This is a genomic window from uncultured Modestobacter sp., from assembly GCF_947486615.1.
Lineage (GTDB): Bacteria > Actinomycetota > Actinomycetes > Mycobacteriales > Geodermatophilaceae > Modestobacter.
Map to the genome: position 1 here is coordinate 172,089 of NZ_CANKUD010000002.1, position 115,343 is coordinate 287,431.

The 115,343-nt window shown below is 74.0% G+C and carries 103 protein-coding genes (2 of these 103 cut by a window edge); 39 read left to right on the top strand and 64 right to left on the bottom strand.

Features of this window, described 5'->3' with window-relative positions; genetic code table 11:
* On the top strand, positions 1-79 hold the final stretch of the coding sequence (locus Q1A09_RS04125; RefSeq protein WP_299952213.1) for a TetR/AcrR family transcriptional regulator. Its footprint begins 572 nt before the window's first position; only the last 79 of its 651 coding nucleotides appear in the window; its start codon lies off the left edge, out of view; the stop codon is at positions 77-79.
* 109 nt (positions 80-188) lie between these two features.
* Positions 189-419, top strand: a complete 231-nt coding sequence (locus Q1A09_RS04130; protein ID WP_222194064.1) for a DUF3107 domain-containing protein — start codon at positions 189-191, stop codon at positions 417-419.
* A 118-nt stretch (positions 420-537) separates the two neighbouring features.
* Here the strand turns inward: Q1A09_RS04130 and Q1A09_RS04135 are convergent, their stop codons facing one another.
* Positions 538-1,236: a ferritin-like fold-containing protein gene (locus Q1A09_RS04135; protein ID WP_299952214.1), complete on the bottom strand. Its 699-nt coding sequence runs from the start codon at positions 1,234-1,236 to the stop codon at positions 538-540.
* Between the two features lie 539 nt (positions 1,237-1,775).
* Between Q1A09_RS04135 and Q1A09_RS04140 the strand changes: the two genes are divergently transcribed.
* The 4 genes from Q1A09_RS04140 to Q1A09_RS04155 all read left to right on the top strand — a co-directional run bounded on the left by Q1A09_RS04140 (position 1,776) and on the right by Q1A09_RS04155 (position 6,467).
* Complete coding sequence (locus tag Q1A09_RS04140) at positions 1,776-3,332, top strand: DEAD/DEAH box helicase (RefSeq protein ID WP_299952215.1); 1,557 nt, start codon at positions 1,776-1,778, stop codon at positions 3,330-3,332.
* Positions 3,333-3,439: 107 nt separating this feature from the next.
* Entirely contained in the window at positions 3,440-4,543 is a 1,104-nt protein-coding gene (locus tag Q1A09_RS04145; protein WP_299952216.1) for a PQQ-binding-like beta-propeller repeat protein, read from the top strand.
* A gap of 119 nt (positions 4,544-4,662) precedes the next feature.
* Positions 4,663-5,598 carry an alpha/beta fold hydrolase gene (locus tag Q1A09_RS04150; protein ID WP_299952217.1) on the top strand — a complete coding sequence of 312 codons (936 nt, stop codon included), beginning with the start codon at positions 4,663-4,665 and terminating at the stop codon, positions 5,596-5,598.
* Entirely contained in the window at positions 5,595-6,467 is an 873-nt protein-coding gene (locus Q1A09_RS04155; protein ID WP_299952218.1) for an oxygenase MpaB family protein, read from the top strand. The genes Q1A09_RS04150 and Q1A09_RS04155 overlap by 4 nt, the downstream gene beginning before the upstream one ends.
* A 10-nt stretch (positions 6,468-6,477) precedes the next feature.
* Here Q1A09_RS04155 and Q1A09_RS04160 read toward each other — a convergent pair whose 3' ends face one another.
* Positions 6,478-6,882, bottom strand: a complete 405-nt coding sequence (locus Q1A09_RS04160; protein WP_299952219.1) for a hypothetical protein — start codon at positions 6,880-6,882, stop codon at positions 6,478-6,480.
* Positions 6,883-6,900: 18 nt separating this feature from the next.
* The gene (locus Q1A09_RS04165; protein WP_299952220.1) at positions 6,901-7,797 is read right to left on the bottom strand and encodes a LysR family transcriptional regulator ArgP; all 897 of its coding nucleotides are present in this window, start codon (positions 7,795-7,797) and stop codon (positions 6,901-6,903) included.
* Between the two features lie 63 nt (positions 7,798-7,860).
* Here Q1A09_RS04165 and Q1A09_RS04170 point away from each other — a divergent pair, with 63 nt between their 5' ends.
* Together Q1A09_RS04170 and Q1A09_RS04175 are read left to right on the top strand one after the other, a co-directional pair.
* Positions 7,861-8,487, top strand: a complete 627-nt coding sequence (locus Q1A09_RS04170; RefSeq protein ID WP_299952221.1) for a LysE/ArgO family amino acid transporter — start codon at positions 7,861-7,863, stop codon at positions 8,485-8,487.
* A gap of 367 nt (positions 8,488-8,854) precedes the next feature.
* Positions 8,855-9,265: a hypothetical protein gene (locus Q1A09_RS04175; protein ID WP_299952222.1), complete on the top strand. Its 411-nt coding sequence runs from the start codon at positions 8,855-8,857 to the stop codon at positions 9,263-9,265.
* 30 nt (positions 9,266-9,295) lie between these two features.
* Here the strand turns inward: Q1A09_RS04175 and Q1A09_RS04180 are convergent, their stop codons facing one another.
* The 5 genes from Q1A09_RS04180 to Q1A09_RS04200 form a co-directional block, all read right to left on the bottom strand.
* Positions 9,296-10,153, bottom strand: a complete 858-nt coding sequence (locus Q1A09_RS04180) for a PD-(D/E)XK nuclease family protein (protein ID WP_299952223.1) — start codon at positions 10,151-10,153, stop codon at positions 9,296-9,298.
* 52 nt (positions 10,154-10,205) lie between these two features.
* Complete coding sequence (locus Q1A09_RS04185) at positions 10,206-11,063, bottom strand: PHP domain-containing protein (protein ID WP_299952224.1); 858 nt, start codon at positions 11,061-11,063, stop codon at positions 10,206-10,208.
* 56 nt (positions 11,064-11,119) lie between these two features.
* Positions 11,120-11,791: a PH domain-containing protein gene (locus Q1A09_RS04190; RefSeq protein ID WP_299952225.1), complete on the bottom strand. Its 672-nt coding sequence runs from the start codon at positions 11,789-11,791 to the stop codon at positions 11,120-11,122.
* An 8-nt stretch (positions 11,792-11,799) separates the two neighbouring features.
* Positions 11,800-11,955, bottom strand: a complete 156-nt coding sequence (locus Q1A09_RS04195) for a hypothetical protein (RefSeq protein ID WP_299952226.1) — start codon at positions 11,953-11,955, stop codon at positions 11,800-11,802.
* A 176-nt stretch (positions 11,956-12,131) separates the two neighbouring features.
* Complete coding sequence (locus tag Q1A09_RS04200) at positions 12,132-12,755, bottom strand: DUF6758 family protein (RefSeq protein ID WP_299952227.1); 624 nt, start codon at positions 12,753-12,755, stop codon at positions 12,132-12,134.
* A gap of 105 nt (positions 12,756-12,860) precedes the next feature.
* On the opposite strand from Q1A09_RS04200, the gene Q1A09_RS04205 reads away from it, so the two are divergent.
* Positions 12,861-13,274 (top strand): NUDIX domain-containing protein, encoded by a 414-nt coding sequence (locus Q1A09_RS04205; protein ID WP_299952228.1) that lies wholly within the window; start codon positions 12,861-12,863, stop codon positions 13,272-13,274.
* A 75-nt stretch (positions 13,275-13,349) separates the two neighbouring features.
* On the opposite strand, the gene Q1A09_RS04210 is transcribed toward Q1A09_RS04205, so the two are convergent.
* Positions 13,350-13,856 carry a MaoC family dehydratase gene (locus tag Q1A09_RS04210; RefSeq protein WP_299952229.1) on the bottom strand — a complete coding sequence of 169 codons (507 nt, stop codon included), beginning with the start codon at positions 13,854-13,856 and terminating at the stop codon, positions 13,350-13,352.
* A gap of 142 nt (positions 13,857-13,998) precedes the next feature.
* Between Q1A09_RS04210 and Q1A09_RS04215 the strand changes: the two genes are divergently transcribed.
* Complete coding sequence (locus Q1A09_RS04215; RefSeq protein ID WP_299952230.1) at positions 13,999-14,487, top strand: hypothetical protein; 489 nt, start codon at positions 13,999-14,001, stop codon at positions 14,485-14,487.
* Entirely contained in the window at positions 14,484-15,410 is a 927-nt protein-coding gene (locus tag Q1A09_RS04220) for an MFS transporter permease (protein WP_299952231.1), read from the top strand. Before Q1A09_RS04215 ends, Q1A09_RS04220 begins: the two co-directional genes overlap by 4 nt.
* Before the next feature lie 136 nt (positions 15,411-15,546).
* Here the strand turns inward: Q1A09_RS04220 and Q1A09_RS04225 are convergent, their stop codons facing one another.
* The gene (locus tag Q1A09_RS04225; protein WP_299952232.1) at positions 15,547-15,840 is read right to left on the bottom strand and encodes a WXG100 family type VII secretion target; all 294 of its coding nucleotides are present in this window, start codon (positions 15,838-15,840) and stop codon (positions 15,547-15,549) included.
* 153 nt (positions 15,841-15,993) lie between these two features.
* Between Q1A09_RS04225 and Q1A09_RS04230 the strand changes: the two genes are divergently transcribed.
* Positions 15,994-20,202, top strand: coding sequence for an FtsK/SpoIIIE domain-containing protein (locus Q1A09_RS04230; protein ID WP_299952233.1), 4,209 nt, complete (start codon positions 15,994-15,996; stop codon positions 20,200-20,202).
* A gap of 9 nt (positions 20,203-20,211) precedes the next feature.
* Here Q1A09_RS04230 and Q1A09_RS04235 read toward each other — a convergent pair whose 3' ends face one another.
* The 4 genes from Q1A09_RS04235 to Q1A09_RS04250 all read right to left on the bottom strand — a co-directional run bounded on the left by Q1A09_RS04235 (position 20,212) and on the right by Q1A09_RS04250 (position 24,271).
* Positions 20,212-20,712: a DUF6912 family protein gene (locus tag Q1A09_RS04235; RefSeq protein ID WP_299952234.1), complete on the bottom strand. Its 501-nt coding sequence runs from the start codon at positions 20,710-20,712 to the stop codon at positions 20,212-20,214.
* Between the two features lie 72 nt (positions 20,713-20,784).
* Positions 20,785-22,176, bottom strand: a complete 1,392-nt coding sequence (locus Q1A09_RS04240) for a wax ester/triacylglycerol synthase family O-acyltransferase (protein WP_299952235.1) — start codon at positions 22,174-22,176, stop codon at positions 20,785-20,787.
* 83 nt (positions 22,177-22,259) lie between these two features.
* Entirely contained in the window at positions 22,260-23,540 is a 1,281-nt protein-coding gene (locus tag Q1A09_RS04245) for a chromosome partitioning protein (RefSeq protein WP_299952236.1), read from the bottom strand.
* Positions 23,540-24,271: an SAF domain-containing protein gene (locus Q1A09_RS04250; protein ID WP_299952237.1), complete on the bottom strand. Its 732-nt coding sequence runs from the start codon at positions 24,269-24,271 to the stop codon at positions 23,540-23,542. The genes Q1A09_RS04245 and Q1A09_RS04250 overlap by 1 nt, the downstream gene beginning before the upstream one ends.
* Before the next feature lie 204 nt (positions 24,272-24,475).
* Here Q1A09_RS04250 and Q1A09_RS04255 point away from each other — a divergent pair, with 204 nt between their 5' ends.
* The gene (locus Q1A09_RS04255; RefSeq protein ID WP_299952238.1) at positions 24,476-24,715 is read left to right on the top strand and encodes a helix-turn-helix domain-containing protein; all 240 of its coding nucleotides are present in this window, start codon (positions 24,476-24,478) and stop codon (positions 24,713-24,715) included.
* Positions 24,716-24,754: 39 nt separating this feature from the next.
* Here Q1A09_RS04255 and Q1A09_RS04260 read toward each other — a convergent pair whose 3' ends face one another.
* Entirely contained in the window at positions 24,755-25,321 is a 567-nt protein-coding gene (locus Q1A09_RS04260; protein WP_299952239.1) for a hypothetical protein, read from the bottom strand.
* Positions 25,322-25,418: 97 nt separating this feature from the next.
* Here Q1A09_RS04260 and Q1A09_RS04265 point away from each other — a divergent pair, with 97 nt between their 5' ends.
* Positions 25,419-26,135: a LysM peptidoglycan-binding domain-containing protein gene (locus tag Q1A09_RS04265; RefSeq protein WP_299952240.1), complete on the top strand. Its 717-nt coding sequence runs from the start codon at positions 25,419-25,421 to the stop codon at positions 26,133-26,135.
* Positions 26,136-26,184: 49 nt separating this feature from the next.
* Entirely contained in the window at positions 26,185-26,757 is a 573-nt protein-coding gene (locus Q1A09_RS04270) for an Rv3235 family protein (RefSeq protein WP_299952241.1), read from the top strand.
* A 147-nt stretch (positions 26,758-26,904) separates the two neighbouring features.
* Here Q1A09_RS04270 and secA read toward each other — a convergent pair whose 3' ends face one another.
* On the bottom strand, positions 26,905-30,015 hold the full coding sequence (gene secA / locus Q1A09_RS04275; RefSeq protein WP_299952242.1) for a preprotein translocase subunit SecA: 3,111 nt from the start codon (positions 30,013-30,015) through the stop codon (positions 26,905-26,907).
* 89 nt (positions 30,016-30,104) lie between these two features.
* Here secA and Q1A09_RS04280 point away from each other — a divergent pair, with 89 nt between their 5' ends.
* Together Q1A09_RS04280 and Q1A09_RS04285 are read left to right on the top strand one after the other, a co-directional pair.
* Positions 30,105-30,542, top strand: coding sequence for a PPOX class F420-dependent oxidoreductase (locus tag Q1A09_RS04280; protein WP_299952243.1), 438 nt, complete (start codon positions 30,105-30,107; stop codon positions 30,540-30,542).
* Positions 30,539-31,102, top strand: a complete 564-nt coding sequence (locus tag Q1A09_RS04285; RefSeq protein ID WP_299952244.1) for a GNAT family N-acetyltransferase — start codon at positions 30,539-30,541, stop codon at positions 31,100-31,102. The genes Q1A09_RS04280 and Q1A09_RS04285 overlap by 4 nt, the downstream gene beginning before the upstream one ends.
* 119 nt (positions 31,103-31,221) lie before the next feature.
* Here Q1A09_RS04285 and raiA read toward each other — a convergent pair whose 3' ends face one another.
* From raiA to Q1A09_RS04340, 11 genes are all read right to left on the bottom strand, one after another.
* The gene (gene raiA, locus Q1A09_RS04290; protein ID WP_299952245.1) at positions 31,222-31,974 is read right to left on the bottom strand and encodes a ribosome hibernation-promoting factor, HPF/YfiA family; all 753 of its coding nucleotides are present in this window, start codon (positions 31,972-31,974) and stop codon (positions 31,222-31,224) included.
* Positions 31,975-32,069: 95 nt separating this feature from the next.
* Entirely contained in the window at positions 32,070-32,840 is a 771-nt protein-coding gene (locus Q1A09_RS04295; protein ID WP_299952246.1) for a ComF family protein, read from the bottom strand.
* Positions 32,841-33,108: 268 nt separating this feature from the next.
* On the bottom strand, positions 33,109-34,872 hold the full coding sequence (locus tag Q1A09_RS04300; RefSeq protein ID WP_299952247.1) for an LpqB family beta-propeller domain-containing protein: 1,764 nt from the start codon (positions 34,870-34,872) through the stop codon (positions 33,109-33,111).
* A complete protein-coding gene (gene mtrB, locus Q1A09_RS04305; RefSeq protein WP_299952248.1) occupies positions 34,869-36,596 on the bottom strand; it encodes an MtrAB system histidine kinase MtrB in 1,728 nt (575 codons plus the stop codon). The genes Q1A09_RS04300 and mtrB overlap by 4 nt, the downstream gene beginning before the upstream one ends.
* Before the next feature lie 58 nt (positions 36,597-36,654).
* On the bottom strand, positions 36,655-37,371 hold the full coding sequence (gene mtrA, locus Q1A09_RS04310; protein WP_299952249.1) for an MtrAB system response regulator MtrA: 717 nt from the start codon (positions 37,369-37,371) through the stop codon (positions 36,655-36,657).
* Between the two features lie 285 nt (positions 37,372-37,656).
* Positions 37,657-39,141: an adenosylhomocysteinase gene (gene ahcY, locus Q1A09_RS04315; RefSeq protein ID WP_299952250.1), complete on the bottom strand. Its 1,485-nt coding sequence runs from the start codon at positions 39,139-39,141 to the stop codon at positions 37,657-37,659.
* 225 nt (positions 39,142-39,366) lie between these two features.
* Positions 39,367-40,542, bottom strand: a complete 1,176-nt coding sequence (gene manA, locus Q1A09_RS04320; RefSeq protein ID WP_299952251.1) for a mannose-6-phosphate isomerase, class I — start codon at positions 40,540-40,542, stop codon at positions 39,367-39,369.
* Positions 40,543-40,660: 118 nt separating this feature from the next.
* Positions 40,661-41,818: an SIS domain-containing protein gene (locus Q1A09_RS04325; protein ID WP_299952252.1), complete on the bottom strand. Its 1,158-nt coding sequence runs from the start codon at positions 41,816-41,818 to the stop codon at positions 40,661-40,663.
* Entirely contained in the window at positions 41,815-42,018 is a 204-nt protein-coding gene (locus Q1A09_RS04330; RefSeq protein WP_299952253.1) for a Trm112 family protein, read from the bottom strand. The genes Q1A09_RS04325 and Q1A09_RS04330 overlap by 4 nt, the downstream gene beginning before the upstream one ends.
* A complete protein-coding gene (locus Q1A09_RS04335; RefSeq protein ID WP_299952254.1) occupies positions 42,015-43,394 on the bottom strand; it encodes a phosphomannomutase/phosphoglucomutase in 1,380 nt (459 codons plus the stop codon). The genes Q1A09_RS04330 and Q1A09_RS04335 overlap by 4 nt, the downstream gene beginning before the upstream one ends.
* Positions 43,395-43,511: 117 nt before the next feature.
* Complete coding sequence (locus Q1A09_RS04340; RefSeq protein ID WP_299952255.1) at positions 43,512-43,862, bottom strand: DUF3499 domain-containing protein; 351 nt, start codon at positions 43,860-43,862, stop codon at positions 43,512-43,514.
* A gap of 131 nt (positions 43,863-43,993) precedes the next feature.
* Here Q1A09_RS04340 and Q1A09_RS04345 point away from each other — a divergent pair, with 131 nt between their 5' ends.
* The gene (locus tag Q1A09_RS04345; RefSeq protein WP_299952256.1) at positions 43,994-44,452 is read left to right on the top strand and encodes a metallopeptidase family protein; all 459 of its coding nucleotides are present in this window, start codon (positions 43,994-43,996) and stop codon (positions 44,450-44,452) included.
* Between the two features lie 63 nt (positions 44,453-44,515).
* On the top strand, positions 44,516-46,090 hold the full coding sequence (locus Q1A09_RS04350; RefSeq protein WP_299952257.1) for a hypothetical protein: 1,575 nt from the start codon (positions 44,516-44,518) through the stop codon (positions 46,088-46,090).
* On the opposite strand, the gene Q1A09_RS04355 is transcribed toward Q1A09_RS04350, so the two are convergent.
* Together Q1A09_RS04355 and Q1A09_RS04360 are read right to left on the bottom strand one after the other, a co-directional pair.
* A complete protein-coding gene (locus Q1A09_RS04355) occupies positions 46,065-46,943 on the bottom strand; it encodes a hypothetical protein (protein ID WP_299952258.1) in 879 nt (292 codons plus the stop codon). The two genes, Q1A09_RS04350 and Q1A09_RS04355, sit on opposite strands and share 26 nt — an antisense overlap.
* A 183-nt stretch (positions 46,944-47,126) precedes the next feature.
* On the bottom strand, positions 47,127-47,390 hold the full coding sequence (locus Q1A09_RS04360; RefSeq protein ID WP_222194317.1) for a WhiB family transcriptional regulator: 264 nt from the start codon (positions 47,388-47,390) through the stop codon (positions 47,127-47,129).
* 383 nt (positions 47,391-47,773) lie between these two features.
* Here Q1A09_RS04360 and cofD point away from each other — a divergent pair, with 383 nt between their 5' ends.
* Entirely contained in the window at positions 47,774-48,730 is a 957-nt protein-coding gene (cofD, locus tag Q1A09_RS04365; protein ID WP_299952259.1) for a 2-phospho-L-lactate transferase, read from the top strand.
* On the top strand, positions 48,727-49,821 hold the full coding sequence (locus Q1A09_RS04370) for a coenzyme F420-0:L-glutamate ligase (protein ID WP_299952260.1): 1,095 nt from the start codon (positions 48,727-48,729) through the stop codon (positions 49,819-49,821). The genes cofD and Q1A09_RS04370 overlap by 4 nt, the downstream gene beginning before the upstream one ends.
* Positions 49,822-49,879: 58 nt before the next feature.
* On the opposite strand, the gene Q1A09_RS04375 is transcribed toward Q1A09_RS04370, so the two are convergent.
* Positions 49,880-51,202, bottom strand: coding sequence for an acyltransferase (locus Q1A09_RS04375; RefSeq protein ID WP_299952261.1), 1,323 nt, complete (start codon positions 51,200-51,202; stop codon positions 49,880-49,882).
* Between the two features lie 344 nt (positions 51,203-51,546).
* Between Q1A09_RS04375 and rfbC the strand changes: the two genes are divergently transcribed.
* Positions 51,547-52,149, top strand: coding sequence for a dTDP-4-dehydrorhamnose 3,5-epimerase family protein (rfbC, locus tag Q1A09_RS04380; protein ID WP_299952262.1), 603 nt, complete (start codon positions 51,547-51,549; stop codon positions 52,147-52,149).
* 9 nt (positions 52,150-52,158) lie between these two features.
* Here the strand turns inward: rfbC and Q1A09_RS04385 are convergent, their stop codons facing one another.
* From Q1A09_RS04385 to Q1A09_RS04405, 5 genes are read right to left on the bottom strand one after another with little or no spacing between them, the layout of a single operon-like run.
* On the bottom strand, positions 52,159-53,094 hold the full coding sequence (locus Q1A09_RS04385; protein WP_299952263.1) for a DNA-3-methyladenine glycosylase: 936 nt from the start codon (positions 53,092-53,094) through the stop codon (positions 52,159-52,161).
* A 23-nt stretch (positions 53,095-53,117) separates the two neighbouring features.
* Positions 53,118-53,888, bottom strand: coding sequence for an SDR family NAD(P)-dependent oxidoreductase (locus tag Q1A09_RS04390; protein WP_299952264.1), 771 nt, complete (start codon positions 53,886-53,888; stop codon positions 53,118-53,120).
* A gap of 41 nt (positions 53,889-53,929) precedes the next feature.
* Entirely contained in the window at positions 53,930-55,033 is a 1,104-nt protein-coding gene (locus Q1A09_RS04395) for a mannose-1-phosphate guanylyltransferase (RefSeq protein WP_299952265.1), read from the bottom strand.
* Between the two features lie 22 nt (positions 55,034-55,055).
* Complete coding sequence (locus Q1A09_RS04400; protein ID WP_299952266.1) at positions 55,056-55,970, bottom strand: glycosyltransferase family 2 protein; 915 nt, start codon at positions 55,968-55,970, stop codon at positions 55,056-55,058.
* Positions 55,967-57,067, bottom strand: coding sequence for a glycosyltransferase family 1 protein (locus Q1A09_RS04405; RefSeq protein ID WP_299952267.1), 1,101 nt, complete (start codon positions 57,065-57,067; stop codon positions 55,967-55,969). The genes Q1A09_RS04400 and Q1A09_RS04405 overlap by 4 nt, the downstream gene beginning before the upstream one ends.
* A gap of 104 nt (positions 57,068-57,171) precedes the next feature.
* Here Q1A09_RS04405 and rfbA point away from each other — a divergent pair, with 104 nt between their 5' ends.
* Positions 57,172-58,047, top strand: a complete 876-nt coding sequence (gene rfbA, locus Q1A09_RS04410; RefSeq protein WP_299952268.1) for a glucose-1-phosphate thymidylyltransferase RfbA — start codon at positions 57,172-57,174, stop codon at positions 58,045-58,047.
* A gap of 23 nt (positions 58,048-58,070) precedes the next feature.
* Here the strand turns inward: rfbA and Q1A09_RS04415 are convergent, their stop codons facing one another.
* The 5 genes from Q1A09_RS04415 to Q1A09_RS04435 all read right to left on the bottom strand — a co-directional run bounded on the left by Q1A09_RS04415 (position 58,071) and on the right by Q1A09_RS04435 (position 64,473).
* Entirely contained in the window at positions 58,071-59,168 is a 1,098-nt protein-coding gene (locus Q1A09_RS04415) for a glycosyltransferase family 1 protein (protein WP_299952269.1), read from the bottom strand.
* Between the two features lie 82 nt (positions 59,169-59,250).
* Positions 59,251-61,047 carry a hypothetical protein gene (locus Q1A09_RS04420; protein ID WP_299952270.1) on the bottom strand — a complete coding sequence of 599 codons (1,797 nt, stop codon included), beginning with the start codon at positions 61,045-61,047 and terminating at the stop codon, positions 59,251-59,253.
* Complete coding sequence (locus tag Q1A09_RS04425; RefSeq protein ID WP_299952271.1) at positions 61,038-61,562, bottom strand: hypothetical protein; 525 nt, start codon at positions 61,560-61,562, stop codon at positions 61,038-61,040. Before Q1A09_RS04425 ends, Q1A09_RS04420 begins: the two co-directional genes overlap by 10 nt.
* A gap of 357 nt (positions 61,563-61,919) precedes the next feature.
* Complete coding sequence (locus tag Q1A09_RS04430) at positions 61,920-62,876, bottom strand: lysylphosphatidylglycerol synthase domain-containing protein (RefSeq protein ID WP_299952596.1); 957 nt, start codon at positions 62,874-62,876, stop codon at positions 61,920-61,922.
* A gap of 319 nt (positions 62,877-63,195) precedes the next feature.
* On the bottom strand, positions 63,196-64,473 hold the full coding sequence (locus Q1A09_RS04435) for a glycosyltransferase (RefSeq protein WP_299952272.1): 1,278 nt from the start codon (positions 64,471-64,473) through the stop codon (positions 63,196-63,198).
* Between the two features lie 16 nt (positions 64,474-64,489).
* Here Q1A09_RS04435 and Q1A09_RS04440 point away from each other — a divergent pair, with 16 nt between their 5' ends.
* A complete protein-coding gene (locus Q1A09_RS04440) occupies positions 64,490-65,410 on the top strand; it encodes an NAD-dependent epimerase/dehydratase family protein (RefSeq protein ID WP_299952273.1) in 921 nt (306 codons plus the stop codon).
* A gap of 209 nt (positions 65,411-65,619) precedes the next feature.
* Here Q1A09_RS04440 and Q1A09_RS04445 read toward each other — a convergent pair whose 3' ends face one another.
* Positions 65,620-66,618: a glycosyltransferase family 2 protein gene (locus Q1A09_RS04445; protein ID WP_299952274.1), complete on the bottom strand. Its 999-nt coding sequence runs from the start codon at positions 66,616-66,618 to the stop codon at positions 65,620-65,622.
* A gap of 141 nt (positions 66,619-66,759) precedes the next feature.
* Complete coding sequence (locus Q1A09_RS04450) at positions 66,760-68,547, bottom strand: DUF2142 domain-containing protein (RefSeq protein WP_299952275.1); 1,788 nt, start codon at positions 68,545-68,547, stop codon at positions 66,760-66,762.
* 188 nt (positions 68,548-68,735) lie between these two features.
* On the opposite strand from Q1A09_RS04450, the gene Q1A09_RS04455 reads away from it, so the two are divergent.
* A complete protein-coding gene (locus Q1A09_RS04455) occupies positions 68,736-69,665 on the top strand; it encodes a glycosyltransferase family 2 protein (protein ID WP_299952276.1) in 930 nt (309 codons plus the stop codon).
* Between the two features lie 45 nt (positions 69,666-69,710).
* On the opposite strand, the gene Q1A09_RS04460 is transcribed toward Q1A09_RS04455, so the two are convergent.
* The 6 genes from Q1A09_RS04460 to Q1A09_RS04485 form a co-directional block, all read right to left on the bottom strand.
* Positions 69,711-71,309, bottom strand: a complete 1,599-nt coding sequence (locus Q1A09_RS04460; RefSeq protein WP_299952277.1) for a glycosyltransferase — start codon at positions 71,307-71,309, stop codon at positions 69,711-69,713.
* Positions 71,306-72,487: a class I SAM-dependent methyltransferase gene (locus Q1A09_RS04465; RefSeq protein WP_299952278.1), complete on the bottom strand. Its 1,182-nt coding sequence runs from the start codon at positions 72,485-72,487 to the stop codon at positions 71,306-71,308. The genes Q1A09_RS04460 and Q1A09_RS04465 overlap by 4 nt, the downstream gene beginning before the upstream one ends.
* Complete coding sequence (locus tag Q1A09_RS04470; protein ID WP_299952279.1) at positions 72,484-74,175, bottom strand: glycosyltransferase; 1,692 nt, start codon at positions 74,173-74,175, stop codon at positions 72,484-72,486. Before Q1A09_RS04470 ends, Q1A09_RS04465 begins: the two co-directional genes overlap by 4 nt.
* A complete protein-coding gene (locus Q1A09_RS04475; protein WP_299952280.1) occupies positions 74,172-76,673 on the bottom strand; it encodes a glycosyltransferase in 2,502 nt (833 codons plus the stop codon). Before Q1A09_RS04475 ends, Q1A09_RS04470 begins: the two co-directional genes overlap by 4 nt.
* A 103-nt stretch (positions 76,674-76,776) precedes the next feature.
* Positions 76,777-78,009: an ABC transporter ATP-binding protein gene (locus Q1A09_RS04480; protein ID WP_299952281.1), complete on the bottom strand. Its 1,233-nt coding sequence runs from the start codon at positions 78,007-78,009 to the stop codon at positions 76,777-76,779.
* Positions 78,010-78,022: 13 nt separating this feature from the next.
* On the bottom strand, positions 78,023-78,838 hold the full coding sequence (locus tag Q1A09_RS04485) for an ABC transporter permease (RefSeq protein ID WP_299952282.1): 816 nt from the start codon (positions 78,836-78,838) through the stop codon (positions 78,023-78,025).
* Positions 78,839-78,950: 112 nt separating this feature from the next.
* Here Q1A09_RS04485 and Q1A09_RS04490 point away from each other — a divergent pair, with 112 nt between their 5' ends.
* Positions 78,951-80,060: a glycosyltransferase family 1 protein gene (locus Q1A09_RS04490; protein WP_299952283.1), complete on the top strand. Its 1,110-nt coding sequence runs from the start codon at positions 78,951-78,953 to the stop codon at positions 80,058-80,060.
* Positions 80,061-80,073: 13 nt separating this feature from the next.
* Here Q1A09_RS04490 and Q1A09_RS04495 read toward each other — a convergent pair whose 3' ends face one another.
* The 5 genes from Q1A09_RS04495 to rfbB form a co-directional block, all read right to left on the bottom strand.
* Entirely contained in the window at positions 80,074-82,548 is a 2,475-nt protein-coding gene (locus Q1A09_RS04495) for a hypothetical protein (RefSeq protein ID WP_299952284.1), read from the bottom strand.
* The gene (locus Q1A09_RS04500) at positions 82,545-83,129 is read right to left on the bottom strand and encodes a hypothetical protein (protein WP_299952285.1); all 585 of its coding nucleotides are present in this window, start codon (positions 83,127-83,129) and stop codon (positions 82,545-82,547) included. The genes Q1A09_RS04495 and Q1A09_RS04500 overlap by 4 nt, the downstream gene beginning before the upstream one ends.
* An 81-nt stretch (positions 83,130-83,210) precedes the next feature.
* On the bottom strand, positions 83,211-86,021 hold the full coding sequence (locus Q1A09_RS04505) for an N-acetylmuramoyl-L-alanine amidase (protein ID WP_299952286.1): 2,811 nt from the start codon (positions 86,019-86,021) through the stop codon (positions 83,211-83,213).
* A 173-nt stretch (positions 86,022-86,194) separates the two neighbouring features.
* Positions 86,195-87,088 carry a dTDP-4-dehydrorhamnose reductase gene (rfbD, locus tag Q1A09_RS04510; RefSeq protein ID WP_299952287.1) on the bottom strand — a complete coding sequence of 298 codons (894 nt, stop codon included), beginning with the start codon at positions 87,086-87,088 and terminating at the stop codon, positions 86,195-86,197.
* A complete protein-coding gene (gene rfbB, locus Q1A09_RS04515; protein WP_299952288.1) occupies positions 87,085-88,080 on the bottom strand; it encodes a dTDP-glucose 4,6-dehydratase in 996 nt (331 codons plus the stop codon). The genes rfbD and rfbB overlap by 4 nt, the downstream gene beginning before the upstream one ends.
* A 313-nt stretch (positions 88,081-88,393) precedes the next feature.
* On the opposite strand from rfbB, the gene Q1A09_RS04520 reads away from it, so the two are divergent.
* From Q1A09_RS04520 to Q1A09_RS04540, 5 genes are read left to right on the top strand one after another with little or no spacing between them, the layout of a single operon-like run.
* Positions 88,394-89,773, top strand: coding sequence for an LCP family protein (locus Q1A09_RS04520; protein ID WP_299952289.1), 1,380 nt, complete (start codon positions 88,394-88,396; stop codon positions 89,771-89,773).
* Positions 89,773-90,564: a TIGR03089 family protein gene (locus Q1A09_RS04525; protein WP_299952290.1), complete on the top strand. Its 792-nt coding sequence runs from the start codon at positions 89,773-89,775 to the stop codon at positions 90,562-90,564. Before Q1A09_RS04520 ends, Q1A09_RS04525 begins: the two co-directional genes overlap by 1 nt.
* A gap of 40 nt (positions 90,565-90,604) precedes the next feature.
* A complete protein-coding gene (locus tag Q1A09_RS04530) occupies positions 90,605-91,402 on the top strand; it encodes a CoA transferase subunit A (RefSeq protein ID WP_299952291.1) in 798 nt (265 codons plus the stop codon).
* Between the two features lies 1 nt (position 91,403).
* Positions 91,404-92,072 (top strand): CoA transferase subunit B, encoded by a 669-nt coding sequence (locus tag Q1A09_RS04535; protein WP_299952292.1) that lies wholly within the window; start codon positions 91,404-91,406, stop codon positions 92,070-92,072.
* The gene (locus Q1A09_RS04540) at positions 92,069-92,890 is read left to right on the top strand and encodes a DUF1028 domain-containing protein (RefSeq protein WP_299952293.1); all 822 of its coding nucleotides are present in this window, start codon (positions 92,069-92,071) and stop codon (positions 92,888-92,890) included. The genes Q1A09_RS04535 and Q1A09_RS04540 overlap by 4 nt, the downstream gene beginning before the upstream one ends.
* Positions 92,891-92,893: 3 nt before the next feature.
* Here Q1A09_RS04540 and Q1A09_RS04545 read toward each other — a convergent pair whose 3' ends face one another.
* From Q1A09_RS04545 to Q1A09_RS04565, 5 genes are all read right to left on the bottom strand, one after another.
* Entirely contained in the window at positions 92,894-93,568 is a 675-nt protein-coding gene (locus Q1A09_RS04545; RefSeq protein WP_299952294.1) for an SGNH/GDSL hydrolase family protein, read from the bottom strand.
* A 73-nt stretch (positions 93,569-93,641) separates the two neighbouring features.
* A complete protein-coding gene (locus Q1A09_RS04550) occupies positions 93,642-94,796 on the bottom strand; it encodes an acyl-CoA dehydrogenase family protein (RefSeq protein WP_299952295.1) in 1,155 nt (384 codons plus the stop codon).
* 64 nt (positions 94,797-94,860) lie between these two features.
* Entirely contained in the window at positions 94,861-95,334 is a 474-nt protein-coding gene (purE, locus tag Q1A09_RS04555) for a 5-(carboxyamino)imidazole ribonucleotide mutase (protein WP_299952597.1), read from the bottom strand.
* A 64-nt stretch (positions 95,335-95,398) separates the two neighbouring features.
* The gene (locus tag Q1A09_RS04560; protein WP_299952296.1) at positions 95,399-96,604 is read right to left on the bottom strand and encodes a 5-(carboxyamino)imidazole ribonucleotide synthase; all 1,206 of its coding nucleotides are present in this window, start codon (positions 96,602-96,604) and stop codon (positions 95,399-95,401) included.
* Positions 96,605-96,618: 14 nt separating this feature from the next.
* A complete protein-coding gene (locus tag Q1A09_RS04565) occupies positions 96,619-98,283 on the bottom strand; it encodes a DUF2142 domain-containing protein (protein ID WP_299952297.1) in 1,665 nt (554 codons plus the stop codon).
* A gap of 197 nt (positions 98,284-98,480) precedes the next feature.
* Here Q1A09_RS04565 and Q1A09_RS04570 point away from each other — a divergent pair, with 197 nt between their 5' ends.
* A complete protein-coding gene (locus Q1A09_RS04570) occupies positions 98,481-99,554 on the top strand; it encodes a glycosyltransferase (RefSeq protein ID WP_299952298.1) in 1,074 nt (357 codons plus the stop codon).
* Between the two features lie 152 nt (positions 99,555-99,706).
* Entirely contained in the window at positions 99,707-100,210 is a 504-nt protein-coding gene (locus Q1A09_RS04575) for a GtrA family protein (protein WP_299952299.1), read from the top strand.
* A 66-nt stretch (positions 100,211-100,276) separates the two neighbouring features.
* Here Q1A09_RS04575 and Q1A09_RS04580 read toward each other — a convergent pair whose 3' ends face one another.
* From Q1A09_RS04580 to Q1A09_RS04595, 4 genes are all read right to left on the bottom strand, one after another.
* Positions 100,277-103,237: an SMC family ATPase gene (locus tag Q1A09_RS04580; RefSeq protein WP_299952300.1), complete on the bottom strand. Its 2,961-nt coding sequence runs from the start codon at positions 103,235-103,237 to the stop codon at positions 100,277-100,279.
* Positions 103,234-104,382: an exonuclease SbcCD subunit D gene (locus tag Q1A09_RS04585; RefSeq protein ID WP_299952301.1), complete on the bottom strand. Its 1,149-nt coding sequence runs from the start codon at positions 104,380-104,382 to the stop codon at positions 103,234-103,236. Before Q1A09_RS04585 ends, Q1A09_RS04580 begins: the two co-directional genes overlap by 4 nt.
* 96 nt (positions 104,383-104,478) lie before the next feature.
* A complete protein-coding gene (locus tag Q1A09_RS04590; RefSeq protein ID WP_299952302.1) occupies positions 104,479-105,042 on the bottom strand; it encodes a PH domain-containing protein in 564 nt (187 codons plus the stop codon).
* Positions 105,043-105,089: 47 nt separating this feature from the next.
* On the bottom strand, positions 105,090-105,917 hold the full coding sequence (locus tag Q1A09_RS04595; protein WP_299952303.1) for a biotin--[acetyl-CoA-carboxylase] ligase: 828 nt from the start codon (positions 105,915-105,917) through the stop codon (positions 105,090-105,092).
* Between the two features lie 20 nt (positions 105,918-105,937).
* On the opposite strand from Q1A09_RS04595, the gene Q1A09_RS04600 reads away from it, so the two are divergent.
* From Q1A09_RS04600 to Q1A09_RS04625, 6 genes are all read left to right on the top strand, one after another.
* Entirely contained in the window at positions 105,938-107,566 is a 1,629-nt protein-coding gene (locus Q1A09_RS04600; RefSeq protein WP_299952304.1) for an acyl-CoA carboxylase subunit beta, read from the top strand.
* Positions 107,563-107,778 carry an acyl-CoA carboxylase subunit epsilon gene (locus Q1A09_RS04605; RefSeq protein ID WP_299952305.1) on the top strand — a complete coding sequence of 72 codons (216 nt, stop codon included), beginning with the start codon at positions 107,563-107,565 and terminating at the stop codon, positions 107,776-107,778. The genes Q1A09_RS04600 and Q1A09_RS04605 overlap by 4 nt, the downstream gene beginning before the upstream one ends.
* A complete protein-coding gene (locus Q1A09_RS04610; protein ID WP_299952306.1) occupies positions 107,775-108,377 on the top strand; it encodes a nucleoside triphosphate pyrophosphatase in 603 nt (200 codons plus the stop codon). Before Q1A09_RS04605 ends, Q1A09_RS04610 begins: the two co-directional genes overlap by 4 nt.
* A gap of 49 nt (positions 108,378-108,426) precedes the next feature.
* Positions 108,427-110,172 carry a biotin carboxylase N-terminal domain-containing protein gene (locus Q1A09_RS04615; protein WP_299952307.1) on the top strand — a complete coding sequence of 582 codons (1,746 nt, stop codon included), beginning with the start codon at positions 108,427-108,429 and terminating at the stop codon, positions 110,170-110,172.
* A 148-nt stretch (positions 110,173-110,320) separates the two neighbouring features.
* The gene (locus tag Q1A09_RS04620; RefSeq protein WP_299952308.1) at positions 110,321-111,694 is read left to right on the top strand and encodes an acyltransferase; all 1,374 of its coding nucleotides are present in this window, start codon (positions 110,321-110,323) and stop codon (positions 111,692-111,694) included.
* 246 nt (positions 111,695-111,940) lie between these two features.
* A complete protein-coding gene (locus Q1A09_RS04625; RefSeq protein ID WP_299952309.1) occupies positions 111,941-112,144 on the top strand; it encodes a biotin/lipoyl-containing protein in 204 nt (67 codons plus the stop codon).
* Positions 112,145-112,162: 18 nt separating this feature from the next.
* Here Q1A09_RS04625 and Q1A09_RS04630 read toward each other — a convergent pair whose 3' ends face one another.
* Both Q1A09_RS04630 and Q1A09_RS04635 read right to left on the bottom strand, forming a co-directional pair.
* Positions 112,163-114,667, bottom strand: a complete 2,505-nt coding sequence (locus Q1A09_RS04630; protein ID WP_299952310.1) for a reprolysin-like metallopeptidase — start codon at positions 114,665-114,667, stop codon at positions 112,163-112,165.
* A gap of 152 nt (positions 114,668-114,819) precedes the next feature.
* Positions 114,820-115,343: the 3' portion of an NAD(P)H-quinone dehydrogenase gene (locus Q1A09_RS04635; RefSeq protein WP_299952311.1), read on the bottom strand. Its footprint extends 979 nt past the window's final position; only the last 524 of its 1,503 coding nucleotides appear in the window; its start codon lies beyond the right edge, outside the window; the stop codon is at positions 114,820-114,822.

Below are 115,343 nucleotides of genomic sequence, written 5' to 3' on the forward strand. Positions count from 1 at the left end.
GGCGGTCTCGCTCATGTCCGCGCTGGCCTGGCGGGGCATCTCCGGCTTCCCGCGCCGGGACGACGCCGACGACGCCTGAGCCGCGGGCCGGCGACGTTCGCTGACGGCGCACCCGCCGGACCGGCTGGCCCACCGGGGCCTGGACTAGCGTGGGGAGCCAGCAGCCAGACCTGAGGAGGCATCTCCACGTGGAAGTCAAGATCGGTGTCCAACACTCCCCCCGCGAGCTGGTCATCGACAGCCCCAAGACCCCCGACGAGATCGCGGCTGAGGTGTCCAAGGCCATGAGCGCGTCCAAGGACGGCCTGCTGACGCTGGTGGACGAGCGCGGCCGCCGCGTCGTCGTCCCGGTCGACCGGATCGCCTACGTCGAGATCGCCGAGGCCGATCAGCGCCGGGTGGGCTTCATCGCCGGCTGACGAAGGACCCCGGTGCCCCCCGCGACTCGCTGACGCTGGTCGCGGGCCCCTGCACCGGGGCCGTACGAGCCTTGCCGACAGGGCGTCGCCGCACCCGCGGCGGCGCCCTGTCGTCGTGTCAGCCGTTCAGGCCGAGGGCCTGCATCCGGGCGGAGTGCGCGGTGGTGAGCCGCTGCAGCAGCTGGGCCACCCCGGCCAGGTCGCCGGTGCCGCCGATGATCAGGTCGGCCAGCTCGTCGTGCTCGGCGATGACCGCCTGCGACTGGGTGAGCGCCTCCCCCACCAGCCGGCGGGCCCACAGCGCCAGCCGCCCGGCGAGCGTCGGGTCGCCGATGATCGCCGCCCGCACCTCGCGGAGGGCGAAGTCGGCGTGGCCGGTGTCGGCCAGCACCTCCTCGACGAGCGCACGGTCCGGCTGCGGCAGGAAGGCGGCGACCTCGCGGTAGAAGTCGGTGGCCAGCCCGTCACCCACGTAGGCCTTGACCAGGCCCTCCAGCCAGGTGCTCGCCCGGGTGCCGTCGTGGAAGGCGTCCAGCGCGGCCGCATAGGGGCGCATCGCCTCGGCCACGTCCACCCCGAGCTCGCGCAGCCGCGCGGTGAGCCGTTCGTGGTGGCCGATCTCGGCGGCGGCCATCCGGGCCAGGGCGGACCGGCCGTCCAGCGTCGGGGCCAGCCGGGCGTCCTCGGCGAGCCGGTCGAAGCCGGTCAGCTCGGCGTAGGAGAGCACTCCGAGCAGGGCGATGACCGCCGGCCGGCCGGGACCCTCGCCGGCAGGCTCGGTGGCCGCGCCCCCGGCCCTGTCGTCGGCGCTCGTCACGGGTCCTCCCTCGTCGTCCGGTCCTCGGTGCCGGGCGGCCGTGACCACCCGGACGGGTGGCCGGGCGGCCGTGTCGCACCGCGGCAGGGGGAGGCTAACGGGCTGGTCAGGCTACGATGGAATCGACGGGCCCTGGGGCTCGTTCCCCGAAGAGCAATTCCCTGTGCGCTGATGACCGCTGGATCTCCTCCTCGAGACCGGCCCTCCGAGGGCCGTCTCCCGGGCAGTCTGCACCGGACGCCCGGTCTGCTGGCCGCGTCGGCGCGTGGATCGAACATCCCGGAACCGACCCCGGGACCGGCGAGCGCCGCCGGGCAACGCCTGCTCCCAGGCACCGCCGAGCGCTCCTGGTCCCCCACCAGACCGAGGCGAGAGAACTGACCTCCACCGAGAACACCCCCGTCGAGAACACCCTGGCCGCTCCCGAGCTGGAGCGCGCCGAGAGCGGCGCCCCCGCCCCCGAGGAGCTGGAGCAGCAGGTCGAGGAGCTGGGCGGTGCCCCCGTCGCCAGCGACAGCCCGCTGTTCAGCGACTTCGACGTGCACCCCGACATCGTGGCCGCGCTGGCCGAGGTCGGGATCACCCGCACCTTCGCCATCCAGGAGCTGACCCTGCCGCTGGCCCTCGCCGGCAACGACCTCATCGGGCAGGCCCGCACCGGCACCGGCAAGACCCTGGGCTTCGGCGTCCCGCTGCTGCAGCGCGTCGTCCCCGCCGCCGAGGGCGGTGACGGGGTGCCGCAGGCGCTGGTCGTCGTCCCGACCCGTGAGCTGTGCGTGCAGGTCTCCCGCGACCTCGCCGCCGCCGGCGCCAAGCGCGGCATCCGGGTGCAGGCCATCTACGGCGGCCGGGCCTTCGAGCCGCAGGTCGCCGCGCTGCAGGCCGGCGTCGAGGTCGTGGTCGGCACCCCCGGCCGGCTGCTGGACCTGGCGCAGCAGGGCCACCTGATCCTGGGCAAGGTGCGCGGCCTGGTGCTGGACGAGGCCGACGAGATGCTCGACCTGGGCTTCCTGCCCGACATCGAGCGCATCCTGGCGATGGTCCCGGACAAGCGGCAGACGATGCTGTTCTCCGCGACGATGCCCGGCCCGATCGTCACCCTGTCGCGGTCGTTCATGACCCAGCCCACGCACATCCGGGCGCACGGCAACGACGAGGGCTCGACCGTCCCGCAGACCACGCAGTTCATCTACCGGGCGCACAACCTGGACAAGCCCGAGCTGCTCTCCCGGGTGCTGCAGGCCCGCGACCGCGGCCTCGTCATGGTCTTCTGCCGTACCAAGCGCACCGCGCAGAAGGTCGCCGACGAGCTGGTCGACCGCGGGTTCGCCGCGGCCGCCGTGCACGGTGACCTCGGGCAGGGCGCCCGCGAGCAGGCGCTGCGCGCCTTCCGGGCCGGCAAGGTCGACGTGCTGGTCGCCACCGACGTCGCCGCCCGCGGCATCGACGTCACCGGCGTGAGCCACGTCGTGAACTACCAGTGCCCCGAGGACGAGAAGACCTACGTGCACCGGATCGGCCGGACCGGGCGTGCGGGGAGCACCGGCGTCGCCGTCACCCTGGTCGACTGGGACGACATCCCCCGCTGGCAGCTGATCAACAAGGCGCTGGAGCTGGACTTCGCCGACCCGCCGGAGACCTACTCCACCTCGCCGTGGGTCTACACCGACCTCGACGTGCCGACCACGGCCACCGGCCGGCTGCCCCGCTCGCAGCGGACCCGCGAGGGACTGGGCGCGGAGACGCTGGAGGACCTGGGCGAGACCGGCAAGCGGCAGAAGACCGGCGGCCGGACCGGGGGCAACCACTCCGGCCCGGGCCGGGACGCCGTCGCCCGCACCGACGAGGACCAGCCCTCGGCCGGCCCGCGCAAGACCCGGTCGCGCCAGCGCACCCGGGGCAGCGGCGCCGCCGCGGCCGGTGCCGCCGCGGCGCTGGGCACGGACTCCCCCGCCGCCGACGGCGCGGCCCCGGTGGCTGCCGGGGCCGCCGAGGACGGTGCGGCCGGCCGGCCGCGGCGTCGGCGTCGCCGGGGTGGCCGGGGTGGCAACGGCGGCGGCGGCAACGGCGGCGGTGGCAGCGAGTCCGTCGCCTGATGGCAGGCCCCCTCCCGACCTCTGGCGCGCTCGGGGCGGGTCCCGGGAGGGGGCCGGCCAGGCGCCCGCCACGGCGGGTCTGGATCTGGACGGCGGTCACCCTCGTGGTGGCCGCCGTCGCCGTGTTCCTGTGGCGCACCTCCGACGTGGTCGCCACCTCCCGCACGACGGCACCGCCGGCCACGGTGCCGGACGAGGCGCCGGCCGCCGAGCTGAGCCAGGCATGGTCCGCGGCGACGACCGACGGCCCACGGCGGGCGGTCGAGGGTGGCCGGGTGCTGGTCACCGACGAGCACGGTGTCGCCATGCTGGACGCCACCACCGGCGAGGAGGCCTGGCACTACCGCCGGTCCAACGCCACGCTGTGCGACGCGACCGCGGTCGACGGCAGGGTGATCGTGGCCTTCCGCACCACCTCGCGCTGCAACGAGCTGACCGCCCTGACCGCGGCCACCGGCGAGCGGGACTGGTACCGCAACGTCCGGTTCCGCACCGACGTCGACCTGGCCAGCACCGACCAGATCCTGCTGGCCAGCAGCCCGACCGGCGTCGTCACCATCGACCCGGCCGGCAACAACACCCGCTGGCGGTACGCCCCGCCGACCGACTGCCGGCTGGTCGGCTCCGACGTCGGCAGCTCCGGGGTGGTCGTGCTGCAGCGGTGCGCGGACACCGGCGTCCTGCAGGTCAGGCTGCTCGACGGCTTCGGCGGCACCGAGATCTGGACCCGCGAGGTGGACACCGGCACCAGCACCGCCCGGCTGGCCGGGGTGGACCGGCTGGTCACCGTGGTCGTCGACGACCGGGTGCTGGTCTTCTCCCCGGTCGACGGCACGCCGCTGCCCGACCTCGACCTGCCCGCGCTCCCCGCCGGGGCGGAGCCGCAGAGCGAGCCGCTCCAGCAGGCCGGGGTCGGGGACGTCGCGCTGCTGTGGGCCCGCGGCACCGCCTACGCCCTCGACCAGTCGACCGGGCTGCCGTTGTGGCAGGTGCCGGCCCGCGGCCTGCCCTCGGCCGGGACGACCGACGAGGCGGGGGTGAGCACCGTGACCGTGCCGGAGGACGGCGCGTTCGTGCAGCGCACGCTGGCCGACGGCACGGAGCTCGCCCGGTCCACCACCGGGGACGACGTCCCACTCGGGGGGCGGACCTCCCTGCTGGGCCCGGTCGTCGTCTACGGCACCGCCGACGAGGTCCTCGGCCACCGCTGAAGAAGGACCACCCTTCCCCCCACGCCTCGCACGCTCGGCGCGGGCCCCTGAAGGGTGGCCGTACAGGCTCCGCCAGGAGGTCGGCGGCGCGCGACCGGACTGCGGGGCACACTCAGGGCATGGTCCTGCCTGGTGGCTCCGAACACACCGCACCCCACGACCTCCGCCAGCTGGCCGCGCACGAGGCCGTCCCGGTCACCTTCCGCGGTGGCAGCGGGCCGCTGGCGGCGCTGGACACCGGCCCCGCCGACGGCAGCACGGCCCTGCTGGTCGCCGGGTTCACCGGCAGCAAGGAGGACTTCGCGCCGCTGCTGTCCCCGCTGGCCGACGCCGGCGTGCGGGTGGTCGCCCTGGACCAGCGCGGCCAGTTCGAGTCACCCGGCCCCGACGACCCGGCGCGGTACTCCGTCGCCGAGCTCGCCGCCGACGTCGTCGCGGTGACCCGGCAGCTGCGCGAGCAGTCGTCGGGTCCGCTGCACCTGCTGGGGCACAGCTTCGGTGGACTGGTCGCCCGCGCCGCCGTGCTGGCCGAGCCGGCCCTGTTCGACTCCCTGACGCTGCTGGGCAGTGGCCCGGGCGCGCTGACCGGCCCGCGCGCCGAGCTGCTGGACCACCTGTCCCCGCTGCTGGACGCCGGTGGGGTGCAGCTGGTCAACGACACCCTCGAGCAGCTGGCGATGACCGACCCCCGGGCGCAGGCGGTGCCGGCCCCGACCGCGGAGTTCCTCCGCCGCCGGTTCCTGGCCAACACCGCCGCCGGGCTGCGCGGCATGGCCGACGCGATGCTCGCCGAGCCCGACCGGGTCGACGAGCTCGCGGCCACCGGCGTCCCGGTGCTGGTCGCCCACGGCATCGCCGACGACGCCTGGAGCCCCACCGTGCAGGCCGAGATGGCCCGTCGGCTGGGCGCCCGGCACGAGGTCGTGCCGCAGGCGGTGCACTCCCCCGCCATCGAGAACACGGCGCGCACGCTCCAGGCGCTGCTGACCTTCTGGGCCGACCCGGTCGCCGCCGTCACCGCGCTCGAGGACGACCAGGCCGGGGCCGTGCGATGAGGCCGACCCCGTCGATCAACGACTTCACGCCCGAGGAGGACCTGCTGGGCTTCTTCGGCCCGGACAGCGTCAGCTGGCGGATCCACAGCGACCCGGCGTTCTCCGTCGGCGGCATCCGCGCGCTGCTGCTGCAGGCCCTGCACCCGGTCGCGATGGACGGCGTGCACCAGTTCTCCACGGCCTTCGCCACCGACCCGTGGGCCCGGCTCACCCGCACCGCGGAGTACGTGGCCACGCTGACCTTCGGCACCCGCCGCGACGCGCTGCGCCAGGTGCGCCGGGTGCGCGGGCTGCACCGCGACAAGTCCGCGGTCGAGGAGACCACCGGCCGGCAGTACCGCGTCGACGACGCCGACCTGCTGCTGTGGGTGCACGCCTGCGAGGTCGAGTCGCTGCTGTCCACCGCCCGCCGGGCCGGGGTGCCGCTCACCGACGCCGAGGCCGACCGCTACGTCGAGGAGCAGGTCGTCGCCGCCGTCCTGGTGGGCTGCGAGGAGGCCGACGTGCCGCGCACCGTCGCCGAGCTGGACGCCTACTTCGCCGGCGTCCGGGCACGGCTGGCGGTCACCCCGGCGGCCCGCAGCGCCTCCCGGTTCATCCTGCTGCCACCGATGCCCGGCTGGGTCCAGCTGCTCACCCCGGCCCGGCCGGCCTGGAGCACGCTGGCCTCCCTCGGCGCCGCGACGCTGCCCGGCTGGGCCCGCCGGCTGTACGGGCTCCCCGGGTTCGGGCTGACCGACGCCGCGGCGACCGCCGGGCTGCGGGCGTTCCGGCAGACGGCGCTGGCCGTGCCCGCCCGGGTGCGCGAGTCGCCGATCGTGCGGGCCGCCCGCGAACGGGTGGCGCCGGCGGTGCCGCTCACCGCCTGAGTCGCACGGGTCACCGCGCGGACGTCCTCCGGCGGGCGGGGCCCAGGGCGGCGGCGGCGAACGCCGGGACGACGGCCGGCAGCAGGAGCAACCCGATGCCCAGGCCCAGGACGAGCGCCCAGGCCAGCACCACGGTGGCCGCGGCCGCGGTGACCACGCCGGCCCACCGGGACCCGGCGGCGAGCACGGGCACCAGCAGGACCACCACCGGCAGCCCCAGCGCCACGACCGCGAAGGCCCCGGCGTCGGCCCACACGTCGGCGGCCAGCACGACGGCGACCAGCACCGCCAGCCCCAGCGCCGCCCAGCGCAGCACGTCCGCCGTCCGGCCGTCGGACCTGCGTGCGGCCGGCACGAGCGCCAGCCCGGCGGCGACCGCCACTGCGACGACCACGACGGCGATCAGTGCGACCATCAGCCGAGTCTGCCGCACTCAGCCCCGCGGCGGCTGGTCCAGCGCCCGGCGGGCGGCGGTGAGCACCGCGTCGGCCACGCGGTCCAGCGTCGGTGAGCGGAGCTTCCACTGCTGCCAGTGCAGGACGACGTCGACCGCCCCGGCGTCGTCCAGGTCGACGAGCGCCCCCGGTGGCTCCTGTTGGTCGGGCACCATGCCCCAGCCCATGCCGAGCGCGACGGCGGCGACGAAGTCGGCCGAGGAGGGCACCACGTGCACCGGCGGCGCGGTCGGGTCGACGCCGCGGGCGCGCAGGTGGGCGTGCTGCAGGTCGTCGCTGCGGTCGAAGACGACCACCGGCGCCCGGGCCAGCGCCTGCGCCGTCGGCCCCGCGGCGAACCAGCGCTCCGCGAACGCGGTGGTGGCCATCGGCCGGTACCGCATGCTGCCCAGCCGGGTGCTGCTGCAGCCGGGCACCGGGTCGGCGTCGCCGGTGACCGCGGCCATCACCGCGCCGGCCCGCAGCAGCGCCGCCGTCTCCGTCTGGTCGGCGCGGTGCAGGTCGAAGGTGAGCTCGCCGGCCAGCGGCGCCAGCGCGGGCAGCACCCAGGTGGCCAGCGAGTCGGCGTTGACCGCGATCGGCAGGGTGACCGGGCCCCGCGCGGCGCCGTCCAGCTCCCGGGTGGTGTCGGCGGTGAGCAGGTCGATCTGCCGGGCCAGCCGGAGCAGCGCCCGGCCCGACTCGGTGGGCTGCACCGGCTTGCTGCGCACCAGCAGCACCCGGCCGGTCGCGGCCTCCAGGGCCTTGAGCCGCTGGCTGACCGCGGACGGCGTCACGTGCAGGGCGCGGGCGGCGGCGTCCAGCGTGCCGGCGGTGACGGTCGCGTCCAGGGCCCGCAGCTGCGCCAGGTCGAGGTCCATGGCGTCATCAGACATGCTTCAGGTACATCAGGAAAGTGAGCTGGTCTTCCGGCATCGGGTCGACCTAGCGTCGTCCGCGTGCCCCCCGCCCTGCTCGCCGCCGCCGCCGGACTCGGGCTCGGCCTGTCCCTCATCATCGCGATCGGCGCACAGAACGCCTTCGTGCTCCGGCAGGGGCTGCGCGCCGAGCACGTGGCCGCGGTGGTCGCGGTCTGCCTGCTCTCCGACGTCGTGCTCATCACCGCGGGCGTCGGTGGCGCCGGCGCGCTGGTCACCCACGCCCCGGGTGTGCTGACCGTCGTCTGCTTCGGCGGTGCGGCGTTCCTGCTGGTCTACGGCCTGCTGGCCGCGCGGCGGTCGCTGCGGCCGGCCGCCCTGCTGCCCGACGCCGGTGGCGCCCGCGCGGGGCTGGCGGTCACCGTGTCCACCGCGCTCGCGCTGACCTGGCTGAACCCGCACGTCTACCTGGACACCGTGGTGCTGCTCGGGTCACTGGCCAGCACCTACGAGGAGCGCCGATGGTGGTTCGGCGCGGGCGCAGCGCTGGGCAGCGCGGTCTGGTTCGTCGGCCTGGGCTGGGGCGCCCGGCTGCTGCGGCCGGTGTTCGCCCGGCCGGCCGCCTGGCGGGTACTCGACGGCCTCATCGCGGTGGTCATGCTGGCCCTCGCCGCGTCCCTCGCCGTCCGCGGGGTCACCAGCCGCTGAGCACCGCCGACCCCTGCCCGGCACCCTCGAGCCGCCGTCCCGGCACCACCCGTCCCGGCACCGCCCGTCCCGGCACCGCCCGGGTGCCGGCCACGCGGTCCGGCCACACGCGCCCGTCGGCGAGGCGTTGTGTGCCGTCCGACGCGGCGCTACGGTCGCCGCCATGACTGCCGGGTCGGCCTCGAGCCGTGAGCGAGTCGGGTACCCGGCCCGCACGTGAGCCCGGGGCGCCCCAGAGGGCCGCCCGCCGCACCACCCCGCCCGCCGTGACCACCCCGGCCGTGCCCGCTGCACCCCGCTCCCGGCGTCCCGCCGGTCACCCCTGCACTCCGGCCCCTCGTGCGTCCGCCCCACTCCTGGAGACCCCGTGCCCACTGCTGCCCTGCACCACATGATCGTCCCGGTCACCGACCGGGACACCGCCGCCGACTGGTTCGTCGACCTGCTCGAACTGCGCGATCCCTGGCTGAACGGCTTCTTCTCCTCCGTGCAGCTCGACGACTCGATCGTGCTCAACTTCGCGGCCGTCCCAACGGTCGAGCCGCTGCACCTGGCCTTCCTGATCGGCGAGGAGCACTTCGACCGGGTCCGCGCCCGCTTCGACGCCGACGGCACCCCGTACACCGCCGACCCGCCCGGGCGTCGTCCGCAGCAGGTCGGGGAGGTCAACCCCGACGGCAGCGGACGGCGGCTGTACTTCCGCGGCCCGGACGGGCACCTGCTGGAGGTGCTGACCGTCCGCTACACCGACGTCCCGGCCGGCTCCGCCGCCGGCTGACCTCCCTGGCCGGTGACTCCCGGCGCCGGCTCACTCGGCCGGCGCCGCCACCGGCTCGGTGGGCAGGGAGCTCCACGTCTCCCGGGCCGGGGCGGCCGCCTGGCCGGTGGGGCAGCTGGACCGGAAGTCGCACCAGCCGCACTGCCGGCCCGGCGCCGGCGGGAACGCCTCGTCGACGTCGGCGCCGGCCTCCAGCGCCGCGGTCGCGGTGCCGATGTCGGCGGCGATGTCCTCGGCCCGGCGGACGTGGTTGGCCAGCGACCGGTCGGTGTGCTCGAACGCGGCCACCGTGCCGCTGGGCAGGTGGTGCAGCTCGACCCGGGTGCACGGCCGGCGCAGGGTGCGGCGCACGCCCAGGACGTACAGCGCCAACGCCGGTGAGCCGCGCGCCTCGTCCTCGGTGCTGGGCACCCGGCCGGTCTTGTAGTCCACCACCACCAGCTCGTCGCCGCGGCGGTCGATCCGGTCGACCCGGCCGGACAGCGCCAGCGCCTCGGTCGTCGCCCCGACGGTGCGCTCGGTGCCGGCCGGCTCGTCGGTGGGGTCGAGGTCTGCCACGTAGTCGGTGATCCAGCCGGCCGCCGTCGCCCGCCACTGCGCGGCCTGCTCCTCGTCCCGGAACCCGGCCCGCGACCAGCCGCCGTAGAGCAGCTGGCGGGCCGCCGCCGGGGTGCGCTTCTCCACCGGCAGCTCCCACCAGGACCGCAGGGCCGCGTGCACCGCCGAGCCGATCGTGTTGTGCGCCCACGGCGGGCCCTTGGGCGGGCTGGGCCGGGTGAGGTACGCGAACCGGTAGCGGCGCGGGCAGTCGGCGAAGGTGGCGAGCTTGCTCGGCGTGCAGGAGAACAGCCGCTTGGGCATGCCGGGCATCTCCAGCTGCGCGCTCACCGTTCCCCCTCGCTGGTCACCCGGCCACGGTAGCCGGGCCCACCGACGGTCCTCAGCCGGTGAGGACGGCGGTGCCGGTCCCGGCGGCGAGCAACGCCTCGTACTGCTCGGGGTGGGTCGTGCAGGCCGCGATCGGGGTGCGCTTGTTGGTGCCGTGGTAGTCGCTGGAGCCGGTCTGCAGCAGCCCGAGCCCGGTGGCCAGCGCGCGCAGGTACGCCCGCTGGTCGGGGGTGTGGTCGGGGTGGTCGACCTCCAGCCCGAGCAGCCCGGCGTCGGTCATCGCGGCGATCGCGTCGTCCCCGACGACCCGCCCCCGGGAGGTGGCCAGGCCGTGCGCGAACACCGGCACGCCGCCGGCGGCCCGGACGAGCCGGACGCCGTCGAGCACGTCGGTGTCTGCCTTGGACACGTGGTACGGGCTGCGGTGGTGCAGCAGGGTGGCGAAGGCGTGGTCGACCGAGTCGACGACGCCGGCCTCCACCAGCGCCCGGGCCACGTGCGGCCGCCCGACCACGCCGCCCTCGCTACGGGCGACGATGTCGTCCCAGGCCACCGGGTAGCCGTCGGCGGCCAGCGCGGTGACGATCCGCTCGCCCCGGCTGAGCCGCTCCTCGCGCAGCCGCACCCGCTCGGCGGCGAACGCCGGGTGCAGCGGGTCGAACAGGTAGGCCAGCAGGTGCACGCTCACCGGCGGCTCGTCGGCCGGGAACCACCGGCAGGACAGCTCCATGCCCGGCACGATCGTCAGCCCGGCCGGTCGCGCGGCCGCGGCGGCCGCCCAGCCGGCGGTGGTGTCGTGGTCGGTGAGCGCGACGACGTCCAGCCCGGCCGCGGCCGCGGTGGCGACCAGGTCGGCGGGGCTGTCGGTGCCGTCGGAGACCGAGGAGTGGGTGTGCAGGTCGATGCGCACGCCCCCAGCCTGCCGCACCGGGGTGCGCGCCCGTCGCGCGCGGTGACGCGGACCGGTCAGGACGGCGGGCGGGTGCGCGGGATCGGCGCGGTGTCGTGCCGGCGGCCCGACGTCAGCGGCGGTGGCATGTGCTGCTCGCGGGCGTCGCCGTCCCCACGGTCGTCGGCGTTCATCGACCCCTCGGCGTCCTCGTCGGAGCTGACCGGGTTGGTGGAGAAGTCGGTGCCGAACATCAGCTCCGACAGCCGCTTGTACAGCGACTTGGCGTGCGGCAGGAAGGTGATCTCGTCCAGGCCCTGCGCCTGCCCGGCGGACTCGAACCGGAACGTGCCGTAGCCGAGCACCTGCCCCCAGAAGGTCTCCTTCCAGGTCAGGTCGGTGATCCGGCGCAGCGGCATGACCGCGACCGTCCGGATGATCACCCCCGACGTCATGAGCACCCGCCGCCGGGTGATCAGGAAGTGCCGGACCCACCACTCGCCGACGTGCAGCCCGAGGTAGACCAGCGCGCCCACCACGATGAGCAGGCCGAGCACCGCACCGAACCGGTTCTCCGGGTCCAGCTGCAGCACCCACACTCCGACCGCGAGCGCCGGGAGGCCGCGGACCAGCGGGCGGGCCAGCACCGCAGGGTGCCGGCGGGTGGCGATGACGGGGGGCTCGTCGGGGAGCAGGTACTTCTCGGCGTCCTTGCCCCAGCGGGGGCGCCGTTCGCGCGGGCCGGACACGGCCGGGCTCAGATCAGGGATTCCACGAACGAGGACAGCGAGCCGGCCGCGTCACTGAGCGCGCCCCCGGCGCTGCGCACGATGCCGGCCGCGTCCTCGGGCCGCTGGATGACGTAGAAGACCACGAAGGCGATCGCCAGCCAGGTGAGCACCTTCTTCAGCACGGTCGCACCGTTCCTCCCATCGGGCAGCCAGGTGGTCGACGGCGTCCGGTGTGCCCCGGACGACGGCATGACGCACCACGGCCAGCTGGACCGCGCCCCATGGGTAACAGCTGCCCCAGGCGCAGCACCAGTCGCCACGCCGGGGTCTGCGGATCGATCCTGATCCGCCAGCTGTGTCAGTGGCCGGGCAGCAGTCGCTCGGTGGTCGGGCCCAGCGGCAGGTCCGGGTAGACCCGCTCACGCAGGTCCAGCAACGTCAGGTCCTCGGCCAGCAGCCAGGCCGCCGAGGCCGGCCAGGTGACCAGCCACAACCACACCCCGTGCGCCTCGCCCACGTAGGCGGCGCGGTCGTCGCCGGTGGGCACGAGCCAGAGCGGGGCCCGCTGCCCGGCGGCCTCGACGGCGACCGTCGACGGTCCGCCGACGAGCTCGCCGGGGTCGACGCCGGGCAGCCCGGCGTACCCGCAGCCCAGCCCGGTGCCGGGCTCCTCGGCGACCAGCACCAGCTCCGCCGCGCCGCCGAGAGGTGCCGGTCCGGCGCAGGCGACGACGATCGCCCGGGCACCGGGCTCACCGCCCCAGGCCAGCCCGGTGACCGCCCAGCCCCGCGGCATCGGGTCGGGCACCCAGGCGGGCACCCGGGCGTCGGCGCAGACGGCGCTGATCGCGTCGTGCGCGACGACCGCGGTGTGGTGCAGCGGGGTGACCGCCGCGTGCCGGCGGCACCACCCCTCGGCGGTGTTGCCGGGCCGCACCGTCAGCGCCTCGCCGCAACGCGGGCACACCGGGGAGACGCTCATCGCCGCTCACCGTCCTTGTTCTGCGAGGTGTTCGTCAAGAGTTGATCAGCAGCTGGTCGCGCGCGACCGGCGCGTCGTGCGTCCTGCCGCCGTAGCCTCGCCCACGTGGTCCGACCGCTGCCGGAGGTGCCGTGCGTCGGTGCCGTGGTGCACGACGGGCGCGGCCGGCTGCTGCTGGTGCGCCGGGCCCACGCACCGAGCGCCGGGACGTGGTCGGTGCCCGGCGGCCGGGTGGAGCCCGGCGAGTCCGAGGTCGAGGCCGTGGTGCGGGAACTGGCCGAGGAGACCGGGCTCACGGTGCGCCCGGTGCGTCCACTGGGGGCGGTGCGGATCGAGGGGGACGGCGTCGTCTTCACCGTCACCGACTGGTGGTGCACCCTCGCGGAGCCGGGCCGGCAGCCGGTGGCCGGCGACGACGCGGCCGACGCCACGTTCGTCGACGCGGCCGGGCTGGCCGCCCTCGACCTCGCCCCGGGCGTGCTCGCCACCCTGACGGGCTGGGGAGTGCTCCCCCGCTGACCCGGCCGAGCGGTCAGCTCCCTGCCCGCTCGGGCCACCGGCGCCCGGCTCCGGATCCGCTCGGGCCGGCGGCGCTCAGCTCCGGACCGGCTTGGGCCGGCCGGGCTGCTCGCCGCAGCGCGCCCGGCCGTGGGACTGCTTGGGCACCATGACCTTGCGCCGGAAGACGCAGACCACGGTGCCGTCCTGCTTGTAGCCGATGGTCTCCACGTGCACGACGCCGCGGTCGTCCTTGGACCGGGACTCGGTCTTGTCCAGCACGGTGGTCTCGCCGTAGACCGTGTCGCCGTGGAACGTGGGCGCCACGTGCTTGAGCGAGGAGACCTCGAGGTTGGCGATCGCCTTGCCGGAGACGTCGGGGACGCTCATGCCCAGCAGCAGCGAGTAGACGTAGTTGCCGACGACGACGTTCTCGCCGAACTCGGTGGTCTCCGCGGCGTAGTGGGCGTCCAGGTGCAGCGGGTGGTGGTTCATGGTGAGCAGGCAGAACAGGTGGTCGTCGTACTCGGTGACCGTCTTGCCGGGCCAGTGCTTGTAGGTGGCCCCGACCTCGAACTCCTCGTAGTACCGGCCGAACTGCATCTGGCTGCTCCCGCGGGTCGACTTCGGCGACGGACGACGCGGGTGGGGCTGTCGGGACGCCTGGTCCGCGGAGCGGAACGGGAGCGGCCGCGACGGAGCATCGATGACCCGTCTGGACGGGCGCCGATCCTACGATGGGCCGGTGCAGCTGCAGTCCGCCCCTGACCTGCCGGCCGATGCCGAGGTCGAGCGCCTGACCCTCGGTGGCCGGCGCGCCCGGCTCGCCGCGGCCGTGCTCGTGCTGGCCCTGTTGCTGGCCGGCACGGTCTGGGGGGACGACGACGCCTTCCCCTTCGGCCCGTTCCGGATGTACTCCACCCGGGCGAACCCCGACACGCCCGTGGTCTCGACCCGGGTGGTCGGGCTGACCGCCGCGGGTGAGGAGGTCCGGCTCTCCGGCGGTGAGGTGGGGCTGCGCCGCGCGGAGTTCGAGGGACAGCTCCCCCGGATCGAACGCGACCCGGCCCTTCTGGGGTTGCTCGCCGACTCCTACGCCGAGCACCACCCCGACGCCGAGGAGCTGGTGGCGGTGCAGGTCGTGCAGCGCCGTTTCGCGCTGGAGGACGGCCAGCGGACCGGTGAGGTCAGCGACCAGGTGCTGATCGAGCACGAACTGGAGGACGGCGAGTGAGCACCTCCGCCACCACCCCGGACACCGCGACGCCGGTGCGACCGCAGGAGGAACCGGCCGTCCCCGGGACGCCGCGCTGGTGGTTCCGGCCGGTGCCACTGGCCCGGATCGCGGTGTTCCGCGCGATCGCCTACCTGTTCATCCCGGTGGACGTCTTCCTGACGACCGCCTGGGTGCGCGCCCACGCCGACGTGCCCACCGACTGGTACGCACCGCTGCTGATCGGCCGGCTGCTGCACCTGCCCACCCCGACGCACACCGTGGTGCTGGTCGTGCAGTGGGCGCTGGTGGTCGCCGCGGTGGCCGCCGCCACCGGCCGCGCGCCGCGACTGCTCGGCATCGCCGTCTTCCTCCTCTACTCGGAGTGGATGGTCATCGCGATGAGCTACGGGAAGGTGGACCACGACCGGATCGCCTTCCTGGTGGCCCTGGCCGTGCTGCCGACGATCGGGCGGGCGCGGCTGCGCGACCGGCGGTCGTCGGAGGCCGCCGGGTTCGCGATGGCGGCCGTGCTGGTCACCGTGATGCTCACCTACTTCCTGGCCGCCTGGGCGAAGATCCGCTTCGGCGGCTGGGACTGGGCGACCGGCGCGACGCTCACCCGTGCGGTGGTCCGCCGGGGCACCGAGCTGTCCGTGTGGACCCTCGACGTCGCCTGGCTGCTGCCGGCCGCGCAGTGGGTGATGATCGTGGCCGAGCTGGCCGCCCCGCTGATCCTGCTGGTGCGCACCGACCGGGCCCGGATCGGCCTGGTGCTGTTCCTGCTCGGTTTCCACGTCATGGTCTACGCCGGCGTCGGGATCATCTTCCTGCCGCACTGCATCGCGATCCTGTCGATCCTGCCGTGGGAACGGCTCTCGGTGCTCCAGCGGCGGAGCCGGGTGGGGCTCCCAGCCGTGCCCGGGAGCCCCACCCCCGACTGAGTCACCCAGCCCGACTGAGTCATCCAGCCCGGCCGGGTCACCGATCCCCGGCCGGGACTGCTGACCCCGGCCGAGTCGGCCGGCTGCCGCGGGGGCACCCACCCCCGGCCGGGTCGTCGGGCACCGTGCCCGGCTCTCAGAGCAGCGCACCGATCCGGGCCGCCATCTCCGACTCGTGCTGCTGGTAGGCCGAGGCGACGGTGGTGAGCAGCTGCCCCATGCCGGTGAGCGCCTCGCTCACCCCCTGGCTGGACAACCGCCACTTCTCGTAGAGCTCGCTGAACTGGACGGCCGCCTGGCTGTCGGTCCAGCCCTCGAGCACGGAGCTGTTGATGCTCGCCGAGAGCGTGGTGTGCCGGGCGCTGGTGTCCGCGGCCTCTCCCTGGCACCGGCCCGCCATGGCGTTGAGCGTTGCGATGTCGACCTTCATGACCCCTCCTCGTCCCACCGGGCACCTCCCGGTGGGGCACGACGGTAGGGCGGTCCCCCGGTCGGTCGGGCCGGCCGTCCACAGGCCAGGCCGCCGTCCACAGATGTCCCGGCGGCGGCCCGCGGAGGTGCCTGCCCGGGCCAGCATCGGCCCGTGCTCCCCTCCTCCCTCCTGCCCGCGACACCCCGCGGCACCGTCGCCGGCGGGCCCCGCGACACGGGGTCCGCGGCGCCTCGCGGCGCCGACCGGACCTGGACCCTGGTGTCGCACGACGGCCCGGTCGACGTGGTGGTGCACGCCCCGGACGAGGCCGTCCTGGCCGACGTGCTCCCGGGCCTCGGCAGCGCGCTGGGCCATCCCTCCCCGCAGCTCTGGGCCGGCTCGACCGCCCTGACCGCCGGCACACCGCTGTCGTCGAGCGCGTTGTGCCACGGCGCGGTACTCGGGCTGGACCGTCCGGGGCCACGGTCGACGCCGGACCGGGCGTCCGGCGCACTGGAGGTCCAGGTGACCGGCGGGCCGGACGCCGGACGTGGCCTCGCTCTGGGCCAGGGAACGCTGGTGGTGGGGCGGGCGAGCGGCTGTGGCCTGGTGCTCACCGACCCGGACGTGTCGCGGCGGCACGCGGTCGTCTCCGTCGCCGGGGGCCGGGTCAGCGTCGCCGACCTGGGCTCGGCCAACGGCACCTCGGTCTCCGGCACCACCGACCCGGGTACGCCGTTGGGCACCGAGGGCCGGGAGTGGCCGGTCGGTGCCACGGTGCACCTCGGCTCGACGACCCTGCGGCTGACCGGCCCGTGCAGCGCGGTGCTCGACTCCGCACCCGCCAGGGGCGGTCGGGTCGGCATCCGGCCGCTGCCCCTGCCGGTTGCCGTGGCGGAGGGGACGTCCGTGCACTGGCCGGTCGCACCGGCGGAGCCCGCGCGCCGACGGCTGGGCTGGATCGCAGTGGCGTTGCCCGCCGTCGGCGGCGTGCTCATGGCCTGGCTGCTCGCCACCCCGCACTTCCTCTTCTTCGCCCTGCTCAGCCCGCTGGTCGCGGTGGCCACCTGGTGCTCGGACCGGTTGTCCGGCCGCCGGACCCACCGGGCCGCCCTGGCCGACCACGCGGCTGCGCTGGCGCGGGCCGCGACGGAGCTCGACCTTGCGGTCGCCGCCGACCTGGCCGCCCGGGAGGACCGCCATCCCGACCCGGCCCGGCTGGCCGCCGCCGCCCGCCGCCGCGCCAGCCCGCTCTGGTCGCGCAGCGGTGACCCCGCGCGCCCGATGCCGGTCCGGCTCGGGACCGGGGACGGGCCGTCGTCGGTGACCCGGGTCGAGCCGGACGGCAGCAGGGTCCCCGTCGCCGTCCGGCACGCCCCGGTCACGTTGCCGCTGGGCGGTGTGGGCGTGCTGGGCGTGGTCGGGCCGCGCGGGCCGGCGGTCGGCGTCGCCCGGTCACTGGTCTGCCAGCTGGCCACCCTGCACCCCCCGACCGAGCTCCGGCTGGTGCTGGTCTGCGGGAGCCGGGAGCTCACCGACTGGCGGTGGGCCCGGTGGCTGCCGCACCTGTCCGCCGTGGTCACCCCCGCCACCCCGCTGCCCAGCTCCCTCCTCGCGCCGCCTCACGCCGACCGGCCCGGGCCGCAGACGCTGGTGGTGCTCGACGGCACGCCGGACCCGGCCGTGGTCGCCGCCCTGGCCCACGCACCGGAGCAGGTCGTCCGGCTGGACGTCGCCGGGTCCGAGGTGGCGCTCGCCCTGCCCACCCCCGCCCGGCTCCAGGTGAGCGGGGAGACCGGCACCACCGGGCGGCTGCGCGCTCCCGGGCTGGAGCACGAGCGGACGCTGGCCCTGGACGCGGTCGGGGAGGCCGTCGCCGAGCGCCTCGCCCGGGACCTGGCCGTCCTCGCCGTGCCGTCGTCGGGCGGTGAGCTGCCGTCCTCGGCCCGCCTGCTCGAGCTGCCGGGCTCGGGCGCGGCGATGGACCCCGCCACGGGTGCCCCGCGCGGCTCCTGGCACCGCGGGCGCGGCCGGCTGACCGCCGTTCTGGGCCTGACCGGCGACGGCCCCCTGGTGGTGGACCTGGTCGGCGACGGTCCGCACGCCCTCGTCGCGGGCACCACCGGGTCGGGCAAGTCCGAGCTGCTGCAGACCCTCGTGGCCGGGCTCGCGCTGCACCAGCCACCGGACCGCTGCAGCTTCCTGCTCGTCGACTACAAGGGCGGGGCGGCGTTCGGGGCGGCCGCTGCGTTGCCGCACACGGTCGGCCTGCTCACCGACCTGGACAGCCACTCCACCGCCCGCGCGCTGCACTCGCTGTCCGCGGAGCTCACCCGCCGGGAGCGGCTGCTCGCCGAGCACGGAGTGCGCGACCTCGTCGACCTGCCGGCCACGGTGGACGCCGGCCGGCTGGTCATCGTCGTCGACGAGTTCGCCACCCTGGCCGAGGAGCTGCCCGGCTTCGTCAGCGGGCTGGTCGGCATCGCCCAGCGCGGCCGCTCCCTGGGCGTCCACCTGGTGCTCGCCACCCAGCGCCCCGCCGGGGTGGTCAGCCCGGAGATCCGGGCGAACTGCTCGCTGCGGATCTGCCTGCGCACGACGGACGAGAGCGATGCCCGGGACGTGCTCGGCAGCACGCTGCCCGCGCAGCTGTCCCCCGGCCAGCCGGGGCGGGCCTACCTGCGGAGTGGGAGCACCGCACCGGTGCTGCTCCAGGTCGCCCGCGTCTCCGGTGGCAGCCCGCCCACCGACGCGGCGCCCACCGTGACCCGCTCGACCTGGCCGATGCCTCCCGCACAGCCGGGCGCCCATGCCACGCCCGCCGGCGAGCCCGACCTGCAGCGGGTGGTGGCGGCCCTCGGTGAGCGGGCCCGCACCGAGCGCATCCCGCCACCGCACCGGCCCTGGCTGCCGCCCCTGCCCGACCGGCTGCCGGCCGACGCACTCGACCGGTGGCGCACAGACCGCGCCGCCTCGGTCCTGCGGATCGGCCTGTGCGACGTCCCCGACCACCAGCGGCAGACGCCGCTGGAGCTCGACCTCGCGATCGGCGGTGGCTGGGCCTTCGTCGGCGGGCCGCGCAGTGGCCGCACGACCGCGCTGGCGACCGTGCTGGCCGAGGCGGTCGCGCAGCTGCCACCCGACGCGCTGCACGTGCACGTGCTGGACCACGGCGGCGGTGCACTCGCCGCGACCGCCGCGTCGGGCACGCACACCGGCACGGCGGTCGGCCGGGACGACCCCCACCGCACGGTGCGGCTGGTGGCCCGGCTCCTGGAGGAGGTCGACCGCCGCCGGGCCGTCGGGTGCGCCGAGGCCCCTGCCCTGCTCGTGCTGGTGGACGGCTGGGAGAGCCTCGCGGCCCAGCTGGAGGAGGCCGAGCCTGCCACCGGGGCCGGCGGACTGCTCCGGCTCATCCGGGACGGCGCCGCGGCCCGGCTGACGGTGGCACTCACCACCGACCGGGCCGTCCCGGGCAGCCGGGTGGCGAGCGCGCTGCACACCCGGGTCGTGCTGCCCCTGCCCGATCGCGCCGACTACGCCGTCGCGGGGATCGCCGCCCGCTCGGTCCCCGGCCACCGCCCGCCCGGCCGGTCCCTGGTCGGGGAGGACGCGGTGGAGTGCCAGCTGGCCCTGCCCCGGCCGGCGGGCCGCACCCCGGCCGGTTCCCCGGCCGCCGCTGCCGGCGCCGGTCCCCTGCGGGTGGCCGAGCTCCCCGCCGACCCCCGACTCGACCTGCCCGACGCCGACCAGCTGGGGCCCGGTGACCCGCTCGCGCTGCCGCTGGGGCCCGGCGATGACGACGGCGCTGCGGTCAGCGTGGACGTCCAGCGCAGTGGCGGCCTCCTCGTCGTCGGTCCGCCCGGCAGCGGGCGCAGCTCGGCGCTGCACGCGCTGGGCCGGCACGCCCTCGCCCTGGGCGCCGCGGTGGCCGAGCTGCTGCCGGGCCCGGGCGCCGGGCCGGCGGCGGCGACCGGGCAGCCGGAGCGGCTGGACCGCGTGGACCCCGCAGCCCTCCGGGAGTGGGCACGGCGACAGGACGGCCGCCCGGCCCTGGTCCTGGCGGACGAGGTGACCGGGCTGCCGGACGCCGTCGCCGACCAGCTCAGCGCCCTGAGCCGGCCCAGTGGGTCGGTACTGGTGCTCGGCACCGGCACGGCCGCCGAGCTCGCCGGCTCCTTCCGAGGTCCGACCGCCGCCCTCCGACGGGCGCGGACGGCGCTGGTCCTGCGGCCCGGGCCCGGTGACGCCGAACTGCTCGGCCTCCGGCTCCCCCGCACCCCGCTGCCGGCACGGCCGGGCTCCGGCTGGCTGGTCACCCCCGCCGGCGCGACCCGGGTGCAGGTCGCCCGGCACCGCGGATCCGCCGACGCAGTCTGAGCCGGTCGCTCAGAGCAGCTCGAGCGCGGGACCGATCTCCTGGTTGGCGTACCAGGCCAGCTCGTGACCCTCGGCCTGGTCGACGACGAACTGGGCGTCGGCGCTGCCGAGGTCGGCCTCCAGCACCACGCCCACCGCCTTGCGGACGTCGTCCTCGGCCTCGGATCCGTCGATGTGCGCGCTGGCGACGTCCCGCAGCGCCACCGACGCGGTGGTGCGGGCGGCACCGGCGTCGGCGCCGTCGGCCACGATCGGGGTGACCGAGGCGTCGGGGACGTCGGTGGCGAGCACCACCCGGCGGCGGGCGGCGCCCGGGTCGACGTCCATCAGCCGCAGGCTGGCCCGGGCCGCGGCGATCAGCGCCGCGTACTCCAGTTCCTCGTCGTCGCTGAGCTCGTAGAACTCGCGCAGCTGGGGGGTGACCGTGAAGACCGTGAGCGGTCCCTCGAGTCGGCCCTCGTCGAGCAACCGCTGCAGCACGGTCGTCGTGGCCGGCAGGTACACGCGCACCCGGTTCGCCTCCTGAAGTCGTGGGACAGCGACCGTAACGTCGCCAGGAGGGAGATCTTCCCGGGCCGCCGCTCAGCCGGCCGACTCGACCAGGAAGGCGACCTCCGCCTCGATCAGGTCGGCCAGCGCGTCGACGTCGCTGACGCTGTCCCGGTCGGCGTTCAGACCGAAGTACACGGTGCCGTCGTAGCTGGTCAGACCGATGGACAGGCCCTGACCACGGACCAGCGGGACCACCGGGAACACCTCCACCATCCGGGCGCCACCGGCGTAGAGCGGGACCTGGGGCCCAGGGACGTTGGTGACAACCAGGTTGAACAGCCGGCGGGACAGCCCACTGGCCGCGCGCGCCCCCAGGGCGTGCAGCGTGGGCGGAGCGAACCCCGACAGCGCGCTGAGCGTGTCCGCCCCCACCGACTGCCCGCTGGGCGCCAGGCCGCGCATCGCGAAGCTGACCCGGGCCAGCCGCACCCGGGGGTTCGGCTCCCCCACCGGCAGGTCCACCAGGAAGGACCGGACCTCGCCGGGGGCGCCGTCCTCCTCCCCGCGCACCGACACCGGGACCAGGGCACGCACCGACGTGCTGCCGACCACCGGCTCGCCGCGGGACAGCAGCCACTCCCGCAGTGCCCCGGTCACCGAGGTGAGCAGCACGTCGTTGACCGTGCCACCGTGCGCCTTGCGCACCACCCGCAGGTCCTCCAGCGCCACCCGGGCCACCGCGACCCGCCGCTGCCGGCCGATCGGTGCGTTGAGCGGGCTGACCGGCGCCGGCGACACGGCCGTCCGTGCCAGCGCGGCCACGACCCCGCCGGCCACCCCGGCCCAGCGCGCGGCCGTCGCGCGGACGTCGCCGACCGCGGTCCGGGCGGTGTCCAGCACCGCCGAGGGGCGCTGCAGGTAGTCCTCCACCGCCTCCCAGACCAGGGCCACCGGGCCCGGCGGGCGCCGGGGCAGCCACGGGTCGACCACCGGAGCCAGGGCGGCGTCCGGGTCGGGGTCCAGGATCACCTGGCCGATGTCGATGGCGCCCAGCCCGTCGACCAGCGCCGGGTGGGTCTTGGTCACCACCGCCGTCCGGTCCCCGGCCAGCCCTTCGACCAGGTACATCTCCCACAGCGGGCGACTGCGGTCCAGCGGCCGCGCGGTCAGCCGGGCGACCAGGTCGAGCAGCTGCTCCTGGCTGCCCGGGCGGGGCAGCGCCGAGCGACGGACGTGGTAGCTGACGTCGAAGTCCGGGTCGTCGACCCAGGCCGGGTTCGCCAGGTGGCCGGGCACCTCGAGGACCTTCTGCCGGTACCGGGGCACCAGCGGGAGCCGGCTGCGCACCAGCTCGATCAGCGCCTCGTGGTCCAGCCCGCCGGAGGGGCACTCGAGCACGAGGACGGCGCCGACGTGCATCGGCGTGCCGGGCTCCTCCAGGTACAGGAAGGACGCATCCAGCGCGGTGAGCCGTTCGACCACAGCGTGACCCTCCTCACTGACGGCTTGTCCACGCTACGTCCCGGGGTCCCCGCCCCGGGACACCGCCCTCCCGGCAGCACCGCTCAGCCGGAGCGGCGGCTCCGTCGGCCGGTGGTCGCCGGCACGCCGGCCAGCTCTGCCGCCAGCGTCCGGAGGCCGGTGCGCAGGGGCGACCCCGCGGCGACCTCGGCGAGCGTGCGCCCACCGGCGAGGGCCGCATCGGTCGCCCGCCGGTCGGCCGGCAGGAACGCCCGGACCTCCTGGCCGGCGAACCGGCGCAGCGCCGACGCGATCTCCTGCCGGGCGTCCCCGGGCACCGGCCCGCGGCGCAGCTGGTTGACCACCACCTGCGGCGAGACGTCGGGCAGCACGTCGCGGAGCTCGGCCAGCGCCCGCACGGTGCGCTGCAACGCCACCGGGTCGGCGCCGCTCACGCAGATCACCTCGTCCGCGGCGGCCAGGACGGTGAGGGTCGCCCCGTTGCGCCGAGGCGCGGCGGTGTCGAAGGCCAGCTCCTCGTCCTCCTCCAGCGAGAAGCCGCAGTCCACGACGGTGAGCGCCGACAGCCGGCGGGCCTCCTCCAGCAGCACGCCGATGCCCTGCGGCCGCAGCTCGGGCCACCGGTCGGCGCGGGTGAGCCCGGTGAGCACCCGCAGCTGGGGGGTCACCGCCCAGGCCAGCCGGGCCAGCCCGGCGGCGTCCAGGGTCCCGGCGGTGGCCTGCCGGGCCGCCGCCACGATGCCCGGCGACTCGTCCAGCAGCCCGAGCAGCTGGGCGACCACCCCGCCGTAGACGTCCCCGTCGACCAGCAGCGTCGGCACGTCCAGCCGGGCGGCCTCGTCGGCGAGCCCCACGGCCACCGTCGTCCGGCCGGGTGCGCCGGTCGGTCCCCAGACGGCGACCACCCGGCCCCGGCCGGCCGGCCGGGTGGCGGGCTCGGGCGGGAGGCCGAGCACCGGCAGCGCAGCGCGGGGGTCGCCCACGTCGTGCCCGGACGACGGCGCACCCGACACCGCCGCGCGCAACGCCTCGGCGATCTCCTCGGGCGGGGCGTCGGCGGGGAGCACCCGCGCCACACCCAGCTGGCGGAGCCGGTCGGTGGCCCCGCTGTCCCCCGGCTCGACCAGCCCGACCACGGCGATCCCGGCGGCGGTCAGCCGGGCGACCGCGGCACCGTCGAGCCGGCGGAGCTCGGCCGACAGCAGGGCGGCCTGCCCGGTGCCGGTGGTCGCGGCGGCCAGGAGGTCCGCGACGTCGACGCACCGGCGGACGACGGTCACCCCGTGGTCCTGCCGGTCCAGGGCACCGACCAGCTCGGACTCCCACGCTGCGCCGGTGACCGCGGTGAAGACCTGCAGCGCCATCAGCCGGTGGGCCCGGCCGGGCCGGTGCCGGCGTCCGGACCCGTCCCGGCCGCGTCGTCGACCGAGCTGCGGACCACGACGACCAGGCCACGACCGCCGATGGCCGCCAGCACGTCCGCGGCGTCACCGGCCGGCACCGCGACCACGACCTGCACCGTGCTGCCCGCGGTCGACAGGACGCCGTCACCGCGACCGCTGACCGCCTGGACCGGGGCGGCCGAGAGCGCGAGGTCGACGTCCCCGCCGGTCGCGGTGTCCGCGCCGACGGTCGGGTCGGCGACGGCGTAGACGTCGATCAGCTGGCCGCGGGACAACTGCGGTGGCACGTAGCCGGCCTGCACCGGCAGGGCCAGCTGCACCAGGTCGGCGGGCTCCTCCAGGGCCGAGCGGGGCAGCAGCTCCCCGTCCCGGACGGCGCGGGCGAGCACCCGGCCGGCCGGGCGGGTGCTGGTGGCCAGATAGGCCGCGGCGACGTCGTCCAGCCGGACGTCCACGGCGACCAGGTCGTCGGCACCGAGCACGGTGCCGGCCGCCAGGTCACCGGCGGCCGACCAGACCGGGACCGTCGCGTCGGCCGCCGTCACCACCCGGGCACCCAGCAGGACCGACCCGAGGACCAGCAGGACACCGAGCACCAGGCGCAGGTCCAGCCAGCGGGGTGGCCGCACCCGGCGGGGTGCTGCGCTGGCCTGCGCCACCTCGACGGGCGGTGCTGCGGTGGACGTGCTCATCGGTCGGTCATCCCTCGCCCCGTCTGCTGTGCCGCGGTGTGCGGCATGCCGCCCGACCTCGTGCTCCTCGGCCGGGGAGGGAGATCATGACCGAGGAACCGGGGGCAGCGCAGGCGTCGTCCACACCTTCGGGTGGACGACGCACCCCGATGTCACCCGGCTGCCACACTGGCGGGCACCTTCGACGGGAGAATCCGGACCCTCATGGCCACCCAGCGCTTCCTCACCCTCGACGACGTCGCGGAGATCCTCAACGTCTCCTGGTCGCAGGCCTACGCACTGGTGCGTCGCAAGGAGCTCATCGCCATCCAGATCGGCGGCCGCGGGCAGTGGCGGGTCGAGAAGGACGAGCTGGAGCGCTTCATCCAGCAGAAGTACGCCGAGGCCCGGGCCGTGGCCGAGGAGCCGGTCGGCGAGGACGCCGGGGTCGACTCACCCCGCTGACCCACCGGGCCCCGGCGGAGACGGTGCCGGCCGGGCGGCTCAGCCGCCGGCCAGGGCGGTCCGCACGGCGACCACCGCCGGCAGGGGCAGCGTCCGCACGCCGGTGACCGCCCCGCGGCGCCGCGGGGCGTCCAGCGGGTGCTCGGCCAGCTCCACGAAGTCCGCGCCGACCCGGTCGATGGTGCCGGTCGGCGCCGTGCCGTCGGCCAGCAGCACCTGCACCCCCGCCCGGTCCCGCGCCAGCCCGCGCAGGGCCCGGCGCAGGTCGAGTGCCCGGGCCACGGTGCCCTCCTCGACCGCCGGTGCGGTCAGCGCGCTCAGCCCGCCGACCGAGCACACCGCGCGCACCGCCACCAGCACCTCCCGGTCCTGCGGGTCGGTCAGCAGCAACCAGTCGACGCCGACGTCGGTGAGCCGGCCGCTGAGCTGACCGGCGCCGGTGCAGCCCAGCGTGAGCTCGTGCCCGCGTGCGCCACCGAGCCGGTCGGCGAGCCGGACGCGCCCGTACTCCGCCCGGGCACGCGAGCCGTCCTCGGCCCGCTCGGCGACGGACTCCTGCTCGGCCACCTGGGCCTCGAGGTCGGCGAAGAGCTGCTCCCAGCGCATGTCCGGGAGCGTAGCTCGTCCACAGTTCATTGCATTTGGTTGCGTTTGCTTGCGTTCATGGTGTTTGGTCACCCCGACGAGAGGAGGCGCTGTGTCGATGCCGCGCTGGGTGGGGACGACGGCCGCGATGGGCGGTGCCGGCTGGCTGCTGGCCGTCATCGGTGCCGCACCCGCAGAGCTCCGGGCGGCCGCGCAGGCGCCGCAACAGCTGGTCGACACGGCCGGCGCGGACGCCCTGGTGGTCGTGGTCGTCACCGCGCTGGGCTGGCTGTGCTGGTCGTGGGGCGCGCTCGGGCTGCTGCTCACCGCGGCCACGGCCGTGCCCGGCTGGACCGGCCGGCTGGCCGGCGTCCTCCTGTCCGGAGTGCTGCCGGCCGGCGCCCGGCGGGCCGCCGCTCTCGCGATCGGCCTCGGGCTCAGCGCCACCGCCCCGCTGGCCGTACCGGCCGGGCCGCCTTCCGTGGCGGTGTCCACGGTGGGCGCCGAGCGACCGGCCGGGGACCCGGTGCTCCTCGACTGGCCGGCGCAGTCCCCGGCGCTGGACTGGCCGGCAGCACCGGACCGACCCACCGCACCCTCCACCGGGCCACCGGTACCGGACTGGCCGTCCGCCGCGCCCGCCGGTCACGTCGTCCTCCGCGGCGACTGCCTCTGGGACATCGCCCGCGACCACCTGGCCGGGGCCGGCGCCCCGGTCACGGACGCCGCCGTCGCAGCGGCCGTGCAGGCCTGGTGGCACACCAACGCGGTCGTGATCGGTCCGGACCCCGACCTGCTGCTGCCCGGTCAGGTGCTGCAGCCACCACCGCCGTGATCCCCGACCCCGCGACCCACCGCCCATCCCGCACGCCCAGGAGACCCGCATGACCGCTCCCCTGTCCCCGTCGCCGCAGGCGCCGATCGACCCCGCGCGCAGCACACCGGGCCGTCGGGTCCACCTGACCGTGGTCCGGACGCCGGGTCCGCCGCTGGCCGACGAGCGGGAGCCGGTGCGGCTGCTCGTCCCCGGTCGACGCACCCCCCGGCCGGTGCCGCCGCCCGGCCCCCGGCCACGGCTGGACGCCCGGCCGCTCGACACGAGCGACGACTTCGGGCCGGCCTGGACCCGCCGGACCGAGCTGCCCGATCCGCAGGCGGTGGGCCGCCAGCTGGTCACCTCGGCCCTGGAGGCCTTCGCCGGCCGGCGGCCGATCGGTCAGCTCCAGGCGCTGGTCAGCCCGCCGTTGTTCGCCGCGCTCACCCAGCGGCGCCGGCCCCGGTGGTGCAGCGCGGGGACGGCACCCCTGGTGATCAGCTCGGTGCGCGTGTGCGAGCCGGTCGACGGGGTGGCCGAGGTCAGTGCGGTGGCTCGCCGGGGCGGCCGGGCGCATGCCGTCGCCGCCCGGCTCGAGGGCCTCGACGGTCGCTGGCGCTGCACCGCGCTGCAGATCGGCTGAGCGGGGACCCCGTCCTCCTCAGCCCTCGCGAACCCGGGACGAGCGGCTGGTCGGGGGTCGGGGCCACAGCAGGACGCCCCGCCGACCAGCCGGTCGGCGGGGCGTCACCCGCAGCGGGCCCCTGGACGGGGCCGGCGTGCCCTTCGATCAGGCGTTGCCCGCAGCACCGTGGCACTGCTTGAACTTCTTGCCCGACCCGCAGGGGCAGGGCGCGTTGCGCGGGGTCTCCTTGGTGCCGGTGACCGTCGCGGTCTTCGCCGCCTTGGCCCGGCCGCCGTCCTTGGCCGAGGGGTCCAGGCTCGGCGCGCTGTAGCTCAGCTGCTCCTGCTTCGGCGCCTCCAGCCCCTTGACCTGCAGCTCCGGCCCGGTACCGGACGGCTCCGCCACCGGCTCGGCCGTCGTGGCGGCGGCCGCCGGGGGCGCCGGCTTGCGGGTGCGCCGGGCCGCGCCCGTCGTCCCGCCACCGTTCGCACCGGCCCGGGGAGCGGCACCGTCGGCCTGCACCACGGGGGCGGCGGCGTCGGCCTGCACCGCCGGTGCAGCGGCGTCGGCCTGCACCACGGGGGCGGCGGCGTCGGCCGGCGCCGCCGGGGCGGCACCGTTGCCGTTCGACGTCGGCTCGGCCACCGGAGCGGCCGGCGCCGCCGCGGCAGCAGCTGCGGCCTGGCGGGCGAGCACCCGCTCGGTGCCGGCCTGCGCCTTGGCCAGTGCGTCGGCCTCGGCCGCGGCCTGCTTCTGCGCCGCCTCCGCCGTCTGCTGCTCCTTGGTCTTGACCTCGAGGTTGAAGAGGAAGCCGAGGGACTCCTCCTTGATCCCGTCCAGCATCGCGTTGAACATGTCGTAGCCCTCGCGCTGGTACTCCACGACCGGGTCGCGGTTGGCCATCGCGCGCAGGTGGATACCGGCCCGCAGGTAGTCCATCTCGTAGAGGTGCTCACGCCACTTGCGGTCCAGCACCGACAGCAGCACCCGCCGCTCCAGCTCCCGCATGACGTCCGAGCCCAGCGTCTCCTCGCGGGTCGCGTAGGCGGCGTGCACGTCGGCGAGCAGCTCGTCCTGCAGCACGTCGGCGGTGAGCACCGCCTGGTCGCCCTCGGCCACCCGGTCCAGCATCTCCTGGCGGTCCAGGCCCACCGGGTACAGGGCCTTGAGCCCCGTCCACAGCTGCTCGAGGTCCCAGTCCTCGGCGTAACCGGCCTCGGTGGCGCCCTTCACGTAGGCGGTGACGACGTCGTCGACCATGGTCTGCACCTGCTCGTGCAGGTCCTCGCCGTCGAGCACCTTGCGGCGCTCGTCGTAGATGACCGTGCGCTGCCGGTTCAGCACCTCGTCGTACTTCAGGACGTCCTTGCGGACCTCGAAGTTCTGCTGCTCCACCTGGGTCTGCGCCGAGCGGATCGCCCGGCTGACCATCTTGGACTCGATCGGCTGGTCGTCGGGGACGCGCAGCGTCGTCATCATGTTCTCGAGCATCGGCCCGTTGAACCGGCGCATCAGGTCATCGCCCAGCGACAGGTAGAACCGGGACTCACCCGGGTCGCCCTGGCGGCCCGACCGGCCGCGCAGCTGGTTGTCGATCCGGCGGCTCTCGTGCCGCTCGGTGCCCAGCACGTACAGCCCCCCGGCCTCGGCGACCTGGTCGTGCTCGGCCTTCACCTGAGCCTTGACCGCGGCCAGGGTGTCGTCCCAGGCGGCCTCGTACTCCTCCGGCGTCTCCGCCGGGGACAGGCCCCGGGCCCGCAGCTGCTCGTCGGCGATGAACTCGGCGTTGCCGCCGAGCTGGATGTCGGTACCGCGACCGGCCATGTTGGTGGCCACGGTGACCGCGCCCAGCCGGCCGGCCATCGCGATGATCGAGGCCTCCCGGGCGTGGTTCTTGGCGTTCAGCACCTCGTGCGGGATGCCCCGCTTGAGCAGGTACTTCGCCAGCACCTCGGACTTCTCCACGCTCGCGGTGCCCACCAGCACCGGCTGGCCCGCCTCGTGCCGCTCGGCGATGTCGTCGACGACGGCGTCGAACTTGGCCTTCTCCGTCTTGTAGATGACGTCGGCGCGGTCCTCACGCACCATCGGCCGGTTCGTCGGGATCGGCACGACGCCCAGGGAGTAGGTCTGGGAGAGCTCGGCGGCCTCGGTCTGGGCCGTGCCGGTCATCCCGGAGAGCTTCTCGTAGAGCCGGAAGTAGTTCTGCAGGGTGATCGTGGCGAGGGTCTGGTTCTCGTCCTTGATCTGCACCCGCTCCTTGGCCTCGATGGCCTGGTGCATGCCCTCGTTGTAACGCCGCCCGGCCAGCACGCGGCCGGTGAACTCGTCGACGATCAGGACCTCGCCGTTGGTGACGATGTACTGCTGGTCCTTCTTGTACAGCTCCTTGGCCTTGAGGGCGTTGTTCAGGTAGCTGATCAGCGGGGTGTTGGCCGCCTCGTAGAGGTTGTCGATGCCGAGCTGGTCCTCGACGAACTCGACACCCTCCTCGGTGATGGCGACCGTCCGCTTGGCCTCCTCGACCTCGTAGTGCCGGTCGCGCTTCATCAGCGGGGCGATCCGGGCGAACTCGCCGTACCACTTGGCGCTGGTCTCGGCCGGACCACTGATGATCAGCGGGGTGCGGGCCTCGTCGATGAGGATCGAGTCGACCTCGTCGACGATGGCGAAGGCGTGCCCGCGCTGCACCAGGTCTGCCTTGCTCCAGGCCATGTTGTCGCGCAGGTAGTCGAAGCCGAACTCGTTGTTCGTGCCATGGGTGATGTCGGCGGCGTACTGCTGGCGGCGGGTGGCCGGCGGCTGGCCGGAGACGATCGTGCCGACGGTCAGGCCGAGGAAGCGCTGCACCCGGCCCATCCACTCCGCGTCGCGCTGGGCCAGGTAGTCGTTGGTGGTGATCACGTGCACGCCGTCGCCGCTCAGCGCGTTGAGGTAGGCCGGCAGCACACCGGTCAGGGTCTTGCCCTCACCGGTCTTCATCTCGGCGATGTTGCCCAGGTGCAGCGCCGCGCCACCCATGATCTGCACGCGGTAGTGCCGCTGGCCCAGCGTGCGGGTCGAGGCCTCGCGGACCACGGCGAACGCCTCGGGGAGCAGCTGGTCGAGGGTCTCCCCGTCGGTGTACCGCTGCTTGAACTCGTCGGTCTTCGCGCGCAGCTCGGCGTCGGTCAGATCGGTGACGTCGGGCTCGAGAGCCTCGACCGCATCGGCGATCTTGGACAGCCGTCGGACGATCTTGCCCTCACCGGCACGCAGGATCCTGTTGAACACCACGACCCCAGCGTAGGCGGCCGTCCCGCGCAGCGGTCCCGGCGCGGCCGAGGGCGCTACCCGGACCGGCTGGTTCCGTACCCTCCGCGGGCGTGTCCCCCGACTCCTCCCCTTCCGCTGACCTCTTCGGCCCGGGGCTGGTGGCCTTCTTCACCGAACGGCACCTGGCCACGGTCACCACCCTGCGCGCGGACGGCAGCCCGCACGTCGTCCCGGTCGGGGTCACCCTCGACCCCACCACCGGGATGGCGCGGGTGATCACCTCCGGGACGTCGGCCAAGGCCCGGCACGTGCGCGCCGGGCAGTCCCGCGTCGCGGTCTGCCAGGTGGACGGCCGCTGCTGGGCCACCCTGGAGGGGACGGCGGTGGTGCGGGACGACGCCGCGTCGGTCGCCGACGCCGAGGCCCGGTACGCCGCCCGGTACCAGCAGCCGCGGGTCAACCCGGCCCGGGTGGTGCTGGAGATCTCGGTGGACCGGGTGCTGGGCAACGCGGAACGCTGGCGGGCCCCGGCGGAGGAGCAGCGATGACGGAGCTGGACCTGGGCGGCATCGACCTGGTCACCGAGGTGGTGCGCACCGAGCGGCTGGTGCTGCGCCCGTTCCGGGACGACGACGTCGACGCCGTCCTCGCCGCCTGCCAGGACCCGGAGATCGGTCGCTGGATCCCCGCCGTGGGCCCGCGCTACACCCGGGAGGACGCCGTCTCCTGGGTCACCCGGGAGGCACCGGGCGAGCGCCGCACCGGCACCGGGCTGACCGTGGCCATCGAGGCCGACGGCCGGCTCGTCGGCTCCACCGGGGTGCACCGGATCAACCAGCACCCGCTGGGCCCGGAGGTCGGCTACTGGATCGCCCGCGAGGCCCGCGGCCGGGGCTACGCGGTCGAGGCGGCGCACGCGATGGCCGAGTGGGCCCTCGGGCTGGGCGCGCCCCGGGTCTACCTGGTCGCCGACGTCGCCAACGTCGGCTCGCAGTCGGTCGCCCGCCGGGCGGGCTTCACCCAGGAGGGCGTGCTGCGCTCCTACCTGCACTACCGGGACGGCGCTGTGGCCGACGCATCGCTGTTCTCCCGCCTGCCCGGCGACTGAAGGAGGAACCTCCCTGCTCCCCCACCCGCGCGCTCGCGGCGGGCCCCTGCGGGGAGGCCGACGGCGGCGAGCCGCCCTCCGCGGCTGCGGAGGACGGCTCGCCGGTGTGCGGTCGGGGCTCAGGCGGGCGTGAGGTCCCCCGCCGCCGCGGACGAGGCGACCGCCGAGGCTGGCGCACCACCGTCCTGGGCTCCGGCCGGGGCGCCCAACCGGATGAGGCCGTAGTCGAAGGCGTGCCGGCGGTAGACCACCGAGGGCACACCGGTGTCGGCGCAGAGGAACAGGAAGAAGTCGTGGCCGACGAGTTCCATCTCGTAGAGCGCCTGGTCGACGTGCATCGGGGTGGCCGGGTGCACCTTCTCGCGCACGATCTGCCCGGGGAGGTGCTCGTCCAGGTCGGTCACCAGCGGCCCGTCGGCGAGCGCGGCCTCGATGTCGGCCGACGGTCGCCCGTCGGAGGTCGTCTCGGGGGCGCTGCTGCCCCCGGCAGAGGTGCTCAGGGTGGGCACCGCGTCCTCGACGGCGGCGACGCCCTCGATCCGCACGCTGGGCGGCGTGCGGCGGCCGTGGTGCACCCGGCGGCGGTCGTTGGCCCGCCGCATGTGGTTCTCGAGCTTGCCGGCGGCGAGCTCGAGGGCGGCGTAGAAGTCGGGGGCGCACGCCTCGGCGCGGGCCACCGGCCCCTTGCCCCGCAGCGTGATCTCCACCCGTTGGCAGTTCGCCGCCTGGCGGGGGTTCTTCTCGTGCAGCAACTCGACGTCGATGCGGATGACCTTGCCGTCGAAACGTTCGAGCTGGCCGACCTTGTCCTCCACCTTCTGGCGGAAGTGCTCGGGCACCTCGACGTTGCGACCTCGGACCACGATCTCCATGAGACCTCCCGGTTGAGCGCGGGCTGTGATCGAACCGACGCTAGCCGCGTTTGCCCGGTACCGACACCGGAAGCCGACCGGTTCCCAGCGGCTGCTCAGCAACGCACGGTGAACGCCCCAGGTGGTGGCGGGACGGCCGGCCGGCGGACGCGCCGCGGAGTCGCCGCGACCACCGCCCCCAGCACCGGCGTGTCCTCCCCACCCCGGTCGAGGGCAGCCAGGGCACGCGCGGCCTCGGTCAGCGTGGCACCGCTGCTGACCACGTCGTCCACCAGCACCAGCCGGCTGCCCGGCGGCAGCACGACCGGCCGGGCCCGGAACCGGCCGGCCAGGTTCGCCCGCCGCTGCGCGGCGTCCAGACCGGCCGAGTCCCGGGTCCGCCCGGCCCGGCCGAGCACCGGCAGCGTCACCGCCGGCACCCCGGCCCGCCGCAGCTCGACGACCGCGGACCGGGCCAGCTCGCGCACGTGGTCGCGACCGCGGCTGCGCACCGCTGCCGCCGAGCTCGGCACCAGCACCAGCGGCCCGGCGCTGCCCGGCCGACCGGGGGGAGCCGGGGGCAGGCCGGTCAGGACGGCGACCACCGCCAGGGCGAGCGCGGTGCCCAGCGGACCGGCCAGCTCCGCCCGCCCGCGCTCCTTGAACGCCAGCACCGCCGGCCGCACCGGCCCCGCGTACGCCCCCGCCGCCACGGTGGGCGGGAAGCCCGGTGGGTGGCGGCGCGGCTCGGCGAGCCGCGGCCGGGCCAGCCTCGCCCGGCAGGCGGGGCAGAGCAGCGCACCCGGGACGGCGCACCCGGCGCAGTCCTGCGGCAGCACCAGGTCGGCCAGCACCCGCGCGCCGAGCGTGCACAGCGCGACCGGCATCCCGGCCCGGCCCACCGTCCGGAGGCCCTCCCCGCCCCCTGGGACCTGCCCACCCCCGGCGACCTCCCCGAACCGTGGGGCCCCATCCCGTGAGGCCTGGCCGCCCCGGAAGGGCTGATCGCCCCGGGAGGCCTGACCGCCCCGTGGGAGCTCGTCGTCGTCCCGCATGCCCCGACGGTGCCGGGCCGGCGACCTCCCCCGGTGCCCACCGCCCGACCTGGGGACGGGCACCCCGGCTGGGGACGGCGACGCCCGTCCCCGCGCCGGCTCAGGTCGGGTAGAACGGCGCGCTGCCGCGCAGCGGCGGGGCGCCGCGGACCAGCGTGACCCAGTAGCCGCCGGCGAACTGCCACATCGTGTCGTCCGCGCTGACCAGCGGCTGGCGACCGGGTGCGGCCGCGAGCGCGGTGGGCTGGCCGGGCAGGCCGCTGTCGGTGACCTCGGTCAGCAGCCAGCCGTCCACGCCGACCGTGTACGGCACGGTGCGCCCGGTGCTCGGGTCGCCGGCCAGCAGCATCAGCAGCCCGGCGTTGCGCCAGGCCACGTCCACGATCTGGCGCACCGAGGGGGCGACCGACCGCAGGTCCCGCACGCTGACGACGTCCTCGTCGCGCACCACCGTGCCCACGTAGAGCTGCCCGCCCTGTGGCCCCTCGATCACCACCGCGGCCCGGACGCCGTCCGGGGACAGCTGGAACTCCGACGTCCGGCCGAGGCCGGACAGGGTGGTGGCGCTGACCGTCTGCGGGGCGCCACCGGAGGGCACCCGGATCACCTCGGTGCCGTTGCGCACGGTCCACACCTCCGCCCGGGGGGCGGCCGAGGTCGGGTCGGTGAAGCTCGCGCCGGTGAGCGCCGGCGCCAGCTCGCCGCCGTAGGGGCCGGCGAGGAGGGTCGCCAGCCCGCCGGCCGGAGCGGCAGAGACACCGACGGTCCAGTCCAGTGCGCCGGTGCGGGTGTCGACCGAGACCCCGGCCGCGGTCAGCCCGTAGGCCGCCTCGCCGGCCGGTCCCGGCGCGGGGGTGCCGTCGGCCGCCCGGTACAGCGCCCCGTCGACCAGGTAGTGCCCGACCGCGTCGGCCGGTGCGGCGTCGGGGTCCAGGGCGGCCCAGTCGCCGACCCCCTGCTCGCTCGGGACGTCGGACAGGCCGAGCTCCTGGCCGTCGCGGAGCACCACGACCGACTGGAAGCCGAGCTGCTCCAGCGACCAGACCAGCTGCCCCGAGGCGCCGATCAGCGTCGCGTCGGTGACGTCGGCGGGGAACGTCAGGTCGACGGTGGCGGTCTGCCCGGAGGTGCTCACGGTGCTGCGCAGCGCCGCGCCGGCGAGCGGGTTCGTCACCCCCGCGGCGATCGCCGGGGACGGTCCGGCGATCAGCCGCTCGACCAGCGCGTTCGGTTGCGCCTCGCCGTCGACCAGGTAGCGGGGGTCGGGCACGACGCGGGTGCCGGTCGGGTCGAGGAAGTAGGCGTCCACCGGCTCGTAGGTGCGGGCGAAGTCGGGCTCCAGGAGCAGCAGACCGTCCGGCGGGTCGGTGATGCGCCACTCGCCCGACTCGTCGCTGAGGGTGAAGTTGCGGACGAACACCTCACCACCGCCGACGGTGAACGAGCCACGCTCGTCGACGGTGCCCACCTCGTTGGCGGTCACCTCGACGATGCCCGGCTGGGTCTGCACCCGCGCGTAGTCACCGCTCAGCACGGTCACCCCGTCGCTGTCGCGCCAGGAGTCCGCGGCCTCCTCGGAGAGGTACTGGCGGGCGACCGGGTGGTTGCGGACCGAGCTGGCGCTGGCGTCGATGAAGCCCCGGACGACCTCCTCCGGCGTCGCGCCGGCCTCGGGGGGCAGTGGCTCGATCCCGACGGCGCCGTCGGTGGGGCCGGCGACCTGGGTGATCGGCACGGTCGGGGAACTGCTGGGCACGGTGCTGCACCCGCTCACCAGCACGGTCACCAGCGCGGCCAGAGCACCCAGCCGGCGGGCGCCCGGGCGGCGGGCACCCGGGCGGCGGGGGCACAGACGGGGGCTCACGACGGCGACTCGATCCGGCGCAGCAGCGAGGGGCGCAGCGGCAACGGCGAGCTGGTCAGCTCGGTGCCGGCGACCAGCGGCACGGTGAGCCGGAACTGGGCGCCCTGCCCCGGCTGACCCCACACCTGGAGCCAGCCACCGTGCAGCCGGGCGTCCTCCAGGCTGATCGACAGCCCCAGGCCGCTGCCGCCCACGGTGCGCACCCGCGAGGGGTCGGCCCGCCAGAACCGGTCGAACACGTGCTCGGCGTCGGCCGACGTCAGTCCGACGCCGTGGTCGCGGACGGTCATCGCAGCCGCGGTCGGGGAGGCGGCCAGGGTGATCTCGACCGGTTCGCCGCGGCCGTGCTCGATGGCGTTGCCCACCAGGTTGCGCAGCACCCGCTCCACCCGGCGTCCGTCCACCTCGGCGATCACCGGCACCGTGGGCACGCTCACCCGCAGTTCGCAGTCGTGCCGTTCGGCCAGCGCGGTCATGCCGTCGGCGACCCGCTCCACCAGCGGCCCCAGGTCCTGGGCCTCGGCCTCGAGCACCGCGGCCCCGGCGTCGTAGCGGCTGATCTCCAGCAGGTCCGACAGCAGCGCCTCGAACCGGTCGAGCTCGACCCGCAGCAGCTCTGCCGAGCGGGCCACCGCCGGGTCGAAGTCGCCGCGGGCCTCGTGCAGCACCTCGGCGGCCATCTGCACGGTGGTCAGCGGGGTGCGCAGCTCGTGCGAGACGTCGGAGGTGAACCGCTGCTGCAGCTGGGACAGGCCCTCCAGCTGGGTGATCTGCCGCTGCAGGCTGTCGGCCATCGCGTTGAAGCTGGTGGCCAGCCGGGCGAGGTCGTCGGCGCCGCGCACCACCAGCCGTTCCTCCAGGTGCCCCTGGGCGAGCCGCTGTGCGCCGCCGGCGGCGCGGCGCACGGGGTCGACCACCAGCCGGGTGACCAGCACACCGATGCCCACCACGAACAGCACCAGCGCCACGCCGCTGATCACCACGGTGCTGCGAATCAGCGACAGGCTCTCCTGCTCCTGGTCCAGCGGGAAGACGAAGTAGACCTCGACCCGGTCACCGCTGCGCCCGTCGGTCTGCACCGGCGCGCCCACCAGCAGGCTGGACATGGTCCGGCCGGCCGCGTCGGGCACCTGGGCGTAGCGGTAGGCCTGCACCCCTTCGGCGACCTGCGCCCGCAGGTCGGTGGGCATGTCGCGGTAGCTCAGCGAGGTGCGGGTGGACGCCGGGCGGACCTGGTCACCGGACCGGTAGACCATCACCACGTCGAAGTCGCCGGCCGCGCCGCCGCGGGACCGCAGACCCTGCACGGTGCGGTCCAGCGTCGTCCGGATGCTCGCCGAGTCGCCGGTGGCGATGCCACTGACCTCGGACTGGGCGTACTGGACGCCGGAGAGCGACTGGTCGACCGCGGCCTGCCGCTTCACCCCGAGCAGCTGGTCGCTGATCTGGCTGAACAGCACCAGGCTGACGATGACCACGACGACGCCGGCGACCAGCATGGTGATCGCGCCGACCCGCAGCTGGAGCGACGAACGCCAGGCCTGCGCCACCCGGCGGGCAGCCCGGCCGCCGGACACGAGCGCCCGGCGGCGGAGCCGGCGCACCCGGCGGCGGACGCCGGTGAGCAGGCCGCCGGCCGGCGGGCGCGCGGCGGGCCCGCCGTCCACGGGGGACGCCGGTGGGCCGGCCTGGCCGACCGGCGGCGTCCCGGTGGTGGTGCTCACCGTCGGGCGGGAGCCCAGCTGGCCGGGCCGGGACGGGACGGGGACGACGGGCCGCAGGTCACGGCGGGCCCGCCTTGTAGCCGACGCCGCGGACGGTGAGGACCACCTCGGGCTTCTCCGGGTCGCGCTCGACCTTGGCCCGCAGCCGCTGCACGTGCACGTTGACCAGCCGGGTGTCCGCAGCGTGCCGGTAGCCCCACACCTGCTCCAGCAGCAGCTCCCGGGTGAACACCTGGCGCGGCTTGCGGGCCAGGGCGACCAGCAGGTCGAACTCCAGCGGGGTGAGCGCGATCGGTGCACCGTCGCGGGTCACCTGGTGGGCCGGGACGTCGATCTGCACGTCGCCGATGGCGAGGCTCTCTGCCTGACCGGTCTCACCGCGGCGCAGCTGGGCCCGGACCCGCGCGACCAGCTCCACCGGCTTGAACGGCTTGGTGACGTAGTCGTCGGCGCCGGCCTCCAGCCCCTGGACGACGTCGATCGTGTCCCCCTTGGCGGTCAGCATGATCACCGGGACGGCCGACTGGGTGCGGATGTCGGCGCAGATCTGCAGGCCGTTGCGCCCGGGCAGCATCAGGTCCAGCAGCACCAGGTCGGGGCGCACCTGCTGGAAGGTCGCCACCGCCCGCGCCCCGTCGGAGACGAAGGCGGGTTCATAACCCTCCCGCCGCAGCACGATGCCCAGCATCTCGGCAAGGGCGGCGTCGTCGTCGACGACGAGGACACGGCCGCGGCTGGCCCCGGAGGTGGGTGCGGAAGGTGGCACGGGCCCCATTCTGCGTGACGCACGCCAGGAAGCGGTCCGCCCCGCCCGGGAACTTCCCCCGGGCGGGGCGGAACGTGCAGCTCAACCGTGGGCCGGCGGCTCGGCGCAACCAGCCACCCGGCCCCGTCCCGAGGCTCGTCCCGAGCGTGCGAGGGATGAGGAGGACGGGGTCCTTCGAGTGCTGGAGCGGCCTGGCCGCAGGGACCCGCGGCACGCGGAGCGTGCCGCGGGGGTCAGGCCCCCTTGCAGGGCCCCGCCGCGAGCTTGCTCGTGGCGGGGGGCAAGGGGGTCCTTTCAGTAGCGGTAGTGGTCGGACTTGTAGGGCCCCTCGACCGGGACACCGAGGTAGTCGGCCTGCACCTTGCTCAGCGTGGTCAGCTTCACCCCGAGGGCGTCCAGGTGGAGCCGGGCGACGTGCTCGTCCAGCTTCTTGGGGAGCACGGTGACGCCGGGGGTCTTGCCCTCGTAGGCGGCCTGGTTGGCCCACAGCTCGATCTGGGCGAGCGTCTGGTTGGAGAACGACGCGCTCATCACGAAGCTGGGGTGCCCGGTGGCGTTGCCCAGGTTCAGCAGCCGGCCCTCGGAGAGCACGATGATCGTGTGGCCGTCGGCGAACCGCCACTCGTCGACCTGCGGCTTGATCGCCGTCCGCACCACGCCCGGGGTGCGGGCCAGGCCGGCCATGTCGATCTCGTTGTCGAAGTGGCCGATGTTGCCGATGATCGCCTGGTGCTTGGTCGAGGCCAGCTGCTCGGCGGAGATGATGTCCTTGTTGCCGGTCGTGGTGATGATGATGTCGGCCTTGCCGATGACCTCGTCCAGCGTGGTCACCTCGTAGCCGTGCATCGCCGCCTGCAGGGCGTTGATCGGGTCGATCTCGGTGACGATGACCCGGGCGCCCTGGCCGCGCAGCGACTCCGCGCAGCCCTTGCCGACGTCGCCGTAGCCGCAGACGACGGCGACCTTGCCGCCGATCATCACGTCGGTGGCGCGGTTGAGGCCGTCGATGAGGGAGTGCCGGCAGCCGTAGAGGTTGTCGAACTTGCTCTTGGTGACCGAGTCGTTGACGTTGATCGCGGGGAAGAGCAGCCGGCCCTCGCGGGCGAGCTCGTACAGGCGCAGCACGCCCGTGGTGGTCTCCTCGGTCACGCCCTTGATCGCCGCACCGATCCGGGTCCAGCGCTGGGTGTCCTCGGTCAGGCTGGTGCGCAGCGCGTCGAGGATGACGCCGTACTCCTCGGAGTCGGCGTCCGTGGTGTCCGGGACGACGCCGTCGGCCTCGAAGCGGGTGCCCAGGTGCACCAGCAGCGTGGCGTCGCCGCCGTCGTCCAGCAGCATGTTCGGCCCGATCACCGTGCCGTCGGCGTCGGTGAACTCGAAGAGCCGCTGGGTGCACCACCAGTACTCCGGCAGCGTCTCGCCCTTCCAGGCGAAGACCGGGACGCCGGTGGGCTGCTCGGGGGTGCCGTCGCCGACGACGATCGCGGCCGCCGCGTGGTCCTGGGTGGAGAAGATGTTGCAGCTGACCCAGCGGACGTCGGCGCCGAGCGCGACCAGCGTCTCGATGAGGACCGCGGTCTGGATGGTCATGTGCAGCGAGCCGGCGATGCGGGCGCCGGCCAGCGGCTGCGCGTCGCCGTACTCCTCGCGGAGCGCCATCAGGCCGGGCATCTCGTGCTCGGCGAGGCTGATCTCCTTGCGCCCGAAGGTGTGCAGGGAGAGGTCGGCGACCTTGAAGTCGGCGTCGGTCAGTACGCGGGTGCCAGTGCTGGCGGTCATGTCGCTCCAGTGTCCGGCCCTGCCCCGGATGGGCGGGCGCTGTCGGTCGCTGTGTCCCCGGCGGTGCGCGGGGCGAGCGAGCATGCCGAGGCTTCGGCGGGGCTCGTGCCGGGTCCAGCCTAACGCCGTCGGTGGCGAGGCGGCCTCACCCGCGCGAGCGAGAGCCGGCGGGTTGCCGGTCGGCCCGCACGTCCCGCGCCCGGCCCGCTCGGCGAGGACTGCCGGTCAGCGCAGGGCGGTGGTGGTCCGGTAGAGGACGGCCGGCCCACGCGCGGTGATCGGCAGGCCGGCCGGCACGAACGCCGAGCCCCCCTGCTCCAGCACGACCTCCCGGTCGACCCCGGTCAGCACGGCTCGTCCCTCGGCGCAGAGCAGCAACTGGGGGCCGGCGGTGGTGAGCACGCCCGGGTCGACGTCGACCTGGCAGCGGGTGAGGTCGAAGTCATCGACCGGCGTGGGGTAGCGCAGGCCACCGGGCCCGAGGACCGGGTGGATGACCGGGACCTTGCCGTCGGTGAAGTCGAGCACCTCGATCAGCGCGGCCAGGTCGACGTGCTTGGCGGTCAGCCCGCCGCGCAGCACGTTGTCCGAGCTGGCCATCACCTCGACGCCGGCACCACTGAGGTAGGCGTGCAGGTTGCCGGCCGGCAGGAAGACCGCCTCTCCCGGCGCGAGCGTGAGGTGGTTGCACATCAGGGAGATGACCACCCCCGGGTCACCGGGGTAGGTCTCGGCCAGCGTCGCGGCCCAGCGGTAGGTGTTGATGAACTCGGGGTCGTGCGCGGCGACGAAGCTCGCCGCCCGCTCCGCCACCGCACGGACGAGCGACTCGCGGCGCCCGGTCGACAGCGCCAGCAGCTGCGGGATGGCCGCCCGGAGGCCGCCGCGGGCGAGCGCCGCGATGGTCGGCATCAGCTCCGGCAGCTGCAGCTTGGCCAGGCAGTGCAGCGACTCCTCCACCGGCCGGAACCCGCACAGCGCCTCCACCGGCGTGATCGCGCACAGGATCTCCGGCTTGTGGAACGGGTCCTTGAACGTGCGGGTGGGGTCGTCGTGCGGGATGCCGGCCGCCTCCTCCGCGGCGAAACCGACCTCGGCCTGGGCCGTCGTCGGGTGCGCCTGCAGCGACAGGGGCCGGTCCGCGGCGAGCACCTTCATCAGGAAGGGCAGCCGGTCTCCGAAGCGCTCGCGCACCTGGGGGCCCAGCAGCCCGGCGGGGTCGGCAGCGATCGCGGCGTCCAGCCCGCTGCCGTCCTCCAGCACGCTGGGCGCGTCGGGATGGGCTCCCATCCACAGCTCGGCGTAGGGCTCGTCGGCCGGCGAGGGCAGGCCGAGCATCTCGGGGATCACCGTGCGACTGCCCCAGGGGTAGTGCCGCACCGGGCTGGTGAGCTGCAACATCACGCCCGAGGCTACCGGTGAGGTGGTCACTCTCCTGCTGTCGGCCGCATCACTGCCGGGCACGACCTCTCACCGCGGGGGCTCACCCCACCGGGGCAGCTGCTGCGCCCGACCCAGATCAGGGGTGCAGTGCCCGCTCGTGGTCCAGGGCGAGCGCGAGGTACACGGCGCTGAAGTCGGCCACGGCCAGCTGCCGGGCGAGCCGGGCCAGCCGCGCGGACCGCTCGGCCCGCGCCTGGTCGGACCCGCCCTGCTCGGCGAGCGCACTGACCGGCACGTTGTGGGCGGCGGCGACGCGCAGCACCTCCTGCATCGCGTCCCCCGCCGACCGGGCCTCCCGCTCGCCCCCGTCGTGCTCGGCCGCGTCGGCGTCCCGGATGGTGAGCAGGCGCAGCCGCCGTCCGGGGTCGTCCGTCCGGTCCCGGAAGAAGTCGTCCGCCCCCTCCTCGGGGGCGAGCGGGCCGGCCAGGACGGTGCGGGCGGCGACCCGCTGGTCCGGCAGCCGGAAGCTGCTGACCGGGAGTCCGGCGAGGGTGGCGAGCTGGTCGGCGACCCGCCCGGCGGCGGCGCCGGCGAGCGGCCCCTCGGCGACGATGACCGGCAGGGCGTCCAGCAGCTCCAGGGCGAGGGTCTTCGCCGGGTTGACGAAGGACTCCCGCGCCGGCCCGCACTCCGCCGCCGTCTCGTCGAGTGCCGCGGCGACCAGCTCGGTGTCGGCGGCGTCGGCCGGCAGCAGCCCGAGGTCGGCGGCGAGCAGCAGCATCGGCGTGAGCAGCGACCAGAGGGCGGTGTGCCGCACCCGGGTCGCCGGCAGCGCGACGTAGGGCGCCCGCGCGTTGGCGCAGGCCGCGTGCAGCGGGGAGCCCTCGGCGCCGATGCCGACCAGCGCGACCCCGCGGCGGGCCGCCTCGTAGGCCGGCGTCACGGCGTACCGGCCCGAGCCGGTGCGGGTGGCCACCACGGCGACGTCCGACGGTCCCATCCAGACCGGCAGCTCCGGGCCCGGGACGACGTCGACGGTCACCGGGCTGGCCGGTCCGAGCAGCGCCCGCAGCACCGCGGCGGCCACGGCGCCCTCGCGGCGGGCGACCATGACGATGCCCCGGGGCCGGCCGCCGGAGGTCACCCGGTCCAGGCCGGTCTCCCGGGTCAGCCGCGCGGTCTCCCGCACCTGGGCGCCGGCGCCGGCGACGGCGGGCAGCAGCCCGCGGGGGTCGCGGGCACGCAGCAGGTCGAGGTCGGCGAGCACCTCCTCGGCCAGCTCCGGGGACGTCATGCCGGACGCTGCCGGGCCTCGTCCAGCAGCAGCACCGGGATGCCGTCGCGCACCGGGAAGGCGCGGTGGCAGGTCGGGCAGACGAGCTCGCTCGCCTCGACGTCCACGGTGAGGGACGTGTGGTGGGTGTCCGGGCAGGCCAGGATCGCCAGCAGCGCCGGGTCGATGCCCAGCGTCTGCTCCCCCGCCGACCCGCTCATGACCGCACCATCCCCAGCACCTCGTCGCGCACCGCGGCCATCGCGGCCACGTCCGGACCCTCGACGTTGAGCCGCAGCAGCGGCTCGGTGTTGCTGGCCCGCAGGTTGAACCAGGAGCCGTCGGGCAGGGAGACGGTCAGCCCGTCCAGGTCGTCGACGGTGACGCCGTCCCGCTGCTCGAAGCTCTCCTTGACCGCCGCCGTCCGGGCGGCCTGGTCGTCGACGGTGGAGTTGATCTCACCGGAGGCCGCGTAGCGGTCGTACCCGGCGGTGAGCTCGGACAGCGGCCGCGCCTGCTCGCCCAGCGCGGCGAGGACGTGCATGGCGGCGAGCATGCCGGTGTCGGCCCGCCAGAAGTCGCGGAAGTAGTAGTGCGCCGAGTGCTCCCCGCCGAAGACGGCGTCGGTGCGGGCCATCTCGGCCTTGATGAACGAGTGCCCCACCCGCGTCCGGACCGGGTCACCGCCGTGCTCCCGGACGATCTCCGGCACCGCGCGCGAGGTGATCAGGTTGTGGATGATCGTGGTGCCGCGGCCCTTGGCGAGCTCGCGCACGGCGACCAGCCCGGTGATCGCCGACGGGCTGACCGGCTCGCCCCGCTCGTCGATGATGAAGCAACGGTCGGCGTCGCCGTCGAAGGCCAGACCGATGTCCGCGCCGTGCTCACGCACGCCGGCCTGCAGGTCGACGAGGTTCGCCGGGTCCAGCGGGTTGGCCTCGTGGTTGGGGAACGAGCCGTCGAGCTCGAAGTACATCGGGACGATCTCCAGCGGCAGCCCGGAGAGGACCACCGGGACGGTGAAGCCGCCCATGCCGTTGCCGGCGTCGACGACCACCTTGAGCGGGCGGATGCCGGTGAGGTCGACCAGGCCGCGCAGGTGGGTGGCGTACTCGGCGACCAGGTCGCGGCTGCTGACCGTGCCCAGCGCCGCCGGCTCCCGCTCGAAGACCGCGGAGCCGTCGACCAGCTGCTCGGCCCACTCGCGGATCTGCACGAGCCCGGAGTCCTGCCCGATCGGGGCCGCCCCCGCCCGGCAGAGCTTGATGCCGTTGTACTGGGCCGGGTTGTGGCTGGCGGTGAACATGGCACCGGGCACGTCCAGGGCGCCGGCGGCGAAGTAGAGCATGTCGGTGGAGCCCAGCCCCGCCTCGATGACGTCGACGCCCCGGGAGAGGACGCCCTCGGCGAAGGCCCGGGAGAGCGGGACCGAGGAGTCGCGCATGTCGTGCGCGGTCGCGACCGCGGTCGCACCGCTCTCGGTGTGCACGAACTCGGCGAACGCCGCGCCGATGGCGCGGGCGACGTCCTCGTCCCACTGGTCGGGGACCAGACCCCGGACGTCGTAGGCCTTGATGATCGACGACAGGTCGGACAACAGCTCACCCTCGCGCTCGTGGTCCCGCAGTCCATCGACCGCGGCGGACCCGACCCTATAAGGGTGCGGCCGGCTGCACTCCCCGTGCGCGGAGCACCGACCTGCGGAAGAGGTGGGTCAGGAGAGGTCGGGCAGGACGCGCAGGTGGCCGCGACGGGTACCGCTGCCGTCGTCGGCCGGGTCACGCGGGGGCTCGGGCCGGGCCGCCTCGCGCACGGCGTCGGCCAGCGCGAGCAGGTCGTCACCGGTCGGGCCGGCGTCGTCGACGTCGATCTCGTGCCGGACGACCTCCCAGCCGCGCGGCACGGTCAGCCGGCCCGCGTGGAACTCGCACAGGTCGTAGCTGTGCGGCTCCGAGTACGTCGCCAGCGGGCCGACGACGGCCGTGGACTCCGCGTAGACGTAGGTCAGGGTCGCCGCGGCCGGCTGGGCACAGCCGCTGCGCGAACAGCGTCGTGACTGCCTCACCACCGGTTCCTCACGAGGGGCACAGTAACTCCGAAGCGGGCGACTGTGGAGCAGGCACACCGGTGACGCGCGGGTGGCGCCGCCCGCGGGAGCCGTCCGGGACCACCCCAGGTGCGTAGGCTCCAGCCGCGATGGACCGCCTCCCTGCCCGAGCCCGCCGCGACCGACACGGCCGCGGACTGCGCGGCCGCCTCGTCCCACCGACCGTGCCGCTGTCCCGCAGCCGCGCGGAGCAGTTCGACGACCTGGTGCTCGACGCCGTCGAGGACCTCGAGCGCCGCTGGGAGCGGGAGCTGGCCGGGGTGGAGTTCGCGGTCGAGGACGTGCCGTGGGTCGACCACACCAGCCCCGACGACGTGGTCCTGGACGCCGATGTGCTGGAGGACGGCAGCGTGCCGCTGGCCCGGGTGCTGCCCGCGCACCGGGAGGGCGGCCAGGAGCACCCGGCCCGCATCGTGGTCTACCGCCGTCCGCTGGAGGTCCGCGCCGCCGACCGCGACGACCTCGCCGACCTGGTCCGGGACGTCGTCGTCGACCAGGTGGCCGTGCTGCTGGGCCGGGACCCGGAGGAGATCGACCCCGGCTCGTAGCGGCACTGCTCTGCGGACCACCGGATGGGGCCCGCCCGGGGCCTTGCCATGCTGGGCGCCGAGATGAGCGAACCCGACGAGAAGCCGTCCGTCACCCGCGCGCTGGTCGCCGGGGCCGTCGTCCTGCTGGTCGTGCTGGGGCTGGGCCTGGCCGCCCTCGCGCTGCAGCCGCGCAGCGCGACGGCCGCGGCGAGCCTCACGGTCACCCCGCGCACCGACGCCGGCGCGGACGCCGCCGTCCTGCTCGCCGACCGCTACGCGGCGCTGGCGGACTCCGCGACCACCCTGCGGACCGCTCGGGAGAGCAGCCCGGAGCTGTCCGGCGTCACCCTGGACGAGCTGCAGGAGGGCACCGGCGTCGACCGGGCCGACCGGACGGCGGCGATCACCGTGCGGGTGACCCTGGCGGACCGGGACGCCGCCGTCGCGGCGGCCAACGCCGTCGTCGACGCCCTGGTGGAGCGGGGCGCGGACGAGGACCTGGTGGACGTCGGCCGGGGGGCGGAGGCAACCCCGGCACGGGTGTCGACCGCTCCCGATGCGATCCGCTGGGTCGCGGTGACCGCCCTGCTCGCCCTCGCCGCCGGGCTCGCGACCGCCGCGCTCGCCGCCGGGTCCGGGAGGCGGCCCGGCCGGGGGCCGGACCCGGCGGCGGCCGGGCTGCCACCGGCCTCGCCCGGAGTCGGTGCCGAGCCCACGGCCGAGGTGGTGGACGACCTCCCCGGGTTCCTGGAGAACCCGCCCGGGTCGGTGCCGGCACTGCCCGCGGCGGCACCGGGCCCGCCCGAGGCCCCCGAACCAGCTGCCACCGGGACGGGCTCGACGAGCTCGAGCGCACCCCTCTCGGCCGGCACGCCACCCGCGGGACGGGCCCGCGGTGCCACGCTCGGCGCGGCCCTCCTCCTGGTGCTCGCCGCGGTGACGGTCGCGATCACCGGCGGCGGCCCGGCCGGCGCACGCGGGGACGAGCGGGACAGCCGGCAGTCCCCCGGCCCGGACGGCGTGGCCGGGCCGACCGGGCCGGCCACGGGCGCCGCCGCCACGCTGCGCGCGCCCACGGAGCCGGCCGTCCCGGGGCTGGCCGCGACCGAGCCCACCGCCGCCGCGCCGGCCCAGGCGAGCGGGACCGCCGCCGCTGCGCTCGCGCTGACCTCGGTCCCGCTCGGCGAGGACGGCGTCGCGGCGAGCATCTCCGCCCAGGGGCTGCTGCTCGAGCAGCGGGCCGTGGGGCTCACGGTGACCTACCCGAGCCTGAGCGTCTCCACCGACGGCGACCGGTCGCTGGCCCACGTCCGGCTGCCCACGTTCAACTGCCTCACCGCGGAGCCGCCGGCCGACCCGGTCGCGGCCGGGTGCGCGCGCTCGCTGACCGAGTACGCCGACCTGGGCGGCCCGCAGCTGCAGCTCACCCGGGACGGCGACCGGATCGAGCTGGTCGGGCTCTTCCCCACCTACACCCGACCGAACGGCAGCGCGGCGGTCTACACCGGCCGGGCGTACCAGCTGGCCGCCACGATCGCCCCGGCCGGTCCCCGGCGGGACGGCAGTGCACCGGCGGCCGGGGTCGTCCGGATCGGCCTGGACAGCGCACCGACGACGGCCGACGGCGGGGTCAACCGGCTGCAGTTCCCCGGCTGAGATCGCGGGCACTGCCCGACCGGCCGAGCCGGCTCAGCCCGGCGGCGGCGGTCAGGCCGACCGAGGGTGACCCGAGCTCGCGCCGCAGCCCGCCCACGTCGCTGACGCCCCACCAGGGCCAGCGCTGCTCACCGGCCGGGCCCTGGTCCAGCAGGGTCAGCAGGACCGCCACGGGCCCACCTCCTCCGGGCACGACGGCCAGCTCGACCTCGCCGATCGCCGCGTGCAGCCGGACGACCGCCCGCACCGCCGCGCGCCGGCCGGCGGGGACACGGGCCAGGAGGTCGGGCAGCCGGCGCTCCACCTGCGCCGGGTCCCGGGTGCGGAGCACGGTGCCGACCGCGTCGAGCTCGTCGACCAGCAGGCGGCTGCGGGAGGTGGCCAGGGAGGAGTCGGGCATCAGCGCCGCGAGGTGCGCCACGATCGGGTCGCCCAGCGGGAGGCCGGCCAGCCGCAGGGTCCACGGGCCGCGGAGCCGGTCGAGCAGGTCGGCCACGCCCTCGGCCAGCAGCCGGGCCACCTCGTCGTCCCGGGCGTACAGCCGGGCGGCAGGCCGACCGTCCGGCAGCGGCGCGGCCTCGGGCTCGGCGCCCAGCAGGGTGACCGCGGTCGTCGCGCCACGACGCCGGTACGACAGCAGGGCCAGCCCGTCGGGCCGGCCCTGCGGGTCCCGCTGCACCACCACGGCGCGCGGGCGGACCCGGCACAGCGGACCGCCGGACTGCACGTTCAGCGCCGCGGTCAGCCACGGACCCCGGGCGGGAGCGGGGGCGGCCAGGTCGGCCATCAGCGGCGCGGCCGCGCGGACCTCCCGGACGACCCGGGCCCGACCGTCGGCGACGCGCGTCTGCACGACGGCCAGTCGACCACATCGGCGCCCGAGGTCGGCGGCCGGACCCAGCGAGGGGGTGGGGTCCGGCCCGCCGACGTCGGGGTCAGCGGGTCAGTGGTGCGGTGCTCGTCAGGTGGTGCCTCCGGCCCCTTCGCAGGGGCCCGCCACGAGCCTGCGAGTGGTGGGGGGCGAAGGGGTCCTTCGTCAGCCGGCGCGGCGACGCAGCCGGCGGCGCTCACGCTCGGACAGGCCGCCCCAGATGCCGAAGCGCTCGTCGTTGCCCAGCGCGTACTCCAGGCACTCGGCGCGGACCTCGCAGCCGGTGCAGATCTTCTTGGCCTCCCGGGTCGAGCCGCCCTTCTCCGGGAAGAACGCCTCCGGGTCGGTCTCGGCGCACAGGGCGCGCTCCTGCCAGCCCTGGTCCTCGCCGTCCAGGCCCGGGAGGCCGGCGTCGAAGACCCCGGCCATGCCCAGCACGTCCGACCCGGAGGAGGCCGTCCCGGACCCTGCTGCTGCGCTCTTGTACTCGCTCAACCACGACACCTCGGCCATCACGTTGCGTCCCCTCGCTCCGTCACGGCGCGTGCCCTCCGGGCGGTTCCCGGGTCGTCAGCGCCTGATGACAACGTCGGAATTACACGCGTGTCGTTGAGTCGAGGTCAAGTCGAGCTCGTGTATCGCGGAGTCACAGGGGTCACACCAGTCACAACTTGTGCTGAAGTGGTCACCGGACCCCTCGACACGCCGCACCCGTCCACAGGAACTGCCATCGGGACGAAGGTGTTTCGTGCACATCGAGAGCGGCCCTCCCGAGTGCCCGGTGCACATCTGACGACGTGCACCATGGTCGCGTGCACATCGTCGTACTCGCCGGAGGCGTCGGCGGCGCCCGCTTCCTGACCGGCGTGCTCGCCGCGGCGTCCGGCGCCGAGGTGACCGCGGTGGTCAACACCGGCGACGACGTGACCATGCACGGGCTGCGCATCTGCCCCGACCTGGACACCGTGATGTACACGCTCGGTGACGGGATCGACGAGGAGCGCGGGTGGGGCCGCCGCGGCGAGAGCTGGGTCGTCAAGGAGGAGCTCGCCACCTACGGCGCCGAGCCCACCTGGTTCGGCCTCGGCGACCGGGACCTCGCCACGCACCTGGTGCGCACCCGGATGCTGGACGCCGGCTACCCGCTGTCCGACGTCACCGCGGCGCTGGCCCAGCGGTGGCAGCCCGGCGTGCGGCTGCTGCCGATGAGCGACCAGCGGGTGGAGACCCACGTCGTGGTCGACGACCCGGAGACCGGGCGGCCGCGGGCCCTGCACTTCCAGGAGTGGTGGGTGCGGCACCGGGCCGCGCTGGACGCCCGCAGCTTCGTCCAGGTCGGGGTGGATGACGCCCGCCCCGGCCCCGGGGTCGTCGAGGCGCTCCGCAGCGCCGACGCGGTGCTGTTCGCGCCGTCGAACCCGGTGGTCTCGATCGGCACCGTGCTCGGGGTCCCCGGGATCCGCGACGCCGTCCGGGCGGCCACCGGTCGGGTGGTCGGGGTCTCCCCCATCGTCGACGGCGCCGCGCTGCGCGGCATGGCCGACCGCTGCCTGCCGGTCGTCGGCGTCGAGGTGAGCGCGCAGGGCGTCGGCCGGCACTACGGGGCCCGCGCCGACGGCGGCCTGCTCGACGCCTGGCTGGTGCACACCGGTGACGCGGCCAGCGTGCCCGGCGTCGACGTCCGGGCCGTCCCGCTGCTGATGAGCTCGCCCGCGGCGACCCGGGAACTGGCCCGCGCGGCGCTGGACGCCGCCGGCATCGCTCCGTGACCGACGCCGGCCCCCCGCCGGGGATCTCCGTGCACCCGGTCCCCGACCTGCCGGAGTTCGTGCCCGGCGACGACCTGGCCGCCGCGATCGCCGGCGCCGCACCCTGGCTGGCCGACGACGACGTCGTGGTGGTCACCTCCAAGGCGGTCTCGAAGGTGGAGGGCAACCTGGTCCGGGTCGAGCCCGGCACCGACCGGGAGTCGGCGCGGCAGCGGGCCATCGACGCCGAGACCGTGCGCGTGGTCGCCCGCCGTGGTCCGCTGAAGATCGTCGAGACCCGGCACGGCTGGGTGGTCGCCGCCGCAGGCATCGACGCCTCGAACGTCGCGGCCGATGCCCTGGTGCTGTTGCCGGCCGACGCCGACGAGTCCGCGCGGCGGCTCCGCGGCCGGCTCCGGGAGCTGCTCGGGGTGGACGTCGCCGTCGTGGTGAGCGACACGTTCGGGCGCCCCTGGCGGGACGGCGTCACCGACGTGGCCATCGGGTCGGCGGGGCTGCCGGCGCTGGTCGACCACCGCGGCGCGGTCGACCCGCACGGCAACCGGCTGGAGACCACCCAGGTAGCGGTGGTGGACGAGCTCGCCGCCGCCGGCGACCTGGTGAAGGGCAAGCTGTCCGGCGTCCCGGTGGCCGTCGTCCGCGGGCTGCGGTTCGCCGCGCCCGACCCCGATGACGGCACCCGCCCGCTGGTGCGCCTGGGCTCCGGTGACCTGTTCGCCACCGGCACCCGCGACCTGGTCGCCGGCCGCCGCCCCGCGGCCGCGCTGACCCACCGGGACGGCGCCCTGGCTGTGGTCACCGAGGCCTTCCGCACCGCGGTGGCCGCCCTGCCCGAGTTCCCGGTCGTCTTCCGCTACGGCAGCGACTCCGACGACGGCGACGTCGTCGACGTCCACCTGGCCGACCCGATCACCCCGGTCACCTCCCTCGCCCTCGGCGCGGTCGTCGGCGCGACCCTGATCCAGCTGCAGGCCGAGGGCTGGGCCACCCGGTGGGAGCCGGCGGTCACGCTAGGCGGCAACTCACTCGCCGGGAGGCTGCGGGTGGGCAACCAGGTGGTCGAGACGGTAAGCCGCCCGCCCGGCCACTGAGACACGTACCGACCGGCGCCCCACCGCCGAGCTGGTCGGCTGGCCTCCTTGGTGGCGGCTAGCGCCCCCCGGTGAGCACAGCCGGACGCTCCACCGTGACCGGACGGGGTGATGGGAGCCGCCGTTCCGCCGACCGCGGTCGAGGCATCGGCCGGACGCCGACGGGCTCCAGGGACGGCACCGCTGGCCGAGGGGGCACCGGCGGCAGTTCCCTGCCGGGGCGCAGCGGAACGGCACTCGTGTCGAGCGGCGGGCCAGGGGGTGTCCGCTGCGGCGCGGCGGCCCCGGCCACAGCCAGCGGGCCAGCGAGCCCAGCCGCGGGCAGCGATGCTCGCCTGCCGTTCAGCAGGCGATCAGCGGGCTTTTCGACGGCCACGTGCAGCAGCCAGGCACCGAACAGCGACACGACCACGATGAGCGCGAACACCTTGAGGCTCCGCATCCCGGTCGATGCGGCCAGCCACGGGGCTCCGGCCTCGGCGGCGAAGACCCGGATCACCAACTGATGAACCAGGTAGAAGCAGAACGAGATGTTGCCCAGGAAGACCAGCGACCGGGACGACCAGAGCGTGGTCCCAGGCGCAACGACGTCCCGACCGGCGTAAGCGAGGATCAGCAGACAGAACGGGACGACGGTCACGGCCACCATGGCGAAGCTCGCCGGCACCGCCGAGGCCAGCACCCAGGCCAACCCCAGGCTCGCCCACGCGAGCGCCACCGGTACCCGGGGAAGAGCGCCGGACCGGAAGAGGGTGACCAGCGCGATGCCGAGGACGAATTCCATCATCCGCACGACCGGGCAGATGTAGAGCAGCCACACGGCCGGCTCGGCGGGGAGGACGTATCCCCCGGCCAGGCTGATACCCCCGCGCAGGAGCAACCCGAAGGTCAGTATCCCGCCCAGCAGCACGCCGGCGAGCACTGCGGCCTGACCGGCCCGAAGCCGCAGCACGCGGGAGGCGTAGAGCGGGAAGGTCAGGTAGAAGAACGCCTCGCAGGACAATGACCAGCCGACCAGGTTGGTGGAGAAGTACCAGTCCTTCGCCGGGATCCACGCCTGCGCCATGGTCAGGTTCGCCAGCAGTCGGCCGACCGACACGACCCGGTGGTCGAACCAGAGGCTGACGGCCGCGCCCGCGATCGCGGCCACCGCATAGGCCGGCCAGATCCGGCTGAACCGTCGGCGGTAGAAGGCGCCGGCGCGGTCACCAGGACGCATGGACCAGGCTAGGACGAAGCCTGAGAGCAGGAAGAAGAACGAGACCCCGGCCCGGCCGTGACCGAAGACGACCAGCAGCGCCTCCCGCAGGGTGCCCGCAGTCAGATCGAAGCTGTGGTGCAGGAAGACGACCGCAGCAGCGAAGAAGCGCAGCCCGGTCAACGAATCGAGGCGCCCCGCGCCGTGGCCCGACGAGACGGACTGGACCGTCCGTGCACTGCTGGGTCGATACCGGTGAGACACGCTGAGACCCCCACTGGGCATTCGAGGCGGCGGGCCTCCAGGAACACCCGACGGTCTTCAGCCACCGCACAGTGACTGCCCGTGAGCAGACTGGCACGGAACGCCTCGTCACCTCGGGAGCGACACACGGCGCGGAGACGACCCGGCTCCGCTTGATCGGTGACCTGGCCCACTGGCCGGCCGCCCCAGTTGTCGCGGGGTCAAGGTCTCTCGGGCCCAGGGCAGGTCGGGCTTCCGTGGCAGGTCTCGGCTAGCGTCGCGGTGTGGAGATCCGTGAGCTCGCCGTTCCCGACAGCTACGTCCTCGACCTCGTGCCGCACGGCGACAGCCGCGGTCGGTTCACCGAGTGGTACCGCGCCGACGTGCTGGCCGCGGAGACCGGTTTCGGGCTGACCCTGGCGCAGGCCAACCACAGCGTCTCCGCCCGGGGGGTGCTGCGCGGGGTGCACTTCGCCCTCGTGCCGCCCGGCCAGGCCAAGTACGTCTACTGCCCGGCCGGCAAGGTGCTCGACGTGATCGTCGACATCCGGGTCGACTCCCCGACGTTCGGCGTGCACGACTCGGTGCTGCTGGACAGCGAGCAGCCGCGCGCCGTCTACCTCGCCGAGGGCCTGGGGCACGCTTTCGTCTCACTGGCCGACCACAGCTCGGTGACCTACCTGGTCTCCAGCGGCTACTCCCCCGGCCGGGAGTTCGGGATCAACCCGATGGACCCCGAGCTCGGGCTGCCCTGGCCCACCGACGTCGAGTTCGAGCTGTCGGCCAAGGACACCGCCGCTCCCACGCTCGCCGAGGCCCGTGACCAGGGCCTCCTGCCGACGATGGCGCAGTGCACCGCCCGCTACGAGGAGCTGCGCGGCCGCTGAGCCCGCCGCTCAGATCGAGCGGTACTGCGTCGGGGCCATCCGCGGCCCCCGCTTCGGCGGCATGCTCCCGCCGACCTCGAGCAGCCGGACGACGCGCTGCCGGTGCCCCCGCCAGGGCTCCAGCAGCTCGAGCATGCCGGCGTCGTCGGTCTTGCGGCCGGCCAGCGACCAGCCGACCAGGTTCTTCAGGTGGTAGTCGCCCACGCTGACCGAGTCCGGGCAGCCGACGGCGCGCTGGGCCACCTCGGCCGCGGTCCAGACCCCGATGCCGGGCACCGACTGCAGCCGGCGGCGCAGGTCGGCGCAGTCGTCGTGGACGCCGGCCTCCAGCCGGGAGGCGACCGACGCCACCGCCCGCAGCGCCCGGCGGCGGGCGCCGTCCAGGCCGCACCCGTGCCACTGCCAGTCGGTGACGGCGAGCACCCGCTCGGCCGAGGGCACCACCCGCATCCCCGCCGGTGCCGGGCCGGGAGCCGGCTCACCGGCCAGCCGCAACAGCTCGCGGAACGTGCGGTGCGCCTCGAGCCCGGTCACCTTCTGCTCCAGGACGGCGGGCAGCAGGGCGTCCCAGACCCGACCGGTGCTCCCCAGTCGCAGCCAGGGCGCCCCGCGGTGCAGCCGGGCGACGAGCGGGTGCCGGGTGGGGTCGAAGTCGTCGGGCCGGTCCTCGGCGCCCAGCCAGCGGGGTGCCGCCGCACCCGCCCAGCCGGCGCCCGGGCCCCAGGCCTGCACCCGGATCGCCGTCGCCCCACCGGTCAGCCGCACGGTGGCCGGGCCGTCGGGGGTCGTCGTCGTCCGCCAGACGCCGTCCTCGGCGTAGCGCAGCGTCGGGTCGCCGGTGCCACGGCGGTCCCGGGACAGCGTGCGGCGCACGTCCAGCGGCCAGTCCGGCGCCCACACCTGGTCGTACGCCGGCGCGTCGACCGCCAGCACCTGCTCCCCCACCGTCGTCCTCCCCAGGCCGGTCGTCAGCGCGGCGCCATCCGCAGCGCGCCGTCCATCCGGATGACCTCACCGTTGAGGTAGCCGTGCCGGACGACGTCCAGCGCCAGCTCGGCGAAGTCCTCCGGCCGGCCCAGCCGCTTCGGGAAGGGGATGCCGGCGGCGAGCGCGGTGCGCGCCTCCTCCGGGAGGGAGGCCAGCAGCGGGGTGTCCACCAGGCCGGGCGCGATGGTGCATACCCGGACGCCGACCGAGGACAGGTCGCGGGCGGCCGGCAGGGTGAGGCCGACGATCCCGCCCTTGGAGGCGGCGTAGGCGATCTGCCCGATCTGGCCGTCGTACGCGGCGATCGAGGCGGTGTTCACGACGACGCCGCGCTCGCCCTCGTCGTCGGGCTCGGTGCGGGCCATAGCCGCCGCCGCCAGCCGCAGCACGTTGAACGTGCCGACCAGGTTCACCATCACGGTGCGGGTGAAGGCGGGCAGCTCGTGCGGCGAGCCGTCCCGGCCCAGCACACGCTGGGCCCAGCCGATGCCGGCGCAGTTCACCGCGATGCGCAGCGGCCGGTCCTTGCCGGTGGCGTCCTCGATCGCCGCCTGCACCGAGGCCTCGTCGGTGACGTCGGTGCGGACGAACGTCGTGTGCGCGCCCAGCTCGGCGGCCAACGCCTGACCCCGGTCCTCCTGCAGGTCCAGGACCGTGACCGCGACCCCGGCAGCGGTCAGCGCGCGGGTGGTGGCCTCCCCGAGGCCGGAGGCCCCTCCGGTGACGACAGCGGCGACGTCGAGGTTCTTCATGGCCCCGAGGTTAACCAGCCGGCCGGTGCTCCTGGTCGCCTTCAGCCGAAGCGGGGGCCGAACCGCTGCTCGGCCGCACCGAGGAGCTGCTTGACCCGCTCGGCGTCCCCGACCGGGCAGACCATGGTGACGTCCGCGGTGTGCACCACGACGCTGTCCCGCACACCGACCAGCGCGACCAGGTGGTCCGGGTCGTCACTGAGCACCACGTTGCCTGAGCTGTCCAGCAGCACGGTCAGCCCACGGGTCGCGTTGCCCTGCGCATCGGCGCTGAGCGTGTGGGCCAGGGCCGGCCAGGAGCCGACGTCCAGCCAGTCGACGTCGAGGTCGACGACGGCCACCCGCCCCGGCTCGGTGGCCGCGGGCTCCAGCACGGCGTAGTCGACGCTGATCTTCGGCAGGGTCGGGAAGACCTCGGCCAGCACCGCGTCCCGCTCCGGTCCGGCCGGGGCGGCGACGATGCGCTCGAGGCCGGCGGCCGACTCCGGGAGGTGCTCGGCGAGCGCGTCGAGCACGGTCTGCGCCCGCCAGACGAACATCCCGGAGTTCCACACGTACTCACCGGAGGCGAGGTAGGCCTCGGCGGTGGCCCGGTCCGGCTTCTCCCGGAAGGAGGCGGCCTCGCTCGCGCCGGCGACCTCGGTCGCGGCACCCTTCTGCACGTACCCGAACCCGGTGGCCGGCGACGTGGGGGTGACGCCCAGCGTGACCAGCGCCTTGGGCCGGACGGCGAGCAGGGCGTAGGCGGTCCGCAGCGCATCGGCGAACCGCTCGACCGGCCGGATCACGTGGTCGGCGCTCACCACCGCGAGCTCGGCATCAGGGTCGATGTCGGCGACGAGGGCGGCGGCCAGTCCCACGGCGTTCGCGGTGTCCCGGGGCACCGGCTCCAGCACGAGCCGGTCGGCCCGCAGCCCGGGCAGGGCCGCGCGCACCTGGTCGGCGTACCGGGCCGCGGTGCACACCCAGATCTGCTCGGCGGGCAGGACGGCCTGCAGCCGGGCGAACGCCTCGGCCAGGAGGCTGTGCGCGCCCCCGCCGTCGGGGTCGGCGACGACGTCGAGGAGCTGCTTGGGGCGGGCGGCCCGGGACAGCGGCCACAGCCGGGTCCCGGAACCGCCGGCCATGATCACCGCGTGCTGCACTGCTGACTCCGATCGGGAGAGGTCATCGCCTGCGCCACCTGCGGCGGCGGGGCAGCTGGTCGACCGTCTGCTGCGGCTGCGCTCCCGCGCCGACCCGCCCGCTGACGTAGGACACGAGCATCCGGCCGCCGAGACCGGCCCGCAGCACCCAGCGCAGCGGCGCGTGCCGCCGGCGGGGGTACTGGCCGGACAGGTAGCGCAGGGCGCTGGTGTGGTGCACCCGCTGCATCCGGTGCGGCTCCCGGCGGGTCGCGTGACCGCCCTCGTGCACCACCACGGCCGTGGGCACGTAGACGTGCAGGTAGCCGCGCCGGCCCAGCCGCTCGGCCAGGTCGACGTCCTCGAAGTACATGAAGTAGCCCGGGTCGAAGCCGCCCACCGAGTGGAACGCCGCCAGGTCGACCAGCAGGCAGGACCCCGACAGCCAGCCCGCAGGGCGCTCCCGGGGCGCCTCACGCTCCCGGCGGTAGCGCGCGGTCCACGGGTTGCTCGGCCACACCCAGCCGAGGAGGGCGTGACCGATCCCGGTCGACAGCGACGGCAGGTCCCGCGCCGAGGGGTACAGCGCCCCTTCCGGGGTCCGGATCGCCGGGCCCAGGGTCGCGGCCCGGGGCCACCGGGCCGCGGCGGCGAGCAGTTCGTCGACGGCGCCGTCCTCGAAGCGGACGTCGGGGTTGGCGACCACGGCCCAGCCGGTGAGGACGTCGGCCAGCCCGGCGTTCGCGGCCGGTCCGTACCCGACGTTGCCGCCGATCGGCAGCAGCCGGACGTCGTCGGCGTCGGCCGCGACCCGCTCGGGCCACCCGTCGGTGGAGCCGTTGTCGGCGAGGACGACGTCCAGCGGCCGGGTCGTCGCCCGCCGCAGGCTGCTCAGGAAGCCCTCGATCGCCTCGCCGGGCGAGTACGTGACGGCGACGACGCGCAGCGGCCCGGTCACGCGGCGGCCGCCGACGCGTAGGCGGCCAGGTGGGCGCGGGCGCAGGCGCGCCAGTCGAAGGTCGCGGCGCGGGCTCGGCCGGCGGCGGCCAGCTCAGCACGGTGGGCCGGGTCGGCCAGGAGTTCCCGGAGCGCGACGGTGATCGCCGGCGCGTCGGGCTCGGTGTACGCGACGGCGTCGCCCCCGACCTCGGGCAACGACAGCAGCCGCGTGGTCAGCACCGGCGCACCGGAGGCCATCGCCTCCAGCACGGGTAGTCCGAACCCCTCACCCAGGCTGGGGTAGGCGACCACCGTCGCCTCCCCGAGGAAGCCGGCGAGCAGCTCCAGCGGCAGGTACCCCGGACGCAGCAGCCGATGGGTGCCCGGCACCTCGGCGGCAGCGCGGTCCACCTCGTCGTCCCACCCCCGTCCCCCGGCCAGCACCAACGGGGGCGGGGACGGGAGGGCACTCCAGGCCCGGATGAGCGCCGGCACGTTCTTGCGCGGCTCCAGGGTGCCCAGGAAACCGATGTAGGGGCCGGTCAGGCCCAGGTGCTCGCGCAGCGCTGCCCGCTCGGCAGCCGACGGGACGTGGAACCGGGCGGCGTCCACCCCGAGGTGTGCGACGTCGATGCGGGTCGGGTCGGCTCCCGCCACCCGGACCAGCTCGTCGCGGGTGGCCGCCGAGGGGGTGACGCAGCGCGCGGCGCGGGCCAGGGACACCCGGGTCCAGGTGGTGAAGAACCGGCGCTTCACCGCCAGGTGCAGCTCCGGGAGGGTGAAGAACGTGGCGTCGTGCAGCGTCGTCACCACCGGCAGCCCACCGGCCAGCGGCATCGTGTAGTGCGGGCAGTGCAGCACGTCGGCGCGGGCACGCCTGGCCAGCAGCGGCAGGCCGACCTGTTCCCAGGCGAGCCGGGCCGGTCGGCGCGCGATCGCACCGGGCGCGGCCATGAGCTCGACCCCGGGCAGCAGACGGTGGTAGTGCTCGACGTCGTGGGCCTGGCAGACGACCGCGAGGTCGGCGCCCTCCGCACGGAGCGCCGGCAACAGCTCGTCGACGTAGCGCCCCACTCCCCCGCGGTCGGCGGGGACGGCGGTGGCGTCGACGAGCACGCGAGGTCGGTTGCTCAGGAGGGGCTCCGGGGGCGGTCGGGGCGAGAGGGGCGCTTCGAGCCTACGAGAGGAGCTCCGGCAGACGTCGCCGATAGGCTGACCACATGCGCGGCATCATCCTGGCAGGCGGCAGTGGCACCCGGCTCTACCCGATCACCAAGGCGATCAGCAAGCAGCTGATGCCGATCTACGACAAGCCGATGATCTACTACCCGCTCTCCCTGCTGATGAACGCCGGGATCCGAGAGGTCCTGATCATCACCACCCCCGACGACCAGGCGCAGTTCCAGCGCCTCCTCGGCGACGGGTCCGACGTCGGCATCGAGATCAGCTACGCCGTCCAGCCGCGTCCCGAGGGCCTGGCCCAGGCCTTCGTCATCGGCGCGGAGTTCATCGGCGACCAGCCGGTGGCGCTGGTGCTCGGCGACAACATCTTCTACGGCACCGGGCTGGGCAAGAACCTGCGCGCCAACACCGACCCGGTCGGCGGGCACGTGTTCGCCTACCACGTCGCCAACCCGAAGGACTACGGCGTCGTCGAGTTCGACGACGCCGGCCGGGTCATCTCCATCGAGGAGAAGCCCGCCGAGCCCAAGAGCAGCTACGCGGTGCCCGGGCTCTACTTCTACGACAACCGGGTCGTCGAGATCGCCTCGAAGATCACGCCCAGCGAGCGGGGTGAGCTCGAGATCACCGCGATCAACGACGAGTACCTGCGTCGCGGCGAGCTCACCGTCACCGTGCTCGAGCGCGGTACCGCCTGGCTGGACACCGGCACGCACGTGTCGATGATGCAGGCCTCGGAGTTCGTCCGGGTCGTCGAGGACCGGCAGGGCTGGAAGATCGGCTGCATCGAGGAGATCGCCTGGCGGCGCGGCTACATCGACGACGGGCAGCTCCAGGTGCTGGCGAAGCCGCTGGTGAAGAGCGGCTACGGCACGTACCTCCTCGGTCTCCTCGACGAGGTCACCCCCGGCTGACCCGGCCGGGCGCGCCGCCCCGGTCAGCCGAGCGTGGCGTACAGCCGCCAGAGCTGGTCGGCGGCGGAGCCCCAGCTGAAGTCCTCCGCCCGACGCAGACCGGCTGCCGAGAGGCTCCGGCGCAGCTCACCGGAGGCCAGCACCTCGGCGATCGCCTCCGCGAGGGCGCCACCGTCGTCGACGGGGAAGAGCCGGGTCGCCCCGCCGCCCACCTCCGCCAGAGCAGGGACGTCGGAGCTCACCACGGGGACGCCGAGCGCCATGGCCTCGAGCACCGGCAGCCCGAAGCCCTCGGCCCGGCTGGGCATGGCGAGCAGCGCCGCCCGGCTGAGCACCACTGCCAGGTCCTGGTCGGGCAAGCGTCCCAGCACCCGCACCCGGTCCGAGACGCCGAGCTCACGGGCCTGCCCGGCGAGGTCGATCCCGCCCCACCCCGGCTGACCGACCACCAGGAGCTCCGCCTCGCTCAGCCGGGGCTCGGCGAGCGCTCGCAACAGCACGTCCAGACCCTTGCGGGGCTCGAGAGTGGCCAGCGTCACCACATAGGGCCGTGCCGGCAGGTCGAGCTCCTCGGCCCGCCGATCGGCGCCCGGCCCGGGGAACAGGTCCGCGCTGACGCCCTCGCCCACCACCACGGGCGGGCGGGCCAGCCCGACGTGGCGGGCGAGCTCCTCGGCCACGGCCGACGTCGGCACCACGACCGCGTCCGCGGTCGCCGCGATCCGTTCCACCATCCGCCGGTGCCACCGCACGCCGCGCGGCGTCAGCGTCTCCGGATGGGTCCACGGGACGACGTCGTGCACCGTCGCCACCAGCGGCCGATCGCCCCTGCGGGGGGCCAGCGGGGTCGGCGCATGCACCACGTCGGCACGGACCGGCACCGGGCCGGTGCCTGCCTCCCAGGCTGCGACCAGCGCCCGACGAGGCAGCGGGAACCGCCGCGGTCCCCGCACACCGGGCACCCGCGCCGCCGCGACGTCGCGGTGCCAGGACGTCCAGGCAGTCACCTCCGCGCCGGTCGGCGCCCGCTCCGCCAGTGCGGCAGCGAGCTCCCTGGAGTACCGGCCCGTGCCGCCCGGGACCGGCGCGAGAGCCTGCTCGATGATCAGGGCCAGCCGCACGTCCCGAGACTAGATGCTCCGCCGGCCCGACCGGCCACGGCTGGCCGGTCGACCGCGGTGGCCCCGGCCGGGCGGGCATCCGTCAGACGGTGACCGTGCGGCACCCCAGCAGTCGGTTGGCCCCACCTGCGGACACGGTGATGCCGTACAGGCACACCTCGTGCTGGCCGGGCGACGTCGCGACGGTGCCGGCGAAGCCGTGCGCCGACCCGCCGTCCGGGTAGACCCGGGCGACGTCGCTGCGCGAACCCGCCGCCCCCAGTGCGCGGGCTGCCCGGCCGTCGACGTAGACGTGCACCGACGTGCTGGTCGTGCCTGCCTCGCTGTCGATGACCCAGCCGGCGACGGAGACCCCACCGGTCACCGGGGTGACGGCGTCGACAGCTCCCAGCACACCCACCGGCAGCCCCACCGCCCGGCAGCCGATCAGGGTGTTGCTCCCGGCAGTGCCGGCCACGTTGATCCCGTAGACGCAGACCTGGTGCTGCCCTCCCCTGGTGGGTACGGCCGCGTCGAAGCCGTGTGCCGGACCTGCACCGGCGAAGGTCGCCGCCACGTCCGCGCGGGAACCGGTCGCCGAGACGGCGAGCACCGGCCGGCCGTCGAGGTGGGTGTGCGCACCGACCGACGTGGCAGGAGCGTCGCGGTCGAGCGCCCAGCCGGAGACCCGCACCGTGCGGAGTCCGGACGGTGCGACGACGTCCAGCGAACCGATCGGCCCCAACCGACTGGTGACGGTGCGACAGCCCAACGTGGTGTTGCCCGATCCCCCACCGACGTTGATGGCGTACAGGCAGACGCTGTGGTTGCCGTCGGGAACGGACACGTCCACGGAGTAGCCGTGGGCCTGCCCCACCCCCGGGTGGGCCTTCGCGACGTCGGGCCGCGCTGCCGACGCGACCCAGGCACCGACCGCCCGCCCGTCGACGTACGCGTGCACCTGCAGGCTCCGGGTCGGAGCGTCCCGGTCGAGCGCCCAGCCCGAGAGGCGGAAGACCCCGGGGCTGGCTTCGGTCACCGTGTCGAGGTACCCGATCGGAATCCGGGAGGTGCCGGGGGCGGGCACCGTACCGCCCGGGAAGAGCCGCTGGACCGTTCTGGTGAGCGTCTCACCGCCATAGGCATAAGAGAGCCCGGACCCGTACTGCGCCAGGACGGCGACGGCGTACCGGTTGGTCGGCCCCAGGACGCCGGTGGTGTGCAGCCGCCGCAGGCCCTCCTGGCAGCACATCCACCCCTGCTTGACGCCCCTGACCTGCCCCGGCAGCGCGTCCGGGATGCCGGCAAACTGGTAGAAGCCGTCGGCCCCGGTCGGAGTTGCCTCCCGCATCAGCCGGACCAGGTACTCGCGATCGGCCGAGTTGAGGCCGCCGCTGAGCATGCCGTCGTAGAACTTCACGACGTCGTGGGCGGTGATCTGGAACATGCCCCAGTAGCTCGGCGTCGGCGGCGGCCCGATCTCGCTCAACCCGTACTTCCGGGCCACGTCGGTCACGATCTGGAGGCCGCCGTACCGGCTGTACAGGCTGGACATCGCGGCGTCGTCCGAACGGCGGATCATCGACTCGAGCAGGGCAGCGTCCCCGGCAGGCAGCCGCATGCCGCGGGCCTGCCGGTCCAGCAGGTTCTCCGCGACGAAGACCTTGACGATGGAGGCGGAGCGGACCCGCGTGTGCGCGTGCCCGTTCTCCATCCATTGGCCGGTCTCGCGGTCGAGAACCGCGATGCCCACCGTGCCACGGCCGGCGGCGAAGGCGTCTGCCGAGTCGAGCTGGGTGCGGAGGTCGAAGGCCGCGGCCGGTGCCGCGGAGACGATCCCGGCGACCATCAGCGCGCTGAACAGCAGGCTGACGACCCGGCCCCGGGCGGTCAGCCGCACGTGCCCTCCAGGCCCAGGTGGCCGGACTCCTCGCTGGTACCAGCGGTGAGCAGCCCGGCGTCGAGGCGGAAGGTCCGCCCCTCGACCGCGAGGTCGACGTCGGTCAGTGTCTGCTCCACGACGATGCCCGGCGCACGCACCACGAGCTCGCCCTGGTCCTCGGTGAAGCGCAGCTCGACCTCTGAACCGTCCGAGAGGGTCGCGGTCAGGGTCGCTTCGTCCGGGGAGCAGTCGCCGACGACCTGCTCGGCGAAGGCGGCCAGGCCGGAGAGCTGGAGGTCGAGGGCCGCCGCCAGCTGCCCGGCGACGAGGTCGGCGAACTGCGCGCGAAGATCCTGGGCCGCCGGGTCCGGGGGTGGTGGGGTCAGCGCCTCGTCACCGGGCAGCGCCGCCGCGACGGACGAACCCGACGCCCCGGCTTCGACCTCCCCTCGCTGAGCCGTACCGGTACAGGCCGCGAGGACCAGCGAGACCGATGCCAGCCCGAGCAGCCCGGTGGCCCCTGAGATCTTCACCTGTAGAGCCTGGCAACGACCTCGACAGATGGTCAACGACTGACTACGGCCAGTCGCGACGGTGTCTCTCCCATCCGCCCCAGGCGCCGCAGTGGTGCCGCGTGGCCCCTGCGTGCGATGTCACCTGACTGCGGTCGACGTCCGCCGCGACGGCGGCAGTCGCCCTGGCGACGGTCCACCGGTGGCCCGCGCAGCCACGGTGCCAGGCCGTCCGGCCCGCTACCCGGGGACCCCCTCCGGCTCCTGCCCGGCGATCACTGCGGCCACCCCGAGCGCCTGGCGCTCCCTACCACGGGTACCGGTGACACCACCTGCTCGAGCGCGACGGCGACGCGGGGCGAGCGCCTCCCGACCGTCTCAGCCCGTCGCATCCGGTGTCGGGGGGCCCGCCGCCGGTGCCAACCGTGCCGCCAGGGCGACGCCCCCGGCGAGCAGGACGTCCGCAGCGACGAGCAGGACCCTGGACAGCACCGCGATGGCCAGCACTGCGGCAGCGGGCAGGATGGACGCGAATCCCAGGACGAGTGCGGCCTCTCGGACACCTGCTCCTGCGGGGGCCACGATCACCAGGAAGCCGGCGACCCAGGCCAGCGCGAACACCCCCAAGCTGAGGGTCCAGCGGGAAGCGCCCTCCTGGTTGCCCTCGAGCTGAGCCACCAGGATGCCGAAGTGCAGTCCGAGTGCCACCCACGACAGGAGCAGCAGAGCGGTGGACCGCAGCAGCACCTTCCAGCTCAGCTGGAGCCCGGCGCCTGGCCGACGGAGCAGACGGAACGCCGTGCCGCTCCACCACGTCACCACCCTCGGGTGCAACAGGACGAGGAGTGCCGGCACCACCGCGAAGACCCACCAGTAGGTCGACACCAGGTCGGGCAACGCCACCGGCAGCGTCACCCCGGCCAGGAGCAGACTGGAGATGATGCTGAGCGCGAGACCCAGGAAGCTGGCCGCGGCCGCCTCCCGGGCGGGGACCTTGAGGTCCCGCGCCATCGCCACCTGTGCCACGAGCGTCCAGACACCGCCTGGCAGGTACTTGCCCAGCTGGGCGATGAAGAAGGCACGCCACCCCGGCAGCACGCCGATGCGGTGTCCCTGGCTGGTGAGCAGATCTCGCCACACCACCCCCGGGAGCCAGACGCCCACGACGGCGAAGACCAGGCTCAACACCACCGACTCCGGGGACAGGTCCCGCAGCGACCGGCCGACCTCGTGGCGCTGCTGCCACAGCAGCAGCACCACCGCGAGCACGACTGCGACGACGAAGACGGGGCGGAACCAGCGGCGCCAGCCCCTGGGGGTCTCGGTCTCGGCCATCACGCGGCGAGGCGCAGCAACGACCCGAGCGGCCGCCTGGCGCCCCCGCGGGGCAGGACGACGGGCAGATGGCAGCCCGGCCGTGCAGCCGACGGCGCTGACCGCTCTGCCACGTCGCCCACGTCGATCGAGCGGTGCGCCGGTGGCCGGGACGCATCAGGACCCACGGCCGCTCCAGCGGTCTCGGACGACCTCGTGCCCGGCGGAGCGGCCTCGTCGGGCCCCTGGCGATCCCTACGTCGCACGGACGCCACCCATTCCCGGCCGGCCTGCCCTCCGCCTCGTCCCGCCGGCCAGGTCGGTCGAACCGCTCGGCGCGTCATCGCTGCGCACCTGCGCTCCCCCGGGGCCATCGGATCAGGCGACGCCTCGGCTCACGAGTCGACACGGCGGCGCGCAGCAGCTCCACGTATCGGGCACCGATCGACTCGACGGAGTACTCCGCTGACCGGCTGGCTGCCGCAGCACCCAGCCGGGCACGGAGCGTCGAGTCGCTCAGCACGCGGATCAGGCTCGCGGCCAGCGCCCCGGTGTCGCCCGGTTCCACCACGAGGCCCGCCGGCTCTTCCCCGTGGAGGGCCTCGGCCATTCCAGGGAGGTCGCTGGCCACGATCGCAGCGCCGGCTGCCATCGCCTCCAGCATCGCGACGGGCAGCCCGTCCTGGTCACCGGACCTGGCGCGCACCGATGGGAAGACAGCCACCTCGGCGCCTCGCAGTGTCCGGGCCAACGTGGCGGCCGACTGCTGCCCGGAGAAGCGCACCCGCGCTCCCAGTGGACGAGCCTGTCGTTCCAGCTCCGCGCGCAACGGGCCGTCTCCGACGACGTCCAACGACCAGTCGAGGTCCGGGGGCAACTCGTGCAGGGCGCTCAACAGCACGGCCAAGCCCTTCTTCTCGACGAGCCGCCCGACGAACACCAGGCGGCCGGGGACGGGTCCTCCCTCCCCGGCACCAGCGGCGGTGTCCAAGCGGGCCAGATCGACCCCCATCGGCAGCACCTGCACGCGGTCGGGGGGAACCCCCATGCCGATGACCAGGTCACGCATCTCGCCGTTCATGACGGTGACTCCGGCCGCCCGCCGCAGGACCATCTGCTTGAGCAGCCTCAGGGGCCCGGCGGTGAGCGCGTAGAGGTCACCGCCCAGCGTGGTGACCAACCAGGGAACCCGCCGAGCAGCGACCAGCGCCATCAGACCCTGTGGGATGATCCAGTGCACATGGACGACATCCGGTCGGATCTCGCGCACCGCACGCCAGACCGCCAGCGCTCCGGCGCCGAAGAACGACGGCACCTGCAGCCAACGGCTCCGCCGGCCGCGGAGGTTCTCCAATATGGCCCCGTCAGCCAGGTCCTCCCACCGACGCGGGAAGAACCGGTAGCGACGGATCTCGACCCCGTCGCGCTCCTCGGCAGCCCGCCCGCCCGGGACCATGGGTGCGAGCACCCACGTGCGGAAGGCCTTCGACTCCACCCGCGCGAGGTCGTCGACGAAGCCAGGGGTGCCGTCGCCGAGACGCGCCGGGAGCGTGGAGGCCAGCACCAGGAGGCGCGGCAAGTCCCCTCTGATGGCGGGATCTTCAGGAATGTTTCTCACCGGAGAGGATCCTGTCATGCGGCTCCATGACGACCAAACCACCCGTCGGACAGCCATCGCCGTGGTGGGTGCGCATGGTTTCGTCGGACGCGCCGTGGTCGCCGCCCTGACCCGGCAGGGGATCCCCACGGTGGCCTGCACCACCACGTCCCCGGCCGTCCGTGACGGGCAGTTGATCCCGGAGGTGGCCCGAGCCCGCGGTGTCCTGGTGGTCGCCGGCCGCAGCAACCCGGCCCTGGCCGAGCGGGATCCCGACTCCGCAGCGCAGGAGCTCGCCGAGACCCGGGAACTCTCCAGGCTGCTGGCCGAGAGCAGCGAGGACGCCGGGACCGCGCAGCGGATCCTGGTGGCCAGCTCCGGCGGCGCGGTGTACGACGGCAACCAGCCTCCTCCCTACGCAGAGGGATCGCCGTTGGACCAGTCCAGCGCGTACGCCCGGCTGAAGCTGTCCGTCGAGGACGCTTTCCTCTCCTGCCGCAGCCCGTTGTCCGAGCGCACCGTGCTCCGGCTGAGCAACGTCTACGGGCCCGGCCAGCGCGTCGGGACCGGCCAGGGCGTGGTGGGGCACTGGTTCCAGGCACTGGCCCAGGACCAGACCGTGCGGCTCTTCGGCAATCCGCAGACCACCCGGGACTACGTGTACGTCGACGACGTGGCAGCAGCGTTCGTCGCTGCCCTGCAGGCGCCCTCGCTGCCGGCAGTGCTCAACATCGGTTCCGGCCAGCCCACGTCACTGGAGGAGCTGCTCCAGCTGGTGCTGGAGGTGGCGAAGGCCCCCCAGCACCCGATCGAGCGGGTAGGTGATCGACCGTTCGACCGCCGGAACACCTGGCTGGAGATCTCCGCGGCCCGAGCGGCCCTGGGGTGGGCGCCGGCGACCTCGCTCCGGGCCGGGCTCGCCCGGACATGGGAACACGTCGACGAACCGTCAGCGTGACTGCCGGTCACGGGCGGGCTCGACGCCCACCCGTGACCGGACGCGCCGCAGGCGTCTCCGCCGCGATGGATGACGTCGCCACGGCCCTGCACCCGTTCCTGGATCCTGCCGCCGCTGGATCCAGGGGAACCCCGGCGGCCGCCCGTCAAGCCCGCAGCGACCGCGCCCGGCTCCGCAGGCTCACCCGCACAGCCGCCTCTCCGGCACCGTCAGGTGTCGCCTCGCGAACGCACGATCAGGTCGGCGAGCAGGGTGAGCGTGAAGATGAGCAAGCCGCTGATGAACAGCAGGACGGCGTTCGTGGTGATCCCGAAGTCGTACCGGATCACGTCGATGATGCCCTTGATGAAGGAGAGCCCGAGGAGCGTCAACGCGATCGGCATGAGGACCTTGATCGGGTTGAAGTACATCACCATCCGCAGGACCTGCAGGATGTAGCGGTACGCGTCCTTGGTGAAGTGGAACTTCGACTTGCCCGCACGCTTCGCATAGTCGATCGGCATGTAGTCGACCGGGTGCTGGTTGGACAGGAACGACATCGTGATCGTCGTGACGCAACTGAAGCCGGGTGGCAAGAGGCGGAGATAGGGCAACGAGACGTCCCGCCGGAAGGCACGCAGCCCCGAGTTCAGGTCGGGGATCTTGGTGGACGACAGCTTCTCCGCGACCTTGCGGATGACCCACTTGGCCGGGACGCGCAAGAGCTTGTGCGTGCCCTCCTCGGTGGTCCGGGCACCCACGACCTGATCCACCCCCGGGTTGTCCTGGAGGTGACGGACGAACTCCGGGATCCGCTCGTTCGGGTACGTCATGTCCGCGTCGGTCCACACCACGATCCGGCCGAAGGCCTCGCGGGTGCCGATGCGACGAGCGGTTCCGGAGCCACCGTTGGTCCGGAAGGGCATGAGCCGCATGTGGGGGTAGTCGGGCAGCGCGGCTTCGAGGACCGCCAGAGTGCCATCGGTCGACTTGTCGTCGATGACGAGCAGCTCGTAGCTGTACTCGCTCGCATCCATGGCGGCCGTGATGCGCTTGATCTCGTCTACGACGTGGTCCCGTTCGTTGTAGCAGGGCAGCACGACCGTGACGTCCAGCGTGTTCTCACCGGTCGGCTGATCGGTCGAGGACACCGACAGATGACCCGGCGGCGTCACGCGGACGGTCTGGATGGAAGCTGTTTCAGCAACAGTTGGCGACGTTCCGGTCACGACAGGCGAGGCTACCTGGTGCCGGAGCCCGCGTCCGGGACCTGGTGCAACTTCTTCTCCCAACGGACAGTTGATCAGTCGGACCCAGCGGCGGTTGCCTGTCCGCGCGCGCTGCGGAACGCGCCACGGTCGGACAGCAGCTCAGTTCTGCTGGTGACGGAGACCCCCGGCCGGGACGCTCGCCGGCTCGGCACCGGCCGATGCCTCCCGCTCATCGGTGCCCGAGAGCGGGCGCCGATCCGTCGAGTACGGAGCAGGAACCGGTTGCCCCACGGACCCGAGCTCGTGGAGCGCGCTGACCCGCCCCAGGAGCAGAGCCAGGGCCAAGGCGCAGAGCACCAGCGAGGACAGGAGCCCCGCGATGACGATCGGGGACCAGGGCGACCAGCCGAGGAACAGGTCGACGGCATCACCCCAGGACCGGCCGGGTTCGACGTAGTAGATGCGGAACCCGAAGCCCAGCCCCAGGAGTGCGACCACCAGACCCACCGCGGCGACGCCGCCACCCAGCCAGACCCCCGACAACCGGGCCACCCGGCCGATGCGGACGAGTCCTGCAGCAAGGAGGGCAGCCAGCGGGACGATCAGCACGAACAGGTACCGCCCCTGGAGACCGGGCAGGTTCAGCGTGTGCAGGTGCGCGGAGTACGTCGTCGTGAACAGGATCCCGACGGTCAACCCGAGCCCGAGGAGGATGATCAGTCGCGCACCGAGGCGCCGCCGTGACAGCAGCCCCACGCCGCACAGGACGAGGAAGACCCACAGCAGGCTGAGGGTGAACCAGTCCGGCATGGGAGCCTCGAGCAACCCGATGTCCCCGAAGAAGCTCTGCCGGATGCGCCGAGCGAAGATCTCGGCGAACTCGAAGATGCCGAGGGGTGACATGGCCCCCTGGGGCGTGTAGTACGCCGCCGGCTGCAGGGAGCCGAAGCGCACGATGTTCAGCGCCCACCACCAGCCGCCGAGCACGAAGGCACCCGCCATCACCAGGCCGGTCGACACCGCCGCAGGCCTCCCCCAGTCCCGGAGCGCGCCACCCCGACTGCGCCGGTAGGCGAGGGGGATCGCGAGGAAGGCACCGGGGATGAGCGACAGCGCGGTCCCCTTCGTCCATAACGCCGCGGCGACCGCGAGGCCGAGCACCAGCAAGCGCCGTCGGCTCGGCCCTGAACAGAGGACCTTGAGCAGCGCCGCCCACAGCACGGCGGCCACTGCGATCGCCGCCGCGTCGTTCGTCACCGAGCCACCGACGAAGCCGAGTTGAGGCACCAGCAGGGGGGCGAAGGCCGCGAGCCTGCCCGCCCACTCGAGACCGGTGAGCTCTCGCGCCGCGACGAAGCAGGAGACCGGCACCGTCACCGCGATCATCAGGGCACCCAGGGCCCGCAACAGGAAGAGCGCCCGGTCGTAGCGCCACTCGCCGACCTGCGCCGCGTCGTAGACCACAGCGGCGAGCGCGTAGTAACCCGGCGGGTGCTGTGTCATCTGATCGATCGACCTGGTGTCCGTCGGTTCGTCGTCCAGCCCGTCCAACGACTCCCGCTCCGCCACCCCCGTGGGTGGCACCTCGGCGAACCGCAGGCTGTCCGGGCCTCCGTTGACCGATCCGGGCAGGTACGTCCGCTTCCCGTCCTGCGTCGAGCCGGACAGCTCCCGCGCGTCGATCACCTCCTCCCGGACGAACGCATCTCCGGGCTTCGGCCATCCGTCGCCCTCCGCGAGCCGAACGACGCTGTTGAGGTGCTGGACCTCGTCGGGCGCGCGGAAGCCGGGCGTCAGAGCCGCCCATGACAGAGACACCAAGAGCAGGAGCAGCGAAGCCAGGACCACGAACCACACAGACGGGTTGCTCCGCCTGAAGCGACTTCCCGCCGGCACCATCCACCTCACAGCGGGCTCACTTCCGGACGTCCAGCGGGACACGAGCATGGCCTTTCGCTAGCGCGGGTGGATCCGCCGAACCAGGTACCGACTCCCCGGGTGCGAGCCGCCTCTCAGCGCGCCGAGAGTAGCCGAGCGTGTCGACGCGCCGCCGTGTCGACACCCCCGAGGGAGCACCGCCGCCCGACGACCGACCACGAGCTGGGCCATGCTGTCGCGCCGTACTGTGACCGTCCGTGGACACGCTGCCGACCGTCACGGCCCTGGTGGTCACGTGGAACGGCCGAGAACTGCTCATCCCGTGCCTCGAGTCCCTCGCCGCGCAGACCCTTCCCCACCAGGTCGTCGTCGTGGACAACGCCTCGACAGACGGGACCTCGGAGATGATCCGGACCCGGTTCCCCACCGTCCAGGTGGTGCAGAACCGGACGAACCGGGGATTCGCCGGCGGGGCCGAGGACGGGTTGCGGATGGTCGACACGCCCTTCGTGGCACTGCTGAACAACGACGCCGTCGCCGAGCCCACCTGGCTGCAGCACCTCACCGAGGCGATGGACCGTCATCCCGAGGCAGCCGCCGTGACCTCCCGGATGCTGTTGGCGGGCGTGACGCCACCGACGATGAACAACGCGGGCGTCGTCCTCCTCGACGACGGGTACGGAGCCGACCGCGGCTTGGGCCAGGACGCCGGCAGCTTCGACGAGGAGGCGGAGGTGTTCGGCTTCTCCGGGGGTGCGGCGCTGCTGCGGGTGGCTGCGGTCCGGTCCGTGGGCGGCTTCCCGGCCCCGTTCTTCCTCTACTACGAGGACACCGACACCTCGTGGCGCCTTCGCCGAGCCGGCTGGCAGGTGCGCTACGAGCCCACGGCAGTGGTGCACCACCAGCACTCCGCCAGCTCGGACCAGAGTTCGCCGTCCTTTGCTTACTGGAACGAGCGGAACCGCCTGCTGATGCACGTACGCTGCGCTGCCGCCGGCCGCGCGGTGGCGGTCTGGCTCCGGTTCCTGGTCACCACGGCGTCCCTCGCTGCTCGACGACTCGTCGGCGGCCCGCCGCCCCCGGCCCACCAGCAACGCGTGCTGCTGCGCGCGAGGGCCTTCGCGGGTGCGGTGCGCCTGCTGCCGTGGGCCCTGCTCAGCCGCCGGCGCCCACTCTCCCCTCGCTGAGCCGGCCAGCTGGGACCGACCGGCTCAGCACCCAGGGCCCACGGCTCAGGCCCGGAGCTGATCAGGGATGGCTTGCGTCCAGTAGCTGTCCCGCATCAGCTCCTGCCGCCAGCGGTTGCGCAGCGTGTCCACTTCGCTGATGGCGACCCGCCGCGGGCGAGACCGCGACTCGTAGTGGTAGAGCACCGCGTGCGGGGTAACCAGAACCCGTCGTCCCGTGCCCGTGACCTTGAAGCTGAAGTCGACGTCGTTGAAGTTGACCGGTAGTGCCCGGCTCAACCCACCGACCTCGTCGAACACCGCGCGGGGGAACAGGGCGCAGGCCCCGGTCACCCCGGTGACCTCACGATCCACCAGGTAGCCCGCCGACGGCCCGGTCGCGTCGGCCGGCTCCCCCGCGGCGGTGTGCACGACGTGCCCGCGACCGACGTGGAGACCGAGGTGCTGGATCAGGTCGTTCTCGTAGAGCAGCTTGGCACCCACCATGCCGACATCCGGCTCGAGCAGGCCCACCATGGTCGTCAGCCAGTCGGGAGTGACGACCTCGGTGTCGTCGTTCAGGGTCACCAGGAGGTCGCCTCGGGCGGCGTGGACACCGCTGTTCACCTGCCCGGAGTAGTTGAACGGTCCGGTGTGCTCCAGGATCCGGACCCGGCTGCGGGAGAGCGCCCGCAACTCCTCGACCACCTCCGGCGGAGTGGCCCGATCGGCGATCACCACCACCTCGATGTTCGGGTAGGTGGTCCGTTCGACGACCGACCGCACCGCCTCGACCACCAGCACCCGCTCCACGCCGCGCACCGACGCCGTGGTGCCGCGGGTGGGGACGACGATGCTGACCAACGGGAGCTCCCGGAGCTCGCGCCGCACGCGGTAGACCCCGATGGGGTGCACCTGCTCCACCGTGCCCTGCCGACCGGTCCGCTCCAGGTGCTCGCTCAGCGCCCGGCGGGCGGCGGCGAAGACCGCTGCGTTGTCCGCTCGGTGGGACACCGAGCCCGGGTGGATGCGCCAGTGGTAGAGCACCTCGGGCACGTGCACGACCTCGCGGGCTCGTTCGGTTGCGCGCAGCGCGAGGTCGTAGTCCTGGCTGCCGTCGAACCCGGCACGGAAGCCGCCCACCTCGGCCAGCAGGCTCCGCCGGTACACCACGAGGTGGCCCAGGTACATCTGCCCGCGGAGCCGCTCGGGCGAGAAGTCCGGCTTGCGGAACGGGTCCCCGAGCCTGCCGTCGTGGATCTGGTCCTCGTCCGAGTAGAGGACGTCGGCCTCCGGATGCGCTTCGATCGCGGCCAGCATCCGTTCCAGCGCCTGGGGGGCGAGCCGGTCGTCGTGGTCCAGCAGCGCCACGAACTGGCCGCGGGCTGCTGCCAGCCCGTGGGAGCTGGCACCCACGATCCCCAGGTTGGTGGCCAGCGGTTCGAGCCGGATCCGGGGATCCCCGGCAGCCAGGTGGTCCAGCGCTGCGGTCAGCTCGGGCGAGTCCGAACCGTCGTCGACGAGCACCAGCTCCCACGAACGCTCGGACTGCGCCTGCACCGAGCGGACCATCTCCCCCAGGTGCCCGGGGTCGGTCCGGTACACCGGCACCAGGACGGTGAACGTCGGGTCCGCACCCGAGGAACCGCCAGACACAGCGGTCATCGCCGCCGGCGGAACCGCCGCGGGACCGCCACCGGCGCCATGACCAGCCGGCCGAACTTCCAGGTCGCGCTGGCCCGCAGCTCCGACAGCTGCCGCACCGACTCCGCGTGCAGCCTGTCCAGCTCCGCGCGCAACTGCTGCTCCTGGAGCCGGCTGTGGTGGAGGTCGGCGTGCACGCTGGCCAGGTCCACGTTGATCGCGTCGACCTGGACCTGGGCGTCCGCGTACGCGTTCTCACTGCGCAGCCTGGCCTGGGTCAGCTCGGCTCGCAGACCGATGAGCTCGTCCACCAGACCGAGCCGCACGAGCTGGTCGGCATGGTCTCCCCCGTCGCGGAGCTCCACCAGGTCGTCCACCACCCGGTCGCGGTCGGCGGTCACCTCGGCCCGCTCCCGCTCGGCGAGCTCGACGGCCGCCTGCAGGTCGTGGACCTGCTGCGCCAGCTCCTCGCGCTCCGGCCCGCCGGTCTGCTGCAGCCGGTCCAGGTCCCGCTGGGTCTCCAGCAGCGCCTGTCGCTTCGCCACCACCTCGCGGGACAACGGCGACACGAGCGCCTCGTAGCGAGCGACGAGCTCGACCGGGGTCAGCTCCGCCTTCTCGTAGACCACCGCCCACGGGGACAAGAAGGAGGCATCGACGTCGGTCCGCCGGAAGAAGCCGTGCCGGGCGAAGTCCGCCGCCCAGGAGGCGGGCGTCCGCACGTTGATGTGCGTCGGCTCGGTGAAGTCGTCGGGGGTGGAGGAGATCAGCAAGGTGTCCGCGGCCGCGCAGAGGTTGCCGATGGCGCGCTGCGCATCGGGCGGCGACATGTGCTCGAGCACCTCGATGCAGGAGACCAGGTCGTACCGCTCGGTGAACGGCCGGGTGAGGTCGCGCACCTCCAGCCGCTCCCGCAGCCCATCCGGTGCACCGGCGACGGCGAACTCGGAGATGTCACCGCCGCGGGCGTCGACCCCCCGCTCGAGCAGGGCGCGCACGAACAGCCCGATGGCGCACCCCGCGTCGTACGTGCGCGCCGGGGCGAACGTGGCGACCACGGCATCGGCCACGGCACCGAAGAACTGCTTCCAGTGCGGCTCCTCGTAGGTGTAGGGCGGGCCCAGGTGGCCGTCGAAGTAGAACGCCGAGTAGTCCGCCGACGTCGTCCCCGCGGCACCGTCGGTGCGCTGCTCGGTCATGCCGCTCCTTCGTTCCCGCCGCCATCGTCGGCGCCACGGGTCATCGGTGTGGTGTGCTGGTCTTCGAGCTGCCCGTGCACGGCCGGCTGAACGGCAGGCAGGTACTCGTCATGCTCCATCATGGTGCGCCAGCGGCGCAGGATCACGTCGCGCTCCCAGGAGAGCAGCCGGGCGATCCGGGTCTGCGACTCGAAGTGGAAGAGCTCGGCGTGCGGGGTGTAGACGATCCGCTGGCCGCGCCGGCGGATCTTCAGGCAGAAGTCGACGTCGTTGTAGTTGAGCGGGAGGATCTCGGAGAAGCCGCCCACTGCGGCATGGTCGGCCGCCCGGACGACCGCACAAGCAGCCGTGACCCCGGAGCGGGCGCCGGCCAGCTGCGCGCTGCCACCCAGGGCCAGGGTGTTCGCCGGCCAGCCCAGCAGCGGATGCCCGGCATGGCCGTCGCGGTAGCCGTGGCCGACGTGCTGCAGCGAACCGTCCTCCAACAGCAGCTTGGCGCCGACCAGCCCCACATCGGGATCGACCAGGTGCCCTGTCATCGCCGCCAGCCAGTCGGGCGACAGGACCTCGACGTCGTCGTTGAGGAAGCACAGCAGCTCACCGGTCGCAGCGACCGCACCGACGTTGCACTTGCGCGAGAAGTTGAACGGCTCGTCGAACAGCACGGTCCGCAGTCCGTCGCCGACGATGTCCGCCAGTTCGTCGAGCACCGCCTGCGGCGTGTCGGCGTCATGGACGACCACGAACTCCACCAGCCCGGGGAACCGGTCCGGGACCCAGACCGAACGGGCCAGCTCCACGACGTGGCACCGCTCGACCCCGCGCACCACCGAGCTGCTCCCCCGGGTCGGGACGACGATGCTCACCCTGGCGTCGGCGGGTGGAGTCAGCCGCACCCACTGCCCGATGACCCGACCCCGCACCTCGACCGGGGTCACGTCGTCGACTGCCAGCCCGCGGCGGGCGCAGCTCGCCCGCGCCGCTGCGGCTGCATCCGTCGGCCGGACCAGCGGTGCACCGAGGTCCGCGCGACGGCGCACCAACGGCTCGGGGACATGGCCACCTGACCCACCCTCGGCGGCGCGCAGCACGAGGTCGTACCACTCCGCGGTCCCCATCCGCGGGTCGGGACCACCGAGCTCGCGCAGCGCAGACCGGGAGATCGCGACCCCGGCGGCGAAGTCCGGCTGGGCCAGCAGCAGCTCGGGCGAGGCCGTCGGCTTCTCCCACCGGTGCCAGGCCGAGCTCTCCCCGTTCCGCGGCAGCAGCTCGTCGCTGTAGAGCCAGCCGCCGTCACCTGCCGCAGCCCCCAGGCACCCGACCGCTTCCGCCGCCAGCGTGTCCCCGACCGGCAGGACCAGCAGCAACGCGCCGGCGGCGACGCGCAGCCCTTCGGCGAGCATCTCCCCCGGGGTCGCAGGGTGGACCACCACCCGGCTGTCCTCCGCAGGCCCGGTGAGGGACGGCGGAGCTGGGACTCCCGAGACCGTGACGACCACCCACTGCCAGCGGGGATCGTGCTGCGCACGCAGCGAAGCCCAGGTCGCGGTCAGCAGGTCGGCAGCCGGTTCCCCACCGGCATCGGCGTCGAGGACGGTCACCACCGTCAGCGTCGGGTCCGCCCCCTCACCCTCGAACCGCCACTCCTCGTCCCTGCACCCGGCCCGGGCCGCCGCCGAACCGCTCACCTCTGCCGGAACCTCCCGCGGGCGAGCCGAGCCGCCCGGGCACCGAGCTTCTGAGCCAGGAGCTGCGGGCCACCATCGCGCAGGTAGGTGCGCACCAGCGCGGCGTCACCCCGCACCCCCTGCCACGGGGGCTCCACCACGGAGACCCCGCGGCCGGTGTCGAGCCGGCCGTCGGCATCCAGCAGATCGTCCGCGCGGCGAGGGTCGCGGCAGAACGCGCGCAGCGGCTCCAGGACGCTCGACCACTGGTACTCCGGCACGATGCCGGCCAGGTTCGCCCGATAGCGGGCGTTCACCTCACTGTCGCTCAGCAGCGTGGTCAGCACCTCGGCCAGCCGCTCCACGTCGCCGGCGGGGACGGTGCAACCGAGTTCCCGCTGCTCGACCAGGGTGGCGAGCGAGTCGCCCTCGGTGCACACGATCGGCAACGAGGACCAGATGTAGTCCAGGATCCGGGTACGGAAGGAGAACGCCGTCTCGACGTGGTCCAGGTGGGTGCTGACCCCGATGTCGCTCTCCAGCAGGAAGTTCTGCCGCTCCTCGTAGGGCACCCACTCGTAGTTGAAGATCACCGTGCTGCCCAGCAGCCCGAGTTCCTCGGCCAGCTCACGGGCCTGGGTGGCCATCCGCATCTCCGGCACGGCCGGATTGGGGTGCTTGACACCCATGAAGAGCAGCCGCGCCTCCGGGACCCGGTCCCGAACGAGCGCCATGGCGCGGATCAGCGTCAGCGGGTCGAACCAGTTGTAGATGCCGCCGCCCCACAGCACGACCTTGTCGTCCTCGCCGATGCCCGGGAGCACACCCTTGACGCTGCGCCGGGTGGCGACGGGCGGCTGGTCCTCGACGCCGAACGGGACGACCGTGATCAGCGAGCCCAGCGTCTCGTCACGGTCGTACACCGCGGGGTTGACCCGGCCCAGGCCCGCCATCTGGCCGAGCCAGAAGTCCCGCTGCTTCTCCGAGGCGCACAGGAAGAAGTCGCCCCGGAGGATCTGCTCGTTGAGGACCCCGGTGGCCGACTGCACCACGTTCCGGCGTCCCTCGGGACCGAGGTCCTTCGCCTGCTCCAGCTGCTCCAGGTGGAAGGGGTCGTACATGTCGACGACGATCGGCTTCCGGCTGGCACGGAGGACGGGGTACTCGTGCATCAGGTACCCCTGGAAGACGATGACGTCCGCCCAGCGCTCGAGCTCGGCCATGTCCGCCTGCGTGGCCACCCGCCGCGTGGCGAAGTCGCTGCGCTGGAGGTCGCACACGGACGTCGTGGCGAGCACCACCTCGTGGTCCCCGGCCAGCGCCTTGGCGATCTGCAGAGCACGGATCGCCGGCCCGGCCATCCGCGCGGCGAGCGTGTCGCCGGTGAGCACGAGCACCCGCCGGCGAGCCCGGAAGGGCACGTCGACCTCGAAGGCCGCGCTGGCCGACTGGAAGTCGCGGACGAAGTCGATGTCGGGGATGTTCGGCACGAGGGGCATGCCGAACATGCGCAGCACCTCGCCGTCACTGCGCCGCCGGGCTCCCTGGACCTCCGCCCGGCTGCGGTCCAGCGAGGCCAGCTCCCGGACGAAGGCGTCGACGGCGTAGGCCGAGGCCAGCATCGTCTTGGACACCTCGGCCGTGGCCGGCTCGTCGGGGATCGGCGGCGTGACGGCGAGGTCCAGCGCCGAGCTGTCGGCGCCGCCGAGCACGACGCCGCGCCGGACGGCCAACGCGAGCGCCGGGGCGAGGAACCGGGCCAGGTTCTCGTCGCCGTAGTTCTTGTAGATGGTGAACAGCGCGTTCCGCTCGAGGAGGAACTGCTCGCGCCAGGCCCCGAGCTTGGACATCGAAGCGTGGTGCTTGTGCAGGACCAGGGCCCTGGGCACGTAGCGGACGCGGTGGCCGGCCAGCCACAGCCGCCAGCCCAGGTCCACGTCCTCGAAGAACATGAAGTAGCGCTCGTCGAAGCCGCCGACCTCCTCGAAGGCCGACCGGCGGACGACCAGCGCCGACCCGGTGCCGAACAGCACGTCGCGCGGGTCGTCCCAGCTGCCGTCGTCGACGGCGCCGACGTGCATCTTGAACCCCTGGCCGTACCAGGAGAGGGCGCTGCCCACGAAGTCGACGCGTTCACCGGACCAGTCCACGACCTTGGCCGCCACCGCCCCGATCGCGCTGTCCTGCAGGGCGTCGACGGCGGCGCCCAGGAAACCCGGCTCCGGCCGCGCGTCGTTGTTGATGAACGCGAGGTGATCGGTGCGGACCCCGCGGGCGCCGAGGTTGCACCCGCCCGCGAAGCCGAGGTTGCGGTTGGAGGCGATCACCTCCACGCCCGGGGCTGCCTCCCGGATGCGGCTCACGTCATCCCCGCCGCTGGCGTTGTCCACCACACGCACGCGGAGGCGGTCCTGCGGCCAGTCCAGCGCCTTGATGCCCTCGAGGCAGGCGATGGTGTCCTCGGCGCCCTTGTAGTTGACCACCACGATGGTGACCGAGTCGCTGTTCGTGGTCTTCATGATCTCCTCTTGGAATCCGGAACGGGCGCGCGCCCCGCGGGTCCGGCGACCGGACACCCGAGCCCGACCGCCAGCACCCTCGCCGTGCCGTGCGGGCACACCCTCACCGGGTGGACGGGGGGGACTCGCTCCGCAGGTCCCAGGAGCCACCCAGGGACATGACGCCGTAGTGGTCTCGCGGCGTACCGGGGATGACGTGGAAGCGGAGCACCTTCTCCCGGTGGTCGAAGGCGTGCACCACGCTGCGGTCGAAGACCGCAGCGGTGAGGTCGTAGGTCCCCGGCGTCAGCATGAGACGCGACACGTGCAGGTCCAGGTGACCGGTGCCGTGCAGAGTGCCGGTGCGGACCTCGGCGTCCCGGGTGTTGGGCCCGGTGACGTGCACCCCCTCCAGGGTGTGCAGGGCGATGCCGAACACCGGCTCGACCACCGGTGCCGCCGCCTCCCAGTGCAAGCGGACGACCACGTCGTCGCCGGTCGACACCTTCGTCGTCGACTGTCCGCCGGAGAGCACCTCGGCGCCGGTCAGCCGGACCTCGCCGCTACCCCAGCGGCTGTGCCCGGCCCCCTCCTCGGCGGCCGGCGCCTCCTCGACGACCCGGTCCTCGTGCGAGGCGCCGACGTACTCGTCCACCAGGTCCTCGGGCCGACCCACACCCTTGAGCTTGCCGTGGTCGAGCCAGGCGACCTCGTCGCACATGCTCCGCATGGTGCCGAGTGCATGGCTCACGATCACGACTGTCCGACCCTCGGCGCGGAAGTCGGCGAACTTCTCCATGCACTTGCGCTGGAAGGACTCGTCACCCACCGCGAGCACCTCGTCGACCATCAGGATCTCGGGATCCACGTTGATCGCCACGGAGAACCCCAGCCGCACGTACATGCCCGAGGAGTAGTTCTTGACCGGGGAGTCGATGAACGTCTCCAGCCCGGCGAAGTCGACGATCTCGTCGAACTGACGGTCGATCTGCTTGCGCGACATGCCCAGGATCGACCCGTTGAGGTAGACGTTGTCCCGCCCGGACAGTTCCGGGTGGAAGCCCGCGCCCAGCTCGAGCAACGCCGAGACCTTGCCGTTCACCTGGGTGCGACCGTGATCGGGCACCAGGATGCCGGCCAGGCACTTCAGCATCGTGCTCTTGCCCGAGCCGTTGTGACCGATCAAGCCGAAGGTCTTGCCGGTCGGGATGGTCAGGTCGACGTCCCGGAGAGCCCAGAACTCGTCGAACTTGGCCCTGCGGCCACGCATGAACGCGGCCTTCAACGACTGGTTTCTCTCGTGGTACAGCCGGAAGCGCTTGGAGACCCCAACGGCCTCCACGGCCACGTCGCTCATCTCGGTCCCCCGATCACAGTTCTTCGGCGAGACGCCCGGAGAACCTGTTGAAGACGGTCCACCCCACGCAGATCGACGCCGCCGCGGACAGCAGGATCACCAGGATGGTGCTCAGGCTGGGCACCTGGTGCTCGTACAGCAGGTCTCGGAAGGCCTCGACGTAGTGCACCAGGGGGTTGGCGAAGTAGAGCGAGTCTATGTGCAGCCGCGCGACGAGCGAATCCGGTGACACGTCGGACACCAGGGTGATCGGGTAGATCACCGGCGTCGCGTAGAAGAGCACCTGCAGACCGATCGCCACGAAGTGCGCCGAGTCCCGGAAGTACACGTTCGCGACCGCGAGCATCAGTCCGAGGCCCGTGGCGAAGACGGCGAGGACCACCATCAGCAGCAACGTCGGCACCAGCCAGATCAGCGGGTTCACGCCGAAGACGAGGAGGGCCACGGCGAGCACGGCCATCTCGATCAGGAAGGTGACGAAGAGCGACGCGGTGGTGGCCAGCACGAGGAGCTCACGGGGGAACGAGGTCTTCTTGATCAGGTTGGCGTTGCCGAGCAACGACCCCATCCCCCCGTTGACCACGCCGCTGAAGTAGTTCCACGGCAGCAACGCGCACAGCAGGAACAGCGTGTAGTTCTGCACTCCACCTGCACCCACCGTCGGCGTGACCCGGAGGATGGCACCGAAGACGACGCTGAAGATGAGAGTGCTGGCGAGCGGGTTGAGCAGCGACCAGAACCAGCCGAGCGAGGTCCCCTTGTACTTGCCCCGCAGCTCGCGCATGACCAGGTTGCCGAGCAGCTCCCGGCTGGCGAGAGTGACACGCAACTGAGAGATCGTGTCCTCCTATGGTCAACAGGTGACCCTCGGTCACCCACGTCCGGGTCAGCCTACAAGCCCCGGTCGGCCACCCGCGCTCCGCCGCGTAACTTGGTCACCCGTGCGCATCGGCCTGGACGCGACCCCGTTGCTCGGACCACGGACCGGGATCGGCCGCTACGTGGAGCACCTCCTGGCCGCTCTGGCGCAGCCGCGGTCGGGGGACGAGTTCGTGGCCACCGCCTTCACCGCCCGCGGCGCCGGCGGCCTCGCCGCCACCCTGCCCGCCGGGGTGTCCGCCCGCGGCCGGCCCGTCCCGGCGCGCGGCCTGCGCTGGGTGTGGGAACGCAGCGAGCTGCTGCCGGTCGAGCTGCTCACCGGCCGCCTGGACGTCTTCCACGGCACGAACTTCGTCCTCCCGCCCTCCGGAGCGGTCGGCGTGCTCACCGTGCACGACCTGGCCTACCTGAGGCACCGGGAGACCGTGTCCGCCGACTCCGCCCGGCTGCCGGACCTCGTCGGACGGGGGATCGCCCGTGCCGCGGTCGTGTGCACCCCCAGCTCCGCGGTGGCCCAGGAGGTCCTCGAGACCTATGCCCTGCCCTCCGACCGGGTCGTGGTGACCCCGTTGGGGGTCGACCCCTCGTGGGCCGCGGCACGTCCGCTCCCCACCGCCCGCAGCGCGGAGCTCGGGCTCACCGAGCCCTACCTGCTCTTCGTCGGGAACGTGGAACCGCGGAAGAACCTGCCGATGCTGCTGCGGGCCTACGCAGCGGCGCACGCCACCTCGGCAGGTGATCTGCCGACGCTGGCGCTCGCCGGCCCAGCCGGCTGGGGGCCGCCCCTGGAGGTGCCCCCGCAGCTGGCCAGCCGCATCGTCCGACTGGGGTACCTGGGCCAGGCCGAGCTGCAGCAGGTGGTCGCCGGCGCACGCGCGCTGGTCTTCCCGTCCCGCTACGAGGGCTTCGGGCTGCCGCCACTCGAGGCCTTCGCCACCGGAGTGCCCGTCCTGGCCGCCGACATCGCAGCGGTCCGGGAGACGGTGGGGTCGCTGGCCCACCTCGTCGGACCCGAGGACGAGGACGGCTGGGCGGCGGCGATGCTGGCCACCGGCGGTGCCCACGACGCTGCCGGCGCCGAGGCAGACCGCCGTGCGGTGGCTGCCCGGTACACCTGGGCAGCCACCGCGCAGCGGACCGTGGACGCCTACCGGCGCGCCGCCGACCGGTAGCCCGGGAATCGGGTCACCGCACGGTCACCTTCCTGCACCCCAGCGACGGGTTGAGCGTCCCCGCCCCCTGGTTGATGCCGAAGACGCACACGGTGTGGTCCCCCGCGGCGAGCTGTCCCGACCAGGTGAACCCGTGCATGGGGCCCGCCTCGGGGTGGGCCCGCCCCACGTCGCTGCGGGGGCCGTTCGCCGCCACCGCCGACCTGGCCACGCCGTCGACGTACACGTGGACGGTCAGCGCGTTCATCGGGACGTCCGGGTCGAACGCCCACCCGGTCGCCACGACCGAGCTGCCCGTCACGGCGACGCCGTCCAGCGAGCCGACCGGGGCGTGCGGCGGCTCGGTGACCGTGACCGTCCGGCACCCCACTGCGGGGTTCCCGGACCCGGCGCCGACGTTGATCGCGTAGACGCACACCCGGTGGGTGCCGGAGGCGACGGTGCCCGACCAGCTGAACCCGTGGGCAGCACCGGCACCGGGGAACGCCGCGGCGACATCCGGCCGGCTCGCACTCGCCACCGATGACCCGACCAGCTTCCCGCCCAGGTACACGTGGACGACGAGTGGCTGGGTCGGGACGTCGACGTCGTAGCTCCAGCCCCGCACCGCGAGGGTGCCGACCGCACCGGTGGCCACGTCCAGGGACCCCACCGGGTTGGCCGCGACGCCGCCGACGGTGGTCACCGTCCTGCACCCCAGCTTGGTGTCACCGGTGCCGTAACCGACGTTGAGCGCGTAGACGCAGACCTGGTGCCGGCCGGCGGCGACCACACCCGTCCAGGTGTAGCCGGTGGTCGCGCCGGCGCCGCTCAACGCCCGCTGGACGTCAGGCCGGGGCCCCGTGACGCCGACCCTCGCCTGGGAGGTCCCGTCGACGCGCACGTCGACCGTCAGCGGACCCGAGGGCACGTCCGGGTCGTACGCCCAGCCGCCCAGCGAGACCGTCCCACCGGTCGCCACCACCCTGTCCAGCGAGCCCTTCGGGTCGTAGGCGTCGGGGTTCGCCACGGTCACCACGGCACAGCGGAGCGCGGTGTTGGTCGACCCCAGCCCCACGTTGATCGCGTAGAGGCAGACGGTGTGCTTGCCGGCGCTGACCGCCACGGTGCCGGCGAAGCCGTGCGCGGCGTCGATGCCGAAGGCGTTCGCGACGTCGGTGCGGGTCCTCCCGGCGGTGAGGCTCGCGGCGAAGCCGCCGTCGACGTAGACGTGGACGGCCAACCGGGCCGAGGTGCTGTCGGGGTCGAACGTCCAGCCGCTCACGCTGATCTGCCCCGGCTGGCCGACCAGGGCGTCCACCGCCCCCCTGGGCGCACCGGCGTCCTGGTTGTCGACGGTGCGGCAGCCCAGCTGGGGGTTGACCCAGCCGTTCCCCACGTTGATCGCGTAGACGCAGACCGTGCGGGCGCCCAGCCCGGCGGTGAACGACGTCCGGTAACCGTGGTACGCCCCGGCGCGGGGGTGGGCCGCCGCCACGTCGGGCCGGCTGGCCGAGGCGCTGGTGCCGGTGGCCAGGACGCCGTCGACGTACACGTGCACGGCGAGGGCCGTGGTCGGCTGGTCCGGGTCGAACGCCCAGCCGGAGACCGTGATCTTGCCGTAGCTGGAGCTGACCGCGTCGAACGACCCGAGCGGTAGCGACGCGTCCGCGGAGGCGGACTGCGTGGAGCCGAACCAGTCGGTGAAGTACAGCCAGAAGTTCCGGTTGCCGTACGCCGAGCAGGCGTCGCCGCTGCCGTACCCGGCCACCAGGGCAGCCGCGTTGGGCTGGTACGGGGTGTAGATGTACAGCCCGGCCGTCGCCTGGTTGCGGATGAACACCGACGTCGACCCGCAGGCGCGGTTCGGGTTGTAGAGGACCGAGCTGGTCTGCCCGGCCCGGTAGCCGAACGACGTCGGGTGGGCGGCGTACCGCTGGAACTGCCGGGCGGCCGCGTACACCTGGTTCTGGAAGCCGTAGTAGGCGGTGTCGCACGCGGCGGTGTCCGGGCAGGCGAAGCCCATCGTCTTCTGGTACCGGGTGGCGTTCAGCGACGACCCGGTGTTGGTGACCAGCGACTGCTCCTTCTGCATGATCACCAGGAGCACGCGAGGGCTGATGTCGCAGGACCGGGCGACCCTGGTGATGATCGTCGCGGCGCTCTCGTTGGCCACCCCGGTGTAGCCGGCGCAGTAGGCGTCCGCCGCCCGGTCCGTCGTCGTCTGGGAGTACGCCTTGAGGCAGGGCGTGCCGTCGCTGCCTGTCTTGCACGCCGCGCCCTTGACGTCGAGGAAGGCCTGCACCTCGGTCGCCGACATGGCGGCTCCGTCGAAGAACAGGTCGTCGCTGATGATGCTGCCGGGGTCGAACGACCCGGTGTCAGCCGCCGTCGTCAGCCCCGCGCTGGTGTCCACCTGCCGGTCGTGTGATCCCCCGACCAGGACCGCAGCTGCTGCCAGCGCCAGCAGAGCGACGGTCAGCGCCATGCGCCGGGCCACGACCGTCACGAGGACGGCACCACGAGCGTCTGCGCGGGAGACGCCACGTCCGCGCTGCCCGAGGAGTACTGCAGCACCCCGTTCCAGGTACCCGGGGAGAGCTGCGCCGCCGGCACGGTGAACCCGCCGCAGACCGTGGTGCTGGCGTCCGCCATCCCGCTGAGCTCGGCGGTCACCGAGACACCGTCCCGGGTCAGCACCAGGGTGCAGCTGCCACCGTCCTCGATGACGCCGCTGACGTACCCGGCTGCCTCGACGCCGTCCGCATCGGCGTTCCAGTCCAGGTACGCCAGGACGGCAGTTGCCGCGGCACCGGTGGGCACCGGGGCGTCCGTGGCGATCGTGGACCCGGGGGCCGGCTCCAGGCCGCTGAGCTGCTGACCGACCGTGGTGCTGGCGGCAGCGACCGGGACGTCCGTCTCCGCGACGGTCCCGGTCGGCGACGGTGCGCCGGTCGTCGCCGCTGCCCCGGTCGAGGGACGGGTGGCCCCGTCGGGTCGGGTGACTAGGTAACCGCCGGCGACCAAGGCCAGCGCCACCGCCACCGCCCCGACGAGCCGCCACGTCCGGCTGCTCCGTGACCTGCTCATGCTTCTCCTCCAGCTCGCGGGACGGCGGTGCGGGACTGCGTGCGGCCGACGGTGCCGACGCGGACGGCGGCCCCCACCGGCTCAGCCGACATCGCGGCAGCCCAGTGTCGTGTTGGTGGTGCCCACGCCGACGTTGATCGCGTAGGCGCACACCCGGTGTGCGGACGCGGCGACCGTCACCGACGACTGGTAGCCGTGCCCGGCTCCGAAGGCCGGGTACACGGCGGCCACGTCCGGCCGGTGCGCATCTGCCGTCAGGAAGGTGGCCACGCCGTCGACGTACAGGTGCACCCGGACCGGGGCGGTGGGCTGGTCGGGATCGGCCGCCCACCCGCGCACCGTCAGCGTCGTCCCCGAGAGGGTGGCCTCGTCGAGCGAGCCCACCGGGTCGTAGGCCGCCGCGGCCACGGTGACGCTCGCGCAGCCGATCGACGGGTTGCCCGACCCCTGCCCGGTGTTGATCGCGAAGGCGCACACCCGGTGCACCCCCGCCGTGAGCACGGTGCTGGTGGAGAACCCGTGCGCCGATCCCGTCCCGGGGAAGGCGCTGGCCACGTCGGCCCGGGTGGCGCCGGTGCGGACGGCGGTGACGGGCACGCCGTCGACGTAGACGTGCACCGCCGTCGGGCTGAGCGGGGCGTCATGGTCCAGCGCCCAGCCCCGGACACTGGCCGTCCGGCCGTCCCCACCCAGGGTCACCGCGTCGAGACTGCCCGCGGGGTTCCAGGCGGCCGCGGCGACGGTGACCGGGCGGCACCCCAGCGACGGGTTCCCCGCACCCGCCCCGCTGTTGATCGCGAAGGCGCACACGGTGTGGCTACCGGCGCCGAGGGTCAGCGTGGCACTGAAACCGTGCTGGGTGCCGGCACCGAAGGCCGTCAGCAACGTGCTGGTCGCCGTGCGGGCACCGGCGGTCACCGCCCGGGTCGCGACGCCGTCGACGTACACGTGCACCCTGGTGCTGCCGGTCAGCGCATCCGGGTCCACCGCCCACCCGGTGACGGTGGCGGTCCGGCCGGAGACGGTCGCCGCGGTCAGCGCGCCGACCGGGTTGCTCGCGGCCGCGCCGCGGACGACCGTGCCGCAACCGAGCGAGGGGTTCACCGAACCCGCTCCGACGTTGACCGCGTAGACGCACACGGTGTGGCTGCCCAGCGCGAGGTCGACCACGGTGCTGAACCCGTGGCCCGTCCCGGCTCCTGGGAATGCCCTCCCGATGTCCGACCGGGTCGTGCTGGCCCTGACCGCCTTGACCGCCTTGCCATCGACGTAGACGTGCACCATCAGCGGGGTCGTCAGGCTGTCCTCGTCCAGGGCCCAGCCCCGGACCAGGAGCCGGTCACCGAAGACGGTCCGTTCGTCGACGGCCCCCTTGGGCACCGGGTTCGGAGCAGCGACGGTGACCGTGCGGCAGCCCAGGCCGGCGTTGCTGCCCGGTCCCCGGTTGATCGCGTAGACGCACACCTGGTGGTCACCCGCCGAGGCGGTGAGGGTGCCGCTGTAGCCGTGGGCGCTGCCGGCGCCCGGGTACGCGGCCGCGACGTCGGGCCGCGACCGGCCGGCGGTCCACGCCACCATGGGCTTGCCGTCGACGTAGACGTGCACGGTCAGGCTCGTGGTGGGCGCGTCGCCGTCCCACGCCCACCCGGACACCGACAGCGAGCGGATCCCGCCGCTGACGACGTCCAGGCTCCCCTGCGGCTGGGAATAGAGCCCGACCCGCTGGGCAGTGAGGGCTCGGACGGTGCCCAGCTGCGCGTAGCCGTACAGACCGGGGCAACTGGTGGTGCCGACGTCCCGGTGCCCGAAGATCGTCGGCAGGCTCACTGCGGTGCCCGCCGGGTACCTCGCCGTCCCACCGCCACCGGAGGTCAGCGTGGTGCGGCCGGTCGGGTTGACGCCGTAGAGGGAGAACTTCCAGGCGATGATGTCCGCGACCGCGCTGATCATCGCCGGCGTCGTCGGGGCGGTCTCGTAGTTGCCGAGCATGGAGACGCCGAACGTGCCCGTGTTGAACCCACCAGCGTGGGCGCCGACGACCGTGCTGGACAGTCCGCCGTAGCGGCCCTCCCAGAGCCGGCCGAACTTGTCGGCGATGACGTTGTAGCCGATGTCGCCCCACCCGCGGCTGACGGTGTGGTACTGGTAGATCGACCGCATGATCGCCGGGACCTGGTCAGCGGAGTAGTCGTTGCTGTCGGCGGTGTGGTGCAGCGTCGCTGCCTTGATGGTCGGCGCGTACTCGGGATCCCAGGTGCGGATGGCCTCGTTCGCCCCCCACTGGGCGCGGCTGTACACGGCCGGCATGGTGTCGGCTGCCTCGGCGGTGTCGGTGATGTCCGGGCCCGCGAGGGCGGCGTCGGCCTCGCTGGCACCCGGGTCGACCAGGTGCAACTGGACATCGGTGGGCTCGGCCCCGGACCGGGTCACCAGCTCCGCTTCGACTCCGGTGCTGGGACCGGTCCACAGCGGCGAGGTGCCGCCGCGCAGGTCGCTGCCTCTGCCGGCGGACTCGTCCTGGTCGGCGTCCTCGACGGTGACCTCGGTCCACCCGCCCCAGGCGCCGTCGGCGTCCCGGACCCGGACCTGGACCAGGGTGTCGGTGACGGCCGGGTCGTACGCCCAGGTCACGCCGACGAGGCTGAACTCCGGGGTGTCGAGGTCGGACACCGTCAGCGCGGGCTCGTCGGCCGGGACCCCGCCGACCGGTTCCGTGGTGCCCGGCTGCACGTCGGCCTCGACCGCCGGCTCCTCCACCGACCCCATCTCCACGACGTCCGCGGACGTCGTCACCGGTTCGGGGGCGGGGGACGGCGCGGCGTACACGGGCAGGATGAGCACCGTCCCCGTCAGGGCGAGGAAGGCGAGCAAGCTCACCAGGAACCGTTGCACCAGGCGTCCTCCGATGAGACGAGAGCGAGTTCCACCCGGACGGGCGGTTGCAGTCAGTCTCATCGGCACTCCGAGGAGTCACCTTGACCAAGAAGCGCCAGAATCCGGCCGCGAACTTGGCCATCAGGTGCTTGACGGGTCCTCTCGTCCCGTCACCAGCCGGAGCGGGGAGGTCAGTCCCGGAAGCCCTCCTGCATGGCCAGCCGGAGCGCCTCGCGCCAGGGGCGCGGTGCGGTCAGCCCGCTGCCGGTCCACGCCGACCCGTCGAGCACCGAGTACGCCGGACGAGGTGCCGGTCGGACGAACTCGGCACTGCTCGTCGGCTGCACCCGGGCCGGGTCGGCGCCCAGCTCCTCGAAGACCGCGCGGGCCAGCCCGTGCCAGCTGACCTGGCCGCTGTTGGTGTAGTGCAGCACCGGCGGGACGTCACCGTCCCGCTCCCCGAGCTCGACCAGCCCGCCGGCCAGGTCGGCCGACCAGGTGGGCGACCCCACCTGGTCGTCGACGACCGAGAGCGTCTCGCGCTGGGCCTCCAGGTTGGTCATCGTGCGGACGAAATTGCCACCGTGCCGCCCGTACACCCACGCCGTCCGCACGACCGTCGCGTCGCCGCCCACCGCCGCGATCGCCTGCTCCCCCGCCAGCTTGGTGCGGCCGTACGCCGAGCGGGGCGCGGTCGCCGCGTCCACCCGGTACGGCTCGGTCGCCGAACCGTCGAAGACGTAGTCGGTGGAGACGTGCACCAGCCGGCCGCGGCCGGCCGTCTCCTCGGCCATCCAGCCCGGGGCGGCGCCGTTGACCAGCTGGGCGGCGGCCTCGTCGGTCTCCGCGGCGTCGACCGCGGTGTAGGCGGCCGCGTTCAGCAGCACGGCCCGGGAGCCGGCCGACCGGTCCAGCCAGTCGCGCACGCCCGACCGGACGGAGGACTCGTCGGTGAGGTCCATCTCGGCCCGGCCGACGGCCGTGACCTGGTCGTCCGCGCGACCGGAGAGCAGCTCGAGCAGGTCGTGGCCCAGCTGCCCGCGGGCGCCGGTGACCAGCCAGCTGATCGCTGCCGCGGTGCTCACGAGTGGGCCGTGGCCGCGGCGGCCTTCAGCGGCTCCCACCAGGCGCGGTTGTCCCGGTACCACTGGACGGTCAGCGCGAGCCCGTCCTCGAAGCCCATCCGGGGTGCGTAGCCCAGCGCGCCGGTCTTGGAGTAGTCGACCGAGTAGCGGAGGTCGTGACCGCCACCGCGCGGGTCGACGATGTGGTCGACGTAGCTCCAGTCGCGGCCGGTGGCCTCCAGCAGCTTCTCGGTGAGCTCCCGGTTGGACAGCTCGCGCCCGCCGCCGATGTTGTAGTACTCGCCCGGGGCGCCCTTCTCCAGCACCAGCTGGATGCCGCGGCAGTGGTCGTCGACGAACAGCCAGTCGCGCACGTTGGCGCCCTCGCCGTACAGCGGCACCTTCTGCCCGTCCAGCAGGTTGGTGACGAACAGCGGGATGACCTTCTCCGGGAAGTGGTACGGCCCGTAGTTGTTGCTGCACCGGGTGATGGAGATGTTCATCCCGTAGGTCTTGGCGTAGGCGCGGGCGATCAGGTCGCTGCCGGCCTTGGACGCCGAGTACGGGGAGTTGGGCTCCAGGATGTGGTCCTCGACCCAGGACCCCTCGTCGATCGAGCCGTAGACCTCGTCGGTGGAGACGTGCACCACCCGCCCCACCTCGGCCCGCAGCGCGGACTCGAAGACCTGCTGGGAACCCAGCACGTTGGTCAGCACGAAGTCGGCGGCGCCGGTGATCGACCGGTCGACGTGCGACTCGGCGGCGAAGTGGACGACCGCGTCATGGCCGGGCAGGGCGGCGTCCAGGTCTTCGGCCGAGCAGATGTCGCCCTGCACGAACCGGTAACGCGGGTTGTCGGCGACCGGGGCGAGGTTCGCGAGGTTGCCGGCGTAGGTGAGCTTGTCGAAGACGGTCACCTCGGCGTCCTCGAAGCCCGGGTAGCCGCCGGAGAGCATGGTCCGCACGTAGTGCGAGCCGATGAAACCGGCACCGCCGGTGACCAGGATGCGCATCTGAGAAGAGCCCTTCGAGTGACTGGGCGGACAGGTGGTGCTGAGCAGTCTCGCAGAACTGCGTGGCTGCCCTGCCTGGACGAATTCTGCACGTATCGTCGCCCGGACTCCGCCGCGAGACCCGAGGCGCGCTGCTCGATCGAGACGGCCGCCCCGACGTGAGGACAACTGTGTGAGCGACCACGACCACCCCGGGACCTCCCGTCCCCTGCCGCCCCGGCTCGACCCCCGAGCCGGGCGCGCTTCCCGTCACACCGCCGGAGACCGGACGGGCCGGACCGACCACTCCCGGCTGGCCGTCGGGGCCCGGGTCGTGGCCGGGCTGTTGTCGCTGGTGCTGCTGGGCACCAGCGGCTGGGGCTGGCACCTCGGCCGGGTGGCGGACGCCAGCGTCAACCGCACCAACGCCATCCCCACCTCGGGCAACGAGCAGACGGTGGACAGCGGCGAGGCGATGAACCTGCTGCTGGTCGGCAGCGACAGCCGGGCCAGCGCCAGCGAGGAGGAGCTCGCACAGCTGAACACCGAGGCCAACGCGGGCACGAACACCGACACCATGATCCTGGTGCACGTGCCCGCCGACGGGTCCGCGGCGTCCTTCGTCTCCTTCCCCCGCGACTCCTACGTGGAGATCCCCGGCTACGGCTGGGACAAGCTCAACGCCGCCTATGCCTACGGCCGCCAGGAGGCTCCGGACGGCGCGTCGGACGCGGCCGTCCAGGCTGCCGGCGCCCAGTTGCTGATCCAGACGCTGAGCTCGCTGACCGGGCTGAGGATCGACCACTACGCCGAGGTCGACCTGCTCGGCTTCTTCAAGCTCTCCTCCGTGGTCGGCGGCGTGGAGGTCAATCTCTGCGAAGCGGCGAAGGACAGCTTCTCCGGCGTCGACCTACCGGCCGGTGTGCAGACGATCAGCGGCGAGCAGGCGCTCTCCTTCGTCCGCCAGCGGCACGGCCTGCCCCGCGGCGACTTCGACCGGATCATCCGCCAGCAGACCTTCATCGCCGGGATGATCCGCAAGATGCTCTCGGACAACGTGCTGCTCGACCTGGGCAAGCAGCGTGAGCTGGTCCAGGCCGCCGCCGAGGCGCTGACCGTCGACCAGTCCCTGGACCTGTTCAGCCTGGCCTCGCAGATGCAGTCGGTCACCCCGGGGAGCATCGAGTTCCAGACCGTCCCCTACGTCGGCGACTCGACCGATGACGCCGGGCGCTACATCCTGGAGCTGGAGGACGAGGACGCCCTGCACGCCTTCTTCGCCGAGCTGGACGCCGAGCCGGAGGCCCCGGCGGAGGAGACGACGACGCCCGAGGCGCCGGCCACCGCGGCCCCCTCCGACGTGTCGGTGGAGGTCTACAACGGCTCCGGCACCTCCGGCCTGGCCGGCAGCGCCGGGACGGCGCTGACCGGCGCGGGCTTCGACGTCACCCTCACCGCGAACGCCGACTCCTCGGACTACACCGTCACCGAGGTCCGTTACGCCGCGGGGGACGAGGCGCTGGCCAACACCCTGCTCGCCCAGGTGCCCGGCGCCACGCTCACGGCCGCCGACGACGCGACCAGCGGCACGGTCCAGCTGGTGCTCGGCTCGGACTTCAACGGCGTGGGGCAGGCCCTGACGGTCCAGCCGGCGGCACCGACCACCGAGGGCGCGGACCAGCGGACGGCTGCCGACACCGGGTGCATCAACTGATGGCGTCCACACCCGCGGACCTGCTCACCGCTGCCCTCCGCCGGGACGCCGCCGCACCACTGGTCACCTTCTACGACGACGTCTCCGGCGAGCGCACGGAGCTGTCGGCCACGACGCTGGCCAACTGGGTGGCGAAGACGGCGAACCTGCTGCAGGAGGAGTTCGACGTCGGCCCCGGCAGGACGGTCGGCATCGCCCTGCCGGTGCACTGGCAGACCGCCGCAGTCCTGCTCGGTGCCTGGAGCTGCGGGGCCACGGTCTGGGAGACGGCCGCCGAGGACGACGACCGGCTGAGCGAGGCCGACGTCGTGCTGGCCGACGCCGACCGGCTGCCCGTGCTCGAGGAGCTGGGGCTGGACGAGCTGCTGGGCCTGTCGTTGCACCCACTGGGCATGGGCATGACCGGCTACACCGGGCCCGCCCGCGACTACGCGCTCGAGGTCCGGGCGCACGGGGACGTCTTCGCCCCCTGGCAGCCGGTGGACCCGTCCGGGCCCGGGCTCCGCGCCGGGGCACTCGAGCTGACGCTGGCCGGGCTGGTCGCGGCGGCCACCGAGCTGGCCGACCGGCTGGGCATCGTCGCCGGTGACCGGGTGCTGGTCGACGAGCGGACCGCGGTCGAGGCCGGGCCGGTCGCCTGGCTGCTCGCCCCGCTCGCCGCCGGTGCCTCGCTGGTGCTCTGCCGGGCAGCGGCGCCGGCCGGGCTGCAGCGCCGGGCGGAGACCGAGCGGGTCACCGCTACGCTCGGGCTGAAGCTCGACGGGATCCGCGAGCTGGGCCGCCCCGCCTGACGCTCCGCCCGCCCAGCCCTCGATGGACGGTGGCAGCTGCATGGACAAGGTCGTCTCCAGCCCCCAGGAAGCCGTGGCCGACGTGCCCGACGGCGCGACGCTCGCGGTGGGGGGCTTCGGGCTCTGCGGCGTCCCGGTCGCCCTGATCGACGCGCTGCTGGAGCAGGGCGCGCGCGACCTGGTCACGATCTCCAACAACTGCGGGGTCGACGACCAGGCCCTGGGCGTCCTGCTGTACGCCGGGCGCATCCGCAAGACGATCAGCTCGTTCGTCGGCGGCAACAAGGAGCTGGCCCGGCTCTATCTCTCCGGCGAGCTGGAGGTGGAGCTCACCCCGCAGGGCTCGCTGGCCGAGCGGCTGCGCGCCGGCGGCACCGGCGTCCCCGCCTTCTACACCCCGACGGGCGTCGGCACGATGGTCGCCGAGGGCGGCATCCCGGTGCGCTACGACGCCGAGGGCAACGTGGTGGCCACCAGCGAGCCCAAGGAGGTGCGCCGGTTCGGCGACCAGGACTTCGTGCTGGAGACCGCGCTGACCGCCGACTACGGCCTGGTCCGGGCCGCGGTCGGTGACCGGCACGGCAACCTGGTGTTCCGCGAGTCGGCCCGCAACTTCAACCCGCTGTGCGGCATGGCCGCCCGGGTCACCGTCGCCGAGGTCGAGAAGCTGGTCGAGCCCGGGCAGATCCCGCCCGAGGCGGTGCACCTGCCCGGCGTCTTCGTGCAGCGGGTCGTCGTCGTCGGCGCGGAGGGCAAGCGGATCGAGAAGCGCACCACCCGCCCGCGCCGCAGTGCGGCGACCCCGGCCGCGGCCGGCACCGAGACCACGGAGGCCTGACATGGCACTGACCCGCGACCAGCTCGCCGCCCGCGTGGCCGCCGACCTCGTGGACGGCCAGTACGTCAACCTCGGGATCGGCATGCCCACCCTGGTGCCCAACCACGTCCCCGACGGGGTGCACGTGGTGCTGCAGAGCGAGAACGGGGTGCTCGGCGTGGGCCCCTACCCGTTCGAGGGCGAGGAGGACGCCGACCTGATCAACGCCGGCAAGGAGACGATCACCGTGCTGCCCGGCGCGAGCTTCTTCGACTCGTCGCTGTCCTTCGGCATGATCCGCGGCCACCACATCGACGTCGCCGTGCTGGGGGCCATGCAGGTCAACACCCGCGGTGACCTGGCCAACTGGCTCATCCCCGGGAAGATGGTCAACGGCATGGGCGGGGCGATGGACCTCGTCCACGGCGCCCGCGAGGTGATCGTGATGATGGAGCACGTCGCCCGCGACGGCTCCCCCAAGATCGTCGACGAGTGCACCCTGCCGCTGACCGGCAAGGCCTGCGTCGACCGCATCATCACCGACCTGGCCGTCATCGACGTCACCGAGGCCGGGCTGGTGCTGCGCGAGGTGGCGCCCGGGGTCACCGTCGACGAGGTACGGGCCGCCACCGGGGCCCCGCTGAAGGTGGCCGACGAGGTGCCGACCATGGCGCTGCCGGCGGGCGTGTGACCTTCTCGGTCATCGCCCGCGACCCGGGCACCGGCGACCTCGGCATCGCCGTCTCCTCCTGCATCCTGGCCGTGGGCCGGGCGGTGCCCACCGTTCGGCCGGGGATCGGGGTGGTGGCGGTGCAGGCGCGCAGCCGCCGGGGGCTGGGCACGTCGCTGATGGCCGGGCTGGCCGCGGGCAGCTCGCCGGAGGACCTGGTCCGGCGCGCCTCGCACGCCGCCGAGGACGTCGACCGGCAGATCGCCGTGCTGGACGTGACCGGGCAGATCGCCGCCGACACCGGCCGGGGGTCGCTGCCGGCCAGCGGGCACCTGGTGGGCGAGGGCTTCAGCGTGCAGGGCAACATGCTGGCCTCCCCCGACGTCCTGCCCGCGATGTCGCAGGCGTTCACCGCCACCGGCGGCGGGCTGGCCGACCGGCTGCTCGCCGCGCTGACCGCGGGGCAGGACGCCGGCGGTGACCTGCGCGGGCGTCAGTCGGCCGTACTGCAGGTGGTCAGCGGCACGCCGGCCGACGACGAGGACGACGGCGTCCGGCTGGACCTGCGGGTCGACGACTCCGGCGACCCGGTGGCCCAGCTGCGCATGCTGCGCAACCTGCACCGGGCCTACGACGAGCGCGACTACGAGACCCTCGCCGTCTTCGCGCCGGAGGGCGCCCGCGACCTCTACGCGGCGCTGGCGGCCTCCCGCCGGGGCGACCGGGTGGCGGCACGCCAGGCGCTGGAGGCGGTGCGCACCCGCCCCGGCTGGTCGACCTGGCTGGCCTCGATGGCCGGGGACGCACGGCTCTCAGCAGTGTCTCGCCTGCTGGACTGAACCTCAGAGCCCGGCGATCCGCAGGGCGCCGACCAGCTCGGCTGCGAACTCCGCGTAGCCGGCCTCGTTCGGGTGCACCGGATCCGCATAGAGCCCGTCACCGGAGCCGAGCCAGTCCTCGGCCACCGGGTCGATGAACGTCAGCCCCGCCGCGTCCGCCTCCTCGGAGAGCACGGCCCGGATCTCGTCGACCGCGTGACGGTCGATCCCGGGCGGGTCCAGCGGCCCCAGGACGATCACCTCGGCCGCGGGCACCTGCTCCCCGAGGGCTGCGTACAGGTCCCGGGCGGCCGCCCGGACGTCGGCCACCGGGTGGCCGACGTCGTTCGTGCTGCCCTGCACGACCACCACGTCGGGCTCGTCGGCCACCACGTCGGCCACCCGCGTGGCGTAGGGCCCACTGCCCGGCGCGGGATCGACGTAGCCGGTGCTCCCGACGCCCGCCAGGACCGGCGTCCAGCCCATCCCCTCAGCCGCGGCCGGCACGTACCCACCGCCGTCGTCCGAGGCGGCGGTGTACGAGTCGCCGAGGAACACCGCCCGGGCCGGCGGGCCCGACGGGTCGGCCTCCTGCGATGCCGCCTCCGTCCGGTCGGCGACCTCGGCATCCTCGTTGCTCGAGCAGCCAGCCAGCAGCAGGCCCACGGCGCAGGACAGGGCCACGATGGGTCTCTGCACGGCACAGAGCGTACGGACTGCCGGGCGTCGTCGGCGGGAGGCGAGCCGGGTCGTGGGGCGCCGTCCCCGCCGGTCAGCGCAGCAGGCTGCGGGCGATCACCATCCGCTGCACCTGGTTGGTGCCCTCGTAGATCTGGGTGATCTTCGCGTCGCGCATCATCCGCTCGACCGGGAAGTCCTGGGTGTAGCCGGCCCCGCCGAACAGCTGGACGGCGTCGGTGGTCACCTGCATGGCGGTGTCGGAGGCGAAGGCCTTCGCCGCCGCGGACACCCGGGTGACGTCCGGGCTCCCCTGCTCCCCCGCCGCCGCCGCGACGTAGACCAGGTGCCGGGCGGCCTGGATCTTCATGTCCATGTCGGCCAGCATGAACTGCACGCCCTGGAAGTCGGAGACGGCCGAGCCGAACTGGCGCCGGTCCTTGGTGTAGGCGACCGCGGCGTCCAGCGCGCCCTGCGCGACCCCGACGGCCTGCGCGCCGATGGTCGGCCGGGTGAAGTCCAGCGTCCGCAGCGCGGTCTTGAAGCCGGTGCCGGGCGCACCGATGACCCGGTCGGCCGGGATGGTGCAGTCGGTGAAGTACAGCTCGCAGGTGGGCGAGCCCTTGATGCCCATCTTCTTCTCCTTGGGCCCCACGGCGAAGCCCGGGTCGTCGCGGTGCACGACGAAGGCGGAGATGCCGTTGGCCCCCTTCTCCGGGTCGGTGACCGCCATGACGGTGAACCACTCGGAGACGCTGGCGTTGGTGATCCACGCCTTTGTGCCGTTGAGCACCCAGGATTCGCCCTCGAGCCGGGCCCGGGTGCGCATCGCGGCGGCGTCGGAGCCGGCCTCCCGCTCGGACAGCCCGTAGCTGATCATCGCGTCGCCGGCGGCGATCGAGGGCAGCACCCGCTGCTTGAGGTCCTCGGACGCGGACAGGACGACCGGCACCGAACCGAGCTTGTTGACCGCGGGGATCAGCGAGGCGCTGACGTCGACCCGGGCGACCTCCTCGATCACGATGCAGGTGGCGATCGCGCCGGCGCCCTCGCCGCCGTAGGCCTCCGGGACGTGCGTGGCGTGGAAGCCCGCTGCGGTGAGCGCCTTCTGCGCCTCCACCGGGTAGCGGGAGTCGGCGTCCACCTCCGCGGCGAAGGGGGCGATCTCCCGCTCGGCGATCTCGCGGACGGCTTCCCGGATGGCCTCGTGCTCGTCGGTGAGCGCGTAGAGCCCAGCGTTGTTACCCACGGGTAGATGTTAAGCCCGGCCGGTCCACGCCAGGAAGCGACTCACCCCTGCGCGGGGTGTCCGGTCAGGGCGCGATGCGCTGCTGCAGCGCGTCGTCCCGGGCGACGACGGACGCCGCCAGATCGGCCTGGAACCGCTCGACCGCGGCCCGCAGCGTGTCGTCGCCGGCCGCCAGGATGCGGACGGCGAGCAGGCCGGCGTTGCGCCCGCCGCCGATCGACACCGTGGCCACCGGGACACCGGCCGGCATCTGCACGATGGAGAGCAGGCTGTCCAGCCCGTCGAGCCGGTCCAGCGGCCGGGGCACCCCGATCACCGGCAGCGGCGTCGCCGCGGCGACCATCCCGGGCAGGTGCGCCGCTCCCCCGGCCCCCGCGATGACGACCCGCAGTCCGCGACCGGCTGCGGACTCGGCGTAGTCCAGCATCCGCCGGGGCGTGCGGTGGGCGGAGACGACGTGTGCCTCCCAGGGGACGTCGAACTCGGCCAGCGCCTGCGCGGCAGGCTCCATCATCGGCCAGTCGGAGTCGCTGCCCATCACGATGCCGACGATCGGGTCGCTCACGGTGGTGCTCCTCGGTGCTCGTCGTCGCTGCTCGTCATCAGTGCTCGTCGTCGAAGGCGAAGGCACGGTCGACGACGCCGTCGGCCAGGTAGCGGGCGGCGGCCACCGCGCGGGCCCGCACCTCGGCCAGGTCCTCGCCCAGTGCGGTGACGTGGCCGAGCTTGCGGCCGCGCCGTTGGCCCTTGCCGTACCAGTGCAGCTTCACGTCGGGCCAGTGCGCCATCAGGTGGTGCACCCGCTCGTCCAGCCCCGGTCCGGTCCAGTCGTCGTCCGCGGTCGCGCCGCCGAGCACGTTGGCCATCACGACCACCGGCGCGGTCATCGCCGTCGAGCCGAGCGGGTAGTCGAGGACGGCGCGCAGGTGCTGCTCGAACTGGCTGGTGCGGGCGCCCTCGATCGTCCAGTGCCCGGAGTTGTGCGGGCGCATCGCCAGCTCGTTGACCAGCACGCCGTCTGCGGTCTCGAACAGCTCCACGGCCAGCATGCCCACCACGCCGAGCCGGTCGGCGATCCGGACGGCGAGCTCCTGCGCCACGGTGGCCTTCGCCTCGTCCAGGCCGGGGGCGGGGGCGTAGACCTCGTTGCACACACCGTCCCGCTGGACGGTCTCGACGACCGGCCAGACCGCGACCTGCCCGAACGGTGAGCGCGCCACCTGGGCGGACAGCTCCCGGACCATGGCGACCCGCTCCTCCGCCAGCAGCGGACCGTGCCGTTCCAGCAGGTCGGCCACCTCGTCCGGACCGCGGACGACGAAGACGCCCTTGCCGTCGTATCCACCGCGGGGGGTCTTGAGCACCACCGGCCAGCCGACCTCGTCGGCGAACGTGGTGGCGTCGTGGACCGTGCGCACCTCGGCCCAGGCCGGCTGCGGCTCGCCGGCCTCCGCGAGTGCCCGGCGCAGCACGAGCTTGTCCTGGGCGTGCACCAGCGCCGCCGGCCCGGGAGCGACCCGGGTGCCTGCGGCCTCGAGTGCGCGCAGGTGCTCGGTGGGCACGTGCTCGTGATCGAAGGTGAGCACGGTGGCGCCCTCGACGAAGCGCCGCAGGTCCGCCAGCTCGTTGTGGTCACCGAGCTGCACGTCGGCCACGACGAGCGCCGCGGACTCGGCCGGGTCGGCGGCCAGCACCCGCAGCGACTGCCCCAGTGCGATCGCCGCCTGGTGGGTCATCCGGGAGAGCTGCCCCCCGCCGACCATCGCCACCACGGGGAGTCCGGTGCGCCCGTCGAGAGTGGTGGTCATCAGAAGCGCCTCGATCAGTCAGCGGGCCGATGCACGCCGTCGGAGTCTGTGGACAACGGACGGGACGGCACCGGAGGGGTGGAGACGAGCCAGCGCGACGTGTCGGCACGAGTCGACCCGGTTGCCGGCGGCGCGGCGCGCCGGTCACCGTCTCCGGTCACGAAGGCTAGCGGCTCGCGCTCGGCATCGCCGACGCCGGCCGTCCGAGCCGGCGTCCCCCGTGGAGCCCCCAGGACGAGCACGGCGAGGCCGCTGGTCGCCACGACCGCCAGCACGACCGGCAGCAGGAAGCCGCCGGGCGGTGCCCACCCGGCATCGTCGACGATCGGCGTGGCAGCCAGTCCGTAGCCGAAACGCCACAGCACCCAGCCGACGGCGGCAAGCTGCCCGACCGCCGTCAGCACGACGACGACCGGGATGAGCTTCTGCACCAGCGTCCGCCCCGTGCGCTCGCGGAGGACCAACCCGACGGCCACCAGCGGCACGCCGATGGTGAACGGGAGCAGGTACCGCCCCTGCCAGATCAGGCCCACCTCGCCCGCACCGGGCACCTGACCGACGATCGGGACGACCACCGTCGCCAGCGCGATCAGGAGGATGACCAACCGGGACCGGCGGTCCGCCAGCGCCCACGCCGCCAGCACCAGACACCCCACCAGGAAGGCCCAGATGACGACGGAGACCAACGGGCCGGGGGTGTCCCAGAACGTGGCGATCTGCTGCTGCAGGTAGTACCGGCTCTGCATGGCCGCCGCACTGGCGGCCCGCAGCGGGTTCTCCAGCTGCGGCGCCGGCGCCCCGACGAGCGTGCTGGTGGGGTCCATCAGGGTGATCCAGGCCAGCGCACCACCACCGGCGACCACGGCCAGCGCCGCGGAGGCACCGACCCAGCGACCTCGAGCCTGCTGCCAGAACAGCCGCCCCGCCAGTAGCACCAGCACTCCGCCGATCAGGACCGCCATCACCCCGGATGCCGGCCGGGTGTTCACCAGCACGGCCCCGACGGCTGTGCCGGCGAACAGCCGGGCCGGCACGTTGTGACGCCCGGGGTCCAGCGCCAACGGCAGGAACAACGCCCAGGTCGCGAAGCCCGCGGCGATCTCCAACCCCGACGGGTTCACCACGCCGGCCATGAACATGGTGGTGGGGGTGATCGCGACCAGGCCGGCGGCCAGGGCGGCACGCGGGAAGCGCGTCGAGCGGAGCGCGGTCATGCCGATGGCCAGCATTCCCGAGACCAGGGCAGCGCTCACCAGCCGCATCGCGTAGACCGCCGGAGCCCCGTCGAGGACGAGGCCGGGCAAGCCGACCACCGCGTAGTAGGCGACCGGGTACCGGCCCACCCAGGTGGCCACCTCGATGACCGTGCTGTCGGTGACCTGGAAGCCCGCCGAACACCCCGCGGAGACGTCGAGCCGGAGCGAGAAGCACTGCGCCGTGCCGTCCGCCGTTCCGTAATAGGCCGGAACGCGCACCATGTCCACGCGACTGAACTGTTGTCCGGGGTTCTCCACCGGACGACCGACCAGCTGTCCGTTCACCACGCCGACCGCGTGCACGACCTGAGCCGACTCGTCGTAGCTGGCGAACAGCGGCACGGCCAGGCTCCAGGCGGAGGCGCCCAGGAAGAGGACGAGCCAGCAGGTCAAGAAGAACTGGATCCCACTGAGGCTTCTCATGCGGCGCACGGCTCATGGGATCACAGGCGGATCGACGACGGCCGCTTCCTCGTCCCCTCGACACCTCGGCAGCCACAGTCTGCCCGTGCACCGAAATCCACCCCAGGCGTCCCACCCGACGCGACATCCGTCGACCGGGCGGCCCCAGACGGCGATGATGCTGGTGCTGCACCACTCCGCCAGGTAAAGAGGGTCCCGTGCTCTATTCAGACGTCGCTGTTCTCGTGCCCTGCCACAACGAGGTCAGGACGGTCGCAGACGTGGTCACGGCATTCAGTCGGGCGCTGCCGGGCGTCCGGGTGGTCGTGTGCGACAACAACTCCACCGACGGGACCGCCCAGGCTGCCCGCGCTGCGGGCGCAACGGTCATCACCGAGCGACACCGCGGCAAGGGTTACGCCGTCCGGCGGCTCTTCTCCGACGTGGACGCCGACTACTACGTGATGGTGGATGGCGACGGCACCTACGACGCGGCTGCGGCGCCCGAGATGGTGCGCCTCATGCGCGACGAAGGCGTCGACACCGTCCTCGGTCAGCGCCGGGCCCACTCCAGCTCGGGGGCGGCCGAGTACCGGTCGGGTCACCAGCTGGGCAACCTCGTCTTCTCACGCACGTTCTCCAAGCTGTTCGACACGCAGTACGGCGACGTGCTCACCGGCTACCGCGGCTTCAGCCGGCGGTTCGTCAAGAGCTGCCCGCTGCTGGCCCGCGGCTTCGACGTGGAGATCGAGCTGAACGCGCACGGCGCATCCCTGGGGATGCCGCTGGCCGAGATCGAGACGGTGTACCGCGAACGGCCGCACGGGTCGGAGAGCAAGCTCAACACCTACCGCGACGGCTTCCGGATCTTCCGTCGCCTCTTCCGCCTCTTCCGGGACTTCAAGCCGGCGGCCACCTTCGGTGCGCTGGGGATGATGATGGCCGCGATCGGCGCCTCCGTGGTCGCGCCGGTGCTCGTCCAGTACAGCCGGACCGGCCTGGTGCCCCGCTTCCCCACGCTGTTCGTGGTGATCGGGCTCTTCCTGGGAGCCCTGTTCCTGATCCTCACCGGGGCCATCCTCGAGCGGGCCAGCAGGGACCGGCTGGAACGCAACCGCCTCTCCTACCTGGCACAGCCCGCTCCTCGCCAGGTGCGGTGCGGGACCGACGATCGTGCCGACGACCCGACCATCGCGCCTGGTCGCCGGCGGCGTGCGCTGGTCGCAACCATCGAGCGTCCGGCCGACCTCGCCGACGGCCCCCTCCACCAGGGGCAGCAGGCCTCGTGCTGAGCGATGTCGGCGCGCGAACCGGCACCCGAACGGCCGCCCACCGGAATGGTCCCGGACGACCGCTCGCGAAGCGTGATCGGTCAGCTGTCCGGCGTGACCCGATCACTGCCCGGCGCCTCCCGCGCTCGGCAGGCCGCCGTACAGTCTCCAGCGTGCTGAAGGGGAAGGTCGCGAGGCGGCTGGGCACGAGTTGGCGGCTGCTGCTCAAGGAGCTCAGCGCCTTCGGGGTCGTGGGCGTCGTCTGCTTCTTCATCGACGTCGGGCTGTTCCAGCTCCTCTATGCCCACACCGGCACCGGTGCGGTCACCGCCAAGCTCGTCTCGACGCTCGTGTCGATGACCGTGGCCTACGTGGGACACCGCTACTGGTCGTTCTCCCACCGCGCCCGGACAGGGCTGCGCCGTGAGTACGTGCTGTTCGCCGTGATCAACGGTGCGACCCTGCTGCTGAGCCTGGGCATCGTCGCCGGCGTCCGGTACGGCCTGGACCAGGAGGGCGCGCTGGTCATGCAGGCGGCGAACCTCGCCTCGATCGTCGTGGGCACCGCCGTGCGGTACCTCGCCTACCGCCGCTGGGTCTTCCCCGCGGCGGACTCACCGCACGCCCCGCCGGTCAGCGGGTCGCAGCCGGTGACCGTCACCGACGGCGCCGCCTGACCCGCACCCGCACCCGCACCCGCACCCGCACCCGCACCCGCACGGTCTCTGACTGGTCGGCCGCAGTCATGCGGCCAGCCGCGACCCCTGTCGGCCGGAGACGACCTCGAGCCGGCTGCTGATCCGGGTGCGCAGCTCCTCGACGTGACTGATCACCCCGACGGTGCGGCCGCCCCGGCGGAGCTCGTCCAGCACGGTCATCACCGCGTCGAGCGACCGTGGGTCGAGCGTGCCGAAGCCCTCGTCGACGAAGAGGGTGTCGATCTGCACCCCGCCGCTCTCGGCGGTCACCACGTCGGCCAGTCCGAGGGCGAGGGCGAGGGAGGCCATGAAGCTCTCCCCGCCGGACAGGGTCTTCGTCGGCCGCCGCACGCCGGTGTACTCGTCGAGCACGTCCAGGCCCAGCCCGCCCCGTGCGCCGTGCCGCCCCTGGGCGTCGCTGTGCAGGAACGTGTAGCGCCCCCCTGACATGTCCCGCAGCCGCCGGCTGGCGACCTCGGCGACCTGCTCCAGCCGGGCGGCGAGCACGAAGGACTGCAGTCGCATCTTGAGGGTGTTGGCACCCCGACCGTTGACCAGGTCGGCGAGCGCGGTCGCCTGTTCGGCCACGGTGCGCCGCTCGTCCAGCTCCACCTCGACCGCCGTCAGCTCGGCGGCCAGGTCGTCCAGCGCCGAGGTGCAGCGCCGCACCTCGGCCAGGGCTGCGACGGCGTCCTCCCGGGAACGCGTGGTGGTGCGGCAGGTGTCGGCGAGGGCCGCCAGATCGGGCCGCGGGGCCAGGTCGGCGAGCTCGGGCTCGGCGAGCGTCGCGGTGACCACCGACCACTGTTCGTCGTGCTCGGCGATCCGCCGCCCGACGGTGGCCGCCTGGCCGCGCTCCAGCAGCGCGCCCGCGGCGCTCAGCAGGTCCGGGAAGCCCGCCTCGGCGACCCGTTCCTCCGCGTGCCGGCGGGCGGCGGCCGCGTCGGTCCGGGCCCGGAGCTCCGCGGTCTCGGCCTCCATCAGGGCCTCGCAGCGCTCGGCCGCACCGGTCAGCCGGCGGACCCGGGTGGCGATGTCGGGGTCGTCGCCCCGCGCGGCGGCGAGGCGCTGCTGGAGCTCGGTCAGCGCCTCCTGCTGGGCGGCCAGCTCGGCCCGCCGCAGGACCAGGTCCTCTCGTGCCGCGGCGAGCCCGGCAACGGCCGCATCGCGTTCGGCGGTCAGCGCGCCCAGCGCGCGGCGGGCTCCGTCCAGCGTCTCGGACCGCCGCCGGACAGCGGCCTCCTCCTGCGCGGCCTCGGCCACGCCCGCCTCCTGGTCGGGCAGCGCCTCCTCGCCGGCCCGGGCGCGCAGCACGGCCAGCTCACGCTGGTCCTCCTCCAGGGCCTGCTGCACCCGCCCGTGCTCGGCCTCCTGCTGCTCGACCACGGCCCGGGCGGCGTCCTCGTCGGCCTGACCGACGACCGCGCCCGTGGGCTCGGCCAGACGGGGGTGCTCGGTGGAGCCACAGACCGGGCAGTCGGCGCCGTCGGTCAGCCCAGCAGCCAGCTCGGCCGCCATGCCGTCCAGACGGCGGGCACGCAGGTCGAGCCAGTGCTCACGGGCGGTCGACCACGCCTCCCGTGCCGCCGCGGCCCGGACGCGCCGCTCCTCCAGTCGCGCAGTCATCGCGCCGACCGCGCGGGCGGCGTCCAGGGCGGTCCTGCGGCGCGCCAGTTCCGCGGTGAGCCCGGGGAGAGCGGCCGCGGCCTCGGCGGCGGCGGCCACGGCTGCCTCCTGCGCCGCCAGCCGCCCGGGCCAGTCGGCGGCCGACTCCTCCTCGTGGGCGCACCGGGTGACCAGCGCCTCGACCTGACGCCGGCCACGGGCCACCTCGGCGGTGAGCCGGTCGGCCCGGTCGACCTCGGGCTGCAAAGCACGCAGTCCGGCCACCTCGTCGCGCAGCGAGCGGGCGAGCAGGACGTCAGCGGCCCGCCCGTCCGACACCGGAGCCCACTCCCGCTGCACGGTGGTCAGCCGGTCGGTGGCCGTCTCGGCCGCCAGCGCGGCCCGACCGGCCGCCTCCAGCACGTCCCGCACCGGTTCGGCGCGGTGGGCCGCCTCCAGCGCGGCGCGCAGCGGCGCCAGCTCGCCGGCCTCGGCCTGCAGTCGGGCGAGCTCGGCTCGTGCCCGGTCACGCCGGTCGTGCCGGTCGGCCTCGGTCCGGGCGGCGGCGAGCCGGGCATCGACCCGGGCCACCTCGGCAGCCGCCTGCTCGGCAGCGGCCTCGCGCTCGTGCAGCCGGTGGGCGACCTCGGCGCGGACACGCTGCAGCCAGGCGCCGGCGTGCGCCTGCGGGGCGGCGCCGACCAGCTCCGGGGCCAGTTCCTCGGGCACGTCGACGTCGGCGACCTGGGCGACCCGGGCCAGCAGGGTGCTCGCCCGGAGCCGCACCTCGTCCAGCTGCGCCCGGGCCACCGCGCGCTGGTCGGCCAGCCAGTTCTCCACGTCGGCGAACCGGCCGACGTCGAACAGCGTGCGGAGCAGCCGTCCCCGGTCCTCCGGCTCGGCCCGCAGGAAGCGGGCGAAGTCGCCCTGCGGCAGCAGCACGACCTGGCAGAACTGCTCGGCCGACAGCCCCAGCCGGCTGCGCAGGTGCTCGGACCCCTCGTCGATCCGGGTGCTGACCGGCTCCCACTGCTCACCCGTCCAGCGCTGCACGGTGAGCCGGGCCTGCTCGGTGGTCCAGCCGGTGCCCTTCAACTTCGGCCGCTGCTGCTCCGGCCGGCGCGTCACCAGCAGCCGCTCACCGCCGAGGGTCACCTCGCACCGCACCTCGGTGCGCACCCCCGGGCCCGCGTGGTCGCTGCGCAGCCGGCGCTCCTCGCCGCGGGCACCGGGGACCGTGCCGTAGAGGGCGTACACGACAGCGTCCAGCAACGTCGTCTTCCCGGCCCCGGTCGGGCCCCACAGCAGGAACAGCCCGTCGCGGCCGACGTCGTCCAGGTCGACCTCGACCCGGTCGGCGAACGGCCCGAACGCGGTCAGGGAGAGGGTGTGCACCCTCACGCGAGGGTCTCCTGGTGCGCGGCGGCGGCCAGGGCGCGGCCGAGCAGCGCCAGCTCACCGGGCGTGGCCGGCACCCCGCGGACGTGGCTGACGAACTCGCCGGCGACCTCAAGGTCGCTGCGGCCGGACAGCCGCTCCTGGTAGCTGCGCGTGTCACCGCCCTGCGCCGACCCCGCCCACTCCAGGTGCACGCAGTGCGGGAACCGGGCCTGCAGCTGGCGCATCGGGTCGACCGGGCGGACCGGGTCGGTGAGCTGGGCGGAGACGAAGTGGTCCTCGACCGCGGCCAGCTCGGGGTCGGCGAGCAGCTCGGCCAGCTCGCCCCGCAGCACGGTCAGCCGGCGCGGGGTGGGCAGTGGCACGGCGCACACCCCGGCCAGCCCGTCGGCGTCCAGGTCGACGAGCCAGGCCTGCTTCTGCTGCCCGGCCTCACCGAAGGAGTAGGCCAGCGGGGACCCGCTGTACCGCACCCGGTCGCTCAGCGACTGCGGGCGGTGCAGGTGCCCGAGGGCGACGTAGTCGACGCCGTCGAAGACGGGCGCGGGCACCAGGTCGACGCCGCCGACGCAGATGTCCCGCTCGCTCTCGCTGGGCACCCCGCCGCCGACGAAGGCGTGGGCGAGCACGACCGAGCGGGTGCCCGGGCGGAGGAACAGGTCGGCGCGCACCCGGTCCATCGCCGCGGTGAGCACCGCCTCGTGGCTGCGCGCCTCGCTCAGCCCGAGCTCGTGCCGGGCCACCTCCGGCTCCAGGTACGGCAACCCGTAGATCGCGACGTCCCCGTGCTCGTCGGACAGGAGGACCGGCTCGTCGAGCAGCCCCGTGGCGGCACGGACGTGCACGCCGGAGACCGCCAGCAGCCCGGCCGCGAAGCCCAGGCGACGGGCGGAGTCGTGGTTGCCCGGCGTCAGCACGACCGCTGCGCCGGCGGAGCGGAGCCGGGTCAGCACCCGGTCCAGCACGGCGGTCGCGTCGGCCGAGGGGACCGCCCGGTCGTAGACGTCACCGGCCACCAGGACGACGTCCACCCCCTCCGCGGCGACGACGTCGGCGAGCCCGCCGAGCACCGTCTCCTGCTCGGCGAGCAGGTCGGTGCCGTGCAGGGAGCGGCCGATGTGCCAGTCCGAGGTGTGCAGCAGCCGCATGTCCCGCACGGTAGGTCGCCCCTCCGACAGAACCCGATCGGCACGCCGTGACGGACCGGTCCGGCCGGCACCGCCGGGGTGCGTGGGGCCGGTGGGTCAGAACTGCTGGGTCGGCTGCTGACCGTCCCAGCGGAACCCGCCGAGGTGCCCGGCGGCCTCCTGGGCGCGGCGGTCGGCGTCCTCCTCGACGAGCTGGTTGAGCAGCTGCTGCACGCCGTCGCTGTCCGGGATCGAGGAGAACACGGTCGGGCCACCCTCCCCCGCCGTCTCGATCGAGACGGTGCCGGACCTGATCACCCGCTCCCAGAGGGTCTGCCGGTAGGAGACGTCGGTGATCCGGGACAGGCCGATGTCCCGGCCGGACCGGGCCAGGATGCCGACGCGGTACAGCAGGCGGTGGGTGGTGATCACGTAGTGCGTCGTCCGCCAGCGCAGCAGCGGGGCAGCGACCAGGAACACCCCGAGGACGAGGGCGACCGCCACGACCACCAGCCGCCAGGTGGCCTGCTGGTCACCGGCCGGGACGAGCGCCGCCCCGAACGACGTCCCGCCGACCAGGACCAGGAACAGCACGATCGGCCAGAAGATCGTCGTCCAGTGCGGGTGCAGGTGCCGGACGACCTCTTCGTCCTCGCCCAGCACCTTGTCGGGGTACGCCACCCCGCCAGGATGACCGACGGCGCGGGTTCGGTCATCCGTCCCCGGTACTACTTCCTGCGGACGTGTCGCACGTCGCCGGACGCGAGCTCGAGGAGGCCCGCCGGGGTGCGCACCACGAGCCGGCCGTCCCAGTCGACCGCCTCGGCCACGCCCTCGAGCACCGACCCGTCCGGCATGGTCACCGTGACGGTGGCGCCGACGGTGCTGCACCAGGCGAGGTAGTCCTGGGCGAGGCCGGAGGAGACCGGGTCACCGAGGGCCGTCGTCCAGCGCTGGTACCGGCGCTGGAACGCCCGCAGGAAGGCCAGCAGCACGGTGGCCCGGTCGACCGGGGAGCCCGCGGCCAGCGCCAGCGACGTCCCGGTGTCGGGCAGCTCGTCGCGGCGGGTCGAGACGTTCAGCCCCACGCCGACGACGACGGCAGTGCCCGCGCTCTCGGCGAGGATGCCGGCCAGCTTGGTGCCGTCGGCGGCGAGCAGGTCGTTGGGCCACTTGAGCGACGCACGGACACCGGCGACCTCGGACACCGCCTCGGCCAGCGCCACCCCGGTGAGCAGGGACAGCCAGGCGCGCCGGGCGGCCGGGACGTCGGGGCGCAGCAGCACCGAGACGGTGAGCCCGGCCCGCGGCGGCGACGTCCAGACCCGGTCCAGCCGCCCCCGTCCGGCCACCTGGTGCTCGGCCACCAGCACCAGCCCCTCGGGCTCGCCGGCGGTGGCCCGGGTGACCAGGTCGGCGTTGGTCGACCCGATCGCCTCGACCACCTCGACACGGCGCCAGAGCCCGCCGGAACCGGTCAGCTCGGCGGTCAGCGCGGCGGCGTCCAGCGGACGGCGATCGGCGGGAGGAGCTGCGGTGGAGGAGCTGTCGGGCACGTCACCTACGCTACGGCGCTGTGAGTGCCGCCGAACTGGAGAGCGCGGGAGAACCCGTCCCCGCCGACGTCGACCTGCACACCACCGCCGGCAAGCTGGCCGACCTCGAGCGGCGGGTGGAGGAGGCGACGCACGCCGGGTCCGAGCGCGCCGTGGAGAAGCAGCACGCCGCCGGCAAGATGACCGCCCGGGAGCGGATCGACGCCCTGCTGGACCCGGGCTCGTTCACCGAGCTCGACGAGTTCGCCCGGCACCGGTCCACCAACTTCGGGATGGACGCCAAGCGCCCGTTCGGGGACGGCGTGGTCACCGGCTACGGCACCGTCGACGGGCGCCCGGTCTGCGTCTTCTCCCAGGACGTCACCGTCTTCGGCGGCAGCCTCGGCGAGGTCTACGGCGAGAAGATCGTCAAGGTGCTCGACCTGGCCGTGCGCAACGGCTGCCCGGTCATCGGCATCAACGAGGGCGGCGGCGCACGGATCCAGGAGGGCGTGGTCTCCCTCGGGCTCTACGCGGAGATCTTCCGCCGCAACGTGCACGCCTCCGGCGTCGTCCCGCAGATCTCGCTGGTGATGGGCGCCGCGGCCGGCGGTCACGTCTACTCCCCCGCCCTCACCGACTTCATCGTGATGGTCGACAAGACCAGCCAGATGTTCATCACCGGGCCCGACGTGGTGAAGACGGTGACCGGCGAGGACGTCACGCTCGAGGAGCTCGGCGGCGCCCGCACGCACAACACCAGGTCCGGTGTGGCGCACCACCTCGCCGAGGACGAGGCCGACGCGATCGACTACGTCAAGGCGCTGCTGTCCTACCTCCCGAGCAACAACCTCGACCCGCTGCCGGCGGTCGAGGTGCCGCCGGTGGACGTCGCGCTGCCCGATGCGCTGACCGACACCGACCGGGAGCTGGACACCTTCGTCCCGGACTCGCCGAACACGCCCTACGACATGCACACCGTGATCGAGCACGTGCTCGACGACGGCGAGTTCCTCGAGGTGCAGGCGCTGTGGGGGCCGAACATCCTCACCGGCTTCGGCCGGGTCGAGGGCCGGCCGGTCGGCGTCGTGGCCAACCAGCCCACCCAGCTCGCCGGCACGCTGGACATCGACGCCAGCGAGAAGGCCGCGCGGTTCGTCCGCACCTGCGACGCCTTCAACATCCCGGTGCTCACCTTCGTCGACGTCCCCGGCTTCCTGCCCGGCACGTCGCAGGAGTGGGACGGGATCATCCGGCGGGGGGCGAAGCTGATCTACGCCTACGCCGAGGCGACCGTGCCGCTGATCACGGTGATCACCCGCAAGGCCTACGGCGGCGCGTACGACGTGATGGGCTCCAAGCACCTGGGCGCCGACGTCAACCTGGCCTGGCCGACCGCGCAGATCGCCGTCATCGGGGCGCAGGGCGCGGTGGGCATCCTGTACCGCAAGGAGCTCGCCGCGGCCGAGGACCCGGAGGCGCTGCGCGCGCAGCGGGTCACCGAGTACGAGGACACGCTCGCCAACCCCTACATCGCGGCCGATCGCGGGTACGTGGACGCGGTGATCCCGCCCTCGCACACCCGCATCCACATCGTCCGCGCGCTGCGGCTGCTGGCGAACAAGCGCCAGACGCTGCCGGCCAAGAAGCACGGGAACATCCCGCTGTGAGCGACGCCCAGACCCCACTGCTGCAGGTCCTCCGCGGTGAGCCGAGCGCGGAGGAGCTCGCCGCGCTGACCGTCGTCGTGGCGTCCCTGTCCCAGCGCCGTCCGCGCCGCCGGCCCACCCCGGTGGGCGCGTGGGCCGAGCGGGCCGACGTGCTCCGCCGTCCGCTGCTGGCCGGCCCGGGTGGCTGGCGTGCGTCGGGGCGGCCGGCATGACCCGGCGCCTGGTCCTCGCCTCCCAGTCGCCGGCCCGGCTGCAGCTGCTGCGCCAGGCCGGGCTGGACCCGGAGGTCGTGGTCAGCGGGGTCGACGAGTCGACGGTGAGCGCCCCCCGGGTCGGTGAGCTGGTCGCCCTGCTCGCCGCGGCCAAGGCCGGCGCGGTGGCGAAGAACGAGACCGATGCCCTGGTCATCGGCGCCGACTCGCTGCTGGAGTTCCGCGGGCAGCCGCTGGGCAAGCCGACCGACGCCGCCGACGCGCGCACCCGCTGGCAGCGGATGTCCGGGCGCAGCGGCGTGCTGCACACCGGCCAGGCGGTCTTCGACGTCCGGGACGGCGGGGTGGTCCGGCGGGACGTCGGGGTCTCGTCCACCGTGGTTCACTTCGCCGATCCGACGCCGGCCGAGCTGGACGCCTACCTGGCGACCGGAGAACCGCTGGCCGTCGCAGGCGCCTTCACCCTCGACGGGCTCGGCGCCCCGTTCGTCCGCCGGGTCGAGGGCGACCCGGCCGCGGTCGTCGGCCTGTCGCTGCAGCTGCTGCGCACCCAGCTGGCCACGCTCGGCCTCACGATCACCGATCTCTGGCAGCGCTGACCGGTCCCGGCGCCCACCCGCCAGACATGCCTCTCAAGGGAGAACGAACGTGCAGAAGGTCCTGATCGCCAACCGCGGCGAGATCGCGGTGCGCGTCGCACGCGCCTGCCGGGACGCCGGGCTGACCAGCGTCGCGGTGTACGCCGAGCCCGACCGGGACGCCCTGCACGTGCGCGCCGCCGACGAGGCCTTCGCCCTGGGCGGCAGCACGCCCGGCGACTCCTACCTGGTGATCGACAAGATCCTCGACGCCGCGCGGCGGTCCGGCGTCGACGCGGTGCACCCCGGTTACGGCTTCCTCTCCGAGAACGCCGACTTCGCCCAGGCGGTCATCGACGCCGGGCTGACCTGGATCGGCCCGTCGCCGCAGGCGATCATCGACCTGGGTGACAAGGTCGCTGCCCGGCACATCGCCACCCGCGCCGGCGCCCCGTTGGTGCCCGGCACCAAGGACCCGGTCGCGGACGCCGACGAGGTCATCGCCTTCGCCCGGGAGCACGGGCTGCCGGTGGCGATCAAGGCCGCGTTCGGTGGCGGCGGCCGCGGCCTGAAGGTGGCCCGGACGATCGAGGAGATCCCGGAGCTGTTCGACTCCGCGGTCCGGGAGGCCGTGTCCGCGTTCGGGCGCGGCGAGTGCTTCGTGGAGCGCTTCCTGGACCAGCCGCGGCACGTCGAGGCCCAGGTGCTCGCCGACACGCACGGGAACGTCGTCGTGGTCGGCACCCGCGACTGCTCACTGCAGCGGCGCAACCAGAAGCTGGTCGAGGAGGCCCCGGCGCCGTTCCTGACCGACGAGCAGCGGGAGCGGATCCACTCCTCGGCCAAGGCGATCTGCGCCGAGGCCGGCTACGTGGGCGCCGGCACCGTCGAGTACCTGGTCGGCACCGACGGCTCGATCTCCTTCCTCGAGGTCAACACCCGGCTGCAGGTCGAGCACCCGGTCAGCGAGGAGACCTCCGGCATCGACCTGGTGCGCCAGCAGTTCCGGATCGCCGAGGGGCTGCCGCTGGAGATCACCGAGGACCCCACCCCGCGCGGGCACAGCTTCGAGTTCCGGATCAACGCCGAGGACGCCGGCCGCAACTTCATGCCCGCCCCGGGTCCGGTGACCCGGCTGGAGATCCCGCAGGGTCCAGGCGTGCGGTGGGACTCCGGCGTCGAGACCGGCGGTGAGGTGGCCGGGGCGTTCGACTCGATGCTGGCCAAGCTGATCGTCACCGGCGCCACCCGCACCGAGGCGCTGCAGCGGGCCCGCCGGGCGCTGGCCGAGCTGACCGTCGAGGGCATGCCGACCGTCGTCCCGTTCCACCGGGCGGTCGTCGCCGACCCGGCCTTCACCAGCGAGCCGTTCACGGTGCACACCCGGTGGATCGAGACCGAGTGGGACAACCAGGTACCCCCGTACGGTCCCGCCTCCGACACCGAGGACGCCGAGCCGCGGCAGACCGTGGTGGTGGAGGTGGGCGGTCGCCGGCTGGAGGTGTCCCTGCCCGCGGGCCTCGCCACCGGCGGGGCTGCCCCGGCGGCGGCCGGCTCGAAGCCGCGCAAGCGTGGCGGTGGCGGGGCGGCCGCCTCGGGTGACTCCCTCACCGCACCGATGCAGGGCACCATCGTCAAGGTCGCGGTGGCCGACGGTGCGACCGTCGCCGCCGGTGACCTGGTCGTCGTCCTCGAGGCGATGAAGATGGAGCAGCCGATCGTCGCGCACAAGGCCGGCACGGTGTCCGGGCTGTCCGCCGAGGTCGGCGCCGCCGTCACCAGCGGCGCCGTCCTCTGCACCATCAGCGACGCCTGACCCGCCGGTCCCGACGCGGGGCAGGTGGGGCTTCCGGGGCGGATCGGACGACGACTGGGACGACATCCCCGCCGGCTGGACGATCGGCCGGTCCGAGCGCTGGGCCGGGGCTACCTTTCAGCCCCACCCCCGTCCCTGCGAGGCCTCCGTGACCCGTGCTGCCACCAACCCCCAGCGTCGTGCCGCCGACCGGGTCGCCCATGACGGTCCGCACCGACACATCGCCGGGCTCGACGGCATCCGGGCCGTAGCCGCCGGTCTCGTGCTGCTCTTCCACTACTGGGGGATGAGCGGCCGGCCGGAGCTCCCGGCGCCGCTCTCCCTGGTGGCGACCAACGGGGGTGTGGGCGTCGACCTGTTCTTCGTCATCAGCGGGTTCATCCTCTTCCTGCCGTGGGCCCGTGCCGCGTGGACCGGGCGGCCGGTACGACGGCGCCGCTACCTGGAGAACCGGTTCCGCCGCATCCTCCCGGCGTTCTGGTTCAACATGGCGGTGCTGGTCGTCGTCGCACAGCCGGCCATGCTGTTCGGACTGGACGGCCTGAGAGACCTCTTCCTCTACGGGACCTTCCTCGCCGGGTTCGCACCGCCGAGCGTGGCTCCCACACTGATGTTGAACGCCGTCGCGTGGACCCTCTGCATCGAGGTGACCTTCTACCTGGCACTGCCGCTGATCGCGCCGCTGTTCGTCCGCCACCGGTGGCGGGTGGCACTACCCGCCGTCCTCCTGGCCGCCACCGTGGTCAAGATGGGGATCATCGCGCGCTACGGAGACCTGGCAGACCCGGGCGTCATGGTGGCGGCCGCCCGGAACCTCGCGGGGACGATGAACGAGTTCGCCTCGGGCATGGCCGTGGCCGGGCTGTGGGCGTCGCTGGAGCACCGTCGGGTGCGTGTGCCCCTCGTGGTCGGCCCGGCCTGCACGGTCATCGGCCTCATCGGGATCTGGGCGCCGCTCTACGTCGGCCAGTACGTCGTGGGACGTGAGGACATGCTGCATGGGACCGGACCGCTCGGTTGGATCCCGTGGCTGACCATGTTCCCGCTCGTGGCCCTGTCCGCGGCGGTGGCCTTGTTCGGCATCTGCCACACGCCGAACGCGCTGACCCGCCTGTTGTCGGTCCGCCCGATCGCGTACCTGGGCGTCGTCAGCTACGGCATCTACCTGTGGCACCTCCCGGTGGGGTCCTGGCTCGCGGCGGGCATCCCCGACGGGAACGGAGCCGTCGAGCGACTCCTCCTCCTGCTGACCGTGTCCACCGCCGTCACGATCGGCTGCGCGGCCTTCTCGCACCGGTTCGTCGAGCAACCGTTCCTGCGGAGCGCGCGGACTCCCGTTGTTGCCCGTCCGGATGGCGGCGCCGCGCCCGGGCCGGGCCGGGAAACAGCCATCGCCCGCCCGCACGGCATCCGGGGACCGAGCCCGCGGACCGCGCTGCTGACGGCACCGCTGATCGCCGTGCCTCGCGCCCCCGAGCAGGCACTCGTCCCTTCCCGGACGGCACCGCCGACCGTCGGGTGAGGCGGCTGCGCCCCCGGATCCAGCGGCCGATCGATCACCCAGCCGTCATTCGAGCTGCCTGGACGTTCGCTGCCGCCGGCACGGTGACCTGCCGGTCCGCCGTCCGGGAGGCCGTGTCGGCGTTCGGGCGTGGCGAGTGCTCCGTGGAGCGGCCCTGGATCAGCCCCGCCACGTCGAGGCGCAGGTGCTGGCCGACACGCACGGCAACGTCGTTGTCGGCACCCGGGTGACTCCCTCACCGCACCGATGCAGGGCACCATCGTCAAGGTCGCGGTGGCCGACGGCGCGACCGTCGCCGCCGGTGACCTGGTCGTCGTCCTCGAGGCGATGAAGATGGAGCAGCCGATCGTCGCGCACAAGGCCGGCACGGTGTCCGGGCTGGCCGCCGAGGTCGGCGCCGCCGTCACCAGCGGCGCCGTCCTCTGCACCATCACCGGGTCGTCGGACTGACCCCTGCGGTTCCCCGGATCACCTCGTGGTGATCGACCGGCAGCCCAGCGAGGTGTTCCCCGACGGGAGGTCCACGTCGATGGCGAACACGCACACCCGGTGCGGTCCCGGTGCCACCGTCCTGCTGAACGAGAACCCGTGCGCGTCCCCCACCCCCGGGAACGCCCGCCCCACGTCGGTCCGGGTGCCCGACGCGCTCAACGACGCACCCCGACCATCCACGTACACGTGCACCGCACCGGACACCAACGGCTGATCCGGGTCGAACGCCCACCCCCGCACCGACAACGTCGAACCCGACGCCGACAGCGCATCCCAGTACGCCACCGGCAGCGCCTGCTGCCGGGTGATCGACCGGCAGCCCAGCGAGGTGTTCTTCGACGGGAGGTCCACATCGACGGCGAACACGCACACCCGATGTGCCCCCGGTGCCACCGTCGTGCTGAACGAGAACCCGTGCGCGTCCCCCACCCCCGGGAACACCCGCCCCACGTCGGTCCGGGTCCCCGACGCGCTCAACGACGCACCCCGACCATCCACGTACACGTGCACCGCACCGGACACCAACGGCTGATCCGGGTCGAACGCCCACCCCCGCACCGACAACGTCGAACCCGACACCGACAGCGCATCCCAGTTCGCCACCGGCAGCGCCTGCTGCCGGGTGATCGACCGGCAGCCCAGCGAGGTGTTCTTCGACGGGAGGTCCACATCGACGGCGAACACGCACACCCGGTGTGCCCCCGGTGCCACCGTCGTGCTGAACGAGAACCCGTGCGCGTCCCCCACCCCCGGGAACGCCCGCCCCACGTCGGTCCGGGTCCCCGACGCGCTCAACGACGCACCCCGACCATCCACGTACACGTGCACCGCACCGGACACCAACGGCTGATCCGGGTCGAACGCCCACCCCCGCACCGACAACGTCGAACCCGACACCGACAGCGCATCCCAGCTGGCCACGGGCAGCCTGTTCGCCGGCCGCACGTCCACGGCGGCAGTCGTACCGCTGACGCCGGTCACCTTGACCCGGAACTGGCCACCGGCCAACGCGACCTCCGAGCCGACGGGGAGCACCGTGACCGTGTCGCGCTCCCAGGAGATCTCGCCGGACGGACTGGCGTCCAGCAGCAAGGAGGAGTCACCGGCGCCCGCGTACGCCCGGCGCAGGAGCACCCCCGGTTGCACACCCACCACGTTGGCGTTGCTGGTGAGCCAACTGTCCCGGCCGCTGGCCGGCCGGTACTCCAGCCAGTAGGTCGCCCCGGTGGAGGCGGTCAGCTTCACTGCGCGCGTGCCGCTGGACCCGGAGATCGGCGAGAGCGTGTAGCTCGCCGCTGCCGAGGACGACGTCATCTCCGCCTGCTGGCCGGCCGGCAGGACCCCGAGAGCGTTCGCCTGGAGGGCACTCAGACTGCCCACCTGGTCCCAGGAGATGCCCATGACGTCGTAGTAGTCGCGGTAGGAGCTGATCTGGCAGCCCGAGGACCCGACCTCCTCCACCGTCCCCGCGCACTGGAGCTGCGAGGAGTGGTTCAGTCCGAGGTTGTGCCCGAACTCGTGCGCGACCACCGACGTGGCCGCTGCCTGGACGTAGGCGAGTCCGCCGCTCGCGGCACTCGTACCGAGCGTGCCGAGTCCGTAGCTGCAGCCGGGCGCTCCGGCTGGCACGTAGACCAGCAGGTGCTTGCCGTCTCCTGCGGTCCAGCCAGCTCGATCGGCAGCGGCTCGCCACAGGGCGAACGGGTCGCTGCAGGTGGCCGTCGTCGTCGTCCAGTCGAAGCCGGCGACCACCCCGAAGCGCACTGCGCCGGCGGTCTGCTCCTGCCAGAAGTCGGCCACCGCACCGCTCACCCCACCCGTGACAGCCGCCAGGGTGGTGGAGTCCCGGGCGGCGTCGCCTGGCTGCAGGAGGACGACGGTCACCTCGTGGTTGACGGCCCCCACGGCCGGCGCCGTCGCCGGTTGGTCGGCCGGCGCCACGACCTGGGTGCTGAGGAGCTCGTGTGCCGGCTCCATGCCCTCGATCGCGGCCGCGTCCTGCACCTCGGCACCCAACGTCACCTGGACGGTCGCGCCGCTCTCGACGTCGCCCACGTCCGTGGTGGACACCCGGACGGTCTCCCCCGACCCGGTCTGCACCCAGCTGAGCAGCGTGTCATCGTGCCCGGTCTCGTCGTGCCCGGTCTCATCGTGCCCGGTCTCGTCGTGCCCGGTCTCGCCGTGCCCGGTCTCGCCGTGCCCGGTCTCGTCCTCGTGTTCCGACACCGCTGGTGCCGGGTCTGCGTAGGCCTGGACCAGTTCACCCACCAGGGTGTCGCCGGCCTCAGCCGTCGATGTGGCCGTCTCCACAGGTCCTGCGGCCGTCCCCGACGGGGTCGACTCCTCGGCGGCAGCGGTGGGCGCCGCCGTCCGGTCGTCCGCGCGGGCGGGGGCCGGACTGGTCACGAGCATCGAGGCCAGCACGACGGCAGCTGCCACCAGACCCACCGGATGGAAGGGCAACCGGGTGTGCACGTGCATGAAGAGCTCCTGACCGAGTGGAGGTACCTCGTTCAGGATCGGCACCGCGCCCCCGGAACTGGAACGAACGGCGGGAACTCGTCCCACCGGCGCGCCAAGTACCGGTCGACACTCCTCCGTGCCGCTGTCTCACGCCACGCCCCGGTCAGCCCTCAGCTGTGCTCGTCCTCGATGCCCATCAGCCGGCGGCCGGCCTCCGTGATGGAGCCCGACAGCGACGGGTAGATCGCGAACGTCTGCGCGAGGTCGCCGGCGGTCAGCCCCTTGGTCACCGCCAGCGCGATGGGCAGGATCAGCTCCGACGCCCCGGGCGCGACGACCACCCCGCCGATGACGACGTCGGTCGAGCGGCGGGCGTAGAGCTTCACGAACCCGCTGTGCAGGTCACCCATCTTCGCCCGGGCGTTGGTGACCAGCGGCAGCCGGATCACCTCGACGTCCGCGCCCTCGGTGAGCGACTTCTCCTGCACCCCGACGGTGGCGATCTCCGGGTGGGTGAAGACGTTGGCCGAGACGGTCTTCAGCCGGATCGGCGCGACGGCCTCGCCGAGGGCGTGCCACATGGCGATGCGGCCCTGCATGGCCGCGACCGACGCGAGCTGGAACACCCCGGTGACGTCACCGGCGGCGTAGATGCCGGCGACGGTGGTCCGGGAGACCCGGTCGACGACGATGT

Excerpts from the sequence above, each read along its gene's own strand:
- manA (WP_299952251.1), bottom strand. The coding sequence starts at position 40,542 with ATGTTGCAGCTCACCAGCCCGGTGCGGCACTACCCCTGGGGCAGTCGC.
- ahcY (WP_299952250.1), bottom strand. The coding sequence starts at position 39,141 with ATGACCGCCAGCACTGGCACCCGCGTACTGACCGACGCCGACTTCAAG.
- Q1A09_RS04500 (WP_299952285.1), bottom strand. The coding sequence starts at position 83,129 with ATGAGCAGGTCACGGAGCAGCCGGACGTGGCGGCTCGTCGGGGCGGTG.
- Q1A09_RS04430 (WP_299952596.1), bottom strand. The coding sequence starts at position 62,876 with ATGGCCGAGACCGAGACCCCCAGGGGCTGGCGCCGCTGGTTCCGCCCC.
- Q1A09_RS04560 (WP_299952296.1), bottom strand. The coding sequence starts at position 96,604 with ATGACCACCACTCTCGACGGGCGCACCGGACTCCCCGTGGTGGCGATG.
- Q1A09_RS04325 (WP_299952252.1), bottom strand. The coding sequence starts at position 41,818 with ATGACGTCCCCGGAGCTGGCCGAGGAGGTGCTCGCCGACCTCGACCTG.
- Q1A09_RS04460 (WP_299952277.1), bottom strand. The coding sequence starts at position 71,309 with ATGACCGCTGTGTCTGGCGGTTCCTCGGGTGCGGACCCGACGTTCACC.
- Q1A09_RS04155 (WP_299952218.1), top strand. The coding sequence starts at position 5,595 with ATGAGGCCGACCCCGTCGATCAACGACTTCACGCCCGAGGAGGACCTG.
- mtrA (WP_299952249.1), bottom strand. The coding sequence starts at position 37,371 with ATGGGGCCCGTGCCACCTTCCGCACCCACCTCCGGGGCCAGCCGCGGC.
- purE (WP_299952597.1), bottom strand. The coding sequence starts at position 95,334 with ATGGGCAGCGACTCCGACTGGCCGATGATGGAGCCTGCCGCGCAGGCG.
- Q1A09_RS04330 (WP_299952253.1), bottom strand. The coding sequence starts at position 42,018 with ATGAGCGGGTCGGCGGGGGAGCAGACGCTGGGCATCGACCCGGCGCTG.
- Q1A09_RS04530 (WP_299952291.1), top strand. The coding sequence starts at position 90,605 with ATGGACAAGGTCGTCTCCAGCCCCCAGGAAGCCGTGGCCGACGTGCCC.
- rfbB (WP_299952288.1), bottom strand. The coding sequence starts at position 88,080 with ATGCGCATCCTGGTCACCGGCGGTGCCGGTTTCATCGGCTCGCACTAC.
- Q1A09_RS04350 (WP_299952257.1), top strand. The coding sequence starts at position 44,516 with ATGAGCGAACCCGACGAGAAGCCGTCCGTCACCCGCGCGCTGGTCGCC.
- Q1A09_RS04285 (WP_299952244.1), top strand. The coding sequence starts at position 30,539 with ATGACGGAGCTGGACCTGGGCGGCATCGACCTGGTCACCGAGGTGGTG.
- Q1A09_RS04150 (WP_299952217.1), top strand. The coding sequence starts at position 4,663 with ATGGTCCTGCCTGGTGGCTCCGAACACACCGCACCCCACGACCTCCGC.
- Q1A09_RS04390 (WP_299952264.1), bottom strand. The coding sequence starts at position 53,888 with ATGAAGAACCTCGACGTCGCCGCTGTCGTCACCGGAGGGGCCTCCGGC.
- Q1A09_RS04450 (WP_299952275.1), bottom strand. The coding sequence starts at position 68,547 with ATGCTCGTGTCCCGCTGGACGTCCGGAAGTGAGCCCGCTGTGAGGTGG.
- Q1A09_RS04345 (WP_299952256.1), top strand. The coding sequence starts at position 43,994 with ATGGACCGCCTCCCTGCCCGAGCCCGCCGCGACCGACACGGCCGCGGA.
- Q1A09_RS04265 (WP_299952240.1), top strand. The coding sequence starts at position 25,419 with ATGCCGCGCTGGGTGGGGACGACGGCCGCGATGGGCGGTGCCGGCTGG.
- Q1A09_RS04480 (WP_299952281.1), bottom strand. The coding sequence starts at position 78,009 with ATGAGCGACGTGGCCGTGGAGGCCGTTGGGGTCTCCAAGCGCTTCCGG.
- Q1A09_RS04160 (WP_299952219.1), bottom strand. The coding sequence starts at position 6,882 with ATGGTCGCACTGATCGCCGTCGTGGTCGTCGCAGTGGCGGTCGCCGCC.
- Q1A09_RS04630 (WP_299952310.1), bottom strand. The coding sequence starts at position 114,667 with ATGCACGTGCACACCCGGTTGCCCTTCCATCCGGTGGGTCTGGTGGCA.
- Q1A09_RS04625 (WP_299952309.1), top strand. The coding sequence starts at position 111,941 with ATGCAGGGCACCATCGTCAAGGTCGCGGTGGCCGACGGCGCGACCGTC.
- Q1A09_RS04440 (WP_299952273.1), top strand. The coding sequence starts at position 64,490 with ATGCGGCTCCATGACGACCAAACCACCCGTCGGACAGCCATCGCCGTG.
- Q1A09_RS04270 (WP_299952241.1), top strand. The coding sequence starts at position 26,185 with ATGACCGCTCCCCTGTCCCCGTCGCCGCAGGCGCCGATCGACCCCGCG.
- Q1A09_RS04465 (WP_299952278.1), bottom strand. The coding sequence starts at position 72,487 with ATGACCGAGCAGCGCACCGACGGTGCCGCGGGGACGACGTCGGCGGAC.
- Q1A09_RS04210 (WP_299952229.1), bottom strand. The coding sequence starts at position 13,856 with ATGCAGTTCGGCCGGTACTACGAGGAGTTCGAGGTCGGGGCCACCTAC.
- Q1A09_RS04295 (WP_299952246.1), bottom strand. The coding sequence starts at position 32,840 with ATGCCGGTCGCGCTGTGCACGCTCGGCGCGCGGGTGCTGGCCGACCTG.
- Q1A09_RS04260 (WP_299952239.1), bottom strand. The coding sequence starts at position 25,321 with ATGCGCTGGGAGCAGCTCTTCGCCGACCTCGAGGCCCAGGTGGCCGAG.
- Q1A09_RS04200 (WP_299952227.1), bottom strand. The coding sequence starts at position 12,755 with ATGAGCGTCTCCCCGGTGTGCCCGCGTTGCGGCGAGGCGCTGACGGTG.
- Q1A09_RS04250 (WP_299952237.1), bottom strand. The coding sequence starts at position 24,271 with ATGAGCACGTCCACCGCAGCACCGCCCGTCGAGGTGGCGCAGGCCAGC.
- Q1A09_RS04245 (WP_299952236.1), bottom strand. The coding sequence starts at position 23,540 with ATGGCGCTGCAGGTCTTCACCGCGGTCACCGGCGCAGCGTGGGAGTCC.
- Q1A09_RS04475 (WP_299952280.1), bottom strand. The coding sequence starts at position 76,673 with ATGAAGACCACGAACAGCGACTCGGTCACCATCGTGGTGGTCAACTAC.
- Q1A09_RS04585 (WP_299952301.1), bottom strand. The coding sequence starts at position 104,382 with ATGCGGCTGCTGCACACCTCGGACTGGCACATCGGCCGCTCCCTGCAC.
- Q1A09_RS04610 (WP_299952306.1), top strand. The coding sequence starts at position 107,775 with ATGACCCGGCGCCTGGTCCTCGCCTCCCAGTCGCCGGCCCGGCTGCAG.
- Q1A09_RS04360 (WP_222194317.1), bottom strand. The coding sequence starts at position 47,390 with ATGGCCGGGGTCTTCGACGCCGGCCTCCCGGGCCTGGACGGCGAGGAC.
- Q1A09_RS04565 (WP_299952297.1), bottom strand. The coding sequence starts at position 98,283 with ATGAGAAGCCTCAGTGGGATCCAGTTCTTCTTGACCTGCTGGCTCGTC.
- rfbA (WP_299952268.1), top strand. The coding sequence starts at position 57,172 with ATGCGCGGCATCATCCTGGCAGGCGGCAGTGGCACCCGGCTCTACCCG.
- Q1A09_RS04255 (WP_299952238.1), top strand. The coding sequence starts at position 24,476 with ATGGCCACCCAGCGCTTCCTCACCCTCGACGACGTCGCGGAGATCCTC.
- raiA (WP_299952245.1), bottom strand. The coding sequence starts at position 31,974 with ATGGAGATCGTGGTCCGAGGTCGCAACGTCGAGGTGCCCGAGCACTTC.
- Q1A09_RS04535 (WP_299952292.1), top strand. The coding sequence starts at position 91,404 with ATGGCACTGACCCGCGACCAGCTCGCCGCCCGCGTGGCCGCCGACCTC.
- Q1A09_RS04165 (WP_299952220.1), bottom strand. The coding sequence starts at position 7,797 with ATGTCTGATGACGCCATGGACCTCGACCTGGCGCAGCTGCGGGCCCTG.
- Q1A09_RS04525 (WP_299952290.1), top strand. The coding sequence starts at position 89,773 with ATGGCGTCCACACCCGCGGACCTGCTCACCGCTGCCCTCCGCCGGGAC.
- Q1A09_RS04225 (WP_299952232.1), bottom strand. The coding sequence starts at position 15,840 with ATGAAGGTCGACATCGCAACGCTCAACGCCATGGCGGGCCGGTGCCAG.